Origin of the sequence: Pseudomonas fontis (assembly GCF_028656955.1) — a bacterium.
GTDB classification, from domain to species: Bacteria; Pseudomonadota; Gammaproteobacteria; order Pseudomonadales; family Pseudomonadaceae; genus Aquipseudomonas; species Aquipseudomonas fontis.
This window is the reverse complement of record NZ_JAMDGY010000016.1, coordinates 1-111,480: the sequence shown is the minus strand read 5'-3', so window position 1 is coordinate 111,480 and position 111,480 is coordinate 1. Positions and strand designations below refer to the sequence as shown.

The window sequence follows — 111,480 nt, the reverse complement described above, 5'->3', positions numbered from 1 at the left end:
AACGCATCGCTGGCCGTCGCGTTCACGAAGCCTCGGGTCGCGTCTACCACGTGGTCTACAACCCGCCTAAAGTGGCTGGCAAGGACGACGAGACCGGTGACGACCTGGTACAGCGCAAAGACGACACTGAAGAAACCGTGCGTCATCGCCTGTCGGTCTACCACGACCAGACCAAGCCGCTGGTGGACTTCTACCAGAAGCTCTCGGCTGCCAATGGCGGCAAGCCGAAGTACAGCCACATCGAAGGTGTTGGTTCGGTTGAAGCCATCACCGCCAAGGTGCTGACTGCGCTGAGCTGATCCATCCCTCGGATGTGCAGAACAACGGCCCGCTTGCGGGCCGTTGTTGTTTATAATGCCGCTCTTTTATCTTTCGCCTGGAACCCCCGATGACCACCTTGCTGGCCCTGGATACTGCCACTGAAGCCTGCTCCGTTGCCCTGCTGCATGATGGCAAGGTGCTTAGCCACTATGAGGTGATCCCGCGCCAGCACGCGCAGAAGCTGTTGCCGATGATCCAGACCCTGTTGGCTGAAGCCGGCATCGGCCTGTCTGCAGTGGATGCCATCGCCTTCGGCCGTGGCCCGGGTGCGTTCACCGGTGTGCGAATCGCCATCGGCGTGGTGCAGGGCCTGGCGTTTGCGCTGGAGCGCCCGGTGCTGCCGGTCTCCAACCTGGCCTTGCTGGCCCAGCGCGCCTATCGCGAGCATGGCGCGCAGCAGGTGGCGGCCGCCATCGATGCTCGTATGGACGAGGTGTACTGGGGCTGCTACCAGGCCGACGCCGGCGAAATGCGCCTGCTCGGTGGCGAAGCGGTACTGCCACCTGAGCAGGTGAGTGTGCCGGCCGGCGTCACTGGCGACTGGTTCGGTGCAGGCACCGGTTGGGGCTATGCAGATCGCTTGCCAGTGTCGGTCACGGGCCAGGATGCCAGCATGCTGCCGCATGCCCTCGACCTGCTGACCCTGGCCGGCTTTGCCTTCGCCCGTGGCGAGGCCGTACCGGCCGATCAGGCCCAGCCCGTCTACCTTCGCGACAAAGTTGCGACGCCAAAAAAACCGTAGGTGCATTTGGTCGGTTATCGCCAAACAAAGTAAAACCTTTTGCCTGATCTGTGGTCCAGTTATCACTCAGGCATTTGCGAAGGAACTCAGGTGCCGCTAAATTGCCATCATTGGTCCTGAGTAATCTTTCATGCGTATCGACGGCTTTTCCTCACAGTCTTACCCGATCAAGCGCCCGCTGCGTAAAGCCCCGGTGCGTGATGATTCGGTGGACGTTGAAGAGGACCTGCCGGGCGAATACGAAGTACAGCAAGCCAGTACCAGTACCAGTGCCAGCCGCAGCGGTGGCCTGCCGGCCCGCCCGCAGGACATGATCTTCCCCCGTGTGCGTGACAAGCGCACCAAGCACGCGCTCACCGCCTACCTGACCACCGCAGGCTTTGTCGACTGGGACATGGAAGTACTGGGGTTGGACCTGTACATTTGAGGCATGAGCCTTTCAACCTTTCCCTATTTTCTTGGTTGCCCGTCCTGGAGCGAAAACGCCTGGCGCGAGTACCTGTATCCGGCTGATGCGAAAACCGGCGATTTTCTCGGCCTGTATAGCCAGGTGTTCAATGCGGTAGAGGGCAACACGACCTTCTATGCGCGCCCGGCCCCCGCAACCATCGAGCGCTGGGCGCAGACCATGCCCGCGCATTTTCGCTTCACTGCCAAGTTCCCCGGCGACATCAGCCATGGCGGTGACCTGCGTGCGCAACTCACGGCCGCACAGACCTTCATCCAGTTGCTCAAGCCCCTGGGCGCGCGTGTTGCGCCGTACTGGCTGCAGCTGCCGGCAAGCTTCGGGCCGGCGCGCCTGGGCGAGCTGGTGAACTTTCTCGATGAGGTCGGTGTGCCGATTGCGGTAGAAGTGCGCAACCAGGCGTTCTTTGCCAGGGGCGAGGAGGAGCGCCTGCTCAATCGTCTGTTGCTTGAGCGCGGCATCGAGCGCATCTGCCTCGACCCGCGTGCGCTGTTCAGCTGCACCACGCAAACGCCAGAGGTGCTGCACGCGCAATCGAAGAAGCCACGCGTGCCACCACGCCCCACCGCCTTCAGCCAGCACCCGCAGGTGCGCTTTATCGGCCACCCGGAACTTGCTGCCAACGAGCCGTTTCTACTGCCATGGTTGGACAAGGTAGCGGCCTGGATCGAGGAGGGTCGCAGCCCCTATGTTTTCCTGCATACTGCCGACAACCGCTTGGCCGCAGCCCTGGCCCAGCGCTTTCATCGCGGCCTGATGGAGCGCCTGCCCGGCTTGCCGGCCTTGCCTGAACTGGACAGGGCGCCAGAGGTCGAGCAACTGGGCCTGCTCTGAGCGCACCTGCCGCCTGACCGGGAGCCGTGACCATGGATGTGCAAACCCTGCGTGCCGAAGCCTTCAAAGCCCTGCATGAGCGTGCTGGCGCCTTTGTCATACCCAACCCCTGGGATGCCGGCTCCGCGAAGCTGCTGGCGAGCCTGGGCTTCGAGGCGCTGGCCACCACCAGTGCGGGCCTGGCGTTCTCGTTGGGGCGCCCGGATGCCGAGGGTGCGATGAGCCTGCCGGAGACCCTGTCCAATGCCCAGTCCATCGTCGATGCCACGGCCTTGCCGGTGGCGGCGGACCTGGAGAACTGCTTTGCCGATGACCCTAAGGGCTGCGCCGAGGCCATCGTGCAGGCGGCGGGTGTCGGGCTGGTGGGGGCCTCGATTGAAGATGCCAGCGGCCGTGCGGACGATCCGATCTACAGCTTCCATCATGCGCTTGAGCGGGTTGAGGCGGCGGTGGCTGCGGCGCGCAGCTTGGCGTTCCCGTTCATGTTGTGCGCGCGTGCGGAGAACCTGCTGCATGGGCGCATGGACCTGGATGACACGATCAAGCGCTTGCAGGCGTTCGCCGAGGCCGGTGCTGACGTGTTGTTTGCCCCGGGTTTGCGTACGGCTGAAGAGATTGCGCTGGTGGTGCGGGCGGTCGCGCCCAAGCCGGTCAATGTGGTGATGGGCTTGAGTGGTGTGCGCTTGAGTGTGGGGGAGTTGCAGGACCTGGGCGTCAAGCGCATCAGTGTGGGTTCGTCGCTGGCGCGGGCGGCGTATGGTGCGGCTTTGCGCGCGGCGCAGGGCATTCACGATGAGGGGCATTTCGACTATGCCGAGCAGGCCCTGGGCTTTGCCCAGCTCAACGACCTGTTCCGGCGCTGAATGGTTGTCGAGGATGTTGTAGCCGCTGCCGTCAGGCTGCGCTGGAGCCCGTGAGGGCTCCCAAGGGCGGCGCCTGCGTTGCAGTCGAGCGCAGCCTGGCGGCAGCGGCGACGATCAGGCAGCGATACGTACGTTGTTCAGCACCACCGGCCGTGCCCATTGCAGGTCGAATTCCAGCGCTTTCTGCTGCTTGACCAGGGTCGCCTGGTCAATCGGCTCCGGCGCCTTGTCCAGCAGGTCCATCTCGAACTCGGCAATCGGCAGGTGCAATGGATAAGCCTGGCCCGCAGGGCCCGGCTCCGGCAACGGATGCCCCTGGCTCATGACCACCGGGCGTACCCAGCTGTTGCTGATATCCAGCTGACGCTGCTGCTCGATCAGCTCCACCGCACTGAACGGCGGTGCAGGCTTGTCCAGCAGCTCCATCTCGAATTCGGCAATCGGCAGGAACAGCGGCTCTGGCGGAGCCACCTGGGTTTCATGCACATCGCACAGGCGCTGGCTGTGGATCTGCGCCAGGGCCTGGCCGCCGGCCACTGGCTCAGCGGTCGCGACATCCATGCTCTGCAGCGTCGGCAAGGCCTCGGCTTTGTCACCCTCAACCGCCTGCTGCTCGGCCAACGCCTGGGCGTAGAACGCCTGCCACAGGTGGCTGGCGCCGCCGTGGGTCTGGACGTTGTGCCGGCTGAAGTCGCCAACTGGCGACAAAATACCGGGGGAGAGTTGAAGAATGTCAGTCATAACAGTCGAAGGCTGTCCGGGTCTGGCAAAATAGCGAGTAACTGGGTTATCGGCAGCGGCCGACGATCATTTAATTTTTTTGAGTGTGGAAAGTCATGGTGGAGCAACAGGCGGATGGCGGGATTCGGGTCGAGGCGCTGACCGCTGATTATCAGGCGCAAGCCGAGCAGTGGGCAGCCCGCCTGGGCCTGCCCTTGCAGGACGACGCGGCAGCGTTCGCCGTGCAGGTGGGCGACGACGGTTTGCAGATCCAGCAACTCGGCCCGCAGGCACCAGGCCCGGTACGCGTGGACTTCGTCGAAGGCGCGGCGGCGCATCGCCGGGTATTCGGTGGCGGCAGCGGGCAAATGATCGCCAAGGCCGTCGGCATCGCCCAGGGCGTGCGCCCGCGGGTGCTCGATGCCACGGCAGGGCTGGGCAAGGATGCCTTCGTGCTGGCCAGCCTGGGCTGCGAGATGCAGTTGATCGAGCGCCAGCCGCTGGTGGCGGCCTTGCTCGAGGACGGCCTGGCGCGCGCGGCGAAAGACCATGAAGTCGGGCAGATCGTCGCGCGCATGCAGTTGCTCAACGGCAACTCCATCGAGCGCATGCGCAACTGGGAGGGCGAAGCACCGCAGGTCATCTACCTCGACCCGATGTTCCCGCACCGCGACAAGAGCGCGCTGGTGAAGAAGGAAATGCGCGTGTTCCGCCCACTGGTCGGCGACGACCTGGATGCCCCGGCACTGCTGGAGGCCGCCCTGGCCCTGGCGACCCACCGCGTGGTGGTCAAGCGCCCACGCAAGGCGCCGATCATCGACGGGCCCAAGCCGAGCCATAGCCTCGAAGGCAAGTCGAGCCGCTACGACATCTACCCGAAAAAGGCCCTCAAGGCCTGATCACGGGCGATAGGCGCTGAGGAACATGGTCACCACTTCGCGCACATGCGCCTCGGCGGCCTCGGCATCCAGCGCCGGGGCATAGCCGAGCAGCAGGCGGTAGTTTGCAGCCCCCTTGAGCAGGCAGAAGAAATGCTCGGCGGCCTTGGCCGGTTGCTCGATGTGCAGCAGGCCACGCTGGTCAGCGCGCAGCAGCAACGCCTCCATCTCGCGCAGGACCCGCAACGGGCCTGCCTCGAAGAAAATCTGGCTGAGCTTGGGGTCCTGGGTGCCCAGGGTCATGATCAGACGGGTCAGCTTCACCGAATGGTCGCTGCTGATCAGCGCCTGGAAGCCGCAACCAATCTTGAACAGCACCGCCTCCAGCGGCACCCCCTCGGGCAGCTCGAAGATCAGCTCCGGCAGTTGCGCCGTGCAGGTGGCTTCGATGGCCGAGACAAACAGCGTCTCCTTGTCGGTGAAGTGGCTGTAGACCGTGAGTTTTGAAACACCTGCCGCTGTCGCGACTGCATCCATGCTGGTGCTGGCATAGCCATGGGTCAGAAACAGGGCCTTGGCGGCGTCGAGGATGGCCTGGCGCTTGACCAGGTCCTTGGGCCGGCCGGGGCCGATGGAGACAGCGGAAACATTGGGCATAAGAGTGGTGTGCAGTTGTGACAAGTGGACAGGGTACATCGCCGGGCTGCGGCGCGTGGGCAAATCTGGGCGTGGCTGGTCGGGAATATCTCTGAGATATCCGCTTCCCGCTATCGGTTCGCTGATTTAATATACCCGCCAGTATAAATATTCGAAGTGTCATTTGCGAAAGGTCCTCCATCATGTTGCGCCTCGCCTTGCCCCTCGCTCTGCCCCTTACGCTGGGCCTTTTGCTGACCGCTTGCGGCCAGGAAAGCGCACCGACCACCAGCATCCGCCCGGCCATGGTGGTACAGCCGCAGCCGGCCACGGCGGCGGTCGACAGTTACCCTGGCGAGGTGCGCGCGCGCTTCGAGCCGGAGTTGGCGTTCCGCATTGGTGGCAAGGTCAGCCGACGGCTGGTGGAGGAGGGCCAGCGGGTCAAGGCCAACCAGGCCCTCGCCGAACTGGACCCGCAAGACGTACGCCTGCAACTGGAGGCCACGCGGGCCCAGGTTGCCGCCGCCGAGGCCAACCTGAACCTGGTCAAGGCCGAGCGTGATCGCTACAAGACCCTGTTCGACAAGCAGATGGTCAGCCATTCCCAGTACGACAATGCCGAAAACCTTTACCGCGCGGGCCTGGCCCGGGTCAAACAGGTGCGTGCCGAATTCGATGTGGCCGGCAACCAGGCTGAATATGCGGTGTTGCGTGCTTCGCAGGATGGCGTCGTCGCCAAGCGCCAGGTTGAAGTGGGGCAGGTCGTCGCCGCAGGGCAAACGGTGTTCACCGTGGCTGCCGATGGTGAGCGCGAAGTCCTGATCAGCCTGCCGGAGCAGAATTTTGGCCGCTTCAAGGTTGGCCAGCCGGTCACGGTAGAACTGTGGTCGCAGCCAGACGCGCACTTTGACGGGCGCATCCGCGAACTCTCGCCGGCCGCCGACCCGCGCTCGCGCACCTTCGCCGCGCGCATTGCCTTCAGCGCCGGCAAGGTCCCGGCAGAGCTGGGGCAGAGCGCCCGGGTATTCATCGCGCATGCCGAACAGGTGCCGCTGGCGGTGCCGTTGTCGGCGGTCAGCGCGGAGAACGGCCAGGCCTATGTCTGGCGGGTCGATGGCAACAACACCCTCAAGCGCGTGCCGGTGCGTCTGGGTGCCTACGGTGAGAAGACCGTGCCCGTGCTGGAAGGCCTCAACGCTTCGGACTGGGTAGTGGCCGCCGGCGGCCATGTGCTGCACGAAGGTGAACAAGTGCGACCGGTGGACCGGTCCAACCGTGTGGTGAATCTGGCGGCCAAGGAGTAAGTCCCGATGGGTTTCAACCTTTCCGCCTGGGCGCTGCGCAATCGCCAGATCGTACTGTTCCTGATGATTTTGCTGGCTGTGGTCGGCGCCTTGTCCTACACCAAGTTGGGGCAGAGTGAAGACCCGCCATTTACCTTCAAGGCCATGGTCATCCGCACCATCTGGCCGGGCGCGAGTGCCGAAGAAGTTTCGCGCCAGGTCACCGAGCGCATTGAAAAGAAGCTGATGGAGACCGGCGAGTACGAGAAGATCGTCTCGTTCTCCCGCCCTGGCGAGTCCCAGGTCACCTTCATGGCCCGCGACTCGATGCATTCGGCTGATATCCCCGAGCTCTGGTACCAGATCCGCAAGAAGGTTGCCGACATCCGGCATACCTTGCCGCCGGGTATCCAGGGGCCGTTCTTCAACGATGAATTCGGCACCACCTTCGGCAATATCTATGCGTTGACCGGCGCAGGCTTTGACTACGCGGTGCTCAAGGACTATGCCGACCGTATCCAGATCCAGCTGCAACGGGTCAAGGATGTCGGCAAGGTCGAGTTGCTCGGTTTGCAGGACGAGAAGATCTGGATCGAGCTGTCCAACCTCAAGCTGGCCACCCTCGGCCTGCCACTGGCGGCCGTGCAGAAGGCCCTGGAAGAGCAGAACGCGGTGAGTACCGCAGGCTTCTTCGAAACCCCGAGTGAACGCCTGCAACTGCGCGTGACCGGGCGCTTCAATACCGTGGAGCAGATCGAGCAGTTCCCGATTCGGGTGGGCGACCGCACCTTCCATATCAGCGATGTGGCCAAGGTCTACCGTGGCTTCAACGACCCACCGGCACCGCGTATGCGCTTCATGGGCGAGGATGCCATCGGGCTGGCCGTGTCGATGAAACCGGGTGGCGACATCCTGGTGTTGGGCAAGGCACTGGAAGCGGACTTTGCCCGCATCACCCAGAACCTGCCGGCCGGCATGGAGCTGCGCAAGGTATCGGATCAGCCAGCGGCGGTGAAGACCGGCGTGGGCGAGTTCGTCCAGGTACTGGTCGAGGCGCTGGCCATCGTGCTGCTGGTGAGCTTCTTCTCCCTGGGCATGCGTACCGGCCTGGTGGTCGCGCTGGCCATCCCGCTGGTGCTGGCGATGACCTTCGCCACCATGTATTACCTGGGCATCGGCTTGCACAAGATTTCCCTCGGCGCGCTGGTGCTGGCGCTGGGGCTGCTGGTGGATGACGCGATCATTGCCGTGGAAATGATGGCGATCAAGATGGAGCAGGGTTTTGACCGCTTCAAGGCGGCCAGCTATGCCTGGACCAGCACGGCCTTCCCGATGCTCACCGGTACGTTGATCACGGCGGCGGGCTTCCTGCCGATTGCCACCGCGCAGTCGGGCACCGGCGAGTACACCCGATCGATCTTCCAGGTGGTGACGATTGCCCTGCTGGCCTCCTGGGTCGCGGCGGTGGTGTTCGTGCCGTACCTGGGCGAGCGGCTGCTGCCGGACCTGGCCAAGCGTCACGCCGAAAAGCACGGCAGCCATGAAGGCGGCCCCGACCCCTACGGCACGCCGTTCTACCAGCGCGTGCGTCGCCTGGTGGGCTGGTGCGTACGCCGGCGCAAGACGGTGATCGTGCTGACTATCGGCCTGTTCATTGGCAGCATCCTGTTGTTCCGCTTTGTACCGCAGCAGTTCTTCCCGGCTTCCGGGCGACTGGAGCTGATGGTCGACCTGAAGCTGGCGGAAGGCGTGTCGCTGAGCAACACCACCGAGAAGGTCAAGCGGCTGGAGGCGATGCTCAAGGAGCATACCGGCATCGACAACTATGTAGCCTACGTGGGCACCGGCTCGCCGCGCTTCTACCTGCCGCTGGACCAGCAATTGCCGGCCGCAAGCTTTGCCCAGTTCGTCGTGCTGGCCAAGACCATCGAAGAGCGTGAAGAGCTGCGCAGTTGGCTGATTGCGATCCTCAACGAGCAGTTCCCGGAGTTGCGTTCACGGGTCACCCGTCTTGAGAACGGCCCACCGGTTGGCTACCCGGTGCAGTTCCGCGTGACTGGCGAGCATATCGAGCAGGTGCGGGCGCTGGCGCGCAAGGTCGCGGCCAAAGTGCGCGAGAACCCGCATGTGGTGAACGTGCACCTGGACTGGGAAGAGCCGAGCAAGGTGGTCTACTTGAACATCGACCAGGAGCGGGCGCGGGCGCTGGGGGTGAGTACCTCGGCACTGTCGACCTTCCTGCAAAGCTCGCTGACCGGCTCCAGCGTCAGCCAGTACCGCGAAGACAACGAGTTGATCGAGATCCTGCTGCGTGGCACGCCGAAGGAGCGTAACGAGCTGTCTGCGCTGCCAAGCCTGGCGGTGCCGACCGACAACGGCCAGAGCGTGGCGTTGTCGCAGATCGCCACGCTGGAATATGGCTTCGAGGAAGGCATCATCTGGCACCGCAACCGCCTGCCGAACGTGACGGTGCGTGCGGATATCTACGGCAAAGAGCAGCCGGTGACCCTGGTCAAGCAGATCCTGCCGACCCTCGATGGGGTGCGCGCGGAACTGCCGGACGGCTACCTGCTGGAAGTGGGCGGTACGGTGGAAGATTCCACCCGTGGGCAGAAGTCGGTGAACGCCGGCGTGCCGCTGTTCATCGTGGTGGTGCTGACCTTGCTGATGCTGCAGTTGCGCAGTTTCTCGCGCACGGTGATGGTGTTCCTGACTGCGCCGCTGGGGCTGATTGGAGTGACCTTGTTCCTGCTGGTGTTCCGGCAGCCGTTCGGCTTTGTGGCGATGCTGGGGACGATTGCGCTGTCGGGGATGATCATGCGCAACTCGGTGATCCTGGTGGACCAGATCGAGCAGGACATCAAGGCCGGCCTGGACCAGTGGCAGGCGATCATCGAGGCGACGGTACGCCGCTTCCGACCGATTGTGCTGACGGCATTGGCGGCGGTGCTGGCGATGATTCCGCTGTCGCGCAGCGTGTTCTTCGGGCCGATGGCGGTGGCGATCATGGGTGGGTTGATCGTGGCGACGGCGTTGACCTTGCTGTTCTTGCCGGCGTTGTATGCGGCGTGGTTCAGGGTCAAGAAAGTGTGAGCGGCTATGCTGGATGAGATTCACTGTGCAAGGGACAACACAGTGCTCATTCAGATAAGGAGCACGCGACATGAATTCATGGCATGGCGTTGTTGTTTCAATCGGGGTGTGCCTGGCCGCAACGGTGCAGGCGCAAGGTGTGATTCATTTTCAGGGGGCGATTGTCGAGCGTAGCTGTGCTGGCGGTCTGCAGCCGGGGTCTACCTTGAAGATGAGTTGCCCGGTGCCGCTGCCCAGCAGTGCACTGAACGTGGAGCGGGTTACCGGCGCAGGCAAGCCGGTGCGGCTGCGTGCGGTGCGGGGGGAGGAGGGGCAATACCAGTTGGTTGACAGTGCAGGGGCTCGGATCCGTACGGGCAGTTACCTGATTACGCTGACATCACCCTGAGCGTTCACGTAAACCTGTAGCCGCTGCCGCCAGGCTGCGCTCGCCTGCAACGCAGGCGCAGCTGTTGGGAGCCCTTGCGGACTCCAGCGCAGCCTGACGGCAGCGGCTACAAAGTTTGCGTCTTAGAGCGTGCCAAAGACCTTCTTGGCCAGGCTGGTCGCCGCTGCCGCAGGGTTCTGGCGAATCGCCTCTTCCTGCTTGCCGATCATCTCGAACAAACCATTGAGCGCTTGTTCGGTTACATAGCCTTCAAGGTTGGTGCTATTTGCATCCACTACGCCGAGAGATGCCGCTTGCCCGGCAAACTTGTTGTACTGCTGCGCCAGGCCCACCTTGTCGGTCGCCTGCTTGACGATAGGCAGGAATTTGGCACGGATCTGTTCGCGGCTGCTCTTGCTCAGGTACTGGGTCGCCGAATCCTTGCCACCGCTGAGAATGCCCTTGGCATCTTCAACGCTCATCTTCTTCACGGCATCCACCAGCAGCGCCTGCGCCTGTGGCACGGCCGCTTCAGCCGCCTTGTTCATGCTGGTTTCCAGCTCTTCGACCTGGGCCCCCATGCCAAAGGTCTTGAGCTTCTTGGCCACCTTGCCCAGGCTACCCGGCAACTCGATACGTACCTCCGGATTGGCGCTGAAGCCACCCGGGGTGCCGAGTTGCTTGACGGCAACCTGCGCACCTTGCGTCAGGGCGTCCTTCAGGCCGCCAGTGGCGTCTTTTTGCGACAGGTCGCCGAGCGACAGCGCCAGTGCGCTGGCCGACAGCAGCAGGCCGGCACACAGGCCGGTAAAGGTCAAAGCAGGACGAAACATGACAATTTCCTTATCTCAACTGAAGACGAACGATCAACGGACCTGGTCGACCTGGATGCGCACCGGCTGGGCATCACTGCCATCAAGCTGGACGCCATGGTGCATGGTATTGATGAACAGCAGCTTGCCATCCAGCTCGATGCGCGCGCTCACCGAATAGCGGTGGCCAGGCTTGATCTGCGCCGGGTCGTAGCTCAGGTGGAACGGCAGCGGCACCTGGCCTTTGACCGGGCCGTTCTGGCTGGCCAGGGTCACCGCCGGAGCGTCCATCAGCGAGACGTCCTGCAGGCTCACGGTCAATGTTGCTGCCGGTGGCAAGGCGATGCGTTGCAGGTAGAACACTTCGCCATCCAGGCTGGCCTTGGTCGGTGCCGGGGTGCTGCTGCACGCGGCGAGCAGGGTGCCGAGGACGGCCAGGGTCAATTTCTTCATTACTCTCTCCTTTGCACGGGCGCCATTGAGTGGCGCCCGTTTTCACTTAAACAGGTTCAATGGCCGGGGTATCCCCCGGCTCTTCGTTGCGGTGCAGCGCCACCTGGCGGATCGACAGGCGAATCTCCGCCGACAGCACCCGCTTGGCCGCGCCTTCCGCCAGCTCGCTCAACTTCTCATGGTAGCCGAGCTTGCCGGCTTCATCCGGGCGCAGCACGCCTTGCTCGATCAGGGTCTGGATGAAATGCCGGAACAGGCTCTTGTCAAAGAATTCCGGGGCATTGAGCCCATGCAGGATCGACAGGCGCTGGGCCATGACCACGCACAGGTCTTCCAGCTCTTCGGCGCTCAGGGTGTTCTGCCCGCTGTTGAGCAGCAGCGCCGTTGCCATGTAGAACCGCTGCAGGGTCTGGGTGATCGCCCGCGCCAGCAGGGTCAGCAGCACGAACTGCCGTGAGCTCGGGGCCGGGCGCAGGTACACGCCATTCTCGAAACGCAGCAGGCCCTGTTCGACGAAGGCCTCCAGCCACTGGTCGACCACGCCGTCGAGTTCGTCGCTGGACCAGCGGATGAACAGCTCCGATTGCAGGTACGGGTACAACGCCTTGGTGTACTGCAGCATCAGCTCGCGGCTCATCCGCGAACTGCTCTGGAAGAAGCTCGCCAGCAATGCCGGCAGGGCAAAGATGTGCAGGACGTTGTTGCGGTAGTAGGTCATCAGCACCGCGTTCTGCTCGTCCAGGTACAGGATGCGCCCCAGGGCGTCCTGTTGCTCGGCGAGCAGGTCCATGCCACGGGCATGGCTGATCAGCGCCAGGCCATCGCCTTCAGGCAGGGTGGTGTGCGGCGAGTAGGGTACTTTGCGCAGCAACGCCAGGTACAGGTCGAGCACCCGCGCCAGGGCACGTTCGTCCAGGGCCAGGCGAGTGGTCGAGAGCAGGGCCAGGGCCACCAGGTTGACCGGGTTGATCGCGGCGGCTTCGTTCAGGTGCTGGGCGACTTTTTCACCCAGGCGCGACGTGGCCTCGTTGAGCCACGCCGGCTTGAATTGCGGGCCGTGATCCAGCTCGCGCCAGCCCGGTTGCTGCTGGTCAAGGAACTGCCCCAGGCGGATCGGCTCGCCGAAGTTGACCGCGACCTGGCCGAAGCGCTGCTTGAGTGCACCGATGACCTTGAAGATGTCGAAGATCGACTCCTTCTTCTTGGTCGCGCCACGCAGCTCACCGAGGTAGGTACGGCCTTCCAGCACGCGCTCATAGCCGATGTACACCGGCACGAAGACGATGGGCGTGCGCGAGGAGCGCAGGAAGCTGCGCAGGGTGATCGCCAGCATGCCGGTTTTCGGTTGCAGCATGCGGCCGGTACGCGAACGGCCACCTTCGACGAAGTACTCCACCGGGAAGCCCTTGGTGAACAAGGTGTGCAGGTATTCGTTGAACACGGCGGTGTACAGCGGGTTGCCCTTGAAGGTGCGGCGCATGAAGAATGCCCCGCCGCGCCGCAGCAGGCCGCCGATCACCGGCATGTTCAGGTTGATCCCGGCGGCGATGTGCGGCGGGGTCAGGCCGTTGCGGAACAACAGGTAGGAGAGCAGCAGGTAGTCGATATGGCTGCGATGGCAGGGCACATAGATGACTTCATGCCCCGGCGCGATGGCCTGGACCTGCTCGATATGGTTGACCTTGATGCCGTCGTAGATCTTGTTCCAGAACCAGCTCAGCACCACTTCAAGGAAACGGATGGCGGTGTAGGTGTAGTCCGAGGCGATCTCGTTGCCGTAGCGCAGGGCCGTGGCTTCAGCCTTGGCCAGCGGGATCTTCTCGCGCTCGGCTTCATCGGCAATCGCCTGGCGCACCAGCGGGTCGTGGACCAGGCCCTTGACCAGGTTGCGCCGGTGCGAGATGTCCGGGCCGATCACGGCGGTCTTCAGGTTGCGAAAATGCACCCGCAACAGACGCTGGGCCATGCGCACGGTGCGTTCATGGCCCTTGTTGTGATCGACCAGCTCGCGCATGTGGATCGGCGCGGAGAACTGCACGCGGGTCTTGCGGCCCAGGATCAGGATGGTCAGCAGGCGACGCAGGCGCCCGGTCACGGCCCAGCTGTCGGCGAACAGCAGCTTCCACGGGCTGTTTTCACTGGCCGGCGACTGGCCCCAGAACACGCTGACCGGAATGATCTGCGCATCCTGTTCAGGCTGCTGGTTCACCGCATTCACCAGCCGCGCCAGGGACGGCGGGGCGCCGCGCTTGTCCTGGCGGCCGAACCAGTCGGGTTCGGGGGTCAGGTAGAAGAAGGCGGCAGGTTCCATCAGCGTGCCCACGGCCACGGGCAATACCGGGCGTGGCAGCCCTGCTTTGGTGCACTCGCGGTCGAGCACCACCAGGTCGGTCAACGACGGCGACTGCAAGGCGTAGAACACTGGCCGGCTGCGGTCCAGGTTCAGGGTGAAGGAAGACTGGTTGATCGTCTCGGAGCGAACCCACAGGTACAACAGGCGGCGCAGGGCGCCGAAGATCAGGCGGCGCAGAGGTGAACGGGTCATACGGTGTGTGCTCTGGATAATAATTTCGAGTACTTGCTCGGTCGGTTAGTGTGCCGTATCCGCGCAAGTTCAGCAAAAAGCGACCCGGTCATAAAAAATATTTCCTGGCTGTCTTATACTCGGTCCGCCACTTGCAGGTTGAATCGGCAAGCGGCGTAAGCGTGGGGCAGGAGAGCCCTGCGTTAACAAGGCGATTCCAAAATAAAAATCCGGAGTAGTTCAGATGTCGTCTCGTGAGACTGGAAGTGTTAAGTGGTTCAATGACGCGAAAGGTTATGGCTTCATTCAGCGTGGGGACGGTGCAGACGTCTTCGTTCATTACCGCGCGATCCGCGGTGAAGGGCATCGCACCCTGATTGAAGGCCAACAGGTTGAATACAACCTGACTCAAGGCCAGAAAGGCTTGCAGGCTGAGGATGTTGTAGGGTTGTAAGCGCGAACCACAAGTTTGCCGCGAGACACCTTATCAGCGAAAAGGCCCGTCGCCGGATCACCGGGACGGGGCTTTCGTAAAGCGATCAGCTGGTGCGCCAGGTAATCTCTTCTTCACCGTCGGCACTGATGCGGATCCAGCGATCGGCATCTTCTTCACCTTCTTCCTCGACCCAGCTGCCGGGTGCACAACGCACTTCGACATTGAGCGCGGCAAAGGCGGCGCGGGCACAGGCGATGTCGTCGTCCCACGGGGTTTTGTCACTTTCCAGGTACAAGCTGTTCCATTTCCCTACAGCCTTCGGTAACCAGGTAACAGCAATGCCCCCGGCCGTGCACTTGTAGGTCTGGCCTTTTTGCGTCCAGTCGCTGCACTCACCCAGTGCGGCACCGAGCCAGGCGGCGATCTGTTTGTGATCGACGTCAGCGTCTTTCAGGTAGATCTCGATATCGGGTTGGCGCATGGGGTTCTCCAGGTGCGGCTCAGTCTTGCAGCACAAAATAATCGTAACGCATCGATACCGTCACCACTAAAGGCTCTGGCTGCTCGATCACGCGCGTGCGTTTTTGCGCACTGGCGCGCCAGCCATGCGGGGTCATCGCCAGCAGGTTGGCACGGTCGGCCGGGGTGACCAGGCTCAGGGTGAAGGTCAGGGTCTCGCTGTGGGCGTGGACCATGCCTTCGGGCACCAGGGCCAGATGCTTGTCGTCGCTGTAGTCGCGCACCTCATCATAGAGCTGCTCTCGCAGCTCCATCAGGTGGCCGCTGGTCGGGCCGACCCGCATCAGGCCGCCACCTGGGCTGAGCAGGCGCTTGGCCTCCTGCCAGTCGAGCGGGCTGAACACGCTGGCGAGGAACTGGCAGCTGGCATCGGCCAGCGGTACGCGGGCCATGCTCGCCACCAGCCAGGTCAGCGCCGGGTTGCGCCGGCAGGCGCGCTTGACCGCTTCACGGGAGATATCCAGGGCATAGCCGTCGGCCTGGGGCAGGGCGTCGGCTATTTGCGCGGTGTAGTAACCCTCGCCGCAGCCGATGTCCAGCCAGCGGCCGGGGGCGCGCTCGGCGGCCAGTTCGGCCAGGCGGCGGGCCACCGGGGCGTAGTGGCCGGCATTGAGGAAGTCGCGGCGGGCTTCCACCATGGCCTGGTTGTCGCCCGGGTCGCGGCTGTTCTTGTGCTGCACCGGCAACAGGTTCAGGTAGCCCTGGCGGGCGCGGTCGAAACGGTGCCCGGCGGGGCAGGCGACACCGTTGTCGGCCGCGCTCAGCGCGGCACTGCAAAGGGGGCAGATGAGCATCAGGCGAGCAGCCGGGTCATGGTCTGGTAGTAGATCTCGGTCAGGACATCGAGGTCGCTGGCCAGTACACGCTCGTTGACCTGGTGAATGGTCGCGTTGACCGGGCCCAGCTCGACGACCTGGGTACCCATGGTGGCGATGAAGCGCCCATCCGAGGTGCCGCCGCTGGTCGAGGCCTTGGTTTCACGGCCGGTGACCGCCTGGATGCTCGCTGATACGGCGTCCAGCAGCTCGCCCGGCTCGGTGAGGAACGGCAGGCCGGACAGCGCCCAGTCGATGCTCCATTCCAGCTGGTGTTTGTCGAGGATGGCCGCGACACGCGCTTGCAGGCCTTCCACCGTGGACTCGGTGGAGAAGCGGAAGTTGAACAGCGCGGTCAGGTCGCCTGGCACCACGTTGGTGGCGCCGGTGCCGGAGTTGAGGTTGGAGATCTGGAAGCTGGTTGGCGGGAAGAAGCTGTTGCCTTCGTCCCAGTGTTCGGCGGCCAGTTCGGCCAGCGCCGGGGCGGCCAGGTGGATCGGGTTCTTCGCCAGGTGCGGGTAGGCCACGTGGCCTTGTACGCCGCGTACGGTCAGCTTGGCGCCGAGCGAGCCGCGACGGCCGTTCTTGACCACGTCACCGACCAGGGTGGTGCTCGACGGCTCGCCGACGATGCACCAGTCCAGGCGCTCGTTGCGTGCGGCGAGGATCTCGACCACGGCCTTGGTGCCGTGGTGGGCCGGGCCTTCTTCGTCACTGGTGATCAGGTAGGCGATCTTGCCCTTGTGGTTCGGGTGGTCGGCGACGAAGCGTTCGGTGGCGACGATCATTGCCGCCAGGCTGCCTTTCATGTCGGCCGCACCGCGACCGCAGAGCATGCCGTCGGCATCGATCAGCGCGTCGAACGGGTCGTTCTGCCAGGCCTGGACCGGGCCGGTGGGGACCACGTCGGTGTGGCCGGCGAAGCACAGGACCGGACCGTCCTGGGTGCCATGGGTAGCCCAGAAGTTGTCGACGTCCTCGATGCGCATCGGCTCGAGCAGGAAGCCGGCAGCGCCCAGGCGTTGCATCATCTGTTTCTGGCAGTCGAAGTCGAGCGGGGTCACCGAGGGGCGACGGATCAGGTCGCAGGCCAGTTCAAGGGTAGGCGAGAGTGCGGCTGGGGCCGTCATGAAAGACTCCGGGGGCAAGGCTGGGCACAGGGAAGGGGCGTTATCTTATAGCAAATCGGGGGGTATGAGGACTCTGTGGGAGCCGGCGTTGCCGGCGATGCAAGGCGCAGCCTTGCCAGAAGCGGGCCGTCGCCGGCCCATCGCCGGCAAGGCCGGCTCCCACAGGTAAGTGCTATGTCAGGAGGCTTGTGCCGGTTCAGTCGCTTCAAGCGGTTTTGGCAGCGACGACAGCAGGGCCATGATCAGCGCCGCCAGGTACGGCAGCGACTGCACCAGCAGCATGGCTACCCAGAAACGCATGTCGTTGCTCGGCAAGCCCTGGACCAGGTAGATCCCCGCTGCCGCGCCCCACAACAGCAGCATGATGAACAGCTCCTCACGCGCTTCCGAAAGCGCCACCAGCACGCCATGGCTGTCGGCATTCTTCGGGGTGCGGAAGAACGGAATGCTGCTGGTGAAGAACCCGTACAGCACCGCCTTGGCAATCGTGTGCGACAACGCCAGCCCGGCCAACGCGGCAGCGAAGGCGTCCTTGAGGTTGACCCCTACCGCGCGACGGTAGAGGAACACGATCTTGCCAACCTTGAACACGAACAGCGCCAGCGGCGGGATCGCGAAGATCAGCAGCGGCGGGTCGACCCGCTGCGGCACGATGATCATCGCCGCCGACCACAACAGCGCGCCGACAGTGAAGAAGATGTTCATGCCATCGGCAATCCACGGCAGCCAACCTGCGAGGAAGTGGTAGCGCTGGCCACGGGTCAGCTCGGTGTCCTTGCCGCGCAGCAGGCTGGAGGTGTGGCGCTTGATGATCTGGATCGCGCCATAGGCCCAGCGGAAGCGCTGCTTCTTGAAGTCGATGAAGGTGTCCGGCATCAGGCCCTTGCCGTAGCTCTCGTGAGAGTAGGCCGCCGAATAACCCTTCTCGAAGACCCGCAGGCCCAGCTCGGCGTCTTCACAGATGCACCAGTCGGCCCAGCCCAGCTCTTCGAGCACCGAGCGCCGGGTCATGGTCATGGTGCCGTGCTGGATGATCGCGTCACGGTCGTTGCGGGTGACCATGCCGATATGGAAGAAGCCCTTGTATTCCGAGTAGCAGAGCTTCTTGAAGGTGCTTTCGTTCTGGTCGCGGTAGTCCTGCGGCGACTGCACCACGGCGATTTTCGGGTCGGCGAAGTGCGGCACCATGTGCTTGAGCCAGTTGCGGTCGACGCAGTAGTCCGAGTCGATCACGGCAATCACTTCCGCGTCCTTGGCGGTGTGCGGGATCAGGTAGTTCAGTGCACCGCCCTTGAAGCCAGCCAGCGGCGAGACGTGGAAGAACTTGAAGCGCTCGCCGAGCATCTCGCAATGCGCCTTGATCGGCTCCCAGACGGCCGGGTCCTTGGTGTTGTTGTCGATGATCAGGACTTCGTAGTCCGGATAATCCAGCGCCGCCAGGGCATTGAGGGTCTGCTTGACCATCTCCGGCGGCTCGTTGTAGCACGGTACATGCACCGAGACCTTCGGTCGGTAGGCGCTGTCGGCCTGTACCGGGAGGAACAGCCGGCGCCGCTTGTGCGTCCAGACCGCCTCGGCCAGTTCATGGGCTTCGGTCAGCAACACGATGAACACCCCGAGCGCGCCCAGGGCGAGCAGGAAGCCCACGGTCAGGCTGAACCAGGTGCTGTATTGCTGGCTGTAGTCGTAGCCGATCCACACCAGCACCGAACCGCAAAGGAATGCGGTGAAGGTCAGGAAGGTCCGGCCGCGTTGGCGCAACGCCGAGCCGTCGATCAGCAGCAAGGCCAGCGAGAGCATCGCCAACACCACCGAGCCGACCGCCAGTACCCGCCATTGCGGAATCGCTACCACCGGGCCTTCAAAGTTGAACTTCTGCTGGCGGGCGGCGTTGAACACGCCCCAGTACGCCCCCACCGAACCCTCGTCGCTGGCCTTCCACGGCTGGTCGTAGGCTTCGATGACGAAGTAGTTGTAGCCCTGGCGGTTGAGCTTGTTGACCAGGGTGCGCAGGTAGATGGCCTGGTCCGCCTGGGTGGCGTCGGCGCCGCCGCGCATGCGCCCGTTGCTCGGCCAGCCGACCTCGGACAGCAGCAGCGGTTTGCGCGGGAACAGGTGCTTCATGTCGCGGGCGCGGTCGAGCACGAACTGCCCGGCGTCCTTCATCGGGATGAACTCCCAGTACGGCAGGATGTGCGCGGCGATCAGGTCGACGTGCTTGGCCAGCTCCGGATGTTCCTTCCAGATGTGCCACTGCTCACTGGTGGTGACCGGCACCTTGACGGCTGCGCGCACGCGGTCCAGATACTGGATCAGCGCTTCAGGGGTGATCTCCTTGCGGAACAGCGCCTCGTTGCCGACCATCACCCGTACAACGCTGCGCGAGGTGTTGGCCAGTTCGATGGCTTTCTGGATCTCGCGCTCGTTGCGCTCCTGGTCGGGGCTGATCCACACGCCCAGGGTCACCCGCAGGCCGAACTCTTCGGCCAGGCGCGGAATCTCCGCCTGGGTGCCTTCAACGGTGTAGATACGGATGCTGTCGGTCAGCTTGCTCAGCTGCTCGAGGTCCTGGCGGATCTCGTCCTCGGTGGGGTATTGGCCCTTCTGCGGGCTTTCACCCAGGCGGAATGGCGAATAGGAGAAGCCGGAGATCTGTTCCGGCCAGTCAGGAGCGGAGACCGGGCGGTTGATCAATGCCCAGAACCCGGTGAACAGCGCAGCGATGGCCACGACTATTACCAGGTTGATACCAAATTTACGCGATGACATAGGTAGTTCGGGTTCCGAAGTGTGGAACGGGCAGGCGCTGGAGGCACCGATCCTGCGTGATAACCGAATCGACGCCGTAGGGCGTTTTCAGGTTAGTGCTTGGATGTGATTCAGTGACCGAAGTTCTGAAGCCCGTGCAGTTGTCGTCCAGGACTTGGGGTTGCTCTCTACATTAAAGCAGGATTACAACAGGCATTACCAATGCCTACGGCCAACCTGCCGTCCGTGATGGGCTGTCATTGAGCGCCAGCAGGCCTATAATGCGCGCCGGTTTTTTCGGGTTTGCACCATGAGTACAGAAGATCCACGCTTTGCCGGCGTTGCCCGGTTGTACGGCCTTGAGGGCCTGCAGCGCCTGCGCGCGGCCCATGTGGCCATTGTCGGCATCGGCGGTGTCGGCTCCTGGGCGGCCGAAGCCATCGCCCGCAGTGGTGTGGGCGAAATCTCGTTGTTCGACCTGGACGATGTCTGCGTCAGCAACACCAATCGTCAGTCGCATGCGCTGGAAGGCAATGTGGGGCGGCCAAAGGTCGAGGTCATGGCTGAGCGCCTGCGCGCAATCAACCCTGATTGCACGGTGCATGCGGTGTCTGATTTCGTCACCCGCGAGACGATGAGCGAGTACATCACCGAAGACATCGACTACGTGATCGACTGCATCGACGCGACCATGGCCAAGGCGTCACTGATCTCGTGGTGCAAGCGGCGCAAGATCGGCATCATCACCACCGGTGGCGCCGGTGGGCAGATCGACCCGACGCAGATCCAGGTCGCAGACCTCAACCGTACGGTCAACGACCCGCTGGCTTCACGGGTACGCTCTACCTTGCGCCGGGACCACGGCTTCTCGCGCAACGTCAGCCGCAACTACAGCGTGCCCTGCGTGTATTCCACCGAGCAGCTGCGTTATCCGAAGCCGGATGGCGGCGTGTGCCTGCAAAAGAGTTTCGTCGGTGATGGGGTCAAGCTGGACTGCGCCGGTGGCTTTGGCGCGGTGATGATGGTCACGGCGACCTTCGGCATGGTCGCCGCGAGCAAGACCGTGGACAAGCTGGTGGCGGGCACCCGTCGCCCGTCCGAGCGCAAGAAGCCCGCTCAGCCGCCTGCGGCGAGCTGAGCCATACGTTGCAGCACGGCGTTCAGGCCGTTGCTGCGCGAAGGCGAGAGCTGTCGGCCGAGCCCCAGTTGGGTGAACCAGGCCGGCAGGTCCAGTTGCTGCAGCTCGGCGCTGGACAAGCCTTCGACACGCACCAGCAGCAAGGCCAGCAAGCCGCGAATCAGGCGTGCATCGCTGCCGGCATTGAAGTGCCAGCGGCCGTCCTGCTGACGCGACACCAGCCACACCTTGCTTTCGCAGCCGTGCACCCGGTTGTCGTCCGATTTCTCTTCATCACTCAGCGCGCTCAGGCGTTCGCCCCATTGCATCAGCAGGCGTGCGCGCTGCTCCCAGCCCGACGCTTGCTCGAAGCTGTCCAGAGCCTCCTGGGCGGCAGTCGACAGGCTCATCGCAGCAGCTCCAGGCCTTGATCCAGCGCGCTGAAGAAACGCTGCAAATCATCCGAGTCGTTGTACAGCGCCAGCGACACCCGAATCGCACCGTCCAGCCCCAGGCTGCCGAGCAGCGGCATGGCGCAGTGATGGCCGGCGCGCACGGCGATGCCCTGTTCGGTCAGCAGGTGGGCGAGGTCGGAATTGTGCACGCCCTCGACGACAAAGCTGGCCAGGGCCAGTTGCGGTTGGCCGAGCACGCGGATGCCTTCGCGGTCGTGCAGGCCGCGCAGCAGATGGCGGTGCAGGGCGGCTTCGTGTTCGACCACGGCGTGTGGGTCGAGGCTGGCCAGGTAGTCGAGGCTGGCGCCCAGGCCGATCACCCCGGCAATCGGCGGGGTCCCTGCCTCAAAACCCAGCGGCGCCGGGCGAAAGCTCGCCTGCTGGTAGTCGGCCAACTGGACCATCTCGCCACCGAACTGCCAATGACGCAGGCGCGCCAGTGCCTCGGGCCGGCCATAAAGCACGCCGACGCCATCCGGGCCGTACAGCTTGTGGCTGGAAAACACATAAAAGTCGCAGCCAAGCTGGCGCACATCCTGACGGCCATGCACCACGCCCTGGGCGCCATCAACCACGGTCAATGCGCCTTGGGCGCGGGCATGGTCGAGCAGTGCTTGCAGCGGCTGCCAGGTGCCGAGCACGTTGGACAGTTGGCTGACGGCGAGCAGGCGGGTACGCGGGCCGATCAGTTGCAGGGCCGCATCCAGGTCGATGTGCCCGCTGCTGTCCAGCGGCAGGATTACCAGCCGTAGGCCACGGCGCTTGGCCAGTTGTTGCCAGGGCAGCAGGTTGGCGTGGTGTTCCAGGGCGCTGATGGCGATTTCTTCACCGGCCTCGAACTGTGCCTCCAGGCCATACGCCAGCAGGTTCAGCGCCGAGGTGGCGCCATGGGTAAAGACGATTTGTTGGGCATCGGCGGCATTCAGCCAGCCGGCGACCTTTTCCCGGGTGGCTTCGAAGGCCTGGGTGGCCAGGGCTCCCGGTAAATGCTGGGCACGGTGCACATTGGCGGCGCCGTGGCCGTAATAGTGGCTCAGGGCATCGAGCAGGGCTTGCGGTTTTTGCGTGGTGGCAGCGTTGTCCAGATAGGTCTGGTGCTGCCGTTGCAGAGCGGCGATGGCCGGAAAGTCGGCGCGCCACGGGGAGGGCTGGAACATGATGTCGGGACCTGGGTATCGGGCCTGGCGATGTGCCAGACCCGATCGTACCACTTAGTTGTGCGCGTGCAGTGCTTCGTTCAGCTCGATGGCCGACTTGTGGGTTTTGCATTCCACAGCGCCGGTTTCCGAGTTGCGACGGAACAGCAGGTCTGGCTGGCCAGCCAGGTCACGGGCCTTGACCACTTTTACCAGTTGGTTCTGCTCGTCGAGCAGTGCCACTTTGGTGCCGGCGGTGACGTACAGGCCGGACTCGACCGTGTTGCGGTCGCCCAGCGGGATGCCGATACCGGCGTTGGCGCCGATCAGGCAGCCTTCACCGACCTTGATCACGATGTTGCCGCCACCGGACAGGGTGCCCATGGTCGAGCAACCGCCGCCCAGGTCCGAACCCTTGCCGACGAAGACGCCTGCGGAAACGCGGCCTTCGATCATGCCCGGGCCTTCGGTGCCGGCGTTAAAGTTGACGAAACCTTCGTGCATGATGGTGGTGCCTTCGCCGATGTAGGCACCCAGGCGGACACGGGCGCTGTCGGCGATACGCACGCCGCTCGGCACCACGTAGTCGGTCATTTTCGGGAACTTGTCCACCGAGAACACTTCCAGCAGCTCGCCCTTGAGGCGCGCTTCCAGCTGAGCGCCGGCCAGTTCGTTCAGGTCGATTGCGCCCTGGCTGGTCCAGGCTACGTTCGGCAGCAGCGGGAAGATGCCGGCCAGGTTCAGGCCGTGCGGCTTGACCAGGCGGTGCGAGAGCAGGTGCAGCTTCAGGTAGGCTTCCGGGGTGGAAGTCAGTGCGCCATCTTCGGCCAGCAGGGTGACCACCAGCGGCTTGTTGCTTTCGGCCAGACGGGTCAGCAGGGCGGCCTGGGCGGCGTTGATGCTCTTGATGGCTTCAGCCAGCTGCGCGGCTTGTGCGTTGCTGAAGGCCATGGCCTGGTTGCCGCCTTCATAGCCGAGGATCGGCGTGATGGCAGCGATCAGCTCGGCCGATGGGTTGACCAGTGGCTGAGCGTAGAAAACTTCCAGCCAAGCGCCTTGACGGTTCTGGGTGCCGACACCGAAGGCCAGGCTGAACAGGGAAGTGGACATGCAGTTACCTCTTGCGAAATTGAATGAAAACGTCGGGGTCAGCGCAGGGCTGCCGCGTACAGGTCCGGCTTGAAGCCGACCAGCGTCTTGTCACCAAGGTCGAGCACCGGGCGCTTGATCATCGACGGCTGGGCCAGCATCAGCTCGACGGCCTTGGCCTGGTCGAGGTCGGCCTTCTGGGCGTCATCGAGTTTGCGGAAAGTGGTTCCGGCGCGGTTCAGGACCACCTGCCAGCCGTGCTCGTCGCACCAGCGGTTCAGGTGATCACGGTCGATACCTTGGCTTTTATAGTCGTGGAAATCGTAGCCGATGGCCTGTTCTTCAAGCCAGGTACGGGCCTTTTTCATCGTGTCACAGGCTTTGATGCCGTAAAGAGTGTAAGCCATTGAACGTTAAGGGCTGCCGGGCATTGCCGAAACGGCCCCTAGACTCCTCGAAGAATGGGTGGGCAGGATTATGCTGTATCCCCGATGCGCGCGCCACGGTTGCGGCACCTTGGCCGACCTGACGTGCCTGTGCCTGGCAGGGTAACCGGGTTTTATGACGGTCAGGTGCAGTGGCAGATGTGTGTCGTGGTGTTGCGTGGCGGCCGTTGGTCTGCGACTTTCGTGTAGCGGCCCGCACCCTGCCGGAGCAGCTACCATGTGCCTTCAATGGCATTGCCCTGGCCGGGAGGCGGGCAGGGCCACTGTGCACCATCGACTTTGAACAGGAAACACGCCGTATGCAGTCAGCCTATACCGTCCTCATTCTGCTGATGCTGGTCAGTGTCTCCAAACTGCTAGGGCGAATCATCCCGCTGCCGCTGCCCCTGGTGCAGATCGGCGCCGGCGCGTTGCTGGCCTGGCCGACCCTGGGCCTGCATGTGGCGCTCGACCCTGAGTTGTTCCTCTTCCTGTTCCTGCCGCCCCTGCTGTTCTCCGATGGCTGGCGCATACCCAAGCGCGAGTTCTGGAAACTGCGCGGGCCGATCCTGACCATGGCGGTGGGCCTGGTGCTGTTTACCGTGGTGGGGGCGGGGTATTTCATTCACTGGATCCTGCCGAGTATTCCCCTGCCGGTGGCGTTCGCGCTGGCAGCGGTGCTGTCGCCGACGGACGCCGTGGCAGTCTCGGCGATCACCCAGAACCGTTTGCCGACGCCGATGATGCACATGCTCCAGGGCGAAGCGCTGATGAATGACGCCTCGGGCCTGGTGACCTTCAAGTTTGCCTTGGTCGCGGCGATCACCGGGGCCTTCTCGCTGGCCCAGGCCAGCGTGGCCTTCGTGCTGGTGGCGGTGGGTGGCCTGGCCATCGGGGTGGCCTTGAGCTGGCTGGTCGGGCGCCTGCGTGCGTGGATGATCGCCCGCGGCTGGGACGACCCGGCGACCCACGTGGTGTTCATGTTGCTGCTGCCGTTTGCCGCGTATGTACTGGCCGAGCGGTTGGGGGCCTCGGGCATTCTCTCGGCGGTGGCGGCGGGCATGATGCAGAGCTGGCTCGACCTGTTGCCGCGCCAGACCAGCACCCGCCTGCTCAATCGCAGTGTCTGGTCGTTGCTGGAGTTTGCTTTCAACGGGCTGATCTTCCTGCTGCTGGGCCTGCAATTGCCCGACATCATCAAGGCGGTGGCCAGCCATGAGTCGTCGTTGTGGCCAACATTGTTGTGGCGTTGCCTGGATGTGGTGGCGATCTTCCTGGTGCTGGTGGCCTTGCGCTTTATCTGGGTGCAGTGCATCTGGCGGCTGATCGGGGTGCTGCGGCGCTGGCGCGGCAAGGGCGAACTGGTGGAGTTGCCCAATGCCCGCTCGGCCTGGTTGATGACCGTGGGCGGGGTACGCGGGGCGGTGACGCTGGCGGGCGTGATGTCGGTGCCGTTGTTGATCAGCGCGGGTGTGGGCTTCCCCGAACGTGACCTGCTGATCTTCATTGCGGCGGGGGTCATTCTGCTATCGCTGGTGACTGCCTGTGTCGCCTTGCCGGTGTTGCTGCGTGGCGTGGCCAAAAGCCCGGACGATGCCTTGCGCCATGAAGTGCAGCAGGCCTGGAAACTGACGGCAGAGGCGGCGATTCGGGCGCTGGAGGCCGAGGAAGTGGTCGAGGCCAATCAGGCCCAGGACGCTGCCCAGGACGCGGCGCATGCGTCATTGGCGACGGAATTGAAGGCGCGCTTGATGGCCGAGTATCGCCATCAACTGGAAGTGTTCAACGATAATGCGGAGGCGCAGGCGCTGGCCGAGCAGATGGACCTGTTGGAGCGACGCTTGCGGGTGAAGGCGCTGCGGGCGCAGCGGCTGGAGTTGTACAACCTGCGTCGGCATGACCAGATTGGTGATGATGTGTTGCGTGAGGTGTTGGGGGAGCTGGATCTGAGCGAAGCGAATCTGGGGCAGGTGAAGTAGGCGGGGCGGCTTATCGCCGGCAAGGCCGGCTCCCACAGTATCCCTGTGGGAGCCGGCCTTGCCGGCGATGCTCTTAGCCTTCTACAAAGGCCCGAATCCGCTGCGCAGCCTCGACACACTCCGCCAGCGGCGCAACCAGCGCCAGGCGTACACGGCCGGCACCCGGGTTGACCCCATCCACTTCACGGGACAGGTAAGAGCCCGGCACCACGGTCACATGCTGCTGCTCGAACAGGTCACGGCAGAACAGCGCATCATCCCCCTCAACCTTCGGCCACAGGTAGAACCCGCCATCCGGCTTCTGTACGTCCAGCACCGGCGCGAGAATCTCCAGCACCGCCTCGAACTTCTCGCGGTACAGGTCGCGGTTGGCCAGCACATGCGCCTCGTCATTCCACGCAGCGATGCTCGCCAACTGGGTCTGCACCGGCATCGCGCAACCGTGGTAGGTGCGGTACAGCAGGAAGGCCTTGAGAATCTGCGCATCCCCCGCCACAAAGCCCGAACGCAAGCCCGGCAGGTTGGAGCGCTTGGACAGGCTGTGGAACACCACGCAGCGCTTGAAGTCGCTACGGCCCAGCTCGACGCAAGCACTCAGCAGGCCCGGCGGCGGCGTTTGCTCGTCGAAGTACAGCTCGCTGTAGCACTCGTCGGCGGCGATCACGAAGTCGTACTGGTCTGCCAGGGCAATCAACTTCTTCAGGGTTTCCAACGGCACCAGTGCGCCGGTCGGGTTGCCTGGCGAGCACAGGAACAGGATCTGGCAGCGTTCCCAGACTTCTGGCGACACCGCGTCGAAGTCCGGGTTGAAGCCATTCTGGTCCAGGCACGGCAGGTAGTGCGGCTGGGCACCGGCGAGGAACGCCGCGCCTTCATAGATCTGGTAGAACGGGTTCGGGCTGACGATCAGCGCGTCGTCACCACGGTTGACCACCGCCTGGGTGAAGGAGAACAGCGCTTCACGGGTGCCGTTGACCGGCAGCACATGACGAGCGGCATCGAGCCAGCCCGCAGGCACGCCGAAACGTCGTTCGCACCAATGTGCAATCGCTTCACGCAGGGCCGGCACGCCCAGGGTGGTCGGGTACACGGCCATCTGGTCGAGGTTGTCGGCCAGCGCCTGGGCGACGAAGGCCGGCGATTTGTGCTTTGGCTCACCGATCGACAAGGCGATGGCGCGTTTGTCCGGCGCTGGTGTCACGCTGCCCAGCAGGGCGCGGAGTTTCTCGAACGGGTAGGGCTGAAGCTGGTTCAAAGCGGTGTTCATCGGCGCTGGGTCTCTTCAAACGTTCAAATGGTCAGGCGGGTCAGTTCGACCCCAGAGGCCTGGTCAACCCGCAGTTGCTCGACAATCGCATCCTGCAAGCGGCTGCACAGCTGGGGGTCGGAAAGCGGCTGGTTGTCGGCGTCGGTGATGAAGAACACGTCTTCCACGCGCTCGCCAAGGGTGGCGATCTTGGCGTTCTGCAACGACAGGTCGAACTCCAGGAAAATCTTGCCAATGCGCGCCAGAAGGCCCGGGCGGTCCGGCGCGCTGAGCTCCAGGATGGTCACCGGGCGCTGGGCGTCGTTGAGGATGGTCACCTGGGGGGCGAAGTTGAAATGCTTGAGCTGGCGCGGTACCCGGCGCTGGATGATGGTCGGGTAGTCGTCCGGGTTGCGCAGGGCCTCGGTCAGCCCGTCGCGGATCTGTTTCACGCGCTGCGGGTTGTCGCCAATCGAGCCGCCGTCGTTGTCGAGCACGATATAGGTGTCGAGGGTGAACTGGCTGCTGGAGGTGATGATCCGGGCGTCATGGATGTTCAGGTTGAGCTGGTCCATCGCCGCCACGGTCACGGCGAAGAAGTCGTGCTGGTCGGGGGCGTAGATGAAGATCTGCGTACCGCCCTCGAACTCGCGCTGGGTGGTCTCCTTGATCAGCACCAGCGGGCCGCCATCGGCCGGCTGCTGGAGGATCGCATCGGAGTGCCAGGCAACGTCGGCGGCGGTATGGCGCAGGAAGTAGTCATCGCCCAGTTGCGACCAGAGTTGCTCGACATCGTCCGGGTCGGTGCCCTCGCGGATCAGGATGTCCAGCGCGGCGCTCTGGGTCTGGCGGATCTGCTCTTCACGCTCCAGCGGGTTTTCCAGGCCGCGGCGCAGGGCGCGCTTGGTCTCGGTGTACAGCTGGCGCAGCAGGCTGGCGCGCCAGGAGTTCCACAGGCTCGGGTTGGTCGCGTTGATGTCGGCGACGGTCAGCACGTAGAGGTAGTCCAGGTGCACCTGGTCGCCCACCATCTGGGCGAAGTCGTGGATCACCTGCGGGTCGGAAAGGTCCTTGCGCTGGGCCGTGGTCGACATCACCAGGTGGTTCTGCACCAGCCAGACGATCAACCGACTGTCCCAGGCGGGCAACTGATGCCGCTCGCAGAAGACCTGCGCGTCTACTGCGCCGAGTTCGGAGTGGTCGCCCTGGCGGCCCTTGCCGATGTCGTGGTAGAGCCCGGCGAGGTAGATCAGCTCCGGCTTGGGCAGGCGGCCCATGAGCTTGCTGGCCAGCGGGAATTTCTCCGACACCGGGGTGTACTGCAGTTTGCGCAGGTGCTTGATCAGGTTCAGGGTGTGCGCGTCGACTGTATAGATGTGGAACAGGTCGTGCTGCATCTGCCCGATGATCAGGCCGAACTCCGGCAGGTAGCGGCCTAGGATGCCGTAACGGTTCATGCGTCGCAGGTTGCGGTGGATGCCGATCTCGCACTTGAACAGCTCGATGAACAGGCTGGTGTTGCGGATGTCGTTGCGAAAGCCGTCGTCGATCAGGTGGCGATGCTCGCGCAGCAGACGAATGGTATCGGCGCGAACGCCCTTGATCTCCGGGTGCTGGGCCATCAGCACGAAGATCTCCAGCATGGCAAACGGCGTGCGCTTGAACACGTTCGGGCGTACTGCCTCGATGTAGCCGTCATGCAGCTGGAAGCGCGCATTCAGTGGCTGGGTGCTGCTGGTGCTGTCGTCGGCGAGGATCAGCTCTTCGAAATGCTGGATGATCAGGTCGCTGAGCTCGGCAATGCTCATCACCACCCGGTAGTACTGCTGCATGAACTGTTCGATGGCCCGCTTGGGGTTCTCGTCCGTGAAGCCGAGCAGGGCGGCGATGCTGCGCTGGTGGTCGAACAGCAGGCGGTCTTCGGCGCGCCCGGCGAGCATGTGCAGGGCGTAGCGGACCTTCCACAGGAACTCCTGGGACGAGGCCAGCAGGTTGTTCTCGCTTTCCAGCAGGAAGCCTTCGCCGGCCAACGCGTGCAGGTTCAGCGTGCCGTACTGGCGGCGGGCGATCCACAGCACGGTCTGGATGTCGCGCAGGCCGCCGGGCGAGCCCTTCACGTTGGGCTCGAGGTTGTATTCGGTGTCGTTGTACTTGTGGTGGCGGGCCTTCTGTTCGGCGCGCTTGGCCAGGAAGAACTCCTTGCTCGGCCACATGTGGGCGGTGCTGGTGACCTCGAGCATGCGCTGGCGCAGGCGCTCGGGGCCGGAAACGGTGCGGCTTTCCATCAGGTTGGTGACCACCGTCAGGTCGGCGCGGGCCTGCTCGGCGCATTCGTCGACCGAGCGCACGCTCTGGCCGACTTCCAGGCCGATGTCCCAGAGCAGGGTCAGGAAGCGTTCGATGGAATCGCGAAACACTTCGTGATCGGCGCTGTCGAGCAGGATCAGCAGGTCGATGTCGGAGTAGGGGTGCAACTCGCCACGCCCGTACCCGCCGACCGCGACGAGGGCGATATCGGCCTCGTCGCTCCAGTCGAACTGGTTCCACGCTTGCTGCAGGATGTTATCGACGAACCAGGCGCGATCTTCGATCAGCCGGCGGATCTCGCGACCATTGCGAAAGCGCGTATCAAGCACTTCGCCGGCCTGGCGGATGGCTTTCTTGAAGGCAGCGATGGGGCTTGCCTTGAGGGCCAGTTCCGCCTGGAACTGGCCGCGGTCGAACAGCTCGGGATCCACTTGGGGCATCGATAAACGTTCCTGGTCAGGCCGAGGTGCGTGGGATGGTGTCGTCTTTGCGCAAGGTGAAGATCTCGTAACCGTTGGCCGTCACCACCAGGGTGTGTTCCCACTGGGCGGACAACTTGCGGTCCTTGGTGATGGCGGTCCAGCCGTCGCCCAATACCTTGGTGTCGGCCTTGCCCTGGTTGATCATCGGCTCAATGGTGAAGGTCATGCCTTCCTTGAGTTCCATGCCGGTGCCGGCGCGGCCGTAGTGGAGGATCTGCGGCTCTTCGTGGAACACCTTGCCGATACCGTGGCCGCAGAACTCGCGAACCACCGAGAAACCGTTCTTTTCAGCGTGCTTCTGGATCACTTCGCCGATGTCGCCCAGGCGGCAGCCCGGCTTGACCAGCTCGATGGCCTTGTACATGCATTCCTGGGTGACCTGGGACAGGCGCTCGGCCCAGACCGGCACGTTGCCGACGTGGAACATGCGGCTGGTGTCACCGTGGTAGCCGTCCTTGATCACGGTCACGTCGATGTTGACAGTGTCACCGTCCTTGAGCGGCTTGTCGCCCGGGATCCCGTGGCATACCACATGGTTCACCGAGGTGCAGATCGACTTGGGGAAGCCTTTGTAGTTCAGCGGTGCCGGGATGGCCTGCTGGACGTTGACGATGTAGTCGTGGCAGAGGCGGTCGAGTTCTTCGGTGGTCACGCCAGGCTTGACGTGCTCTTCGATCATCTCGAGCACTTCAGCGGCCAGGCGGCCGGCGACGCGCATCTTTTCGATGTCTTCGACGGTTTTGATGGTGACGGTCATTGCAGGCTCTCTACGGCGCGATCAGGGCGCGAATAAACGGGAAAGGCTCGATTCTAACAGAGCGGGGCCGTTGCTGGCGGTCGTGCTGCTGCGCTAGCCTTTATATAGGGGCATTTTGGCGCGATTGCAGCCCCGGCGCAAAAGTCGCTGGCCTGAGTGGTAATTCGGGTTTCGCTGCGCGCGCTTGTGTGGTATAAAATGCGCCGCTTTCCGGGGATAGCTCCGGGAGCATTAAACCCACACACGTGTCGACACGATGGCCTGGGTGCCTTTGATCTTCGGGTCAGGGGTTGGTCATTGGGATACGTGGAGGCCCAACCCGACTTATCAAGGAACTATCATGTCCCAAGTCAATATGCGCGATATGCTGAAGGCCGGTGTGCACTTCGGTCACCAAACCCGTTACTGGAATCCGAAAATGGGTAAGTACATTTTCGGCGCGCGTAACAAGATTCACATCATCAACCTTGAAAAAACCCTGCCAATGTTCAACGAGGCACTGACCTTCGTAGAGCGTCTGGCCCAGGGCAAAAACAAGATTCTGTTCGTCGGCACCAAGCGTTCCGCTGGCAAGATCGTTGCTGAAGAAGCAGCACGTTGCGGTTCGCCGTACGTCGATCACCGCTGGTTGGGCGGCATGCTGACCAACTACAAGACCATCCGTGCTTCCATCAAGCGCCTGCGCGACCTGGAAATTCAAGCCGAAGATGGTACTTTCAGCAAGCTGACCAAAAAGGAAGCGCTGATGCGCTCCCGTGATCTGGAAAAACTGGATCGCAGCCTGGGTGGCATCAAGGACATGGGCGGCCTGCCTGATGCCCTGTTCGTGATCGACGTTGACCACGAGCGCATCGCCATCACCGAAGCCAACAAGCTGGGCATCCCGGTAATCGGCGTTGTCGATACCAACAGCAGCCCGGAAGGCGTTGACTACATCATCCCAGGCAACGATGACGCCATCCGCGCCATCCAGCTGTACATGGGTTCGATGGCTGACGCCGTTATCCGTGGCCGCAACGGCGTTGCCGGCGGCACCGAAGTCTTCGTAGAAGAAGCAGCCGCACCGGCCGCTGAAGCCTGAGTAGCTGACGCTTAGCGTCGACTCGGCACGCAAAAAGGGGGCTTAGCCCCCTTTTTGCCACCTTGAAATCCTCCTGTCAGCATTGGCGCCGCATGATCGTTCTGCAGGTGCATTGACAGTGGATTTCCAGAATTGAACGCCCGTTCCGATCGGGTGGAATGGTTGAAAACCTATCCAAGAGGATTTTGAAATGGCAGCAATTACTGCAGCGCTGGTTAAAGAACTGCGCGAGCGTACTGGCGAAGGCATGATGGACTGCAAGAAAGCCCTGGAAAAGGCTGACGGCGACATCGAAAAAGCCATTGATGACATGCGTGCTTCGGGCGCGATCAAGGCTGCCAAGAAGGCTGGCAACGTTGCCGCCGAAGGCGCCATCGCCATCAAGGCTGACGACAAGTCTGCCGTCCTGCTGGAAGTGAACTCGCAGACCGACTTCCTGGCTCTGCAAGACGACTTCAAGAACTTCGTTGCTGAAAGCGTTGAACAAGCTTTCGCTGAAAAACTGACCGACGCTGCACCGCTGATCGCTTCGCGCGAATCGGCTCGTGAAGCCCTGGTTGCCAAGGTTGGTGAGAACGTCAACATCCGTCGCCTGGTGCGCGTTGAGGGTGACGTTGTCGGTACCTACCTGCACGGTAACAAGATCGGTGTTGCTGTTGTCCTGAAGGGCGGCGACGTCCAACTGGCCAAAGAAATCGCTATGCACGTAGCGGCCAGCAACCCTGAGTTCCTGCTGCCGTCGGAAGTTTCGGCTGAAGCAATCGAGCGCGAAAAAGCGGTCTTCCTGCAGCTGAACGAAGAGAAGATCAAAGGCAAGCCTGAGAACATCGTCGAGAACATGATCAAAGGTCGTATCTCGAAGTTCCTGGCTGAAGCCAGCCTGGTTGAGCAGGCGTTCGTCATGAACCCTGAAGTCAAGGTCGGCGACCTGGCCAAGAAAGCCGGTGCTGAAATCGTTTCCTTCACCTACTTCAAAGTAGGCGAAGGCATCGAGAAGCCAGTCGACAACTTCGCTGAAGAAGTTGCCGCACAGCTGGCTGCTGCCAAGCAGTAAGACAGACTTACCTCTGTCGCCCCAAAGAGGCTGCCCGCTCACGCGCGCAGCCTCTTTGTCAAAGCGGGGGCGGTTTACAAGACCGTTTTTCGCTGGCGCTGTAGCAGCGCCACGCTAGACTAGCGCTGGCTGAAAACAGCCCGCTCAGAATTTTTTACAAACGCCGCAGGAGAGATTCGCAATGGCTCAGCAGGGCAGTGGTTATCAGGCTCGCTATAAACGCATTCTACTCAAACTTAGCGGCGAGGCCCTGATGGGCTCGGAAGAGTTCGGGATCGACCCCAAGGTCCTGGATCGCATGGCGCTGGAAGTCGGCCAACTGGTTGGCATCGGTGTCCAGGTAGGCCTGGTGATCGGTGGTGGCAACCTGTTCCGTGGTGCTGCGCTGAGCGCTGCCGGCATGGATCGGGTTACAGGCGACCACATGGGCATGCTGGCCACTGTGATGAACGGCCTGGCCATGCGTGATGCGCTGGAGCGTGCGAACATTTCCGCCATCGTCATGTCTGCTATTTCCATGGTCGGCGTTACCGACCACTACGACCGTCGCAAGGCCATGCGTCACTTGAACTCCAAGGACGTGGTGATCTTCGCGGCCGGTACCGGCAACCCGTTCTTCACCACCGACTCCGCTGCCTGCCTGCGCGCCATCGAAATCGATGCCGACGTAGTTCTCAAGGCAACCAAGGTCGATGGTGTATACACTGCAGACCCGTTCAAAGACCCGCATGCCGAGAAGTTCGATCATCTGACCTACGATGAAGTGCTGGATCGCAAGCTGGGTGTAATGGACCTGACCGCAATCTGCCTGTGCCGCGACCACAAGATGCCATTGCGCGTATTTAACATGAACAAGCCCGGCGCCCTGCTGAACATCGTGCACGGCGGCGCTGAAGGAACTCTGATCGAGGAAGGCGAACAATGATCAACGAAATCAAGAAAGACGCTCAAGAGCGCATGAAGAAATCCCTGGAGTCCCTGCAGCAGGCGTTCAGCCGCATCCGTACCGGTGCCGCGAACCCGCAGGTGCTGGCTGGCGTGATGGTGCCTTACTACGGCGCTGACACCCCGATCAACCAGGTTGCCAACGTTACCGTCAAGGACGCCCGTACCCTGCAGGTCGTGGCATTCGAGCGCAACATGCTGGGCGCAGTCGACAAGGCGATCCAGAGCGCAGGCCTGAACCTCAACCCGACCAACCTGGGCGAGTTGCTGCTGATCAGCATGCCGGCACTGACCGAAGAAACCCGCAAGGGCTTCACCAAACAGGCGCGTGACGCTGCCGAAGACGGGCGTATCGCCGTGCGCAACATCCGTCGTGACGCACTGGGCCAGCTCAAAGACCTGGTCAAAGAGAAAGAAATCAGCGAAGACGAAGAGCGTCGTGCTGCTGACGAAATCCAGAAGCTGACCGACAAGTTTGTGGCTGAAATCGAAGTTGCTGTGAAGCAAAAAGAAGCGGACCTGATGGCCGTTTAAGGCCAGGACTTCTTTTAATGGAAAAGATTAAACAGGGTGTGCCTTCGGCGGTGCCGCGCCATGTCGCGATCATCATGGATGGGAATAACCGCTGGGCGAAAAAACGCCTGCTGCCCGGCGTAGCCGGGCACAAGGCCGGCGTGGACGCGGTGCGGGCGGTTATCGAGGTCTGCGCCGAGGCCAAGGTCGAAGTGCTGACCCTGTTCGCTTTCTCCAGCGAAAACTGGCAGCGCCCGGCCGAAGAGGTCGGCGCGCTGATGGAGCTGTTCTTCTCGGCCCTGCGCCGGGAGGCCAAGCGGCTCAACGAGAACAACATCAGCCTGCGGATCATCGGTGACCGTTCGCGCTTCCACCCGGAGTTGCAGGCCGCCATGCGTGAAGCCGAAGCGCTGACCGCCGGCAGTAATCGCTTCATCCTGCAGATCGCCGCGAACTACGGTGGCCAGTGGGATATCGCCCAGGCCGCCCAGCGCCTGGCGCGTGAAGTGCAGGCCGGACATCTGCGTCCGGAAGACATTACCCCCGAATTGTTACAGACGTGCCTTGCGACCGGCGATTTGCCGTTGCCCGACCTGTGCATCCGCACCGGTGGCGAACACCGCATCAGCAACTTCCTGTTGTGGCAGTTGGCCTACGCCGAGCTGTACTTCTCCGACCTCTTCTGGCCGGACTTCAAACACGAGGCCATGCGCACCGCGCTGGCCGATTTCGCTTCGCGCCAGCGCCGCTTCGGGAAAACCAGCGAGCAGGTCGAAGCTGGAGCCCGTGCTTAATGCTTAAACAACGCATCATCACTGCGCTGATCCTGTTGCCGATCGCCCTGGGCGGTTTCTTCCTGCTGGACGGCGGCGCGTTTGCCCTGTTTATCGGGCTGGTTGTGAGCCTGGGTGCGTGGGAGTGGGCTCGCCTGGCGGGTCTTGAAGCTCAGGTACTGCGGGTGGCCTATGCCGCTGTGGTGGCCGGCCTGCTGATGCTGTTGCACCTGATGCCTGACCTGGCGCCGTGGGTGCTTGGCGCCTCGGTGTTGTGGTGGGGCTTGGCCACCTGGCTGGTCCTGACCTACCCGCGCAGCAGCGAGCTGTGGGCCAGTGCGGCCTGTCGCCTGCTGATCGGCCTGTTGATCCTGCTGCCGGCCTGGCAAGGCCTGGTGCTGCTCAAGCTGTGGCCGCTGGGTAACTGGTTGATCATGGCCGTCATGGTACTGGTCTGGGGTGCCGATATCGGTGCGTACTTCTCCGGCCGGGCCTTCGGCAAGCGCAAGCTGGCCCCGCAGGTCAGTCCAGGCAAAAGCTGGGAAGGCGTGTACGGCGGCCTGGTTGTCAGCCTGCTGATTACCGTTGTGGTTGGGGTCAACCGCGGCTGGAGCTTTGCTGAGTTGCTGCTGGGTGTGCTGGGTGCCGGCCTGGTCGTCATGGCTTCGGTGGTCGGTGACCTGACCGAAAGCATGTTCAAGCGCCGCTCCGGCATCAAGGACAGCAGCAACCTGCTGCCGGGCCATGGTGGTGTGCTGGACCGCATCGACAGCCTCACGGCTGCCATCCCATTGTTTGCCGTGCTGCTGTGGGCTGCTAACTGGGGCGTGCTGTGAGTCGTGTGCAACGTATTACCGTGCTGGGTGCCACGGGCTCCATCGGCCTGAGCACGCTGGACGTGATTGCCCGTCACCCCGAACGCTATGAAGTGTTCGCGGTGAGTGGTTATTCGCGTATCGATGAGCTGCTGGCCCTGTGCATCAAGCACCTGCCGGCCTTTGCCGTGGTGCCGAGCGATGCCTCAGCCCAGGTGCTTCGCCAAGGGCTGAAAGCAGCGGGCTTGCGCACTGAGGTGCTGGTGGGTGAGGCGGGCCTTGCTCAAGTCGCCGCCGACCCGCAGGTGGATGCCGTCATGGCGGCCATTGTTGGCGCGGCAGGCCTGAGCCCGACCCTGGCAGCGGTCAGGGCCGGCAAGAAGGTCTTGCTGGCGAACAAGGAGGCACTGGTGATGTCCGGTGCCCTGTTCATGCAGGCGGTGCGCGAAAGCGGCGCGGTATTGTTGCCGATCGACAGCGAACACAACGCCATTTTCCAGTGCCTGCCGGGGGACTTTTCCCGTGGCCTGGCCCAGGTTGGCGTGCGCCGCATCCTGTTGACGGCGTCTGGCGGTCCGTTCCGCGAGACGCCACTCAATGAATTGAACGAAGTAACGCCTGAGCAGGCTTGTGCGCACCCGAACTGGTCGATGGGGCGCAAGATTTCCGTCGATTCGGCGAGCATGATGAACAAGGGCCTGGAACTGATCGAAGCTTGCTGGCTGTTTGATGCCAAGCCTGCGCAGGTCGAGGTGGTGGTGCACCCGCAAAGCGTGATTCACTCGCTGGTCGATTATGTCGACGGCTCGGTGTTGGCCCAGTTGGGCAACCCGGACATGCGCACGCCAATCGCCAACGCCCTGGCCTGGCCAGAGCGGATCGACTCGGGTGTGGCACCGCTGGACCTGTTCGCCATCGCCCGCCTGGACTTCCAGGCGCCTGATGAGCAGCGCTTCCCCTGCCTGCGCCTGGCGCGTCAGGCGGCGGATGCCGGCAACAGTGCGCCGGCCATGCTCAATGCGGCCAACGAGGTAGCGGTGGAAGCATTTCTTCAGCGGCGCATCCGCTTCCCCGAGATCGCGAGTATGATCGACCACGTGCTCAACCGTGAGCCTGTCGTTGCCGTGGAGGCGTTGGAAGCGGTGTTTGCCGCCGATCAGCGTGCCCGCGTGCTGGCTGGGCAATGGTTGGATAGTCACGGGCGCTGAGGTGCGACGCCATAAGGTGGCGCGCCAAGCCCCGCTGAACGTCATTCGGAGAAAGACATGAGTGCGCTCTATATGATTATCGGCACCCTGGTGGCATTGGGTGTGCTGGTTACCTTTCACGAATTTGGTCACTTCTGGGTGGCCCGGCGTTGTGGCGTCAAGGTTTTGCGTTTTTCCGTAGGCTTCGGCATGCCGTTGGTGCGCTGGCATGATCGCCACGGTACCGAATTCGTGGTGGCTGCCATTCCGTTGGGCGGCTACGTCAAGATGCTCGACGAGCGTGAAGGCGATGTGCCGGCCGATCAGCTCGATCAATCGTTCAATCGCAAGACCGTGCGCCAGCGCATAGCAATCGTCGCTGCCGGGCCCATTGCCAACTTCCTCCTGGCCATCGTGTTCTTCTGGGCCCTGGCTATGCTGGGCAGCCAGCAGGTGCGCCCGGTTATCGGCGGCGTCGAGGCGGGGAGTCTCGCAGCCGTGGCTGGCCTGGGGGCTGGCCAGGAAATCGTTGCCGTTGACGGTGAACCGACCAATGGTTGGGCCGCGGTCAATCTGCAGTTGGTGCGCCGCCTGGGTGAAAGCGGTGCCTTGCAGGTCACTGTTCGTGAAGAAGGCTCCAGCACTGACAAGCCTTATGTACTGGCGTTGGACAGCTGGCTCAAGGGTGCCGACGAGCCGGACCCGATCCGCTCGCTGGGCATCAAGCCTTGGCGTCCGGCGCTGGCCCCGGTGCTCGCTGAGCTGGATCCGAAAGGCCCGGCCCAGGCCGCCGGTCTGAAAACCGGTGACCGTCTGCTGGCCCTCGATGGCCAGGCGCTGACCGATTGGCAGCAAGTGGTCGATACCGTGCGTGGGCGTGCGGGCAGCCGTGTCGTGCTGCGCATCGAACGTGATGGGGCGCCGCTGGAGCTGCCCGTCACCTTGGCCAGTCGCGGTGAAGGCAAGAATGCCAGTGGTTACCTCGGTGCCGGGGTGAAAGCTGTCGAGTGGCCAGCAGCGATGTTGCGAGAGGTCAGCTACGGCCCTCTCGACGGCTTTGTCGAGGGTGTTTCGCGGACCTGGAGCATGAGCGTCCTGACCCTCGATTCGCTCAAGAAAATGCTCTTCGGCGAGCTCTCGGTAAAAAACTTGAGCGGACCGATAACCATTGCTAAAGTGGCGGGCGCTTCAGCCCAGTCCGGCGTCGGGGATTTCCTGAATTTCCTCGCCTACCTGAGCATTAGCCTGGGGGTTCTTAACTTGCTGCCCATTCCAGTATTGGATGGGGGGCATTTGCTGTTCTACCTGATCGAGTGGGCGCGTGGTCGTCCGCTTTCGGATCGGGTACAAGGTTGGGGGGTCCAGATCGGTATCAGTTTGGTAGTCGGGGTGATGTTGCTTGCCCTGATAAACGATTTGGGTCGACTGTAAAGCTTCGCTCAATTGCGAACCTGCCGTCTTTCGCGGCGGGTCGTTTATTGCCAGTTGGAATAAGAAAGGACTTCATGAAACGTCTGCTGCTACCTGCGGTTCTCGCCGTACTGATGATCGCTGAAGTTCACGCCGAGTCCTTCACCATCTCCGATATTCGTGTCAATGGTCTGCAGCGGGTTTCCGCTGGCAGCGTTTTCGGTGCTTTGCCATTGAACGTTGGTGACCAGGCTGACGACCGTCGCTTGGTGGAGTCGACCCGTGCGCTGTTCAAAACCGGGTTCTTCCAGGACATCCAACTGGCTCACGACGGCAACGTCCTGATCATCAACGTGGTCGAGCGTCCTTCCGTCTCGAGCATCGAGATTGAAGGCAACAAGGCCATCAGCACCGAAGATCTGATGAAGGGCCTGAAACAGTCGGGCCTGGCTGAAGGTGAAATCTTCCAGCGTGCGACCCTCGAGGGCGTGCGTAACGAACTGCAACGCCAGTACGTCGCCCAAGGCCGTTACTCGGCCGAGGTTGATGCCGAGGTGGTGCCACAGCCGCGTAACCGCGTAGGTCTTAAAATCAAGATCAACGAAGGCACCGTGGCGGCCATCCAGCACATCAACGTGGTGGGCAACACCGTGTTCAGCGACGAAGACCTCGCCGGTCTGTTCGAGCTGAAAACCACCAACTGGCTGTCCTTCTTCAAGAACGACGACAAGTACGCCCGCGAAAAACTCTCCGGTGACCTGGAGCGTCTGCGCTCCTACTACCTGGACCGCGGCTACATCAACATGGACATCGCGTCTACCCAGGTGTCGATCACCCCGGACAAGAAGCACGTCTACATCACCGTCAACGTCAACGAAGGTGAGAAATACACCGTACGTGACGTGAAGCTCTCGGGTGACCTCAAGGTCCCTGAAGACCAGGTCAAGGCACTGTTGCTGGTACAGCCTGGCCAGGTCTTCTCGCGCAAGGTGATGACCACCACGTCCGAGCTGATCACCCGCCGCCTGGGTAACGAAGGCTACACCTTCGCCAACGTCAACGGCGTGCCACAGCCGCACGATGATGACCACACCGTGGACATCATGTTTGTCGTCGACCCGGGCAAGCGTGCCTACGTCAACCGCATCAACTTCCGTGGCAACACCAAGTCCGAGGACGAAGTGCTGCGTCGTGAAATGCGTCAGATGGAAGGTGGCTGGGCTTCGACCTACCTGATCGACCAATCCAAGACCCGCCTGGAACGCCTGGGCTTCTTCAAGGAAGTCAACGTCGAGACTCCGGCTGTTCCGGGCACCGACGACCAGGTTGACGTCAACTACAGCGTTGAAGAGCAAGCTTCCGGTTCGATCACCGCCAGTGTCGGTTTCGCCCAGAGCGCGGGCCTGATCCTCGGTGGTTCGATCAGCCAGAACAACTTCCTGGGTACCGGTAACAAGGTCTCCATCGGTCTGACCCGTAGTGAATACCAGAGCCGATACAACTTCGGCTACGTGGACCCCTACTGGACTGCCGACGGCGTCAGCCTGGGTTACAACGCCTTCTACCGCTCCACCGACTACGATGACCTCGACGTCGACGTGGCAAGCTATGCCGTGGACAGCCTGGGTGCCGGCGCAAGCGTGGGCTACCCGATCAGCGAAACTTCGCGTCTGACTTTCGGCCTGACCGTACAGCAAGACAAGATCAAGACCGGTAAGTACACCGTTGACGAGATCTTCGATTTCGTTAAACAGGAAGGCGACAACTACCTGAACTTCAAGGCGTCGGCCGGCTGGTCCGAGTCGACCCTGAACAAAGGCGTACTGGCTACTCGCGGTCACTCGCAAAGCCTGACCCTGGAAGCAACTACTCCAGGTAGCGACCTGTCGTTCTTCAAGCTGGACTACCGTGGTCAGCTGTTCAAGCCAATCACCAACGAGTACACCCTGCGTCTGCACACCGAGCTGGGTTATGGTGATGGCTTCGGTTCGACCTCCGGTCTGCCGTTCTATGAAAACTACTACGCAGGTGGCTTCAACTCGGTTCGTGGCTTCAAGGACAGCAGCCTCGGCCCGCGCAGCACCCCAAGTACCGGTAAAAACGCGGGCACTGTAGCTGACCCGGACCAGGATCCGCTGCCGTTCGGTGGTAACGTGCTGGTCCAGGGTGGTATGGAACTGTTGTTCCCGCTGCCATTCGTCAAGGATCAGCGCTCGCTGCGTACCTCGGTATTCTGGGATGTGGGTAACGTCTTCGACACCAACTGCGGTTCCAAGCCCGACTGCGAGAAGCTGGGCCTGTCCGGCCTGGCCAGCTCGGTGGGTCTGGGCGTGACCTGGATTACCGCACTCGGTCCGTTGAGCTTCAGCCTGGCCATGCCAATCAAGAAGCCGGACGACGCCGATACCCAGGTGTTCCAATTCTCTCTGGGTCAGACCTTCTAAGGGTCTGCCCCGCGTAAACGACAACGGATTCTGTAGGAGTGCATCGTGCGTAAGTTGACTCAACTGGCTTTACTGGCTGCTACCCTGGTCGCCACCCCGGCCTTCGCTGAAATGAAGATCGCCGTTCTGAACTATCAGATGGCGCTGCTCGAATCCGACGCGGCCAAGAAGTACGCGGTCGATGCCGAGAAGAAATTCGGTCCGCAGCTGACCAAACTGAAAAACCTGGAAAGCAGCGCCAAGGGCATCCAGGACCGTCTGGTCGCCGGTGGCGACAAGATGGCCCAGCCTGAGCGCGAGCGCCTGGAGCTTGAATTCAAGCAAAAGGCCCGTGACTTCCAGTTCCAGTCCAAAGAACTGAACGAAGCCAAGGCTGTTGCTGACCGCGAAATGCTCAAGCAACTCAAGCCTAAGCTGGACGGCGCCGTTGAAGAAGTGATCAAGAAAGGCGCGTTCGACCTGGTGCTCGAGCGTGGCGCGGTCATTGATGTCAAGCCTCAGTACGACATCACCCGCCAGGTCATCGAGCGCATGAACCAGTCGCGTTGATCATGACTGTGACCCTGAAACTCGGCCAGCTGGCCGAGTTCCTTGGCGCCACCCTGCGTGGCCCCGAGGAACTGGACATTACCGGCCTTGCGACCCTGCAAGAAGCCGGCGCCGGGCAGCTCAGCTTCCTGGCCAATCCGCAATACCGCAAGTATTTGCCCGAGAGCAAGGCCGCTGCGGTCCTGCTCAAGGCCGACGACGCCGAAGGCTTCGCCGGCAATGCGCTGATCGTGCCGGACCCTTACCTGGCGTATGCGCGTATTTCCCACCTGTTCGATCCAAAGCCCAAGGCTGTGGCGGGAGTGCATCCCAGCGCCGTGGTGGCTGCAGACGCCCAGGTAGATGCGACGGCCAGTATCGGCGCCTTCGCAGTGATCGAGAGTGGTGCGCAGATTGGCGCAGCTGTGACCGTCGGCGCGCATTGCTTTATTGGTGCACGCAGCGTGATTGGCGAGGGCGGTTGGTTGGCCCCGCGTGTCACCCTGTACCACGATGTGCGCATCGGCAAGCGTGTGGTGATCCAGTCTGGCGCGGTGCTGGGCGGTGAAGGCTTCGGCTTTGCCAACGAGAAAGGCATCTGGCGCAAAATCGCCCAGATCGGCGGTGTCAGCATTGGTGACGACGTTGAAATCGGCGTGAACACGGCAATTGATCGCGGTGCCCTGGCCGATACCCGTATCGGTGATGGCGTCAAGCTCGACAACCAGATCCAGATTGCCCATAACGTGCAGGTCGGCGACCATACGGCAATGGCCGCGTGCGTCGGGATTTCCGGCAGTACCAAGATCGGCAAGCATTGCACCATTGCTGGCGGTGTCGGCATGGTGGGCCATATCGATGTGTGTGATGGCGTTTTCGTCTCCGGGATGACCATGGTCACCCGTTCGATCACCGAACCGGGCGGCTATTCTTCCGGTACGGCGATGCAGACGCTGGGCGATTGGCGCAAAAGCGCCGCGCGGATCCGGCAGCTGGACGAGATGGCAAAGCGTCTTCAGCAGGTGGAAAAGCGTGTCGCAGCCGTGACCTCAGGCGACAAAGCTTCATCTGAAGGCTGATACCAATTTCCTGATCAAGAGCGGATAGCCGCTAAACGGCCCTCTTGATTTGCAAAAGGAGCGCGGCGCGAATGCGCGTGCTCCCTATCTTTACTACAGGCTTCCCCCCGAAATGATGGACATCAACGAGATTCGCGAATACCTGCCTCACCGTTACCCGTTCCTGCTCGTGGACCGGGTAGTGGAACTGGACGTCGAGGCCAAGCGCATTCGTGCCTACAAGAATGTCAGCATCAACGAGCCTTTCTTCAATGGCCACTTCCCTGCGCATCCAATCATGCCGGGTGTGTTGATCATTGAGGCCATGGCCCAGGCGGCCGGGATCCTCGGCTTCAAGATGCTCGACGTCAAACCGGCGGACGGCACGCTCTACTACTTCGTTGGCTCCGACAAGCTGCGTTTCCGCCAGCCCGTGCTGCCGGGCGACCAGCTGATCCTCGAAGCCAAGTTCATCAGTTGCAAGCGCCAGATCTGGAAGTTCGAGTGCCAGGCCTCGGTTGACGGCAAGCCGGTCTGCTCTGCGGAAATCATCTGCGCGGAACGCAAGCTATGAGTTTGATTGACCCTCGGGCAATCATCGATCCGTCGGCGAAGCTTGCCGACGGCGTCGAGGTCGGCCCTTGGTCGATCATCGGTGCCGGGGTCGAGATCGGCGAGGGGACCGTTATCGGTCCGCACGTTGTACTCAAAGGGCCGACCCGTATCGGCAAGTACAACCGCATCTATCAGTTCTCCTCGGTGGGTGAAGACACCCCCGACATGAAATACAAGGGTGAGGAGACTCGCCTGGTGATCGGCGATCACAACGTGATCCGCGAGGGCGTGACCATTCACCGTGGTACGGTGCAAGACCGCAGCGAAACCACCCTGGGCGATCACAACCTGATCATGGCCTACGCGCACATCGGTCACGATAGCGTCATCGGCAACCACTGCATCCTCGTCAACAACACTGCGCTGGCTGGCCACGTGCATGTCGATGACTGGGCGATCCTGTCTGGTTTCACCCTGGTGCATCAGTACTGCCATATCGGCGCCCACAGCTTCTCCGGCATGGGCACGGCCATTGGCAAGGATGTACCGGCGTACGTCACGGTCTTTGGCAATCCGGCCGAAGCGCGCAGCATGAACTTCGAAGGCATGCGCCGTCGTGGTTTCAGCGAAGAAGCGATCCATGCGCTGCGCCGTGCCTATAAGGTGGTCTACCGCCAGGGCCTGACCGTCGAGCAAGCCATTGCCGAGCTGCAAGAGCCTGCCCAGCAGTTCCCGGAAGTCGACGTCTTCCGTCAATCGATCCAGACCTCCACCCGCGGCATCACGCGCTGATATGTCGACTCTGTGCGTAGCGCTGGTGGCTGGCGAGGCCAGCGGCGATATTCTCGGTTCCGGCTTGATGCGCGCGCTCAAGGCGCGTCACCCGGATGTACGCTTTATCGGTGTCGGCGGCCCCCTGATGGAAGCCGAGGGGCTGCGCACCTACTTCCCCATGGAGCGCCTGGCGGTGATGGGCCTGGTGGAAGTGCTGGGCCGCCTGCGCGAGCTGCTCAAGCGCCGCAAACTGCTGATCCAGACGCTGATCGACGAAAAGCCGGATGTGTTCATCGGCATCGATGCCCCGGACTTCAATCTCAACATCGAACTCAAGCTGCGCCAGGCCGGGATCAAGACCGTGCACTACGTCAGCCCTTCGGTATGGGCATGGCGCCAGAAGCGCGTGTTGAAGATCCGCGAAGGCTGCGACCTGATGCTGACGCTGCTGCCGTTCGAAGCCCGATTCTACGAAGAGAAGGGTGTTCCGGTGCGTTTCGTCGGTCACCCGCTGGCCGATACCATCCCGCTCGAATCCGATCGCCGCGCCGCTCGTGCCGTATTGGGGCTCGCTGACGGCCCTGTGGTGGCCTTGATGCCGGGCAGTCGTGGTGGTGAAGTCGGGCGCCTGGGTGCCTTGTTCCTCGACACCGCACAGCGCGTGCAGGCATTGGTCCCTGGGGTACGTTTCGTCACGCCGTGTGCCAACCCGGCGCGGCGTGCACAGCTGGAGCAGATGCTCGCTGGCCGCGACTTGCCCCTGACGCTGCTCGACGGACAGTCGCACCTGGCCCTGGAAGCCTGCGATGCGGTGCTGATCGCCTCGGGCACCGCAACCCTGGAAGCATTGCTGTACAAGCGCCCGATGGTGGTTGCCTACCGCCTGGCGCCGCTGACCTACTGGATTCTCAAACGTCTGGTCAAAAGCCCCTACGTGTCCCTGCCCAACCTGCTGGCCCAGCGCCTGCTGGTGCCGGAGCTGCTGCAAGAGGCCGCTACCAGCGAGGCCCTGGCGCAAACCCTGGTGCCGCTGATCAAGGGTGGCGAGCAACAGACCGAAGGCTTTGACCAGATCCACCGCACCCTGCGCCGTGACGCCTCGAATCAGGCGGCAGACGCGGTGCTGGCTTTGCTGGAAACCCGATAAATGCAAACTGGATTGGATTTCAACCTGGTCGAAGACCTGGTCGCCGGTGTCGACGAGGTGGGCCGTGGCCCACTGTGCGGCGCGGTGGTGACGGCGGCGGTGATCCTCGACCCGAATCGGCCGATCCTCGGGCTCAACGACTCGAAGAAGCTCACCGAAGCCAAGCGCGAGAAGCTCTATGAAGAGATCTGCGAAAAGGCCCTGAGCTTCTGCATCGCCCGGGCCGAGGTCGAAGAGATCGACCAGCTGAATATCCTGCATGCCACCATGCTGGCCATGCAGCGTGCGGTGGAAGGCCTGCACATCACGCCGAAACTGGCGCTGATCGACGGCAACCGCTGCCCTAAACTGAACGTGCCTTCGGCCCCTGTGGTCAAGGGTGATAGCCAGGTGCCGGCGATCGCCGCGGCCTCGATTCTGGCCAAGGTTACCCGCGACCGGGAAATGGCCGCGTTCGAGCGGATCTACCCAGGCTATGGCATCGGCGGACACAAGGGTTACCCGACCCCGGTGCACCTGGAAGCGCTGGCTCGCCTGGGCCCCACGCCGATTCACCGGCGCTCGTTCGCTCCGGTGCGTGCGGCCTTCGAGGCCCGCGACCTGCAGGGTGACAGCCTGTTCAAAGGCTGATCGCCCACAGGGCTCACCTTCAGTCAGGATCGCATTGCGCTGGCTGTTGTTTTGATCGAGGCCCGGTACAATCCGGGCCTTGTTGTTTTGCGCTGCTATAGGATCATCATGTCGGCTTCCTTCGTTCATCTACGCTTGCACACCGAATTCTCGCTGGTCGACGGCCTGGTACGGATCAAGCCGCTGGCCAAGGCCCTGGCCGGGATGAACATGCCGGCGGTGGCGGTCACCGACCAGAGCAACATGTGCTCGCTGGTCAAGTTCTACAAGAGCGCGATGGGCGCAGGCATCAAGCCGATCTGTGGCGCCGACCTGTGGCTGGCCAACGCCGACCCGGACGCGCCGCTGTCGCGCATCTGCTTCCTGGCGATGGACGCCAAGGGCTACCGCAACCTCACCGAGTTGATCTCGCGGGGTTGGGTCGATGGCCAGCGCAATGGCCTGGTGATCATCGAGCGTGAGTGGATCGCCCCGGCCAGCGAAGGCTTGATCGCCCTGTCGGCAGCCAAGGAAGGGGATATCGGCATGGCCCTGATGGGTAGCAACCCGGCGCATGCCGAAGTGTTGCTGGCCGATTGGATGGCCATGTTCCCCGAGCGCTTCTATGTCGAGGTGCAGCGCACCAACCGCTCCGGCGACGAAGAATACCTGCACGCTGCGGTAGCCCTGGCCGACAAGTTTGGTGCGCCGCTGGTGGCGACCAATGATGTGCGCTTCATCAAGCAGACCGACTATGATGCCCACGAAACCCGCGTGTGCATTGGTGAAGGCCGCGCGCTGGACGACCCGCGCCGCTCGCGCAACTACAGCGACCAGCAATACCTGAAAAGCCCGGAAGAAATGGCCGAGCTGTTCAGTGACCTGCCCGACGCCATCAGCAACACCGTCGAGATTGCCAAGCGCTGCAACATCACCGTACAGCTGGGCAAGCACTTCCTGCCCGATTTCCCGACGCCCAACGGCATGGGCATCGACGACTACCTGCGCCACGTGTCCCACGAAGGCCTGGAAGAGCGCCTGGCCGTGCTCTGGCCCAAGGACACCACACCGAATTACGAAGAGAAGCGCCAGGTCTACCTGGATCGCCTGAAGTTCGAGCTGGATATCATCATCCAGATGGGCTTCCCCGGCTACTTCCTGATCGTTATGGACTTCATCAAGTGGGCCAAGAACAACGGCGTGCCGGTCGGCCCGGGCCGGGGGTCGGGTGCCGGCTCGCTGGTCGCCTATGTGCTGAAGATCACCGACCTCGACCCGCTGGCCTATGACCTGCTGTTCGAGCGGTTCCTCAACCCGGAACGGGTATCGATGCCCGACTTCGACGTCGACTTCTGCATGGATGGTCGTGACCGGGTAATCGAATACGTGGCCGACGCCTACGGGCGCAACGCGGTGAGCCAGATCATCACCTTCGGCACCATGGCGGCGAAGGCGGTGGTGCGCGACGTGGCGCGGGTGCAGGGCAAGTCCTACGGCTTGGCTGACCGCCTGTCGAAGATGATCCCGTTCGAAGTCGGCATGACCCTGGAGAAGGCCTTTGAGCAGGAAGAGATCCTGCGCGACTTCCTCAAGACCGACGAAGACGCCAAAGAGATCTGGGACATGGCCCTCAAGCTTGAGGGTGTCTGCCGTGGTACCGGCAAGCACGCCGGCGGCGTGGTTATCGCCCCGACCAAACTGACCGACTTCTCGCCGATTGCCTGTGATGAAGAGGGCGGCGGCCTGGTGACCCAGTTCGACAAGGACGATGTCGAGGCGGCGGGCCTGGTGAAGTTCGACTTCCTCGGCCTGCGGACCCTGACCATCATCAAGTGGGCGATGGAGACGATCAACCGCGAGCAGGCCAAGCAGAGCCTGCCGGACCTGAACATCGACTTCATCCCGCTGGATGACAAGAAAACCTTCGACCTGCTGCAAAAGGCCGAGACCACGGCGGTGTTCCAGCTTGAATCGCGGGGCATGAAGGAGCTGATCAAGAAGCTCAAGCCCGACTGCCTGGAAGACCTGATCGCACTGGTGGCCCTGTTCCGTCCCGGCCCGCTGCAATCGGGCATGGTGGATGATTTCATCAACCGCAAGCACGGGCGCGCCGAGTTGGCCTACCCGCACTCGGACTACCAGTACGAAGGCCTCAAGCCGGTATTGGCGCCGACCTACGGCATCATCCTGTACCAGGAACAGGTGATGCAGATCGCCCAGGTCATGGCCGGCTACACCCTTGGCGGTGCGGACATGCTGCGTCGGGCGATGGGCAAGAAGAAACCCGAGGAAATGGCCAAGCAGCGCGGCGGTTTCATCGAGGGCTGCGTCAGCAACAATATTGACCCGGACCTGGCGGGTAACATTTTCGACCTGGTGGAGAAATTTGCCGGTTACGGCTTCAACAAATCCCACTCCGCCGCCTACGGCCTGGTGTCGTACCAGACGGCTTGGCTGAAGACTCACCACCCGGCTGCATTCATGGCTGCGGTACTGTCGGCGGACATGCACAACACCGACAAGGTCGTGACCTTGATCGAGGAAGTGCGCAGCATGAGGCTGCGCCTCGATGCGCCAGATGTGAACACCTCCGACTTCAAGTTCACGGTCAACGAAGACGGGCGTATCGTCTACGGCCTGGGCGCGATCAAGGGCGTGGGCGAGGGGCCGGTCGAGGCCATCGTCGAGGCGCGCAGCAGCGGGCCGTTCAAGGACTTGTTCGACTTCTGCGAGCGGGTCGACCTCAAGCGCATCAACAAGCGCACCCTCGATGCGCTGGTGCGCAGCGGCGCGCTGGACCGCCTGGGCCCGCACTTCCACGACGAGATCAAGGCCTACCAGGCCAATATCGACCTCAACCGTGCCGTGCTGTTGACCGCGATGGAAGAGGCGATCAAGTCGGCCGAACAGACCGCGCGTACTGCCGACAGCGGCCACGCCGACCTGTTTGGCGGCCTGTTTGTCGAGGCCGATGCCGATGTCTACGCTAATCATCGCAAGGCGCGCGAGCTGACCCTCAAGGAGCGGCTGCGTGGCGAAAAGGACACCCTGGGCCTGTACCTCACTGGCCACCCGATTGACGAATACGAAGGCGAGATCCGCCGGTTCGCCCGTCAGCGCATCATCGACCTGAAGCCTGCGCGAGACACCCAGACCGTTGCCGGGATGATCATTGCCCTGCGCGTGATGAAGAACAAGAAGGGCGACAAGATGGGCTTTGTCACCCTGGATGACCGCTCCGGGCGCATCGAGGCCTCGTTGTTCGCCGACTCCTTCATGGCCGCGCAGTCGCTGTTGCAGACCGACGCGATGGTGGTCGTGGAGGGCGAAGTCAGCAACGATGACTTCTCCGGCGGCCTGCGCCTGCGGGTCAAGCGGGTGATGAGCATGGAAGATGCGCGCACCAACCTGGCCGAGAGCCTGCGCCTGAAGATCCACGCCGATGCGCTCAAGGGCGATCGCCTGGCCTGGCTGGGTGAGCTGTGCAAGCGCCATCGTGGTGCCTGCCCGATCAGCATGGAGTACACCGGCAGCGACGCCAAGGCCTTGCTGCAGTTCGGTGAAGGCTGGCGAATCGACCCGGCTGATGGTCTGATTCAGGCGCTGCGTGACCAGTTCGGGCGTGAGAACGTCTTTTTGCAATATCGATAATTTGATGACTTTTTAATCTCGACCTGAATGCGCCCGATCCCTTAAGGTAGGGCGCCAAACGGATCAACCGGCCGGCCGCCTGGCCGTCGACCCAAGACGGATGCCTATGAACCCGAATTTTCTGGATTTCGAACAGCCGATTGCTGACCTGCAAGCCAAGATCGAAGAGCTGCGCCTGGTTGGCAACGACAACTCGCTGAACATCGGCGATGAGATCGCCCGTCTGCAAGACAAGAGCAGCACGCTGACCGAAAGCATTTTCGGCAACCTGACCAGTTGGCAGATCGCGCGCCTGGCGCGTCACCCGCGTCGCCCGTACACCCTGGACTACATCGACCACATCTTCACCGAGTTCGATGAGTTGCACGGTGATCGTCACTTCTCCGATGACGCTGCAATCGTTGGTGGTGTCGCGCGTCTGGACGACCGTCCGGTGATGGTGATTGGTCACCAGAAGGGCCGTGAAGTGCGCGAGAAGGTCCGTCGCAACTTCGGCATGCCGCGTCCGGAAGGCTACCGCAAGGCTTGCCGCCTGATGGAAATGGCTGAGCGTTTCAATATGCCGATCCTGACCTTCATCGACACGCCGGGCGCTTATCCGGGCATCGACGCTGAAGAGCGCAACCAGAGCGAGGCGATTGCCTGGAACCTGCGCGTCATGGCCCGCTTGAAAACCCCGATCATCGCTACCGTTATCGGTGAAGGCGGTTCCGGTGGTGCGTTGGCCATTGGTGTCTGCGACCAGTTGAACATGCTGCAGTATTCGACCTATGCGGTGATATCGCCGGAAGGTTGCGCATCGATCCTGTGGAAGACTGCCGAGAAGGCGCCGGACGCCGCCGAGGCGATGGGTATTACCGCTGAGCGCCTGAAGGGCCTGGGCATCGTTGACAAGGTCATCCCTGAGCCACTGGGCGGCGCGCACCGCGACCCGGCCAAGGCATCGGCGTCGATCCGTGGCGAGCTGATCGAGCAGTTGGACATGCTGAAGAAGTTCGATCGCGATGCGCTGCTCAAGCGTCGCTATGATCGCCTGATGAGCTACGGGCTCTGATCTGAACTCATCGGGGTGCCTATCGCCGGCAAGGCCGGCTCCCACAGGGCAAGGGTGTACGGGCTCACTGTGGGAGCCGGCCTTGCCGGCGATAGGGTGCGAAGCGCCCGCCAAACAGGTGCCCCGATGACCGATCTCGCAAGCCGACTCCTCGACAGCCTCAAACCCTGGCAGTCATCCCCCTCCTGGTGCATCGCCTTTTCCGGCGGCCTCGACTCCAGCGTCCTGCTCCATCTGCTGGCCAGTCTCTCCCGGCAACACAAATTGCCTCCCGTTCGTGCCCTGCATATCCACCACGGCCTGCAACCGGTTGCCGACACCTGGCCGGATCATTGCCGTGCGCTGTGCGGGCGCCTAGGTATCGCTCTGCAGGTCATTCCTGTTCAGGTCGCCCCCGGCGCCAGCCTGGAACAAGCCGCTCGTGATGCCCGCTATGCGGCGTTTGCCGAAGCACTGAAACCCGGTGAAATCCTCCTGACCGGCCAGCACCGCGAAGACCAGGCCGAAACGCTGCTGTTTCGCCTGCTGCGCGGCGCCGGCCTGCGAGGCCTCGGCGCCATGCCTGGGTCCAGGCCGCTGGGGCAGGGCGCGCTAGTGCGCCCGCTGCTGGGCGTGTCGCGCGACGAACTGTCGAGCTACGCGATGGCGCAGGGCCTGGACTGGATTGAAGACCCCTCCAACGCCGACACCCGGTTCTCGCGCAACTACCTGCGCCATCAGGTCATGCCGGCGCTTCAGCAGCGCTGGCCGCAGGTTGCCCGCAGCCTGGCGCGCAGCGCCGAGCACCTTGGCGAGGCGCAAGGCTTGCTCGATGAGCTGGCCGAGCAGGACCTGGCCCAGGCCGCCAGCAGCACGCCCTGGCCGTGGCTTGACCTGCCGTCGCTGAACCTTCAGGCAATGCGCGCACTGTCCCCGGCACGCCAGCGCAACGCCCTGCAATACTGGCTGGCCTCACGCACCCGCCTGCCGGATGCGCGCCATTGGTCGGGTTGGGACGCGCTTCGCGATGCGGCTCCCGACGGACGGCCACTTTGGTGCCTGGCCGACGGTGAGTTGCACCGCAGCGGCGAGCGGGTTTTCTGGCTCAGCGGCCCATGGCTGGGGGCGCAACCAGCAGCCCAGGCCTGGGACAATCCGGCGCAGCCACTTGCGCTCGACGGCAATGGCCGTGTCGAACTCAGCGGCACGTTGACGCAGCACGCGGTGCAGGTGCGCTACCGCACAGGCGGGGAAATCCTCGCATTACCCGGTCGCGGCCACCGCGATCTCAAGCGCCTGCTGAACGAGCAACAACTGCCCCTGTTCGTCCGCGCACGCCTGCCGTTGCTGTTCCAGGGCGATACTTTGCTGGCCGTGGCCAACCTGCCGGAACTGTCATTGGCCGGCTGTCAATTGCATTGGTGTGTGCCGACGAGCGCGCAAGGTTTGAGATGAAAGGGACATTCCGGTAGACTACGCTCCCTTCTTGATACAACTTCTGTGAGCTCACTTCGAACCACAGCAGTTGCCGATTACCAAGCAGTTTTTTGCTGGGCGATTCTAAAAATGTGTAGCGAGCTCCGTACCGGGTTTTCAACCCCCGGTCTGTCCAGACGCGGCAGTTTTTTAAGTAGCACTGTGATTGACGCAGGTGATCGGGGGCTTCGGCCTTCCTTCGCTTTCCCCGGCGGCACTGACCGCTTTAACGCAGACTTCTAGGGTTTTTCATGACGCGCTACATATTCGTCACGGGCGGTGTTGTTTCTTCTTTGGGGAAAGGCATTGCCTCGGCTTCATTGGCGGCCATCCTGGAGGCGCGGGGGCTCAAGGTCACCATGCTCAAGCTGGACCCGTACATCAACGTCGACCCGGGCACCATGAGCCCGTTCCAGCACGGTGAAGTGTTCGTCACCCACGACGGCGCCGAAACCGACCTGGACCTGGGCCACTACGAGCGGTTCATCCGCACGACCATGACCCAGAACAACAACTTCACCACCGGCCGTATCTACGAGCACGTGCTGCGCAAGGAGCGCCGTGGTGATTACCTGGGTGCAACCATCCAGGTAATCCCGCACATCACTGACGAAATCAAGCGCCGCATCATCAAGGGTGCTGGCGATGCTGACGTGGCCTTGGTGGAAATCGGCGGTACCGTGGGTGACATCGAGTCGCAACCGTTCCTCGAAGCCATCCGCCAGCTGCGTGTTGAAGTGGGCTCCAAGCGCGCCATGCTGATGCACCTGACCCTGGTTCCGTACATCGCCACTGCTGGCGAGACCAAGACCAAGCCAACCCAGCACTCGGTCAAGGAGCTGCGCTCCATCGGCCTGCAACCAGACGTGCTGATCTGCCGCTCCGACCACCCGGTTGACGTGTCCTCGCGCCGCAAGATCGCGCTGTTCACCAACGTTGAAGAACGTGCGGTGATCTCCCTGGAAGACGTCGACACCATCTACAAGATCCCGGCCGTGCTGCACGCCCAGGGCCTGGACGACTTCGTCGTCGAGCGCTTCGGCCTGCAATGCAATGGTGCCGACCTGTCCGAGTGGGAAAAGGTCGTTGACGCCAAGCTCAACCCAGAGCACGAAGTGACCATCGCCATGGTCGGCAAGTACATGGAGCTGCTGGACGCCTACAAGTCGCTGATCGAAGCGATGAGCCACGCTGGCATCCAGAACCGCACCAAGGTCAACCTGCGCTACATCGACTCCGAAGACATCGAGAACCAGGGCACTGGCCTGCTCGACGGTGTCGACGCGATCCTGGTTCCGGGCGGCTTCGGTCTGCGCGGCGTGGAAGGCAAGATCACTGCCGTACAGTACGCTCGTGAGAACAAGATCCCGTACCTGGGTATCTGCCTGGGCATGCAAGTGGCGGTCATCGAGTTCGCACGTAACGTCATGGGCTGGAAAGACGCCAACTCCACCGAGTTCGATCGCAACAGCGGCCACCCGGTAGTCGGCCTGATCACCGAGTGGGCTGATGCCACCGGCGAAGTCGAGACCCGTACCGAAACTTCCGACCTGGGTGGCACCATGCGCCTGGGCGCACAGGACTGCCAGCTGGAAGCCGGCTCCAAGGTGCACGACTGCTACGCCAAGGACGTCATCGTCGAGCGTCATCGTCACCGCTACGAAGTGAACAACAACCTGCTGCCACAGCTGGTCGAGGCTGGCCTGAAAGTTTCCGGTCGCTCCGGTGACGGCGCGCTGGTTGAAGTGGTCGAGTCCCTGGATCACCCATGGTTCGTCGCTTGCCAGTTCCACCCGGAGTTCACCTCCACCCCGCGTGACGGTCACCCGCTGTTCAGCGGCTTCGTCAAGGCGGCACTGGCTCAAAAGAACAAGGCCTGATCCATGACCCAGAAGATCATTCGCGTCGGTAACATCGAGATCGCCAACGACAAGCCGTTCGTCCTGTTCGGCGGCATGAACGTGCTGGAATCCCGTGACCTGGCCATGAAGGTCTGTGAAGAGTACGTGCGGGTTACCGAGAAACTCGGTATCCCTTACGTGTTCAAGGCCAGCTTCGACAAGGCCAACCGTTCGTCGATCAACTCCTACCGTGGCCCAGGCCTGGAAGCGGGGATGAAGATCTTCGAGGAGATCAAGCGGACCTTCAACGTCCCGGTGATCACCGATGTGCACGAGCCGCACCAGGCGCAAGCCGTGGCGGACGTGTGCGACATCATCCAGTTGCCGGCCTTCCTGTCGCGCCAGACCGATCTGGTCGCGGCGATGGCCAAGACCGGCGCGGTGATCAACATCAAGAAGGCCCAGTTCCTCGCACCTCAGGAAATGAAACACATCCTGAGCAAATGCGAAGAAGCCGGCAACGATCAACTGATCCTGTGCGAGCGTGGTTCCAGCTTCGGGTACAACAACCTGGTGGTGGACATGCTCGGCTTCGGCATCATGAAGCAGTTCGAATACCCGGTGTTCTTCGACGTGACCCACGCCCTGCAAACGCCGGGTGGTCGCGCCGATTCCGCCGGTGGCCGCCGCGCCCAGGTCACCGACCTGGCCAAGGCCGGTCTGAGCCAGGGCCTGGCTGGCCTGTTCCTCGAGGCTCACCCGGACCCGGACAACGCCAAGTGCGATGGCCCGTGCGCGTTGCGCCTGGACAAACTGGAGCCATTCCTGGCCCAGCTCAAGCAACTGGACGACCTGGTTAAAAGTTTTCCGACGGTAGAAACCGCGTAAAACCCATTTCTCCGGTAAAGTACCGCACGTTTAATCCCTGACCGACAGGTCAGGGACTTTTCTGCGTCAGGCCTGCCTGCGTTTTATCGCCTGACGACAGCCCCGGTTTTTTCTCAGCTGCGTTGTTTTCGTCAATTCTGGAGTGCTTACAACAATGGCAAAAATCGTCGACATCAAAGGTCGTGAAGTTCTCGATTCGCGTGGCAACCCCACCGTGGAAGCGGACGTACTGCTCGACAACGGCATCATCGGTAGCGCGTGCGCGCCGTCCGGTGCTTCCACCGGCTCGCGTGAAGCACTTGAGCTGCGTGATGGCGACAAGAGCCGTTACATGGGCAAGGGCGTGCTGAAAGCCGTTGCCAACATCAACGGCCCGATCCGCGACCTGCTGCTGGGCAAAGACCCGATCGACCAGAAAGCCCTCGACCACGCCATGATCAAGCTCGATGGCACCGAGAACAAGGCTACCCTGGGCGCCAACGCCATCCTCGCGGTGTCCCTGGCTGCTGCCAAGGCGGCTGCACAGGATCAGGACCTGCCGCTGTACGCGCACATTGCCAACCTCAACGGCACCCCAGGTGTTTACTCGATGCCGGTTCCGATGATGAACATCATCAACGGCGGCGAGCATGCCGACAACAACGTCGACATCCAGGAATTCATGGTTCAGCCGGTTGGCGCCAAGACCTTCTCCGACGGCCTGCGCATGGGCACCGAGATCTTCCATCACCTCAAAGCCGTGCTCAAGGCCCGTGGCCTGAACACTGCCGTCGGTGATGAAGGTGGTTTCGCGCCGAACCTGGCTTCCAACGAAGACGCCCTGGCGGCCATCTCTGAAGCGGTGGCCAACGCTGGCTACAAGCTGGGCACCGACGTGACCCTGGCCTTGGACTGCGCTGCGAGCGAGTTCTACGAAGACGGCAAATACAACCTGTCGGGCGAAGGCAAATCCTTCGACGCCGAAGGTTTCGCCGAGTACCTGAAAGGCCTGACCGAGCGTTTCCCGATCATCTCGATCGAAGACGGCCTGGACGAGTCCGACTGGGCTGGCTGGAAGATCCTGACCGACAAGATCGGCGAGAAGGTGCAACTGGTCGGTGACGACCTGTTCGTGACCAACACCAAGATCCTGAAAGAAGGTATCGACAAGAACATCGGTAACTCGATCCTGATCAAGTTCAACCAGATCGGCACGCTGACCGAGACCCTGGAAGCCATCCAGATGGCCAAGGCCGCTGGTTACACTGCCGTGATCTCGCACCGTTCGGGCGAAACCGAAGACTCCACCATCGCCGACCTGGCCGTGGGTACTGCTGCCGGCCAGATCAAGACCGGTTCGCTGTGCCGCTCCGATCGCGTCTCCAAGTACAACCAGCTGCTGCGTATCGAAGAGCAACTGGGCGACAAGGCGCAGTACCGTGGTCGCGCCGAGTTTCGCGGCTAAGCGAGAGATGGTAAAAAGACAGCAGAGCGTCGCCGATCGGTCCTGCTGATCGTTGGCTAAACTCTCGCTGCAAGTGCTTGCCCCACAAAGCCTGGCTTCGGCCAGGCTTCGTGCCATCAGCCCCTTGCACGTGGCGGTCTTTTTCCACTGGATACCCTGATGCGCAGTCCTTATTGGTTGTTCCTCGTCTTGCTCCTGTTGCTGGGTGGCCTGCAATACCGCCTTTGGGTGGGTAACGGCAGCCTGGCCCAGGTCACCGAGCTCAAGCAGCAAATCGCTGACCAGCACGCTGAAAACGAGCGTTTGCTGGAGCGTAACCGCGTGCTTGACGCCGAAGTGCTGGAGTTGAAGAAAGGTATGGAAACCGTCGAAGAACGGGCTCGCCATGAATTGGGTATGGTCAAGGAGGGTGAAACCCTCTACCAGCTGGCCCAATGATTCAGTCCCTGCCAGCCTTCTGGGCAGTGATTCCTGCTGCGGGTGTGGGTGCCCGCATGGCAGCCGACCGGCCCAAGCAATATTTGCTATTGGGCGGGCGGACGATTCTCGAGCATAGCCTCGACTGTTTTCTTGACCATCCCTGCCTGAAGGGGGTGGTGGTCAGCCTGGCGGCTGACGATCCTTACTGGCCGGGCCTGAAGTGCGCCGGCGATTCGCGTATTCAACGTGCGGCCGGTGGTCGCGAACGGGCCGACTCGGTGCTCAATGCCTTGTTGCTGCTGCATGCGCAGGGCGCGCAAGACAGCGACTGGGTGTTGGTGCACGATGCCGCGCGGCCGAATCTGGCGCGGGCGGACCTGGACCGGTTGTTGGCTGAACTGGCTGACGACCCGGTGGGTGGCCTGCTGGCGGTGCCGGCGCGTGACACGCTCAAGCGGGCCGACGCCAATGGGCGGGTCAGCGCCACGATTGACCGCAGCACCGTGTGGCAGGCGTATACCCCGCAGATGTTCCGCTTGGGGGCATTGCACCGGGCGCTGGCCGACAGCCTGGTGGCCGATGTGGCGATCACCGACGAGGCGTCGGCGCTGGAATGGGCAGGACAGGCGCCACGCCTGATCGAAGGGCGCACCGACAACATCAAGGTGACCCGCCCGGAAGACCTGGAGTGGTTGCGTCAGCGTTGGGCCAATCGCGGCTGACCTTGATTCATTGTGGCATCAACTCATCTATGAGCGGGTACAGCCTCTGTGGGAGCTGGCCTTGCCAGCGATGAGCAGATGAAGCTGTAACTGCTACGTCACCGGCCAATCGCCGGCAAGGCCGGCTCCCACAGAGGAGGCGTGTGCATTTCAGGGGTGGCAGTATTCCGGCATCTTGCCCAACTCCTCACGCAGATAATCCACCAGCTTGCGCACCTTGGGCGATAAATGCCGTTGCTGCGGATACAGCGCCCAGACTGCCGTGTTTGGCGGCTGATGCGCCTCCAGCAGCGACACCAGCGCACCGTTGCCCAGATGCTCCAGCACGTAGTAGTCAGGCAACTGGCACAAGCCCATCCCCTGCAATGCCGCATCCAGCACCGCCTGGCCACTGTTGCAGCGCCAATTGCCCTGCACCCGCTGGGCAATTTCCCGACCGTCCTGCTGCAACGGCCAGACATCCGAACTGCCAATCAGGCAATTGTGCCGTGCCAGCTCCGACAGGCTATGCGGCCGGCCATAACGTTCCAGATACGCCGGTGATGCACACAGGTACATGCGCCGTGGCGCAAGCCGCGCCGCCACCAGCCGCGACTCCTGCAGGCGCCCCAGGCGGATCGCCAGGTCCATGCCTTCATGCAGCAGGTCCAGGGTCCGGTTGCTCAGTTCGATATCCACCCGCAACTGCGGGTATTGCGCCATGAACCGCGTCACCAGTGGCACGATGAAACGTTCGCCATACGCTACCGCACAGGTCATGCGCAGCAAGCCCTTGGGCTCGCTGGTCAGGTCGCCGATTGCCCGCAAGGCTTCCTCGCGACCGTCCTGCAAACGCTGGCAATGCTGAAGAAAAGTCTGCCCGGCCTCACTCAGGGTGACCCGCCGGGTGCTGCGATAGAGCAGACGCGTTTGCAGCCGCTCTTCCAGGCGCGCCACCTGCCGGCTGATGTGCGAGGAGGAAACACCCAGGCGTTCAGCGGCCGCAGTGAACTGCCCCGATTCCGCCACCGCGACGAATTCGTCGATGCCTTCCCAGCGACTGTTCATTGATTATCCCTGTACAGCAATAAAGTTTTGCCTTTGCCTGGATTATTCATCAAATGATGATGAATTACACTTCAGGCCTTGAACTGACCCCTTGTTGGAGAACCTTGATGATCAAGTCCCGTGCCGCCGTTGCATTCGAGGCCAAGAAACCGCTGGAGATCGTCGAAGTCGACGTGGCCATGCCCAAGGCCGGCGAAGTGCTGCTGCGCGTGGTCGCCAGCGGTGTCTGCCATACCGATGCCTACACCTTGTCGGGCGCCGACCCGGAAGGCATCTTCCCGTCGATCCTCGGCCATGAAGGCGGTGCTGTCGTCGAAGCGATTGGTGAGGGCGTGACCTCGGTGGCCGTGGGTGACCACGTGATCCCGCTTTACACTCCGGAATGCAAGCAGTGCAAATTCTGCCTGTCCGGCAAGACCAACCTCTGCCAGGCGATTCGCGCCACCCAGGGCAAGGGCCTGATGCCGGACGGCACCACGCGCTTCTCCTACAAGGGCCAGCAACTGTTCCACTACATGGGCACCTCGACCTTCTCCGAGTACACCGTGTTGCCGGAAATCTCCGTGGCCAAGATCCCCAAGGAAGCGCCACTGGAGAAGGTCTGCCTGCTCGGCTGCGGCGTCACCACCGGCATCGGCGCCGTACTCAACACCGCCAAGGTCAAGCCAGGTGACACCGTAGCCATCTTCGGCCTGGGCGGCATCGGCCTCTCGGCGATCATTGGCGCAGTGAAGGCCAAGGCCGCGCGCATCATTGCTGTGGACATCAACCCGGGCAAATTCGAAATCGCTCGCCAGCTGGGCGCGACCGACTGCGTCAACCCGAAGGACTACGACCGTCCGATCCAGGAAGTCATCGTTGATATGACCGACGGCGGCGTGGACTTCTCCTTCGAGTGCGTCGGCAACGTGCAACTGATGCGCGCTGCGCTGGAATGCTGCCACAAGGGCTGGGGCGAGTCGGTGATCATTGGTGTGGCGGGCGCTGGCCAGGAAATCGCCACCCGTCCGTTCCAGTTGGTGACTGGTCGCGTCTGGCGTGGTTCGGCATTCGGCGGCGTGCGCGGTCGCAGCGAGCTGCCCAGCTATGTCGAGATGGCCGAAACCGGCGAAATCCCGCTGGATACCTTCATCACCCACACCATGGGCCTGGAAGACATCAACAAGGCCTTCGACCTGATGCACGAAGGCAAGAGCATCCGTAGCGTGATCCACTTCTGAGGTCTGCCATGAGCCTGGAAAACATTTCCTGCCAGAAGAGCTTTGGTGGCTGGCACAAGCGCTACCGGCACCGTTCCGAGGTGCTTGGCTGCGACATGGTGTTTGCCGTGTACCTGCCGCCACAGGCGGAGCAGGGCGGCACGCTGCCGGTGCTGTACTGGCTGAGCGGGCTGACCTGCACCGACGAGAACTTCATGCAGAAGGCCGGGGCGCACAAGCTCGCGGCCGAGCTGGGGCTGATCATCGTCACGCCGGACACCAGCCCGCGCGGCGCGCAGGTGCCGGGCGATCCGGACGGCGCCTGGGACTTTGGCCTGGGCGCCGGCTTCTACCTCAATGCCACCGAGCAGCCCTGGGCTGAGCATTACCACATGCATGACTATGTGGTGAGTGAGCTGCCGGCACTGGTCGAGGCGCATTTTCCGGCGTCGGCAGTGCGTGGTATCAGTGGCCACTCGATGGGTGGGCATGGCGCGCTGGTGTGTGCGTTGCGCAACCCTGGGCGGTATCGGTCGGTGTCGGCATTTGCGCCGATCAGCAACCCGATGGATTGCCCTTGGGGGCAGAAGGCGTTCACCCGCTACCTGGGTGAGGACCGTTCGCGCTGGCGCGAGTGGGATGCCAGCGTGTTGATCGCCCAGGCGCAGGAGCACCTGCCACTGTTGGTCGACCAGGGGGATCGCGATGATTTCCTGGAGGGCCAGCTCAAGCCACAGGTGCTGGTGCAGGCGGCGCAGCAGGCGGGGTATGCGCTGGAGATGCGCTTGCAGCCGGGGTATGACCACAGCTACTACTTCATCGCCAGCTTCATCGATGATCACCTGCGCCATCACGCCAAGGCGCTATTTGCCTGATGATGTACTGCCTCTGTGGGAGCCTGCCTTGCTAGCTTCCACAGCGGCAGATGCAGGGCAGTTGTTCCCGCTATGCATTTGCATTTAGCGCCCAAGCCCCGGCAAAGCAGGTAGAATCACGCCCTGACTCAGACAGGGCGTTTTTATATGCGTATTGGCCACGGCTACGATGTGCACCGCTTCGCGGAAGGCGATTTCATCACCTTGGGTGGGGTGCGTATTGCACACACATTCGGCCTGCTGGCCCATTCCGATGGCGACGTGCTGCTGCACGCCTTGAGCGATGCACTGCTCGGCGCTGCGGCCCTTGGCGACATCGGCAAGCATTTCCCCGACACCGACCCGCAGTTCAAGGGCGCCGACAGCCGCGTGCTGCTGCGTCACGTGGTCAAGATCGTCCAGGCCAAAGGCTGGAAGGTCGGCAACATCGACGCCACCATCGTCGCCCAGGCGCCAAAAATGGCCCCGCACATCGACACCATGCGCCAGTTGATCGCCGAAGACCTGCAGGTCGAACTCGACCAGGTCAACGTCAAGGCCACCACCACTGAAAAGCTCGGTTTCACCGGCCGTGAAGAAGGCATCGCCGTCCACGCCGTCGCCTTGTTGCTCAGCGCATGACCGAACTCGAACTGCTCGGCCCGCGCGCATCGGGCCCATCCCTGGGGAGCGCGGTACTCAAGGCCGTCGCTGAAGATTTCCAGGTTGATGAAGTCCTCGACATTCCATTGTCCGGTACTGGCGAACACCTGTGGGTCTGGGTGGAAAAACGCGAACTCAATACCGAAGAAGCCGCCCGCCGCCTGGCCAAGGCTGCTGGCGTGCCGCTGCGTACGGTCAGCTACGCCGGGCTCAAGGATCGTCAGGCGCTGACCCGCCAGTGGTTCAGCCTGCACCTGCCGGGCAAGTCCGACCCCGACCTGAGCGCGGCGCAAAACGAAACCCTGAGCATCCTCAAAAGCACTCGCCATTCGCGCAAGTTGCAGCGCGGTGCGCACTCGGCGAACGGCTTCACCCTGCGCCTGACCCAGCTCAAAGCAGACCAGGCGGCGCTCAACGCGCGCCTGGAAACCCTGCGCAGCCAGGGCGTGCCGAACTACTTCGGCAGCCAGCGCTTCGGCTTTGATGGCGGCAACGTCCATGACGCGCGGCAATGGGCCGAGCGTCAGGCCCTGCCGGAGCAGCGCAACGTGCGTTCGCGCCTGCTTTCGGCCGGGCGCAGCTTCGTCTTCAACCAGGTGCTGGCCGCCCGCGTGGCCGATGGCACCTGGCAGCAGGCGCAAGTTGGTGACTTGCTGGCCTTCACCGACAGCCGCAGCTTCTTCCCGGCCGGTGAAGCCGAGTGCAGCGACCCGCGCCTGGCGATTCTCGATCTGCACCCCACCGGCCCGCTGTGGGGCGAAGGGCTGCCGGCCACCCAAGGTGCGCCGGGGACAATCGAGCAGCGCATCGGCGAGCAAGAGGCGGCACTTTGCCAGTGGTTGGGCCGGGCAAATCTCAATCAAGAGCGTCGCATTATGCGACTGCCCATTGGCGGCCTGACGTGGCATTATCCCGAGCCTGATATCCTGCAACTGGAATTCGTCCTGCCGGCCGGATGCTTCGCCACCGTCGTGGTGCGCGAACTTGTCGATCTGGTGCCGGTAGGGCAGACGGACAGCCCATGCGTATTCTGATTTCGAACGACGACGGGGTCACCGCCCCCGGCCTCGCCGCGCTGCACAGCGCGCTGGCGGATTATGCCGAGTGTGTGGTGATTGCCCCGGATCAAGACAAGAGCGGCGCCAGCAGTTCGCTGACGCTCGACCGTCCGCTGCACCCGCAAACCCTGGCCAATGGCTTTATCAGCCTTAATGGCACGCCGACCGATTGCGTCCACCTGGGCCTGAACGGCCTGCTGGAGCGCACGCCGGACATGGTCGTGTCGGGCATCAACCTGGGCGCCAACCTGGGCGATGACGTGCTGTATTCCGGCACGGTAGCGGCGGCGCTTGAAGGGCGCTTCCTCGGTGGCACCTCGTTTGCGTTCTCGCTGGTATCGCGCCTGCCCGACAACCTGCCGGCGGCGGCGTACATCGCCCGCAAGCTGGTCGAGGCACACGATCGCCTGGCACTGCCACCGCGTACCGTGCTCAACGTGAATATCCCCAACCTGCCGTTGGAGCACATCCGTGGCATCCAGCTGACCCGCCTGGGCCATCGTGCCCGCGCCGCCGCGCCGACCAAGGTGGTCAACCCGCGCGGCAAGGAAGGCTACTGGATCGCGGTGGCCGGCGACGCCGAAGACGGCGGCCCGGGCACCGACTTCCATGCGGTGATGCAGGGCTACGTATCGATCACCCCGTTGCAACTGGACCGCACTTTCAACGATGCCTTTGACTCGCTCAATGGTTGGCTGGAGGGGCTGCTCTGATGCGCGAGCAGGACGACCTGATGCGCCGGGGTATCGGCATGACCTCGCAACGGACCCGCGAACGCCTGATTCAGCGACTCTGTGAAGAGGGTGTGTCGAACCCGAAGGTACTGGATGTTCTGCGACGTACGCCTCGGCACCTGTTCGTCGACGAAGCGCTGGCACACCGCGCCTACGAAGACACCGCACTGCCTATCGGGCACAACCAGACCATCTCGCAGCCGTTCATGGTTGCGCACATGAGCGAAGTGCTGCTTGAAGATGGCCCGCTGGACAAGGTGCTGGAGATCGGCACCGGCTCCGGCTACCAGACCGCCGTACTGGCGCAACTGGTGGAGCGGGTGTTCTCGGTGGAGCGCATCAAGGTCCTGCAGGACCGCGCCAAGGAGCGCCTGCTTGAGCTGAACCTGCGCAACGTGGTGTTCCGTTGGGGTGACGGCTGCGAAGGCTGGCCGGCCCTGGCACCGTACAACGGCATCATCGTCACCGCAGTGGCACCTGAGGTGCCCCAGGCCCTATTGGACCAGCTGGCGCCAGGTGGGCGCATGGTGATCCCTGTCGGCCCTGCTGGCGAGGCGCAGCAGCTGCTGCTGATCGTGCGCGAGGAGCATGGTTTCTCGCGCCGCGCATTGGGCGCAGTGCGCTTTGTGCCGTTGCTGAACGGCCCGCTGGCCTGAGCGGAGTTTTTTTCGCCAGCAGCGAATTCTCGGCGAAAAGCCGGGTCTATCAGGCGGGCCAGACGGCGTGTTTGGCTTTTGCGCCTTCAATGCGTCGGCAAATCCGGCGCGCTTGGTTATAATTGCAACATTATTGCATTTCTTGTTTCGGTCACCTTTAAGGGAGCGGCGGGTGAGTCACACAATCATTCGGCAGCGTATGGATCTATCGAGCTTCAGGCTTCTGGTGATTGCACTTGCCTTCGGCACGCTGGTAACGGGCTGTTCCAGCACGTCTTCGAGCAGTGCTCGCGTAGTCGATCGCAACAGCCCGGCTGCGGCCAAGCGCCCGGCAGTCACCTCCGGGCAGTACGTGGTGCGCCCCGGCGACACATTGTTCTCCATCGCATTCCGCTACGGCTGGGACTACAAGGAGCTGGCTGCGCGCAATGGTATTCCTGCGCCGTACACCATCCGTCCCGGGCAGCCTATCCGCTTTGGCTCCGACAACGCCGGTAGCGGCGGTTCACGGGTTGTCACCTCCACCTCGTCGTCGAGCAAGACCACGGTCACCCGCCGCCCGGCAGGCACCCCAGCGCCGCCCAAGAGCAGCGCGGGTGATAGCGCCGCGACGGCCTCCACGGCGACCACCGCACCGGTCCAGGTGCCCGCCTCGGAGCGTTCAGCCGGTGGCTGGGCCTGGCCTGCCAACGGTGTGCTGATCGGCAAATTCGCTTCAAACGGTAGTTTGAATAAAGGCGTTGATATCGCCGGTGATTTGGGACAGCCTGTTTTTGCAGCGTCTGATGGATCAGTGGTCTACGCCGGAAGTGGCTTGCGGGGCTACGGCGAGTTGATAATCATCAAGCACAGCGATACCTACGTCAGTGCCTACGGTCACAACCGCAGGCTGTTGGTTCGGGAGGGACAGCAGGTCAAGGTTGGGCAGACAATTGCCGAAATGGGGTCCACGGGCACCGACCGGGTGAAGCTTCACTTTGAGATTCGCCGCCAGGGCAAACCTGTAGATCCACTGCAATTCCTGCCGCGTCGTTGATTTAGCGTGTACCCGGCCTGTTCCTTCGCGTCGTAGTGGGGACAGGCTCAAGCGTTGCCAAGGAATCAGGTGCCGCTCGAGTCTGAGTTCGAACTCAGCAAAGGACTATAACAATGGCTCTCACTAAAGAAGTGCCGGAGTTTGACATCGACGATGAGGTTCTCCTGATGGAGACCGGCATCGTTTTGGAAACGGATGTGGTGTCAGACGAACCTGCTGTATCTCCGGTTCGAACCAGGGCTAAACAGGGGGCTAAACAAGGCAGCACCCTGAAACAGCACAAGTACATCGATTACACGCGTGCACTTGATGCAACCCAGCTTTACCTCAATGAAATCGGCTTCTCGCCTCTGCTGTCGCCAGAGGAAGAAGTACACTTTGCGCGCCTTTCGCAAAGCGGCGACCCGGCAGGTCGCAAGCGCATGATCGAGAGTAACCTGCGCTTGGTGGTCAAGATTGCCCGACGTTACGTCAATCGCGGGCTATCGCTGCTGGACCTGATCGAAGAAGGCAACCTCGGCCTGATTCGCGCCGTAGAAAAGTTCGACCCTGAGCGTGGTTTCCGCTTCTCCACCTACGCGACCTGGTGGATCCGGCAGACCATCGAACGGGCGATCATGAACCAGACCCGTACCATCCGCCTGCCCATTCATGTGGTCAAAGAGCTGAACGTCTACTTGCGTGCAGCCCGTGAACTGACCCAGAAGCTCGATCACGAACCCTCCCCGGAAGAGATCGCCAGCCTCCTGGAAAAGCCGGTCGGCGAGGTCAAGCGCATGCTCGGGCTCAATGAACGGGTGTCTTCGGTCGACGTCTCCCTCGGCCCGGACTCAGACAAGACCCTCCTCGATACCCTCACCGACGATCGCCCAACCGACCCCTGCGAGCTGTTGCAGGACGACGACCTGTCGCAGAGCATCGACCAGTGGCTCAGCGAGCTGACCGACAAGCAGCGCGAGGTGGTGATCCGTCGCTTCGGCTTGCGCGGTCACGAAAGCAGCACCCTTGAAGATGTAGGCCTGGAGATCGGCCTTACCCGTGAACGGGTTCGTCAGATCCAGGTAGAAGGGCTCAAGCGCTTGCGCGAGATCCTCGAGAAGAATGGCCTGTCCAGCGAGTCGTTGTTTCAGTAACTGCTGACAACGCCTGAGCGAAGGACGCCCCGACTGGTTCGGGGCGTTTTCGTTTCTGCCGTCGGTGAAATTGCCAGGCCAGGCAATCTGGATCCACTCTGCAGTATCACGTGTAAGCCATTGCTTACCCGTTGTGTAAGCCAACGCAGGGTATACCAGTAAATCGTTGTCGTTTTCAGTGTGCTACTTTCGCTAAATAGCTGATAAACAAAGGTTTTATTTTTGTAGTCAGTCCCTCTACAGACTTTTTTTGAGAGCTTTTACCAGTTGCTCCGGGCGCTGCAAAGGCTAGTATCTGAACTGTGTCTACGGACTGACACAGGCTCTCAAGGATGAAGGCCAGGGACATCGCAGGATGCGATTCATCAGGATGATGATAGGGAATACAGGGACTACGGAAAAAATGTGGGCGGGTTATACCGCCCCTTTTTTTGCCTGCAATAAAAAATGAAAAAAGGCCCGCGAAGGGCCTTTTTTGTGGATCCGCAGCGCCTAGCGCTCCAGATCGGCGATCTTGCCTGTCTTGCCATCCCACTCTTCGGCGTCTGGCAGGGCATCCTTCTTCTCAGTGATGTTCGGCCAGATTTCCGCCAGCTCGGCATTCAGCTCGATGAAGTTCTCCATACCCGCCGGGATCTCGTCTTCCGAGAAAATAGCTTGGGCCGGGCACTCAGGCTCGCACAGTGCACAGTCGATGCACTCATCCGGGTGAATGACCAGGAAGTTCGGGCCTTCGTAGAAGCAGTCCACCGGACAGACTTCTACGCAGTCGGTGTACTTGCACTTGATGCAGTTGTCGGTGACGACGAAGGTCATTTCTAATTTTCTCCTCAGGCGACGGCAGCGGGCCCTTCCAGACAGGGCCGCTCGGTTTGGCCAATGGGTGGTGAGCCAGGCTAGTAACTCGCCACCACACCAAACCGCGCGGGATTCTACCAGCTTGTACGGGGCCGCGTTATAACAGAGTCTTCAGTGTATAGAGCATTTCGATAGCTTGGCGCGGCGTCATATTGTCCAGGTCGAGCTTCCCGATCTTATCGATGACCGGGTGAGGCAAGCTGGCAAACAGGTCGCTCTGGTGCGGCACGCTGGACACACCTTGCGCGGCAATCGAGGTTTCGTGGGGCAGGCTGGCGGTTTCCAGGCGGCCCAGGTGTTCCCTGGCACGCTGGATCACCTGGCCGGGTACGCCGGCCAGTTGTGCCACGGCCAGGCCGTAGCTCTGGCTCGCCGGGCCGGGCAGCACGTGGTGCAGGAACACGATGCGCTCGTTGTGCTCGGTGGCGTTCAGGTGCACGTTGGCCACCAACGGTTCGCTCTCCGGCAGTACCGTCAGTTCGAAGTAGTGGGTGGCGAACAGGGTATAGGCACGCAGCTGGGCCAAGCGCTCGGCAGCGGCCCAGGCCAGCGACAGGCCGTCGAAGGTGCTGGTGCCGCGACCGACTTCGTCCATCAGCACCAGGCTGCGGTCGGTGGCGTTGTGCAGGATGTTGGCGGTTTCGCTCATCTCGACCATGAAGGTCGAACGGCCACCGGCCAGGTCATCGCTGGAGCCGATGCGGGTGAAGATGCGGTCCACCAGCGACAGCTCGCAACTGGCGGCCGGGACGAAGCTGCCGATATGCGCCATCAGCACGATCAGTGCGGTCTGACGCATGTAGGTGGATTTACCACCCATGTTCGGGCCGGTGATGATCAGCATGCGGGTGCTGTCGTCCAGCCCCAGGTCGTTGGCCACGAACGGCGTGGTCAGCACTTGCTCGACCACCGGGTGGCGACCCTGGCTGATGCGCATGCACGGCTCGTCGACGAAGGTCGGGCAGTTCAGGTCGAGGTTCAGCGCACGTTCGGCCAGGTTGCTCAGCACATCCAGCTCGGCCAGGGCCGCCGCGGTGTCCTGCAGCGGCGCCAGGTGGCCGATGAGGGTTTCGAGCAGGGCGTCGTAGAGCATCTTCTCGCGGGCGAGGGCGCGGCTCTTGGCCGACAGCGCCTTGTCTTCGAAGGTTTTCAGCTCGGGCGTGATGAAGCGCTCGGCGCCCTTGAGGGTCTGGCGCCGGATGTAGTCGGCAGGGGCCTGTTCGGCCTGCTTGCTGGGCAGCTCGATGAAGTAGCCGTGCACCCGGTTGTAGCCGACCTTGAGGTTGGCCAGGCCGGTACGGGCTTTTTCACGGGCTTCCAGGTCGATCAGGAACTGCCCGGCGTTTTCGCTCATCGACAGCAGCTCGTCGAGCTCGCCGTCATAGCCGGCCTTGAGCACGCCGCCGTCGCGGATCACCGCTGGCGGATTGTCGACGATGGCCTTGGCCAGCAGGTCGGCCAGTTCCGGGTAGGTGCCGGCAATGGCGGCCAGGCGTGCCAGGTGCGGCGCTTCCAGCTCGGCCATGGCGTTCTGCAGCTCGGGCAGGGCGCCGAGGGCGTCGCGCAGGCGGGCCAAATCACGTGGGCGGGCATTGCGCAGGCCGATACGGGCGAGGATCCGCTCGATATCGCCGATGTCCTTGAGTTGCGGTTGCAGCTTCTCGAAGCGGTAGCCGTCGAGCAGGCAGCGGATCGAACCCTGGCGCGCCTGCAAGACTTTCAGGTCGCGCAGCGGGCGGTTCAGCCAGCGGGTCAGCAGGCGGCTGCCCATGGCGGTCTGGCAGCGGTCGATAACCGATTGCAGGGTGTTGTCGCGCCCGCCGGCCAGGTTGACGTCCAGTTCCAGGTTGCGCCGGCTGGCGCCGTCGAGCACCACGGTGTCGTCCAGGCGCTCGTGCTTGAGGCTGCGCAGGTGGGGCAGGGCGGTACGCTGGGTTTCCTTGGCGTAGGCCAGCAGGCAACCGGCGGCGCCGATGGCTAGGGTCAGCTTCTCGCAGCCGAAGCCCTTGAGGTCCTGGGTCGAGAACTGCTGGCAGAGGCTTTTGCGTGCGCTGTCGCGGTCGAAGTCCCACGGAGCGCGGCGGCGTGCGCCTTTGCGCTTCTCGGCCGGCAGGCCTTGCGGCCAGTCGTCGGGGATCAGCAGTTCGACCGGGTTGGTGCGTTCGAGCTCGGCCAGCAGGTTTTCCCAGCCTTTGAATTCCTGCACGGTGAAGTTGCCGCTGGTGATGTCCAGCACGGCGAGGCCGAACAGGCGTTCGTCACCGAGGACGGCGGCGACCAGGTTGTCGCGGCGCTCATCGAGCAGGGCTTCGTCGCTGACGGTGCCGGGGGTGAGGATGCGCACCACCTGGCGGTCGACCGGGCCCTTGCTGGTGGCCGGGTCGCCGACCTGTTCGCAGATCACGACCGATTCGCCCAGCTTCACCAGCTTGGCCAGGTAGCCTTCGGCGGCATGGTAGGGGATACCGCACATGGGGATCGACTGGCCCGCCGACTGGCCGCGTGCGGTCAGGGTGATGTCCAGGAGTTTTGCGGCTTTCTTCGCATCTTCGTAGAAGATTTCGTAGAAGTCGCCCATGCGGTAGAACATCAGCTGTTCGGGGTGCTGGTTTTTCAGCTTCCAGTACTGCTGCATCATCGGGGTGTGTGCGGAGAGATCAGTCATTGCAGAAACGTGGCTCGCGAGTCGTTTAGACCAAAGGCAAGCGCGCAATGGTACAGGGATTTTGCCTGGGCTGCCGCGTGCAAAGCCTTGGTCGCGACCTTTTGTCTCTTCTTTATATATGTAGGCGTAACCGGGCCAGGTCCATGAGGTAGCCGCTGCCGTCAGGCTGCGCTCGCCTGCATGGCAGGCGCCGCCTTTGGGAGCCCTCACGGGCTCCAGCGCAGCCTGTCGGCAGCGGCTACAAATAGTTGTGCAAGACAGTTACTCCCAGCCAATCCAGTGCAACGACCGCTGCATTTGCGCACTCCAGTGTTTGCATTTGGCGCAAACGCCCGGCAATATGCACGTTATGCAAAAACGCAACGTAGCTACCGTCTTAAGAGCGCTGCTCGATCGCCACGGGATCTCCCCCACGGAGCTTCACCGGCGTACCGGCGTGCCTCAATCCACCCTGTCGCGGATCCTCAGCGGGAAGATCGTCGATCCTTCGGACAAACACGTCTCGAAGATCGCCGAATACTTCGGCGTGAGCACCGACCAGCTGCGTGGCCGCGCCGATATCGGCGACACCGGCCGTGAGCTGGGCAGCGGGCTCAAGCATGCAGAGCTGCGTGATATCAGTTTGTGGGATGACGACACCCCCGTCGAGGAAGACGAGGTGTCCATTCCGTTTCTCCGTGAGGTCGAGTTGGCAGCAGGATCAGGACGATTCGTCATCGAAGAAAGCGAGAAGGCCAGCCTGCGCTTCGGCAAGCGCAGCCTGCGGCACAACGGCGTGCAGTTCGACCAGGCCAAATGCGTGACTGTGCGCGGCAACAGCATGTTGCCGGTCCTACGCGATGGCGCCACGGTCGGCGTGAATGCCGGCAAGAGCGGCATCGGCGATATCGTCGATGGCGACCTCTACGCCATCAACCACAACGGCCAGCTGCGGGTTAAACAGCTTTACCGCCTGCCCACCGGCATTCGTCTGCGCAGCTTCAACCGCGATGAACACCCGGATGAGGACTACACCTTCCAGCAGATGCAAGAGGAGCAGATCAGCATCCTCGGTCATGTGTTCTGGTGGGGCATGTACGCCCGCTAAGCCCCTCTGATCTCCAAGAAACCCGCCCAGGCGGGTTTTTTTTCGCCTGCAGAAAACCCACTCAAGCCCATGCACGGCAAGGCCTTAATGCATATACGCAAAATTAAATGCATTTTAATTTCCACAAATGCATTGACTGCATATGCATCAATGCATAACCTCTGTCTCAAGCCGGTCGAACACCGGTAGCGAAACAGGCAGCGATGAACAGGCCTCAACTGTTCAGAGGGTTGGCAACTGGCCCGGGTGTGCAGCGTAAAGCACCAGAAGCAGTTATCCGGCGGGCAGGCGGCCGCGGTCGGAGGAACAATTTGAAGCGGAGTCGCGCGGCGCACCAGTCGTGGCCGGCGACTCGACAACGCATTACTGAAAAGCCTGGGCGACCGGGCTTTTTGGAATGCCGAGTGATCGGCTTTTAAACCGAAGGACAACTCCCGCCAGCCGAGCGCTGTGCGGGACTGACAAGGAGACAGGAGCATGACGAACGAGCAACAGACGTTGCTGGAAATGCCGGTCTGGCTGGTAATCGCCCTGGCGTTGCTGGGCGGCGTATCCGGCGAGATGTGGCGGGCAGACAAGGCAGGTGCCAGGGGCTGGGGGCTGTTCAGGCGGCTGGTATTGCGCTCGGGGGCCTGCATGATCTGCGGCGTCTCGACGGTGATGCTGCTGTATGCCAGCGGCATGTCGATCTGGACGGCCAGTGCTTTTGGCTGCCTGACGGCGATGGCCGGGGCGGACGTGGCCATCGGGCTGTATGAGCGCTGGGCGGCCAAGCGCCTGGGTGTGGTGGAGCCGAACTCGGAAAAATGAAGTAACCATGATTGCCCTGTGCCGCTCCGAGCGTGGAGGCGGCGTCATGCTAGGGTGGCGGCCTTTTCCTACGGACGGGATGGCCCATGATCGGCTGGTTCAAGCAGTTCAGGTTGTTGACTGCAGCGCAACAGGTTCGCTTGCTCTGGATCCTCGGTGTTTTTTTCGCGGCCCTGACCTTGTTGCTTGTCGCGTTGAGGAACGACCCCATTGAACCGGGTCAAGGCAACAGGGTATCCATCCTGGGGAAGATTTCCGTCGCGGCCAGCGGCGAAAAGTCGGACCGCTCAATGGTCAACTTCTCCGTGAAATTCCCGCTTCCCGGCAGCCGCCTGTATCACACCTCTGGTGCCTATGCCTTCAAGGACGCCTACCAGGCAGCGGGTGCCAAGTTGCATATGCCGGTTTACATCACGATTGATGAGCACGGTGATCCGTCCTTGGTCCGTGAGGTCGTCACGCTGGACGGTCATGTGTTGTACGAGGAATGGATGTACGCCCGTATCCAGAGGCTGAATCAACAGAGCGATGACAGGGGAACAGTCTTTTTTGCCCTGGTCTCCCTGGCCAGCTTTATAGGCAGCGCCGTGATCGGGTGGCGCCAGCGTTACCGGGCAACGCCCGTTGCTTAGCCGCTCCCCGCGCCACCCCGCCCGCCTGCCAGCGGGCTTTTTTTTGCCCCGATGAAGGAGAAACACCATGATCGAGCTGACCGCATTGCGTGAGGCCATCGATGTGGCCCTGAGCGCCGGCATGCCCGAGTTGAAAACAGTCGAGGCCTTCAGTGCGCCACAGCCTGGCGTTGCGCTACCGGCGGTGTTTCATGCCCTGACCGGCATGCAGCCCGGCGTCGATCCAGGGGATGGCCGCTGCGGTGTGCTGGCAACCTTCAAGGCCGTGCTCGTCGTACAAGGCGAGGGCAGCCAGGCCTCACTTGAAGCCGCCACGTTGGCCGCGCGGTTGACGGTGCTGCTGCGCAAGCAGTTCTGGGGGCTGGCGTTTGTCGAAGGCGCCAGCAACGTTCAGGCCAGCGCCATCGACCCTGTGCCCATGGCCAGCCCCTCTACCGCATGGCGTGTGCAGTGGGAGCAACTGATGTACCTGGGCGACCCGCAATGGCCATGGCCAGACGAGCCCCCGGGCTCAATCGTCTACGGCTTCAGCCCCGACACCGGCACTGGCCACGCCGCCGACTATCGCTCAGCGGAGGACATGGCATGAGCTACGCCAGCGCAGCCCATGACCGGATGCTCGCGGCGCTGATCATTCCTTGCCGCGTGGTCGGCGTCGACCTGGCCGCCGCCAGGGTGCGGGTGTCCGATGGCGCCGGCTGGACCAGCGCCTGGCTGCGCTGGCACAGCCTGGCCGCCGGCAACGCCCGGCACTGGCGCAGCCCGAGCCTGGGCGAGCAGGGCGTGTTGTTCAGCCCCAGCGGCGAGCCGGCGCAAGGCAGCTTCGTGCCGGGCCTCTATGGCCTTGCGGGCGAGCCGCCCGACAATCGCGATCACGTTGAAGCCTGGCGCTTCGCCGACGGCGGCTCGCTGGTCTACGACTGGCAGGCACGGAGCTACAGCATCGAGTTGCCCGGTGGCACGGTCAGCATCAAGGTAGGCGGCAGCTGCGCCGTGCTGACCGACAACGCCATCGACGCCAAGGCCGCCAACATCACCCTCAGCGGCAACGTGCAGATCAATGGCGCATTGACGGTCTCGGGCGACATCAACGGTGGCGGCCGGATCATCGACACCGGGGGCAACACCCCCAACCACAAGCACTGAACCCAGCCCGCCCGCGTGTGCTTTTTTATGCCTGGAGTTTCCATGGCCATGACAACAAAGGAGTAACGCGATGATCGGAGTGGATCGCCATACCGGCGCGTCGCTGTCGGGCATCGCGCATTTGCGCCAGTCCATCGAAGACATCCTCGGCACCCCACTGGGTAGCCGGCGCATGCGTCCGGACTACGGCAGCGCGCTGCGCCGCTTTGTCGATCTGCCGGTCAACGAGGGCTGGAAGAGTGCAGTACAAGCCGAGGTGGCCCGCTCGCTGGCCCGCTGGGAGCCGCGTCTGAAACTGGAGCGGGTCCGGGTGGTGGCGGTAGTCGGCGGGCAGGTGACCCTGCAACTGACCGGGCAGTACCTGGGCGACAGCCGAATAATCGAGGTGACGGCATGAGTATCGTGGACCTATCGGCGCTGCCCGCGCCGCAGGTACTGGAAGATCTCGATTTCGAGGAACTCTTTCAGGCTGACCTGGCGACCTTCCGGTCGCACTTGGGCGAGAACTGGAACGCGGCGCTGGAGAGCGACCCGGTGATCAAGCTGCTGGAGGTTGGCGCCTACCGCAAGCTGTTGAACCGGGCACGGGTCAATGACGCGGCCAAGGCGCTGCTGCTGGCGTATGCCCAGGGCGCCGACCTGGACCAACTGGCCGCCAACGTGCGGCTCAAGCGCCTGGTGGTGCAGGCGGCAAACCCGGCAGCGGTGCCGCCGATTGGCGAAGTGCTGGAAGCCGATGATGCCCTGCGCGAGCGAGTGCAACTGGTCTATGAAGGCCTGACCACGGCGGGGCCGCGCAACAGCTACATCCTGCATGCCCGCAATGCTTCAGGGCAGGTGGCCGATGCCACCGCGGAAAGCCCGTTGCCAGCGGTCGTGGTGGTCACGGTGCTGGGGCTGGAGGGCGAGGGTGTTGCGCCGCCCGCGCTGCTGGCGGAAGTAGACCGCTACCTCAGCGATGACGACATTCGTCCGGTTGCGGACCGTTTGGTCGTGCAAGCCGCCGAGGTGCTGCGCTACCGGATCGATGCGGTGCTGCACATGAGCGGCACCGGGCCGGAGAACGAGGCAACGCTCGCTGAATGCCAGCGCCGCCTGGCGGCCTGGATCAACCCGCGACGGCGCCTGGGCGTGGAGGTGGCGCGTTCGGCCATCGATGCCCAGCTGCACATTGCCGGCGTCAGCCGGGTGGAGCTGCCGGGCTGGGTGGATATCCGCCCGGGCAAGTCGCAGGCGGCGTGGTGCACGGGTATCGACCTGAAGCGTGGAGGCTGAGATGAACAGCCTGCTCCCGCTCAACCGCACCCGGCTGGAACGCGCTGTCGAGGTGGCGGCGCAGGACGACCTCGATGTCGCCTTGCGCACCCTCTACAACCCCGATACCTGCCCGGCGCACCTGCTGCATCAGTTGGCCTGGGCCTGGTCGGTGGACCGCTGGGACGACACCTGGCCGGAGGCGATCAAGCGTTCGGTGATCCGTTCCTCCTTCTATGTGCATGCACACAAGGGAACGCTGGGGGCGTTGCGCCGGGTGGTTGAGCCGTTCGGTTACTTGATCGAGGTCAGCGAGTGGTTCAACACCTTGCCTGAGGGTGTGCCCGGCACCTTTGCCCTGACGGTGGGGGTGTCCGAGTCGGGCATCAGCGAAGAAACCTACCAGCAACTCACCGCCCTGATCGACGACGCCAAGCCGGTCAGCCGGCAACTTGTCGGCCTGGCCATCGTGCTTGCCAGCAGCGGCTATCTGCGCTGGGGCATGGGCTTGCAGGAAGGCGAAGAAATCGACGTTTACCCGCCAGCCTCGCGCGATATCGAGGTCAGCGGCCAGTACGGCCATGTGGGCCGTGAACACCAAATCGAATACCTGGACGTTTACTCATGACAGACCAGACCAGCCAGTTTTTTGCCATCCTCACTGCGGTGGGGGAGGCCAAGCAGGCCAACGCGAACGCCCTGGGCGTGCCGTGGACCTTTGCGCAGATGGGCGTTGGTGATGCCAACGGCACGGAGCCGACCCCATTGCGCGAGCAGACCAAACTGATCAACGAGCGCCGCCGTGCGCCGCTCAATCAGGTAAAGGTCGACCCGAAGAACCCGAACATGATCATCGCCGAGCAGGTGATCCCGCCGGATGTCGGCGGCTGGTGGATTCGCGAGATCGGCTTGTATGACGCCGCCGGCGACCTTGTCGCGGTTGCCAATTGTGCGCCGAGCTTCAAGCCGCTGCTGACGCAAGGCACGGGCAAGACCCAGATCGTGCGGCTGAACATCATCGTGACCAGCGCTGCGAATGTGCAGTTGAAGATTGACCCGGCGGTGGTGTTGGCGACGCGGGAGTATGTGGATGGCTCCATTGACGCAGCCATTAACAAGCAGGATATAAAACAGTCGGTTCTTGTCGCTACGACAGGCCCTATCAATCTTCTGGGGGTACAGACGATAGATGGTATCGCTGTTCCATTGGACGCTCGGGTATTAGTGAAACACCAGAGTGCCGGTGGTGACAATGGCATTTATCTGGTGCGGCCTGAAGCATGGGTTCGGGCATCGGATGCTGACACGGGGGGCGACATTACTCCGGGGATGCTTGTCGTGGTCGAGCAAGGAGTATTAAACGCCGACACACTGTGGGTACTGACGAGTGATGCGCCTATTGTCCTGGGAAGCACAATGTTGGCCTTTCGCAATATTACCGACGGCTTCGCCACCCTTGTGTCGCCCACTTTTTCGGGGGATCCGAAAGCACCCACGCCACTACAGTTCGATCGCGACAAATCCGTTGCGACTACCGAGTTTGTAGGGGATGCGCTTGGTTCATACAGAGGGGTTGATATTGTCACTGCCCCTGCGAAGGTCTTGACGAAAGCGAATATCGGATACCTGATGGTGCTATCGGGTAACGGATCGATTGCAGTCACCTTACCGCCTGCTAGTTCAGTTCCTGCGGGAGCCAGCGTCAGTTTTTTTGTTGACCATGGCTACTTTGCTGTGGATTCGATTAACGCAGCGAGCACGGACATTATCAACGTAGGTTATGGGGCGTTTGTTCCTTCGCTCTCCGTGAGTAATGGTGATTTTGTGACGCTTGTGAATACAGGTGTTAGTGCCTGGTTTGCCACGAATCGCAGCGTCAGGATGGACCAGGCTTCCGAGTTTCGAGTATCTAGGTCAGGTACGTCAGGGTATCGATATCTCCCCGGTGGCATGATCGAACAGTGGGGTATTTCGGCGGCGACGACGGATGTTGCGAATGTCACGTTCCCTATTCAGTTCAAAGAACGGGTTGCGAATATTCTAACCAACGACAACACCGCCGCAGGCGGAACGGTGATGACGATGTTCCAGTTCTCTGGCCTGTCGTTGACCGGCTTCACTGCTCAGAATATCGGTGCGTTGGTTCGTGGAAGTACTGGCGTAGCGGCGCCGGTCAGCTCGCACTGCCCTTGGTGGGCACTGGGGTGGTGAGGCTAACTCAAGGGAGAAGAATATGATGTATGCGAAGTGGGTAAATGAAGATGGCAGGTTCGCTTTTTCAGATAGCGAAAACGGTGGCGTAAAAATCACTAAGGCACATCATCATGTATTGCTGGAAGGTGAGAGTGCAGGGCAGCAGATAGCAATTGATGAAGACGGCTATCCAGTGCTCATTGATGCACCTTCTGCATCTGTTGAGCAGCTTTCAGCACAGTCCAGGCAATGGCGCGATTTTGAAATCGAGCGTGTTAAGTGGCTGCGAGAACGTCACCGGGACGAGAGTGAGTCACCGCGTGAGACCACGTTAACTGGAAAGCAGTTCGGAGAACTGTTGGACTACCTTCAGGCATTGCGAGACTGGCCGGCATCGGCCGGGTTTCCCGAGAGGGCGTCACGTCCTGAGATCCCAGCCTGGATCGCCACCCAAACCCAATAACGCCCCGCACCGCCGGGGCTTTTTTTACCCTGAATTCACCCAACAAAGCCCTGCGCCGCAGGGCTTTTTCATATCTGGAGTTTATCCATGAGTGGTTTCTTCCACGGCGTTACCGTAACAAACGTCGACACCGGCGCCCGCACCATCGCCTTGCCGTCGTCCTCGATCATCGGCTTGGTCGACACCTTCACCGAAGGCCCGACCGCCACGGCCAAGGCCAACGACCTGGTGCTGATCACCAGCGAGCGTGAAGCCGTCGCTGCCTTCGGCGCCGACGCGGCCATCACCAAGGCTTGCCAGGCCATCTACACCCGTGCCAAGGCAGTCATCGTCGCCTGCGGCGTGGCCAAGCTGGAAGATGCCGCCGAGCAAACCTCGGCGATCATCGGCAGCGTGCTGGCCGACGGCAAGCGTACCGGCCTGCAAGCGCTGCTCGACGGCAAGAGCCGCTACAACGCCCAGCCACGTTTGCTGGTGACCCCGAAACACAGCGCCACCCAGGCCGTCGGCACCGCGCTGGTAGCCCTGGCCGACAAGCTGCGCGGCCTGGCGATCATCGATGGCCCAAGCACCACCGACGAAGCCGCCCTGGCCTACGCCAAGAACTTCGGCGCCAAGCGCGCCTTCCTGGTCGACCCGGGCGTGCAGTACTGGGACACCACCGCCGACGCCACGGTCAACGCACCGGCCTCGGCCTTCGTCGCCGGCCTGTTCGCCTACACCGACAAGGAATACGGCTTCTGGGCCTCGCCGTCGAACAAGGAGTTCGTCGGCATCACCGGCACCTCGCGCTCGATCGAGTTCCTCGACGGCGATGAAACCTGCCGCGCCAACCTGCTCAACAACGCCAACATCACCACCATCATCCGTGATGACGGCTACCGCCTGTGGGGCAACCGCACCCTGAGCAGCGACCCGAAATGGGCCTTCGTCACCCGCGTGCGCACCATGGACATCGTCATGGACGCGATCCTCTACGGCCACAAATGGGCGGTCGACCGCTCGATCACCGCGACCTACGTCAAGGACGTCACCGAAGGCCTGCAAGCCTTCATGCGTGACCTCAAGGCCCAGGGCGCGATCATCAACTTCGAAGTGTTCGCCGACACCGAGCTGAACACCGCCAGCCAGCTGGAGCAGGGCAAGGTCTACTGGAACATCCGCTTCACCGATGTACCGCCTGCTGAAAACCCGAATTTCCGCGTCGAAGTCACTAACCAATGGCTGACCGAAGTCCTCGATAACGCCGCTTAAGGAGCAACACCACCATGGCAATGATTCCAGAAACACTGGCGAACCTGAACCTGTTCGTCGACGGCGTGAGCTTCCGGGGCGACGTCCCGAGCCTGACCCTGCCCAAACTGACCCTGAAGATGGAAGAGCACCGTGCCGGCGGCATGGACATGCCCGTCGAGATGGACCAGGGCATGGAGAAGCAGGAAGCCGGCTTCGTCACCACCGGCGTGCGCCGCGACTCGCTGAAGTTCTTCGGCCTGGCCGACGGCACCGCGTTCAACGGCACCTTCCGGGGTGCCTTCAAGGGCCTGAAGGGCCAGATCACCCCGGTGATCGTCACCCTGCGCGGCGCGCTGAAAGAAGTCGACATGGGCGACTGGAAAGCCGGCGACAAGGCCGAGATCAAGCACAACGTCGCCCTGACCTACTACAAGCTGGAAGTGGACGGTCGCCTGGTCTACGAGATCGACCCGCTGGGCATGAAGCGCGTGATCAACGGCGTCGACCAGCTCGCCGCACAACGTGCCGCCCTCGGCCTGTAAGGAGCCCCGGATGAACGCGACAAACAACACCCCCAGCTGGCTGGCGCTGAGCGCCGAGCGCGTGGTCGTGACCCTGACCAAACCGGCCGAGGCCAATGGGGTGAAGGTGGATAGCCTAGCCCTGCGTGCCCCGACCGTGCGCGATATTCGCACAGCGCAAGCGACGGCCAACAGCGATGACGAACAGCGCGAGCTGAACCTCTTCGCTTCGCTCGCCGAAGTGAGCGTCAAGGACCTTGAAGGGCTTGCCCTGAAAGACTACAGCCGCTTGCAGGCCGGGTATTTTCGTCTGGTGCAGGACGACGAGGTTTGACCCCACCGTGCAGAAGGCGGCGGCCAAGCGGCTCGCTAAAGAGCTGAACTTTTCCGCCGCCGAGATCATGGCCATGCCGTTCAACGACATGGTCTGGTGGCTCACGGAATAAGCCTGTGGCGTGGCTATAGGGGGATCAGATGGCGAGCATTCAAGCAGTCAGACTTGAGCTCGGCGCCTCCGTCACTTTCACGGTAGGCATCGCGCTCAAGGCGGTCGAAGACCGTATCAAGAAAAACACCCGGGTGCTGGAGAGCATCCTTGGCGAAGTGTTGCGTCTGCGAGAGCCGCAGCCCGACACGCCGGAGCAAGGCGTTGTCTTGCTTGGCGCGTTGCGACCTTACCTGGATGCAACGCTCAATCTTCTGCAGCAACAGGTGATTGCGCTGGCGTTGCTACGCCAGCAATCGCAGACACTGGTGCCGGCTGAAAAAGCTGGCGCCGCGTCGGCAAAAAGCGCTGAGCCTAAACGGGACAACCTGAAGGTTTTCGAAGACCTTCCGGTGATCGGTCAGGCCATCACCTATGGCAAGGTCGTGGCCTTGCCGAGCCAGATCAGCGCCGGCTACCAGAAAATCGTCCGCGACATCGCCATCGATTCCGGGCCGGCCAACGCTGGCGAACTGGCGAGCAACGAGGGCAAGGTTCGGCGTACGGTGAGCACGCTCACCGAGACTACCGGCATCGAGCGCAACCAGGCCGCCACGCTGATCAAGCAGTTGCAGGACACCGGCATGGGGCTGGAAAAGGCCCTGGCGTTTGCGCCCGTGGCGGCCAAGTTCGTGGTCGGGCAGGATGCCGGCACCGAGGATACGGCGGGCTTGATCGGGGCGTTGCAAGACAACCCGAACATCACCGGGCCAGCCGAGTTGGAAAGGGCATTGGATTCGGTTGTATATCAACGCAAGGGTACGGGCGAAGATGCCGCTGCCAGTTTGTCGGCGTCGCAGCGTCTGGGTGTGGATCAGGCTGTCGCCAGCACCCAGCCTTCACCGGCGGATGGCGTGCTCGACAGGGACAGCCAAGCCCGTAGGGACACCTCTGACCGTCGACAGACGGAAGCTTCTGATGCCTTTGACGATGCACTGCGCAGCCTCGGTGATTCCGTGCAGCCGTTGTCGGATGGCGTGGTCACCGGGTTCACCAGCGCAGCGAAGGCGTTCACCGATGCACCGGATGCGGTCAAGTGGTTCATTGTCGGCGCTGCTGCGTTGGGTACGACGGTCGCGGCGCTCAAAGGTGGCTCGATTGTCACCGGGCTTCTGGACAAGGGGCGCGAGTGGCTCAAGGGTAAACCGACGGCGCAAGCGTCTGGTGCTGGGCCGGTAGCCGAGCAAGCACCGAAGCCAAAGCCCAAAGCCAAGCGGAAAAAGGGAGCTAAAGGAAAGTCTGCCTCTGCTCCTGGGCCTTCTGTCTCTTCGGAAAAACCGCCAGCCGCCACCGCCACGGCGCGAACCGTCGGCAAGATCGGTGCAGCAGTCAAGGAAGTGCGTGGCCCGGCGGCTCTCGAAGCGGGCATCAAGACGGTTGCGACCTTCATGACCGCCGACACCCCGGAGGAAAAAGCCGAGGGCTACGGCGCAGCTGCGGGTGGTCTGGTCGGGACGGTCATTGGCGGGGCGCTGGGATCGTTCGTTCCGGTAGTGGGCACCTCCATTGGCGCCTTGTTGGGCGGTATGGCAGGCGATTTTCTCGGTGGTTGGATAGGCAAGCGCCTGGCCAGTTCCAGCGAGACGCCCAAGCCGGCAGTCGAGGGTGCAGGCAGCAACAAACCTGGCGTGTCACGGCCGGGGGACGTCGTTCGTTCGCTGGTCAGCAGCGTGCCTGAAGTGGGTGCCTCGCCGGTACTGGCCAAGGCGGCGGAACCGGCAATTGCCGCACCCCAACAGATCACCCAGCAATTCACCTTCACCCCCAGCATGCCCATCACCGTCCAGGGCAGCATCACCGACCCGCTGCTGCTTACGCAGAACCTGGAAGCCATGGTGCGTCGCCAGTTCGAGGAACTGACGCGCATGGCCGCTTCCCGGCAGTTGGCCGATGTGCCCCATGTCTACGTCTAAGGAGCGTCCATGACCTACATGCAACAGATGCAGTCGGCGCTGCGCAACGTGGTGGCGGCCGGGCAGGCGGGGCGGCGCAGTGCCGATGAAATGCTGGCGCCGATGCACGGCGCGGTCAGCGACATCACCGGTGCAGTGGCCGAGCTTGAAGCCATCCCCTTTGTCGGGCCGATCATCGGCGCCAAGCTGCAACGCACGATGCGCGCCATCAATGCCGCGCAAGCAGCGGTGAACAAGGTCTCGGCCAAGTACGACCAGGCACTGGCGGTCGTCGTGCAGGTCCAGGACCGGGTCCAGGCGTTCGGTGAGCAGGTCGACAAGGCTGCCGCGACCATCAACCGCATCGCCGGCAAGATCAGCCCGTCACTGGGCAACATCCTGCCGACCGGCAGTTTCGCCCCGGCAGTCACGCCGGCGGTGGAGGCGGTCAAACCCTTCCCGCACCTGTTGATCCTGCAACCGCTGGATGGGGTGTCACCGGCCTACTACTTCAACCTCGACACGGCCGCCTTCGAAGAGCTGCGCCGCCAAAGCAGTTACCGCTGGGTGGCGCAGGAGCGCCTGAGCCGCAGTGCGGCCCAGCAGGCGGTCAGCCTGGGGGATGAGAAGATCAACATTCGTGGGGCGATCTTTCCCACCTTCAAGGGTGGCCTGGGCCAGTTGAACAGCCTGCGCAGCATCGGCCGGTTGCTCAAGCCACTGAGCCTGACCACAGGGTACGGCGAGGTGCTGGGCAACTGGTGCCTGGTCAGTATCGACGAAGACCAGAGCAGCCTGCTGGCTGGCGGCATCCCTCGCAAACAGGCTTTTACCTTGGAGTTCACCAGTTATGGCGACGACCTGCAGAACCTCTGACGGCGATGTGCTCGACACCTTGTGCCAGCACTTCTACGGGCATTTGAACGGCAGCGTCGAGGCCGTGCTCAATGCCAACCAGGGCCTGGCCGATGAGCCCCAGCCGTTTCGTGCCGGGGTGCTGATCGTGCTGCCGGAACTGACGGCCATGAGCGAAGCCCAGGTGCAGCTATGGGACTGACGTCGGGGCCAAACATGCAAGCGCTTTGGGAGGGCTGAGCCATGCAACCTGTGTTTCGCATCGTTGCCGATGGCAAGGACATTACCGCGCTGATCAACGACCGCCTGTTGCAACTGCGCACTTCGGACAAGCCGGGCATGGAGTCGGACGATTTCGAGTTGCGCATCGATGACCGCGACGGGGCGCTGACCTTGCCGGCGCGAGGGGCACTGATCGAAATTCACCTGGGGTATGCCGGCCAGACGCTGACGCGCCTGGGGCGTTACACCGTGGATGAAGTCGAACTGTCCGGCCCGCCAGACACCGTGATTATCCGTGGCAAGGCCAGCGACATGCGCGGCACGGGCAAGACCACGCGCAGTGGCAGTTGGGAGAACGTGCCGTTGCAGCAGATTGTGCGGGACGTCGCTGCGCGCAATGGCTGGCAGCCGGCCTGCCCGGTGCTGACCCGGGTGCAGCGGGTCGACCAGTTCAACGAGTCGGATTTCAACTTCATTACCCGCCTGGCCAAGCAGTACGACTGCACGGCCAAGATTGCCGATGGCAGCTTGCTGATGCTGCCGCGCCAGGGCGGGCAGAGCGCCAGTGGCCAGGCGTTGCCGGTGGTCACGGTGCACCGTCGCGACGTCAGTCGCTGGCAGTTTCGCATGACCGACAAGGGCACGCACAAGGCCGTGCAGACCCGGCATCAGGACGCCAAGAGCGGGGTGGCCAGCGTGGTTGAACTGACCAACGAGGATGCCCCGCAGGGCATGGCGCCGGTGCATACCGACCGCCATCTGTACCCCGACAAGGCGGCGGCGCAGCAGGCAGCGAAAGCTCGCCTGGCGGCGCTCAACCGCAGCACCGCGAGTGTACGGCTGGACCTGCCGGGCAGGACCGACCTGTTTGCCGAGCGCTCGATCAATGCCCAGGGTTTCAAGGATGGCCTGGATGGGGCGTACCTGATCGAGTCGGTCGAGCAGATGTTCAGCGCCTCGGGCTGGACCACCACGGTCGATTGCAACGGTGGCAAGCAGGGCAAGGCGAAGGCCAGGGGCAACAGCCTGAAGACGGCGAAAACCTGCAAGACCTAACCCAATCCTCGAATCTTCCTGTGGGAGCCGGCCTTGCCGGCGATTGACGGCACCCGGTGCTGTTGCTGGTGCCGGCCGCATCGCCGGCAAGGCCGGCTCCCACAGGGCTGACGCTCTGCGGACATCCCCATGAAACCAAGCGATCTGATCGCTCAGCTGGCGCACTGCCCCAGCCTGAGCGGTACGCCCGTCGTCGGCCTCGATTTGCCGGCGATCAAGCAACTCACCCCACAACCCACCCTAATCACCTGCCTGCTGCTGCCGGGCGATGACGCCGAGCCCAACGACCTGCAGAACGCGACCCGCCAGAACATCCGCGATCGCTTCGAGGTGCTGGTGCTGCTCGACCCAGCCGTCAACGGCAGCCTGCAGACGCTGGACCGACTGCACGACCTGCGCGCCGAACTCTGGCGTGCCCTGGTCGGCTGGCGCCCAAGTCCAGGCCAGGAACCGGTGGAGTACGCCGGCAGCGAACTGCTGCAGTGCGATGCCACCCGTGTGCTGTGGCGCTATGCCTTTGTTGCACCATTCCAGCTCGGCCGCAGCAGGGCCAGCCAGCCGGCTGAAAGCTGGCACGAACATCAGCTCGACAGCCTCCCGCTGTTGAAGGGGGTCACCGTGCAGGTCGATGCCATCGACCCCGCCGACCCCAACCTGCGGCAACCCGGCCCGGATGGCCGGATCGAAATGACCTTTTCAGGAGAACTCAATCCATGACCCCACGTATCACCGTGCTGCCGGCCACTGGCCGTGCCGTACCCGACCCGCTGGCCGGCGACCTGTTGCCGGACGAGGGCCGTGAAGTGTCGGACAACGTCTGGTGGCGCCGCCGCCTGGCCGATGGCGACGTCATTGTCAAAACCGCGAAGGCGGCCAAACCCAAGGGAGCTCAATAATGTCGGTAGGTTTCAGCAACATCCCCGCGGACATCCGCGTCCCGCTGTTCTACGCCGAGATGGACAACTCGGCTGCCAACAGCGCCTCGTCCAACCTGCGCCGGCTGATCGTCGCCCAGGTCAACGACAACATCGCCGCCAGTGAAAGCGGTGCGCTGGTGCTGGTCTCCAGCCTCGCCGTGGCCCGTCAGGTCGGCGGTCAGGGGTCGATGCTGGCGAGCATGTACGAAGCCTGGCGCAAGGCCGACCCGGTCGGCGAGATCTGGTGCCTGCCACTGCACAACGCTCAAGGTGTCGCCGCCAAGGCCGAAGTGCAACTTGCCGGCAGCGCCACCGAAGCCGGCCTGCTCAACCTCTACGTTGCCGGCGTGAAAGTGCAGGCCAGCGTTGCCGTGGGCACCACCGCCGTGCAGGCCGCCAGTGCCCTGGCCTTGAAGGTCAATGCCGCCGTGGACCTGCCGGTGACCGCCGTGGCCGCTGCCGGCCTGTTGACCCTGACCTGCAAATGGTCCGGCGACAGCGGCAACGACATCAGCGTGCAACTCAATCGCCTGGGGCGCAGCAATGGCGAGCAGACCCCACAGGGCCTGACCCTGACCGCGAGCAAGTTCCTCGGCGGTGTCGGCGTGCCGGATCAGGTCCAGGCGCTGGCGGCACTGGGCGACGAAGCGTTCGAATTCATCTGTGTGCCCTGGTCCGGTACCGCGACACTGGATGCCTGGAAACTCACCCTGGATGACAGCGCCGGTCGCTGGTCGTGGGCCAAGCAACTGTACGGTCATGTCTACGGTGCCAAGCGCGGTTCGGTCGGCACCCTGGTGGCTGCCGGGCAACTGCGCAATGACCAGCACATGAGCCTGCTGGCCGTCGAGAACGGCGCCCCGCAGCCGGTCTGGCTGCACGCTGCGGCCCTGGCCGCACGGAGCGCGGCGTTCATTTCCGCGGATGCCAGCCGGCCGACCCAGAGCGGCACCCTGCCGGGCCTGGAGCCTGCAGCGGCAAGCGAGCGCTTTACCCTGAGCGAGCGCCAATCGCTGCTCAACTACGGTATCGCCACGGCCTATTACGAAGGCGGTTCGCTGCGCATCCAGCGGGCGATCACCACCTACCAGAAGAACGCCTACGGCCAGCCGGACAACTCCTACCTAGACAGCGAAACCCTGCACCAGTCGGCGTTCATCATCCGCCGCCTGCAAGGTGTGATCACCAGCAAATACGGGCGCCACAAGCTGGCCAGCGACGGTACCCGCTTTGGTGCCGGCCAGCCGATCGTGACCCCGAGCACCTTGCGCGGCGAGCTGATCGCGCAGTACGCCAAGCTCGAGCTTGAAGGCCACGTGGAGAACGCCGAGCTGTTTGCCGAGCATCTGGTGGTGGAGCGTTCGGCCACCGACCCGAGCCGGGTCAACGTGCTGTTCCCGCCGGACTACATCAACGGCCTGCGGGTGTTCGCACTGCTCAACCAGTTCCGCCTGCAATACGACAGCGCCGCCTGAGCCGGCACCTTTCACCCTTTCCAGCCCGCCCTGTGCGGGCTTGTTTTTTCAGGAGATAAACCATGGGGCAAAAAATTGCGGGCACCTGCTACGTCAAGGTCGACGGTGCTCAACTGACCATCAAGGGCGGCTGCGAAGCCGCGCTGATGGAAGTCAAACGAACCACGCTGGTACCGGGCTACTTCAAGGAAGAGGAGCGCAAGCCTTCGCTGAAGGTCACCGCGTTGCACACCCCGGACTTCCCGCTCAAGCAACTGGTCAATGGCACCGACATGACCATCACCTGCGAGCTGAGCAACGGCAAGGTCTATGTGCTGGCGGGCGCCTACCTGGTGGGCGAGCCGGTGAGCAAGGGTGACGAAGGCGAGATCGCCCTGGAGTTCGACGGCATCAAGGGAGCCTGGCAATGACCCAGTCGATCAAGCTCAACGTGCCGGTCGAGGCCCACGGCGAAACCCTGCAGCACCTCGACCTGCGGCGCCCGACGGTGCAGGAAGTGCGGGCGATCAAGGCGCTGCCGTATCGCATCGACAAGAGTGAGGAGGTCAGCCTGGACATGGACGTGGCCGCCAAGTACATCGCGGTGTGCGCCGGCGTGCCGCCGTCCACGGTCAACCAGCTGGACCTGTCGGACCTGAACACCGCCAGTTGGGTGGTTGCCGGTTTTTTCATGAGTGCGGCATCGCAACCCTCGGCGAACTGATCGCCGTTGCCTATGACCTGGCCTGGTTCTGGAAGGTTGACCCCGACCAGATGCTGGCCAGGCCCCTGGATGTGCTCCGCGAGTCGCTGGAGCACGCGCAACGAATCAACGCGATGCAGCAGGTGCAGTGATGGCAGAGCAACTACAGCTGAATACGCTGGTGCTGGACGCCAGCCGACTTTCCATGAACTTGGTGCAGGTGCGCCAGAACATCCTCCAGGTGGTCGGCGAGGCGCCAAAAGTCGAAGGGTTCGCCGATGTGCTGGAGAAAAGCAAGCTGGCCGATCTGGAGGTTGGCAGCCTGCTCAAGGGCGAAGGGCTCGCGGCGCCTTTCGTCAGCGGGATCAAGGCGGCGCTGGCTTTCGAGCAGCATATGCGTGACCTCGAACTGGGGCCGCAGCAGGCCGATCCGCTGCAACACACCGGCCTCAAGCGCGAGCAAGCTGCCGCGATGCTGCCGCAGGCTGGCGTGCTGCAATCGAAGGAAAACCTTGAACAGCTACAAGGCGCAATCGCGGGCGTGACACTGGCGTTCGGCCTGGCCCTGTTGCCGGCGTTCAATACCCTGGCGCAGGCTGTCACACCGTTGCTACAGGGGCTGGCAAAGCTGATCGTGTTGCACCCGGGCCTGGTTGAAGGGGCCGGAGCGGCTGCGGCGGCCTTCACCGTCATGCGCATCGCGGCAACGACGGCGATGCTCGCGCTCAATGCCACACCCATCGGTTTGCTGGTGGGCGCGATTGCGCTGTTTGCCGGGATCATCGTGGCCAACTGGGAGTGGATTTCCAGCACTACACGGGAGGTCTGGAGCGGCCTGGGCGAGTGGTTCAGCGGGCTCTGGGACAGTATTCAGGTCGGCGCCCGCGCGGGATGGGAGAAACTCAAGGAAATCATCTCCTGGCACCCGCTGCTGTTGCTGATCAACAACTGGGAGAGGATCCCCGAAATCATCGGCAAGGTGGCGTCACTGGCAGGTGATCTGCTGGCGGCTGGCTGGGCGCAATTGCGTGAGGAGCTGGGCTGGTCGCCGCTGCCGAGTCTCGATCAGGCCTGGGCAAGTGCCGGCCAGGTGTTCGACGGGGCCATCGCAGCCGTCGTGCAAAAGGGCGAGCAGTTCGGTGGTGCCATCAAGGGTGTCGTCGACAGTGTGTCATCGGTCTCGTTCAACCTAGGTTGGGACGATATCAGCGGCGCGTTCGACAGCCTTTGGCAAATGCTGGACGCTGCCAAGGCGCGCTTTGACAGCTGGGGTGCCACGCTTTTCGACAGCAACCCGCTGCCGACCCTGGAAAAAGTCTGGGGCGGCGTGCTGGGGTGGTTCCAGGCCTGGTGGGAGCAGCTGGCGCCGTTCATTGAATCTGCCAGAGCGTTGCTCAATGGTGATTTCAGCGCCGTTGTAAAAGGCGTGATCGAAACGGCCAGCAATTGGGGCAAACCCGCCGAAGAGCCGGAGCAGGCAGCGCCAGCCGCTGCCGGTGAACCTGCTGAACCCTTGGCTGCACACACACTTGATACGGCCAGCCCGCTGGCCACCCCGGCCTCGCACAGCCTGGTTCAGCAAACCGCAGAAGCCCAGCGTGCATCGGTGGAAGGCAGCGTACTGGTGCGTTTCGAAAATGCACCGCCAGGCCTGTCGGTGGTCGCCACGCAAAGCAATCATCCGGGCCTGAGCATCCGCTCCAATGTCGGTGTGCGCTCGCTGTCGCAAGGAGGTGTGGCATGACCCGCGACTGGAACAAGAGCCTGTTGCCCGCAAGCTTTGCGGGTGTGAAATTCTGGGTCAGCAAAAGCAACGTCCCGGTGGGGCGCAAAGGCGTACTGCATGAGTATCCGCAGCGCGATGAAGCGTACTTTGAAAGCCTTGGCCGTCAGGCCCAGACCCATGTGCTGTCCGGCTTCATCGTCGGCCCGGACTGCTTCCAGCAGCGCGACCGCTTGCTTGAGGCGCTGGCGAAAGGGGCGGGTGAATTGTTGCACCCGTGGTTGGGACGCATGCGGGTCAAGGTCGGTGAATGCACCCTGACCCATGAGCGCAGCAGCGGTGGGGTGGCCAGCTTCGAGCTGAAATTCCACCCTGATGTGCCGTTGAAATTCCCCACGGCCCGCGCCAATACCGGGCAACAGCTGGCGCAAGCGTCGCAGTCGCTGCTGGACTCGGCGCTGGCCCGCTACAACGCGGCGATGGCCACGGTGGACCGGGCGCGGATCAACCTGGTCGGCCTGCGCAATCGCCTGTCCGGGGTGTACAACCTGATCAACCAGCAGTTCAAGCCATTGCTGGCGACCTTCAACAACCTCACCGGGCTGGTGCAGTCGGTGGTCAATGCGCCACGGGGGCTGGGGGCGTTGTTCTCCAGTTACTTCAGCGAGGTAAAAGGTGGGCTGGCGATGTTTGCCAGCCCCACGGCGCGACGCTCGGGCGACCCGGCTGAAGCGCTGAATGCGGCACTAGGCCGGGGCTACCGTGGCGTGCTGGGCAGTGCCACGCAACAGGCCGAAGCAGCTGGCCAGATCGACAGTCAGGTGCCTGCCAGTGGCAAGGACACCAGCCGCACCGCGCAGGCGGTTGCCGACCTGCTGCAGGACGCCTTGCTGGTGCAGGCGGCCTTGCTGATTGCGCAGATGCCGGCCACGCGTCGCCCTGGCGTACTGAGCGAAACACCATCGCTGACCGAGCAGGCTGCACGCCCGGTGCAACGCGATGAAGTGCCCGTGGCCGATGACGTACTGGCGCTGCGTGACCTGCTCGACGAAGTGATCTGGCAAGCCTCGCTGAAGGCCGATGCCGAGCACTACCAGGCACTGAGCCTGCTGCGTCAGCATCTGGTGGCGCATCTGAATGCCGTGGCCGCGTCGGGGGTGCGCTTGCTCGCTGTGACCCCCGAGCAACCTCTTCCGGCGCTGGTATTGGCATACCGGCGCTTTGCCGACGCCACCCGTGCCGGCGAGATCGTGCAGCGCAACCGCATCCTGCACCCTGGTTTCGTGCCGCCCGTGCCCCTTCAGGTTGCCCAGGAGTAAGCCATGACCGATCCGCAGAATGTGGTCACCCTGACGGTGGGCGGCCTGGACTATGCCGGCTGGAAAAGCATCAAGATCATTGCCGGTTTCGAGCAGCAGGCACGTACCTTCGAACTGGGCATTACCTGGCAGTGGCCGGGCCGGGCCAGTTCGATCCGCATCGTCCCCGGTGACCGCTGCGAGGTGCGCATCGGCAATGACCTGGTGCTGACCGGCTGGGTCTGGGCGACGCCGATTGCCTATGACAGCGCCAAGACCACGTTGACGGTGCAGGGCTCGTCGCTGACCGTCGACCTGGTGGAATGCTCGGCGATCAACCAGCCGGGGCAGTGGTGCAAGCAAACCCTGTTGCAGATTGCCCAGGCCCTTGCGGCCCCGTATGGCGTGCAGGTGGTCAGCGAACTGGGCGCGTTGAAGCCGATCCCCACGCACAGCATCGTGCCGGGCGAAACGGTATTCAAGTCGCTCGACCGCTTGCTCACCTTGCAGTTGGCCTACTCCAGTGACGACCCGCAGGGGCGCTTGGTATTGACCCGGCCGGGCAGCGGCGGTGAAGCCTGCGACGGGCTGGCGTTGGGGCGCAATGTGTTGTCGGCCAGTGCCCAGCGCAACAGTACGCAGTGCTTCTCGGAGTATCGCCTGATCACCCAGCGCCAGCGCAGTGAAGCGGACGCCTCGAAAGATGCCTGCGAAGTCGAGGCGCTCAGCCATGACCGCTCCGTACGCAAGCGGGTGCTGGTGCTGGTCGAGGGCAACCAGATGCACCGCGACGTGGCTCAGCAGCGCATCGACTGGGAGCGGCGTAGCCGCGAAGCCCAGGCCTGGGAGGCGACCTATGTGGTGCAGGGCTGGCGCCAGTCCAATGGTGAGCTGTGGCGGCCCAACACGTTGGTCTGGGTCCATGATCCGATCATCGGCCTGGACCGCCAGGTGCTGATCGCCAAGGTGACCTATGCGCTGGACGACAAAGGCACCCTGAGCACGCTTGAAGTCGCGCCAGCGGCCAAGTTCGAACTCAACCCGACCGACCCCCAGCGCCTTGGGAACAAGGCCTGATCGGTCCTTCTCTACAGGTAATCCCTCATGAGTCTACTCACGCGGATACTGGCGCGCGGCACCCTGGTGCTCGCCAACTCCGCAGGCAGTTTGCAACGCCTGCAAATGCGCCTGCTGGCGGGCGAGATCCAGGATGACATGGAGCATTTCGAGGCCTACGGCTTTACCAGCCACCCCTTGCCTGGCGCCGAAGGCATTGCCGGCTTCATCGGCGGCGACCGCTCCCATGGGGTGATGCTGGTGCTTGGTGACCGGCGCTACCGCTTGCAGTCCCTGGCACCGGGCGAGGTGGCGCTGTACACCGACGAAGGTGACAAGGTTCACCTCAAGCGCGGACGTGTCATCGACATTGAAACCGCCACCTTGAACATCCGGGCCAGCACGGCAGTGAACATCGAGACGCCGGTGATCAACCAGAGCGGGCGCATTGTCTCGCAGGGTGATCAGGTCGCCGCCGGCATCAGCCAGGTGCAACACGTCCATGGCGGCGTCCAGGGTGGCAATGGCCAGACCGGGGTGCCGACATGATCGAACATGACGACCTTCACGCCAGCCTCAACCGCGCAGTGCTGATCAGCCTGTTCAGCTGGCGTCGCGCCGAGCCGGACGACCCGGTGGATGACGAGCAGCGCTATGGCTGGTGGGGCGACAGCTTCCCCGGTGTGGCCAATGACCGCATCGGTTCGCGGCTGTGGCTGCTGCAACGGGTGCGGCTGACCGAGCAGACCCGTCGCGACGCCGAATTCTATGCCCGCGAAGCGTTGCAGTGGCTGATCGATGACGGCCATTGCCGCGCTGTCGAGGTGCTCGGTGAGCGGGCCGGGATCAACCGCCTGAACCTGCGGACCACGCTGGTGCTCAACGATGGCGAGCGCCTGGACATCAACCTACAGGAAAGTTGGCAGGTGACTTATGCCCTTTGAAACCCCTGCATTACCGGTGCTGATCGAGCGCACCCGCAACGATCTGGCCAGCGCGGCATTGCGCCGCTCCGACGCACAGGTCCTGGCGCGCACCTTGAGTGGCGCGGCCTATGGCTTGTACGGCTACCTGGAGTGGATCGCCGAGCAGATCCTCCCCGACAGCGCTGACGAGCAGACCTTGGAGCGCATCGCCGCGTTGCGCCTCAAGCAACCTCGCAAGGCGGCGCAACGCGCCACTGGCAGCGTGAGCTTCAGCGCCGCAGCGGGCGCAGTGCTGGATGTCGACACACTGCTGCAAAGTGACGACGGCCGTAGCTATCGGGTCAGCGTGGCGAAAACCACCCAGGCCGGGATCAACCAGGTCCAGCTTGAGGCGCTTGAGGCCGGTGTACTGGGCAATGCCGAAGTCGGGCTGCAACTGTTTGCCGTGCAGCCGGTGCAGGGCGTCATGGGCACCTACACGGTGCTGGCGCCGGGGCTGCGCGGCGGCTTGGCTGCCGAGAGCCTGGAATCATTGCGCAGTCGGGTGATCCGCTCGTACCGGGTGATCCCCCACGGCGGCTCGGCAGACGATTACGAAACCTGGGCACTCGAGTGCGCCGGCATCACCCGCGCCTGGTGTCGGCGCAATTACCTGGGGCCGGGCACGGTCGGGGTCTTCGTCATGCGTGACGGGGATACCAACCCCTTGCCGGATGCCGGGCAACTGGCGGCCGTGAGCGCCTATATCGAGCCACTGCGCCCAGTGACGGCGCAGGTATTCGTGCTGGCTCCGGTGACTTTGCCGGTGGTCTATCGGCTGCGTCTGGCGCCCGACAGCAGTGTCGTGCGTGCGGCGGTAGAGGCGCAGCTGGCCGACCTGCACAACCGCGAGGCGGGGCTGGGCGAAAGCCTGCTGCTCAGCCATATCCACGAAGCCATCAGCGGGGCCGCTGGCGAGCTGGACCACCGCCTGGACTACCCGAGTACCGATGTGCCGGCTGCGGCCAACCAGTTGCTGACCTACGGAGGTTGCCAATGGCTGGCCTGAAGACTGCCGCGGACTACCACCAGCAACTGCGTGTCTTGCTCCCCAGTGGCCCGGCCTGGGACCCGGAACGGGTGCCGGAACTGGAGTCGGTGCTGGCGGGTGCAGCCGAGGTACTGGCGCGCATCGATGGACGCGCACAGGACCTGCTTTACGAGATGGACCCACTGACAGTCAGTGAACTGGTGCCGGATTGGGAGCGGGTGATGCAGCTGCCGGATGCCTGCATCGGGCCCAAGGCGGCGTTTGAGGACCGGCGCCTGGCGGTGCGTCAGCGCCTGATGGCTGTTGGCAGCCAGCAGATTGCCTATTACCTGGAGCTGGCGCGCGGTCAGGGCTATCCCAACCCCAGCGTTACCGAATACCAGGCGCCACGCTTTGGCCGGGCGCGATTCGGTCGCGATCACTTCGGTACCTGGCAGGTGCAGTTCATCTGGACGCTCAACACTGGCGGGCGTCAGCGCCTGGGTCGGCGTTGGGGCGCGAGCTACTGGGGGGAGCGTTTCGGCGTGAACCCGGGCAATGCCCTGGAGTGCCTGATTCGCCGTAGCGCACCGGCACACACGCGGGTGCGGATCAATTACGACTAGAGGAATGAAACGTGGATTATCCAAAAAGTGTCCCCAGTGTGGGGCTGGTGAACGGCAAGTTTGTCGATGAAAACCCTGCGACCGGGATGCCGGGGTCGTTGATTCCGGCGAGTTGGGGCAATGCGGTGACCGATGAACTGCTTAATGTCTTACGGGCTGCTGGCATTCAACCTGATGAGTCAGAAGACAACCAACTCATCACGGCATTGAACACCCTGTGTGACTTTTTGCGTCTGAAAAACAAGCCTACGACCCTGGAAGGCTATGGCATTAACGATGCCATCAGGAAAGGAGAGTATGGTCTTGGGGCAAACGCCATTGCGCCCTCGGACATTGATTCTATTGGCTTACCGGGTGGTTTCTATTCCTGGTCCGAAGGAAATACTAGCTTCAACAATTATGTAGGTTTGGTGAACATTCCTTATGTCGTGGCAGGGTACTCCGGGCAAATCGGGTTTCGGCAAGGCGACACTGAACCGTTAATTTATGTACGAGGGACAGAAACACCTGGGAAGTGGACGCCTACACGCAAGCTCTGGCACGACGGGAACCTTTCGCCGGCTACTCAAGCACAAGCAGAGGAGGGGGTAGATTCATCTACTTGGATGACTCCCCTCCGGGTTGCCCAGGCCATTCGCGGTGGAGGGGATGTCAGCAAGGCGATCAATGGGTACTTGGTACTACCACGCTCAATGGGAAGCCTGATCCTGCAATGGGGGCGAGTTGCGAATGCTGCTACAGGAGGTACCTGGACCCCTTTCCTTATCGCATTTCCGAATGCGGTCTTCACTGCGCTGTCGTCGGCCTACGGTAATGGCGCACCCGACCTGTTTGAAGGGTCCGAGATTTTTGATGTCACCACGTCGGGCTTCAGAATTGCCAACACGTCCAATGTGGGCGCGTCTTGGTTTGCGATCGGTCACTGATCAGGGGGTTTCATGAAACGCTATTACAGCAAATCTACTGGGTGCTGCTATCTCGAAGGCATTCACGATGAAATGCCACTTGATGTGAAAATCATCGATGAGGCTCGCTATGAGCGAGTCATTGCCAACCCTCCTGCAAACAAGGCGCGCGGACATGACGAGGAGGGCCTGCCTACACTGGTGGAACCCTTGCCACTGAGTCAGCAAGTGCTGGCGCAATTGGCGCGTAGATGGCGAGATGAAGAGCTAGGCCGTTACCTATGGCTGCGTGAGCGGCACCGAGACGAACAGGAGTTGGGGGGCAGAACCACGTTGACTGAATCACAGTACGCTCAGTTGATTGAGCTCTTGCAGAAACTACGTCAATGGCCGCAATCGGAAAACTTCCCTGTTGAAACTTCCCGACCATCTTCACCGGCGTGGTTAGTGCTGGCATCGGTGATCGAGCCGCCAACCCCTGAGCGGCAATGATGTAGTCGAGAGTGGATGCGTATATGGACATTACCGAAAGCATATTGCTGCAGATCCTCCCCAACGCCCGCCAACAAGCGGGCGTTTTCGTACCCGCGCTCAACGCCAGCATGCTGCGTTGGGAAATCGACAACCCCAAGCGAGTCGCCGCCTTCCTTGCCCAGATCGGCCACGAATCCGGCCAACTGCGCTACGTGAAGGAACTGGGCAACGAGCGCTACCTGGCACGCTACGACACCGGCACCCTGGCGGCGCGGCTGGGCAATACGCCTGACGCCGACGGCGACGGCCAACGCTACTGCGGCCGGGGCCTGATCCAGGTCACCGGGCGCAACAACTACCGGGCGTGCAGCATGGCGATGTTCGGCGACGAGCGCCTGCTGGAGCTGCCGCAACTGCTTGAGCAGCCACAGTGGGCCAGCGAGTCCGCCGCCTGGTTCTGGCAGTCACGCGGGCTCAATCAACTGGCGGATCGCGGTGAGTTCAACCGCATCACCCGCCATATCAACGGCGGCCTCAATGGCCTGGAAGATCGCCTGAAACTCTGGGCGCGAGCCCGCGAGGTGCTGTGTTGAACCGGCTCAAGGCCGCGTTGCTGCTGATGCTTCTATTGCTGAGCGCTGCGCTGACCTGGCAGGTCCAGGCCTGGCGCTTCGGCAAGCAGCTGGCGCAGCAGCAACAGGCCTACGCCGAGGAACGCCAGCAGCAGGCCGAGGCTGCCAGCGCTGAACTGCTCGGCGAACGCCAGCAACGCAAGGTGCTGGAACAACAGATCGCGGCCACCGACCAATCCCATTATCAGGAGCTTCTCGATGCCCAACAGGCTCAGGCTCGCCTGCGTGACCGGCTGGCTACTGCTGATCTGCGGCTGTCAGTCGTCCTTGCCGGCGACCGCGCAACCGACCTGCCTGCCACCCCCGGCCCCGGCGGCCTGGATCATGGCCCCGCACGCGCCCGACTTGACCCTGCGCATGCTCGACGAATTGTCGCCATCACCGATGCCGGTGACCAGGGACTGATCGCCCTGCGTGCCTGTCAGGCCTATATCCGCGCGCTGATGCCCTGAGCTTCCGGCATCGGCGCAGCAACACCGATTTTTGCTTCAACAAACCCATTGAGGGCGGCCATAAGGCCACAGCCCTCAGTTAACTGTGCTTCAACGTTAAGGATGATGTAATGACTGAGAAAAATATTATTGTCGACCGTGGTATTCCGCCTTCCGGTAGCAGCACTGGTGCTGGTGGCGGTGCGGGTGGCATCTTCGGCGGCTTCTGGGGCAGCACCGACATGAGCACCATGGTGGGCTCGGTGGTGGTCTCGGTTGACGGTGTGAGCAAGCCGGATGGCCCGGCGCTCAACGCTGCGGCGATGATCACCTCGGTGGCGGTGGAGTCGGTGCTGTCGGGTGACGGCTGGCCGAGCATGGATGCCTACCACGACCTCGGTGTGGGCGTGTGGGGCGTGCTGCCTTACCAGATCCTCGAAGTGCGTGACGAACTGCGCGGCACATTCATCGTCAAGGAACGCAACCTGCCCAACACCCTCGACGCCGAGCAGCGTGCGGGCGAAGCGGCTGCTGGCAGCACCGCTGCACTGAGCCAGTCGGAGAAAATCAAACGCACCATGGATGTCATCAAAGGGATGATGGCCAAGCGTAACGAGCTGATCAAATTCAACCGCGGGCTGCTGTCCACTTCGCCAGGCACCGACTTGCTCGAACGTGATATCAACAAGATGGTTTCCGACCTGAGACCCCTCAGCGAAGACAACATCCCGGGGGCGATCAACCAGGTACTGAACGTGATGACGGCGGGCTTGAGCCTGCACGTCGACCTGACCAGCAACCAGATGCTGCAGGCGAAACTCGACGCGTTGCAGCCGCAATATGACGCGGCAGCCAGCCAGGAAGCCTACATCAGCAACCTGGCCTTTGCCGCCGACGTCGGCAAGGAGGTTTCCACCCGCTTTGGCGCGCAGATGGGCCAGGCGGCGAAGGATCTGCAGCAGAATATTTCCGGCAAGACCGTCAAGAGCTACGATCAGGCCCTGCAGACCTTTGACAAGCTGGTGCAGAACCCTGGCTTCAAGGTGAACCAGAAGGATACTGCGGCCATTACCCAGGCCCTCAGGGCGTTGGATGTGGCAACCTATGCCGACAATGCGCAGCGCCTGGGCAAGGCCTTCGGCGTGACGGGCAAGGTAGTGCAGGCGGTCGGCCTGGGTCAGAAGGCCGCAGACGGCTTTGCAACCGGTGACTGGAAGCCGTTCATGCTGGAGCTGCAAGCCGTTGTCGTCAGCACCGCAGTCGGCGCTGCCGCCGGTGCGCTGCTGGGTGCCGGCCTGGCCCTGGTGCTGGCTCCCGGCTTGGCCGTGGGTGCAGGTATCATTGCCACCGGGGTGATTCTGGCCGCAGTGTCTTCCTTCATCAATGCTGCCGCCATGGAGTCCCTCAACGGGATGGTGCTCAACGCCATCAGTAACTGATCTTAAGGACGCCGGGGGTCGCTAGCGCTGTTGGCGCCCCTGGCAAGCCGACGGATTGGCAAAACGAAGGATCAACGCTGTGAAGACTGCCCGGCCCCAAGCGGCCCACCTGCATATCCCCTACCTGCTGATTGCGTGCAGCCTGTTGCCGCTGTTCGTCCTGGCAGGGCTGGTGCCGGCCGAGGCGCAGGGCGGCTTCTATGTTGATCTGGAGCGGTTCATCGACCGTCATTTGTTCGGCCAGGTGGGGATCTGGTCGTCGATGTTCCCGTTGACAGCCAAGGTGATCGGCAACTACATCGCCTTGGCTGCACCGATTTTTTCTTTGTGGGTAACGATCTGCATCATGAGGCGATCGTTGCTGCAACCCGTGCCACCTGCCCCGGTCTCCCTCGCCAGATACGCGTGGATTGCGCTGGGCTGTGTGCTGCTGGATGCTTTTCTTATCTACCAGAATTATTTTACGTTCACCGATTTTGCTACGCAGTCCCGCCAGTACCGCTTCTTCGGGGTTAACGTGGTGTTCTTCCCTGTGCTCGGGACGCTGATGCTGTTGGCGTTCTATGTGATGGCATTTCTTAGTTACAACCTGCTGTTTCGCTACCCGCGCGATACGCTGGCGCAGCGCAAGCGTGCGCATTGACCCAGGAGTTTGGCATGGACCCGATCACTGTTCTTTCCGCCCGTCTGGGCGAACACCTGCGCCGTTTCAACGCGCAGGTCAGCACCGCCGAATCCTGCACCGGCGGCGGCATAGCCGAAGCCATCACCCGCGTGCCGGGCAGTTCGGCCTGGTTCGAGGCCGGCTACGTGACCTATTCCAATGCACAGAAGACCCGCCAGTTGAATGTGCCGCACAGCCTGTTCGCCGAGGTGGGGGCCGTCAGCCAGGAAGTGGTCGAAGCCATGGTGCGGGGCGCCCAGGCAGCCAGCGCCGCACGTTTTGCCGTGGCGGTGAGCGGGGTGGCCGGGCCGGACGGCGGTTCGCCGGCCAAACCGGTGGGCACCGTGTGGCTGGCCTGGGCCGATGGCAAGCACGTGATCAGCGAGCGACGGCACTTCGACGGTGACCGTGATGCCGTGCGCCGACAAACGGTAATCGCCGCGCTAGAGGGCTTGTTACAGCTTGGTGCAGAGTAAATCGCTAAACGGGGGTAGGCGGAAACAAAACCCTGTGGAATAATACTGGCTACTTATACAGGTGTTCTGGCCGTCAGGCCCTATCGATTACGTGAGGACTTCAATGGACGACAACAAGAAGCGTGCCTTGGCTGCGGCCCTGGGGCAAATCGAACGTCAATTCGGTAAAGGCGCGGTCATGCGCATGGGCGACCACGAGCGCCAAGCGATCCCTGCTATCTCCACCGGCTCCCTGGGGCTGGACATTGCCCTGGGCATTGGCGGTCTGCCACGCGGCCGTATCGTTGAAATCTACGGCCCTGAGTCGTCCGGTAAAACCACGCTGACCCTGTCGGTCATTGCCCAGGCGCAAAAAATGGGCGCCACCTGTGCGTTCGTCGACGCCGAGCACGCCCTGGACCCAGAGTACGCCGGCAAGCTGGGCGTCAACGTTGACGACCTGCTGGTCTCGCAGCCGGACACCGGCGAGCAGGCCCTGGAAATCACCGACATGCTGGTGCGTTCCAATGCCGTTGACGTGATCATCGTCGACTCCGTGGCCGCCCTGGTACCCAAAGCCGAGATCGAAGGCGAAATGGGTGACATGCACGTGGGCCTGCAAGCCCGCCTGATGTCCCAGGCACTGCGTAAAATCACCGGTAACATCAAGAACGCCAACTGCCTGGTGATCTTCATCAACCAGATCCGCATGAAGATCGGCGTGATGTTCGGTAGCCCGGAAACCACCACCGGTGGTAACGCGCTGAAGTTCTACGCCTCGGTGCGTCTGGACATCCGCCGTACCGGCGCGGTGAAGGAAGGCGACGAAGTGGTCGGCAGCGAAACCCGCGTCAAGGTCGTCAAGAACAAGGTTGCACCGCCATTCCGTCAGGCTGAATTCCAGATCCTCTACGGCAAGGGTATCTACCTTAACGGCGAGATCATCGACCTGGGTGTGCTGCACGGCTTCCTCGAAAAAGCGGGCGCTTGGTACAGCTACCAGGGCAGCAAGATCGGCCAGGGTAAAGCCAACTCCGCCAAGTTCCTCCAGGACAACCCGGAAATCGGCGCTGCCCTCGAGAAGCAAATCCGCGACAAGTTGCTGAACGCGGCTGCTGCCGATGCTGCTGGCAAGGCCGCTGCGGTGAAAGAAGCCGACGAGCCAGTTGACGCCGACTACTGATCCTGCTGATGTCCGCAATACTCGATACCCCCGTCGCCGTAAGGCGGACAGCCATGGACCTGCTCGCGCGACGCGAGCATGGTCGTGTCGAGCTGACGCGTAAACTGCGTCAGCGCGGCGCTGCGGATGAACTCATCGAACAGCAACTCGACCGTTTGACGGAAGAGGGGCTGCTCAGTGAGGCCCGTTACCTGGAGAGCTTCATCAGTTACCGCTCACGTTCTGGCTATGGCCCTTCGCGGATCCGTGAAGAGCTGGGCCAGCGTGGCTTGCAGCGCAGCGATATCGAGCAGGCCCTGCGCGAAGCCGATGTCGACTGGCGAGCCAACTTGCAGGATGTCTGGCAACGCAAGTTCGCCGGGCAACTGCCCACCGACCCGCGCACCCGCGCACAGCAAACCCGTTTTCTGGTCTACCGTGGGTTTTCCATGGAGATGGTCGGCCGCCTGTTGAGCGGCCGGGGCCTGGATGACTGAAGACAGGTTCGCCTGACCCGAAGCGGGGCAGGCGCTTTCCGTCCTTTCTTAGCTGAGCTTGATCGCTTCCCGTGCCCGTTGCGTGGTCTGGGAAGGGTGTAGCTGTGGGCGTGCCCAATTTTCCGGCAGGTTGATGAAGTCCACCAGTTCGCGCAGGCGCCCCTGGTCGCGCCCGTTGAAAGCGAAGGCCAGGCGGTGCAGGTGGCTGAAGCGCGGCTCATCCTGTTCGGCACCGGTGTAACGGTGCTGGTGGAACTGCCCGCTCAGGCGCAGATCGGCAAAACCGTCCTGGATATCCAGTAGCGCCGCTTCGCTCAGTGGGTGGTGCAAGCGAATCACGAACTGGTTTTTCAGCCAGCGGCTGGAGTGGTAGTTGCTGTAGAACTGGTTGATCTCCGCCACCGCCTCATCGGCGCTGTACACCAGGCGCAGCAACTTCATGTCGCTGGGCAGGATGTAGCGGTTTTCTTCCAGTTGCCGGGTGATGAAGTTCAGCGCGTCCTGCCAGAAGGTGCCGCCCGGGGCATCGAGCAAGACCACTGGCACCAGCGGGCTCTTGCCGGTCTGGATCAGCGTCAGCACCTCCAGGGCTTCGTCCAGGGTGCCAAAGCCGCCCGGGCAGAGCACCAGCGCATCGGCCTCCTTGACGAAGAACAGCTTGCGGATGAAGAAGAAGTGGAACGGCAGCAGCTTGTCGGTGCCATCGACGGTGGCGTTGGCGTGTTGCTCGAAGGGCAGGGTGATGTTGAAGCCCAGGCTGTGTTCGACCCCAGCGCCCTCATGCGCGGCGGCCATGATGCCGCCACCGGCACCGGTGATCACCATCAGGTCGGAGCGCGCCAGTGTCGCGCCCAGCTCACGGGCCAGGGCATACATGGGGTGCTCGAAAGGCGTACGGGCCGAGCCGAATACGGTGACTTTGCGCCGGCCCGCATACTGTTGCAGCACACGGAAGGCGTGATCGAGTTCGCGCAAGGCCTGGAGGGTGATTTTTGCGTTCCAGCGGTTGCTGTCGTCGTGCGCCATACGCAGTACGGTCAGCATCATGTCCCGATACAGCGGCAGGTTGGGGCTGTCCGGGGCGACCAGTTGCAGCTGTGCGTCGATGTGGCTCAGGTCAATCTCGTGGTGGTTGAAATGGCTGGCGAGCAGCTCGTTCGGTTGGTAAGGCATGCAAGTCTCCTTCTGCAGCAAAACCTCTGACCAGGTCGATCATCAACCTGGCCGCGACACCAGGGTGTCGCCGGCTGCGCAGGCCGACATCCAGCGTCCGGCCGTGCAGTGGACCTTTGAAGGTCTCGAAGCAGCGATAGTCAGTCCGTCAATAAATAAAGGTCTTCGCTTTCAATCTAGACCCTGCCGGGTGTTTATGCCGAATCGATCATGTGCCCATAAATTCATGACAGGCAATGGGTTTATTCGATTCTGCGCGGCAGGGGCGCCGCTCGTCAGGTGGGATCCAATCTTTGCCGCAGTCTGATTAACTGAACATCAGGCGCACTGGGTACCGCGCAGGGAGGCCGCTTATGCAACGGTTGAGTCTTGAAGTGGATGTGCAGCTGTATCGAATGCTGCAAAGCGCGGCGCAGGCCAACAACCTGAGCGTCGAGGAGGAGTGCATGCGCCGTCTTCAGGGCGGGGAACGGCGCTCACGCTATATTCAGGCGCTGGTCGCCGAACTGCGCGCCGATGAGGAACAACGGCGCGCCAGCGAGCAGTGCTGCTAGCCCATCACTTTTGCAGTTTCAGGCCACAGCTGGCGGCGTTGAAGGCCTGCTCGCCCACGGCGCGGTTGGTCTTGTATTCGGTAAAGCGATAAGTCAGCACCGCGCCCTTGGCCAGCAACTGGCGGTAGCCGGTGTTCTTGCACACGCTGGCGCCCAGTTGGTCACGGACCTTTTCTGGGTTGGCTTGCATCTGCTGCGCATGGCTCGCGCGCACGCTCAGGTGGTTGATCAACTGACTGCCTTCAACGGTATAGCCTTGGTCGAGAATGTCTTCGTTGATCGCCCGCGGCGTGCCCACGCTACTTTCCTTGGCGACTTTTTCCAGTGCCTTGGTCAGCTCGAAGTCCTTGAGCGACGCGGCGTTTGCGGCCAGGGGCAGGGCGAGCAGCAGGCCCAGGGTTGGAGCGATGAAACGCAGCATGTGTATCTCCTGATTCGGTAACTGGCGCTTTGACCGGCAATTGCGCGTGGTGTTCCGTCCTGCGCGTGGCGGGCTGCCAGCAGGTGTCGATAGGCCGAGGATTATAGGGGAGGAGGCTCAACGCCTGCACGGCAAAACGTCCGGGAGCAGGGCAGCCTCTGATAAACTGCGCGGCTTTCACCTTGCCGAGTCCGTGCAGTGTCCCTGGTTTTTTGCCCGCGTCACCCCCTGTCATGAGCCATGCCGTCTCGCGCCTGCGCGCCGAGCGCCTGGTGCGCAGTGTCAAACCCTTTGTGGCCCGTGGCTCACGGGCACCGCGCTGCCCTGAGTGCCGGGTGATCGACAACTATTGCCTGTGCGCCTGGCGTCCGCGGGTAGCGGCCGAGTCGGCCATGTGCCTGCTGATGCACGACACCGAGCCGCTCAAGCCGACCAACACCGGCTGGTTGATTGCCGATGCCATCGCCGATACCTGGGCTTTCAACTGGCAGCGCACCGAAGTGGATGCGCAGTTGCTGGCGCTGCTGGACGATCCGCAGTGGCAGCCATACCTGGTATTCCCCGGCGAGTTCGTCGAACCGCAGCGGGTGATGACCGAGGTGCCGCACGCCCCTGGCAAGCGCCCGTTGTTCATCCTGCTGGATGCAACCTGGACCGAAGCGCGCAAGATGTTCCGCAAGAGCCCGTACCTGAACCGTTTCCCGGTGTTGAGCCTGCAACCGGAGCAGATCTCGCGCTACCGTCTGCGCCGCTCTAAGCGCGATGACCACTTCTGCACCGCCGAGGTGGCCGCCATGTGCCTGGAACTGGCCGGCGATCAGCGCGCGGCAGAGGCGCTGAATGCCTACTTCGACGTATTCAGTACGCATTACCTGGGGGCCAAGTTCAAACTGCCGCTGGACGAACAGGATGACGTGCATCAACGCCTAAGACCCTTCCTATAGTACAAGGGGCAAATACCTTACTTTGCGTCATAATGTGTACCCCGCTCGGCGTCAGTTCCTCTCTGACGCCTGCACAGAACAGGATCACTAGATCGATGGCCGCATACGAAATCCTGATTGCCGATGACCACCCGCTGTTTCGCAGCGCGTTGCGTAAGGCTGTCACCTTGGGCCTGGGCCCGGATGTCCGTCTGGTTGAAGTCGCCAGCATCGCTGAACTGGAAACACGCCTGGCTGAAAAGGCTGACTGGGACCTGGTCCTGTTGGACCTGAACATGCCGGGCGCCTATGGTTTCTCTGGCCTGGTGTTGCTGCGCGGGCAATATCCGCAGATCCCGGTGGTGATGGTCTCGGCGCAGGAAGAAGCGGCGGTGGTGGTGAAGTCCCGCGAGTTCGGCGCCAGTGGCTTCATTCCCAAGTCCAGCCCACTGGAGAAAATCCAAGAGGCGGTGAAGCTGGTCCTTGACGGTGAAGTCTGGTGGCCGCCGCAGGCGTTCGAGAAGGTCGACGTTTCGCCGGAAGCCAAGGCCGCCAGCGAAGGCCTGGCCAGCCTGACGCCACAACAGTTTCGGGTACTGACCATGGTCTGCGAGGGTTTGCTGAACAAGCAGATCGCCTACGAGCTGAGTGTCTCGGAAGCAACCATCAAGGCCCATGTGACGGCGATCTTCCGCAAGCTGGGAGTGCGTACGCGGACGCAGGCGGCGTTGCTGCTGCAACAACTTGAATCGGTTTCTGCCGGTTAAGGCCACAGGCCTTCACGGTTTTTTTACCCGCGGTGCACTAGCCTGCACCGCTCTTCCTGGCTGAAGTTAATTTATATGTCTCCTTTCAAGGGCCAGACCGGCCTCAAGCGTGTCTTCAATGCGGCGGGTTATTCCTTCGATGGCCTGCGCGCCGCCTTTACCGGCGAGGCCGCGTTCCGCCAGCTGGTGCTGATGAACGTGATCCTGGTACCGATCGCCTTCTGGCTGGATGTAAGCCGTGCCGAACGGGCCATCCTGATTGCCGTGTGCCTGCTGGGGCTGATCGTCGAACTGCTCAACTCGGCCGTCGAAGCGGCCATCGACCGGATATCCCTCGACCGCCACCCGCTGTCGAAAAACGCCAAGGACATGGGCAGTGCCGCCCAGTTCGTGGCGTTGAGCATGGTGGCGATCACCTGGGCGGTGATCCTGCTCTAGGCAATCGACGGCAGGACGATCTCGTCGCTGCGGCTGACCCCGGCAGTGAAGCTGCGGCACAGTTCGAGAAACTCGCGCATGGCCGAGGTCTGGTACTTCTGCTTGTGCCAGATGAAGTAGAACTGCCGGGCCAGGTCCAGCTCAGGGGTTTCCAGTGCGACCAGGCTGCCGCGACGGAATGCGTCGCGCAGCGCCAGGCGCGAGATGCAGCCGATCCCCAACCCGGATTCCACCGCGCGCTTGATCGCCTCGGTATGTTCCAGCTCCAGGCGAATGTTCAGCGAACTGCGGTGATGACGCATGGCCTGGTCGAAGGTCAGGCGGGTGCCCGAACCCTGTTCACGCAGGATCCACGCCTCCCGGGTGAGTTCGTCGAGGCTGGCGTGGCCACGTTGCGCCAGCGGGTGTTGCGGCGCGCAGAACACCACCAGTTCATCCTCGACCCATGGCTGGACTTCCAGGCTGGGGTGGTTGCAATCACCTTCGATTAGACCCAGATCAATTTCGTAATGCGCCACTTGTTGCACGATATGCGCAGTGTTCTGCACATGCAGCTTGACCTGGCTTTCCGGGTGCACCTGCATGAAGCTGCCAATCAGCAGCGTGGCCAGGTAGTTGCCGATGGTCAGGGTGGCGCCCACCGCCAGGGAGCCGAAACCGGACTTGCCGTTGAGCAGGTCTTCGATTTCCTTGGCCTGGTCGAGCAGCGCCACCGCCTGGGGCAGCAGTTGATGGCCCAGGGCATTGAGGCTCAGGCGCTTTCCGGCGCGGTCGAACAATTGGCAGCTCGATTGCCGCTCAAGTTCAGTGATGGAAGTACTGGCCGCCGATTGCGATAACGCCAGTATCCCAGCGGCCCGAGAGACGCTTTGGTGCTGGGCGACGGCGACGAAGACCTGAAGCTGACGAAGTGTAAATCGCATATCTATATAACCGATAAGACATATCTTGATAATTCATTTAACAGATATTGTCGCTCGCACTAGACTATCGCGCAATCGCGCTCTAGGTTTAGCGCTGCGTTTTATTTCAGGAGCCCGTACATGAGCAACATGAACCACGAACGTGTCCTCAGTGTTCACCACTGGAACGACACCCTGTTCAGCTTCAAGTGCACCCGCGATCCGGGCCTGCGCTTCGAGAACGGTCAGTTCGTGATGATCGGCCTGCAACAGCCCAACGGCCGGCCGCTCATGCGTGCCTACTCGATTGCCAGCCCGAACTGGGAAGAGCATCTGGAGTTCTTCAGCATCAAGGTGCAGGACGGCCCGCTGACCTCGCAGCTGCAGCACCTGAAGGAAGGCGACGAGATCATCATCAGCAAGAAGCCTACCGGCACGCTGGTGCTGGACGACCTCAACCCGGGCAAGCACCTGTACCTGCTGAGCACCGGCACTGGCCTGGCGCCGTTCATGAGCGTCATCCAGGACCCGGAAACCTACGAGCGTTTCGAGAAGGTGATCCTGGTTCACGGCGTACGTTATGTGAACGAAGTCGCCTACCGCGAGTTCATCACCGAGCACCTGCCGCAGAACGAGTTCTTCGGTGAGTCGCTGCGTGAGAAGCTGATCTACTACCCAACCGTGACCCGCGAGCCGTTCGAAAACCAGGGCCGTCTGACCGACCTGATGCGCAGCGGCAAGTTGTTCAGCGACATCGGCCTGCCGCCGATCAACCCGCAGGACGACCGCGCGATGATCTGCGGTAGCCCGAGCATGCTCGACGAGACCAGCGAAGTGCTTGATAGCTTCGGCCTGAAGATCTCGGCACGTATGCGCGAGCCGGGTGATTACCTGATCGAGCGTGCATTCGTCGAGAAGTGATTGGCCCGTAGCCAATAAAAAACGCAGGCCTAGGCCTGCGTTTTTTTATGCCTGCCTGCGATGAGGCCCTAAAGGTCCTGCACAACCTCCAGCACCCGGATGCGGTCCGGTTGCGGATAGTGCCAGCGCACCTGCACGTCCCAGAACTTCACCCCATACACCCGCTCTGCGGGTGGCACCTGGTAGGCCGGGCGCGGGTCTTGAGCCAGGCACTGCTCGATCAGCTCGACCAGCGGCTCACCAAGGCGCAAGGCGTGCTCGTGGGCCTGGGGCAGGGCGGTATCAGCCCAGGCCACCGCAATCGCCTCAGGCGGCGCGCTGGCCATCTGGTTGACCGCAGCGGCGACACTGTCGGCATAGGGCACATACGGCTTGATATCCAGCACCGGTGTGCCATCGAGCAAGTCGATGCCCGACAGCCACAACCGGCCAGCCTCGACCTTCTCCAGCCGTACCACGGACTGGCCAATGCCATTGGGCCGATGCGTCGCGCGGGTAGCGAAGACCCCCATCGAGGTATTGCCGCCAAGGCGCGGCGGGCGCACCTTCAGCCGTGGCTTGTCTTCCAGGGCCTGATGGAACAGGAACAGCAGCCATACATGGCTGACCTGTTCCAACCCTGCCACCGCCTCACCCTGATCGAAGGGCGGCACCAGCTCCAGCACACCACGGGCGGCCGGGGCCAGGTGTGGCTGGCGGGGAATGGCGAACTTCTCCTTGAAGCAGGAGCGCACATAGCCGACGGGCGAGACGTTGTACGACATGCCGGGTTCAGCCACGCACTCGCAGGGCCAGGCCCTTGAGGAAGTTGCGCAGCAGCTGGTCGCCGCAGGCGCGGTAGTTGCTGTGGCCGAACTTGCGGAACAGGGCGCTCAGCTCAGGCTTGGACACCGGGAAGTCAGCCGCCTTGAGGATGTCATGCAGGTCGTCTTCCTTGAGCTCGAAGGCCACGCGCAGCTTTTTCAGCACGATGTTGTTGGTCACCGGCAGCTCGATTGGCAGCGCAGGACGGCTGTCGTCCTTGCCACGCTTGAAGATCACCAGGCCGTCGAGGAAGTGGGCGATGACCTCATCCGGGCAGCGTACGAAACCTTCTTCGTCTTCTTTCTTCATGTAGCTGGAGATTTCTGCATCACCGACTTCAAAGCCGTTGCTGCGGGTGATCTGGGCCAGCTTGGTGTCGCTGATGTCCAGCATGTAGCGCAGGCTGCGCAGTACGTCGTTGTGAATCATGAAAGCAATCCTGATCGGGGGCTTCGCCTGAGTGGCGAGGCCTAGAATTTTTCTTTGCTGGCGAGGTAGCGCCATTGGCCGGCGGGCAGCTTGCTCATGGCCACACCGCCCAGGCGGATGCGGCGCATGCTGACCATGCTCAGGCCAACGCTGGTGCACAGCAGCTTGATCAAGCCGGGGGCCGGGTTTTTGACCACCAGGCGCAAGCGGGTTTCGTTCTGCCAGCTGGCCTTGACCTTGGGCAGTTCTTTGCCTTTCCAGGTGAAGCCGCGGTTCAGGCGCTCCAGGCCATGGTCAATGATGTCGCCACTGACTTCGACGACATATTCCTGTTCAAGCTTGGCCAGGTCGGAGGTGATCTTGCGCTGGACGCTCCAGTCCTGGGTGTAGATCTGCAGGCCGCTGGCACCTTGTTGCAGCTCGGCGACACAGGTCAGCCGGGCGAAGTGGCCCTTGAGTGCACGGTACCCTTCAGCGTGGGCCTCGGAGAGGCTCTGCGGGGTCATGCTCAGGCGCCCGCTTTCGCTGTCCTGGTCGGCCAGTTGGTGCAGCAGCAGGGTGACCGCTTGCGCCGGCTCGGCCTTGGCGCCGGGCAGCAGCACGACAGGTTGGTCTTCAACCTTGAACTGCGGCTCGTCGATGACCTCGCCCGCCACGGTTACCCAGCCGCCTTCGATATAGAGTTCGGCCTCGCGTCGGGAGCAGCCGACCAGTTCGATAAGGCGTTTGGAAAGACGAATGGGTTCAGACATGACGGTTGCCGTGGCACTGGGAAAGGCGCCCATTGTACCCGCCTGAGCCGGGTTAAGCCCGGCTACATTTGCCCGAAACGGCCCTCGCGGGCAATTTCGGAAGCAACTGACAGCGTCTGTCAGCCGGTTTGCGCAGATTGTGTGCGAACTCTCCTCAGATGCAGTAACGGATAGGGTTGGCCCATGCCGTCCTTTTCCGTGCGGCCGTACACCTCAAAGCCCTGCTTGAGGTAGAAGCCCAGTGCCTGCGGGTTCTGTTCGTTGACGTCGAGCTGCTCGGCGTTCAGGTGTTCGATGGCGTAGTGCAGCAGGCGTTTGCCGATACCCTGGCCGCGGTGCGCCGGGTCGATGAAGAGCATTTCCACGCGCCCGGCGGCAACCCCGGCAAAGCCGGTAATCCGCTGTCGGCTGTCTTTGCAGCAGATCAGCATCACCGCATCCAGGTACTGGTCGCGGACCAGCTCGCGCAACAGGCAGATGTAGCTGTCGGGGAGGAAATCATGGGTGGCGCGTACCGAGGCTTCCCAGACGCGGACCAGCTCCGGGTAGTCGTTGACGCGGGGTGTCTGCACGGTCGAAAGCGTGCGCATTGCGGTCGTCTCCAAGGGCAGTAAGAGGAAACGATAGTTGCAAAAAAAAGCCCCGCCATGGTGGCAGGGCTTTATTTCACGGGGAGCCGATCAGATCGGTTCGGCCCACATGTCGTACTCGTCGGCATCCACTACACGGCAGCGGACTTTGTCGCCCGGCTTGAAGCCGTGGTCGCCATCGATGAACACGCTGCCGTCGATTTCCGGGGCATCGAAGAAGCTGCGTCCAACCGAACCCTGCTCTTCGACTTCGTCGATCAGCACTTCGATTTCCTTGCCGATGCGCAGTTGCAGGCGCGCGGTACTGATGGCCTGCTGGTGGGCCATGAAGCGGTCCCAGCGGTCCTGCTTGATGTCGTCCGGGACTTCGTCCAGGCCCAGGTCGTTGGCCGGGGCGCCTTCAACCGGCGAGTACTGGAAGCAGCCGACGCGGTCAAGCTGGGCTTCAGTCAGCCAGTCGAGCAGGTACAGGAAGTCTTCTTCGGTTTCGCCGGGGAAGCCGACGATGAAGGTCGAACGGATGATCAGCTCCGGGCACTGCTCGCGCCATTTCTTGATGCGCGCCAGGGTACGGTCTTCGAAGGCCGGGCGTTTCATCGCCTTGAGCACTTTCGGGCTGGCGTGCTGGAACGGGATGTCCAGGTACGGCAGGATCTTGCCGGCGGCCATCAGCGGGATGATGTCGTCGACGTTCGGGTACGGGTAGACGTAGTGCAGGCGCACCCAGGCGCCCAGGCTGCTGAGCGCTTCGCACAGTTCGAGCATGCGCGTCTTGACCGGGCGGCCGTTCCAGAAGTCGGTCTTGTACTTGACGTCGACGCCGTAGGCGCTGGTGTCCTGGGAGATCACCAGGATCTCCTTGACGCCGGCCTTGACCAGGCGCTCGGCTTCGCTGAGCACCTCACCGACTGGGCGGCTGACCAGCTTGCCGCGCATCGACGGGATGATGCAGAAGCTGCAGCTGTGGTTGCAGCCTTCGGAGATCTTCAGGTAGGCGTAGTGGCGCGGGGTCAGCTTGATGCCTTGTGGCGGCACCAGGTCGATCAGCGGGTTGTGGTCCTGGCGCGGCGGCACCACTTGGTGCACGGCGTTGACCACCTGCTCGTACTGCTGCGGGCCGGTAACGGCCAGCACGCTTGGGTGCACGTCGCGGATGTTGCCTTCTTCGACGCCCATGCAGCCGGTGACGATGACCTTGCCGTTTTCCTTGATCGCTTCGCCGATGACTTCCAGCGATTCGGCCTTGGCGCTATCGATGAAGCCGCAGGTGTTGACCACCACCACGTCAGCGTCCTGATAGGTGGGCACGACTTCATAGCCTTCCATGCGCAGCTGGGTCAGGATGCGCTCGGAATCGACCAGGGCTTTTGGGCAACCCAGGGAGACGAAGCCGACCTTTGGCGCGGCGGGCGTGGCGGTGGTGGACATGGCTAACCTCGGTATAGAGGGCTGCATAACACGCAAAGGTGGCAACCCTGACGGGCGCTTTGGGCGCCTCTGATCAAAAAGTGCGCAATTCTATCGACCGACAACGCACTTGACTAGCAGAAATACGACGAACGCTGCGCTATGCTTCGCGCCATTGCGCCCGTGCAGATAAACGGTACGGACGGCAGGGCTGGCCGGTAGCGGAAATGATAGCGCCTGGCGTGAATTTCACCGGCCTCAGGGTCATGGTTGCGGGAGTGTTTGATGGTGCAGGCAAGCAGTCAGGCTGACACCGGGCATTCGGCGGCAAAACCGCTGGGGTTGCTGGTGGCTGCGGTCGGGGTGGTGTACGGCGATATCGGCACCAGCCCTTTGTATACCCTCAAGGAAGTCTTTTCCGGCGGGTACGGGGTGCCGGTCAACCATGATGGCGTGCTGGGTATCCTGGCGCTGATCCTGTGGTCGCTGATCTGGGTCGTCTCGATCAAGTACGTGCTGTTCATCCTGCGTGCCGACAACCAAGGCGAGGGCGGCATCATGGCACTGACCGCGCTGGCCTCGCGGGCGGCGTCCCCCTATCCGAAGCTGCGTGTGGTGCTGATTGTGCTTGGCCTGTTCGGGGCGGCGCTGTTCTATGGCGACAGCATGATCACCCCCGCCATCTCGGTGCTCTCGGCGGTGGAGGGGATGCAACTGGCGTTCGATGGCATTGACCATTGGGTGGTGCCGGTGGCGCTGGTGGTGCTGGTCGGGTTGTTCCTGATTCAGCGCCACGGTACCGCGCGTATCGGCACGCTGTTCGGGCCGGTGATGGTGGCCTGGTTCCTGGTGCTGGCGGCCTTGGGGGTACACGGCATCCTGCAGCGCCCTGAGGTGCTGCAGGCGTTCAATCCGGTCTGGGCGGTGCGCTTCTTCATCGTGCACCCGGGCATGGGCGTGGCGATTCTCGGCGCGGTGGTGCTGGCACTGACCGGTGCCGAGGCGCTGTATGCCGACATGGGGCATTTTGGCCGCAAGCCGATTGCCCGGGCCTGGTTTGCCCTGGTGCTGCCGGCGCTGGTGCTCAACTACTTCGGCCAGGGTGCATTGCTGCTGGAAAACCCGGAGGCCGCGCGCAACCCGTTCTACCTGCTGGCGCCAAGCTGGGCGCTGGTGCCGTTGGTCGGTTTGGCCACCCTGGCCACGGTGATTGCCTCCCAGGCGGTGATCTCCGGGGCCTTCTCCCTGACCCGCCAGGCGATTCAGCTGGGCTATGTGCCGCGCATGCAGATCCAGCACACCTCCAGTGAGGAGCAGGGGCAGATTTACATCGGTGCGGTGAACTGGTTGCTGATGGTCGGGGTGATCCTGCTGGTGCTGGGCTTCGAGTCCTCCGGGGCCCTCGCCTCTGCGTACGGTGTGGCGGTGACCGGCACCATGTTGATTACCACCTTGCTGGTATCGGCGGTGATGCTGCTGTTGTGGAAGTGGCCGCCGCTGCTGGCGGTGCCGGTGTTGCTGGGCTTCTTGCTGGTGGACAGCCTGTTCTTTGCCGCCAACGTGCCAAAAGTGGTGCAGGGCGGCGCCTTCCCGGTGCTGGCGGGGATTGCCCTGTTCGTGCTGATGACCACCTGGAAGCGTGGCAAGCAGATCCTTGTGGAGCGTCTGGATGAGGGCAGCCTGCCGTTGCCGATTTTCATCGGCAGCATTCGCGTGCAGCCACCGCACCGGGTGGAGGGCACGGCGGTGTTCCTGACCGCGCGCCAGGACGCGGTGCCCCATGCGCTGTTGCACAACATGCTGCACAACCAGGTGCTGCACAAGCAGGTGGTGTTGCTCACGGTGGTCAGCGAGGACACGCCGCGGGTACCGGTGCAGCGGCGGTTCGAGGTGGAAGGCTATGGTGACGGCTTCTACCGGGTGGTGCTGCATTTTGGCTTCATGGACGAGCCCGACGTGCCGGCCGCGCTGAAGCTGTGCCACCTGGATGAACTGGATTTCAGCCCGATGCGTACCACCTATTTCCTCAGTCGGGAGACGGTGATTGCTTCACGGCTTGAGGGGATGTCGCGTTGGCGTGGGGGGCTGTTCGCCTTCATGCTGAAGAATGCCAACGGGACGTTGCGCTTCTTCAACCTGCCGCTGAATCGGGTGATCGAGCTGGGGACGCAGGTGGAGATCTGAGGAGGGATCCACAGGTAAATCAAGCTGGAATGGCGTGATCACCTGTGGGTGCATTGGTCTTGCGCGTCTATTTGTAGATACCGTCTTGC

General features: G+C 62.6%; 114 protein-coding genes (1 of these 114 only partly in view). 87 read left to right on the top strand and 27 right to left on the bottom strand.

What is annotated here, in order from left to right:
- The 5 genes from adk to M5G11_RS06475 all read left to right on the top strand — a co-directional run.
- Positions 1 to 299, top strand: the end of a protein-coding gene (adk, locus tag M5G11_RS06495) for an adenylate kinase (RefSeq protein ID WP_273908641.1). The gene continues 352 nt to the left of window position 1, outside the view; 299 of the gene's 651 nt are visible here — the last part of the coding sequence; its start codon lies off the left edge, out of view; it ends in the stop codon at positions 297 to 299.
- An 89-nt stretch (positions 300 to 388) separates the two neighbouring features.
- Positions 389 to 1,063, top strand: coding sequence for a tRNA (adenosine(37)-N6)-threonylcarbamoyltransferase complex dimerization subunit type 1 TsaB (tsaB, locus tag M5G11_RS06490; protein ID WP_273908645.1), 675 nt, complete (start codon positions 389 to 391; stop codon positions 1,061 to 1,063).
- A 130-nt stretch (positions 1,064 to 1,193) separates the two neighbouring features.
- Positions 1,194 to 1,490: a hypothetical protein gene (locus M5G11_RS06485; protein ID WP_273908646.1), complete on the top strand. Its 297-nt coding sequence runs from the start codon at positions 1,194 to 1,196 to the stop codon at positions 1,488 to 1,490.
- A 3-nt stretch (positions 1,491 to 1,493) separates the two neighbouring features.
- Entirely contained in the window at positions 1,494 to 2,363 is an 870-nt protein-coding gene (locus M5G11_RS06480; RefSeq protein ID WP_273908648.1) for a DUF72 domain-containing protein, read from the top strand.
- A 32-nt stretch (positions 2,364 to 2,395) separates the two neighbouring features.
- Positions 2,396 to 3,226 (top strand): isocitrate lyase/PEP mutase family protein, encoded by an 831-nt coding sequence (locus tag M5G11_RS06475; protein ID WP_273908651.1) that lies wholly within the window; start codon positions 2,396 to 2,398, stop codon positions 3,224 to 3,226.
- A 114-nt stretch (positions 3,227 to 3,340) separates the two neighbouring features.
- On the opposite strand, the gene M5G11_RS06470 is transcribed toward M5G11_RS06475, so the two are convergent.
- Positions 3,341 to 3,967: an energy transducer TonB gene (locus M5G11_RS06470; protein WP_273908652.1), complete on the bottom strand. Its 627-nt coding sequence runs from the start codon at positions 3,965 to 3,967 to the stop codon at positions 3,341 to 3,343.
- Positions 3,968 to 4,062: 95 nt separating this feature from the next.
- On the opposite strand from M5G11_RS06470, the gene M5G11_RS06465 reads away from it, so the two are divergent.
- Positions 4,063 to 4,845 (top strand): class I SAM-dependent methyltransferase, encoded by a 783-nt coding sequence (locus M5G11_RS06465; RefSeq protein WP_273908653.1) that lies wholly within the window; start codon positions 4,063 to 4,065, stop codon positions 4,843 to 4,845.
- Here M5G11_RS06465 and M5G11_RS06460 read toward each other — a convergent pair whose 3' ends face one another.
- Positions 4,846 to 5,481, bottom strand: coding sequence for a TetR/AcrR family transcriptional regulator (locus tag M5G11_RS06460; RefSeq protein WP_273908654.1), 636 nt, complete (start codon positions 5,479 to 5,481; stop codon positions 4,846 to 4,848).
- A 182-nt stretch (positions 5,482 to 5,663) separates the two neighbouring features.
- Between M5G11_RS06460 and M5G11_RS06455 the strand changes: the two genes are divergently transcribed.
- From M5G11_RS06455 to M5G11_RS06445, 3 genes are all read left to right on the top strand, one after another.
- Positions 5,664 to 6,764, top strand: a complete 1,101-nt coding sequence (locus tag M5G11_RS06455; RefSeq protein WP_273908655.1) for an efflux RND transporter periplasmic adaptor subunit — start codon at positions 5,664 to 5,666, stop codon at positions 6,762 to 6,764.
- A 6-nt stretch (positions 6,765 to 6,770) separates the two neighbouring features.
- Positions 6,771 to 9,836, top strand: a complete 3,066-nt coding sequence (locus tag M5G11_RS06450) for an efflux RND transporter permease subunit (protein ID WP_273908656.1) — start codon at positions 6,771 to 6,773, stop codon at positions 9,834 to 9,836.
- Positions 9,837 to 9,906: 70 nt separating this feature from the next.
- On the top strand, positions 9,907 to 10,224 hold the full coding sequence (locus M5G11_RS06445) for a type 1 fimbrial protein (protein WP_273908657.1): 318 nt from the start codon (positions 9,907 to 9,909) through the stop codon (positions 10,222 to 10,224).
- 122 nt (positions 10,225 to 10,346) lie between these two features.
- On the opposite strand, the gene M5G11_RS06440 is transcribed toward M5G11_RS06445, so the two are convergent.
- The 3 genes from M5G11_RS06440 to plsB are packed head-to-tail and all read right to left on the bottom strand — an operon-like array spanning position 10,347 to position 14,013.
- A complete protein-coding gene (locus M5G11_RS06440) occupies positions 10,347 to 11,036 on the bottom strand; it encodes a DUF4197 domain-containing protein (protein WP_273908658.1) in 690 nt (229 codons plus the stop codon).
- Positions 11,037 to 11,069: 33 nt separating this feature from the next.
- The gene (locus tag M5G11_RS06435; protein WP_273908660.1) at positions 11,070 to 11,468 is read right to left on the bottom strand and encodes a YbaY family lipoprotein; all 399 of its coding nucleotides are present in this window, start codon (positions 11,466 to 11,468) and stop codon (positions 11,070 to 11,072) included.
- 46 nt (positions 11,469 to 11,514) lie between these two features.
- On the bottom strand, positions 11,515 to 14,013 hold the full coding sequence (gene plsB / locus M5G11_RS06430; RefSeq protein ID WP_273908662.1) for a glycerol-3-phosphate 1-O-acyltransferase PlsB: 2,499 nt from the start codon (positions 14,011 to 14,013) through the stop codon (positions 11,515 to 11,517).
- A 223-nt stretch (positions 14,014 to 14,236) separates the two neighbouring features.
- On the opposite strand from plsB, the gene M5G11_RS06425 reads away from it, so the two are divergent.
- The gene (locus M5G11_RS06425; RefSeq protein ID WP_273908664.1) at positions 14,237 to 14,446 is read left to right on the top strand and encodes a cold shock domain-containing protein; all 210 of its coding nucleotides are present in this window, start codon (positions 14,237 to 14,239) and stop codon (positions 14,444 to 14,446) included.
- A gap of 85 nt (positions 14,447 to 14,531) precedes the next feature.
- Here M5G11_RS06425 and M5G11_RS06420 read toward each other — a convergent pair whose 3' ends face one another.
- The 4 genes from M5G11_RS06420 to M5G11_RS06405 all read right to left on the bottom strand — a co-directional run bounded on the left by M5G11_RS06420 (position 14,532) and on the right by M5G11_RS06405 (position 19,661).
- Complete coding sequence (locus M5G11_RS06420; RefSeq protein ID WP_273908666.1) at positions 14,532 to 14,909, bottom strand: hypothetical protein; 378 nt, start codon at positions 14,907 to 14,909, stop codon at positions 14,532 to 14,534.
- 19 nt (positions 14,910 to 14,928) lie between these two features.
- Positions 14,929 to 15,741, bottom strand: a complete 813-nt coding sequence (locus M5G11_RS06415; protein WP_273908668.1) for a putative RNA methyltransferase — start codon at positions 15,739 to 15,741, stop codon at positions 14,929 to 14,931.
- Positions 15,741 to 16,892 (bottom strand): succinyl-diaminopimelate desuccinylase, encoded by a 1,152-nt coding sequence (gene dapE, locus M5G11_RS06410; RefSeq protein ID WP_273908670.1) that lies wholly within the window; start codon positions 16,890 to 16,892, stop codon positions 15,741 to 15,743. The genes M5G11_RS06415 and dapE overlap by 1 nt, the downstream gene beginning before the upstream one ends.
- 177 nt (positions 16,893 to 17,069) lie before the next feature.
- Positions 17,070 to 19,661 (bottom strand): glycosyltransferase, encoded by a 2,592-nt coding sequence (locus tag M5G11_RS06405; protein ID WP_273908671.1) that lies wholly within the window; start codon positions 19,659 to 19,661, stop codon positions 17,070 to 17,072.
- A gap of 289 nt (positions 19,662 to 19,950) precedes the next feature.
- Between M5G11_RS06405 and tcdA the strand changes: the two genes are divergently transcribed.
- Positions 19,951 to 20,778: a tRNA cyclic N6-threonylcarbamoyladenosine(37) synthase TcdA gene (gene tcdA, locus M5G11_RS06400; RefSeq protein WP_273908673.1), complete on the top strand. Its 828-nt coding sequence runs from the start codon at positions 19,951 to 19,953 to the stop codon at positions 20,776 to 20,778.
- On the opposite strand, the gene M5G11_RS06395 is transcribed toward tcdA, so the two are convergent.
- From M5G11_RS06395 to M5G11_RS06380, 4 genes are read right to left on the bottom strand one after another with little or no spacing between them, the layout of a single operon-like run.
- Positions 20,757 to 21,167 (bottom strand): SufE family protein, encoded by a 411-nt coding sequence (locus tag M5G11_RS06395; RefSeq protein WP_273908674.1) that lies wholly within the window; start codon positions 21,165 to 21,167, stop codon positions 20,757 to 20,759. The genes tcdA and M5G11_RS06395 overlap by 22 nt on opposite strands.
- Complete coding sequence (locus M5G11_RS06390) at positions 21,164 to 22,369, bottom strand: aminotransferase class V-fold PLP-dependent enzyme (protein WP_273908676.1); 1,206 nt, start codon at positions 22,367 to 22,369, stop codon at positions 21,164 to 21,166. Before M5G11_RS06390 ends, M5G11_RS06395 begins: the two co-directional genes overlap by 4 nt.
- 54 nt (positions 22,370 to 22,423) lie before the next feature.
- Positions 22,424 to 23,458: a 2,3,4,5-tetrahydropyridine-2,6-dicarboxylate N-succinyltransferase gene (gene dapD, locus M5G11_RS06385; RefSeq protein ID WP_273908678.1), complete on the bottom strand. Its 1,035-nt coding sequence runs from the start codon at positions 23,456 to 23,458 to the stop codon at positions 22,424 to 22,426.
- A 38-nt stretch (positions 23,459 to 23,496) separates the two neighbouring features.
- Positions 23,497 to 23,844 carry an ArsC family reductase gene (locus M5G11_RS06380; RefSeq protein WP_273908679.1) on the bottom strand — a complete coding sequence of 116 codons (348 nt, stop codon included), beginning with the start codon at positions 23,842 to 23,844 and terminating at the stop codon, positions 23,497 to 23,499.
- 338 nt (positions 23,845 to 24,182) lie between these two features.
- Here M5G11_RS06380 and M5G11_RS06375 point away from each other — a divergent pair, with 338 nt between their 5' ends.
- Positions 24,183 to 25,841 carry a Na+/H+ antiporter gene (locus tag M5G11_RS06375; RefSeq protein ID WP_273908681.1) on the top strand — a complete coding sequence of 553 codons (1,659 nt, stop codon included), beginning with the start codon at positions 24,183 to 24,185 and terminating at the stop codon, positions 25,839 to 25,841.
- Positions 25,842 to 25,914: 73 nt separating this feature from the next.
- Here the strand turns inward: M5G11_RS06375 and dapC are convergent, their stop codons facing one another.
- The 3 genes from dapC to map are packed head-to-tail and all read right to left on the bottom strand — an operon-like array spanning position 25,915 to position 30,633.
- Entirely contained in the window at positions 25,915 to 27,108 is a 1,194-nt protein-coding gene (gene dapC, locus M5G11_RS06370; RefSeq protein WP_273908682.1) for a succinyldiaminopimelate transaminase, read from the bottom strand.
- 23 nt (positions 27,109 to 27,131) lie between these two features.
- Complete coding sequence (locus tag M5G11_RS06365) at positions 27,132 to 29,834, bottom strand: [protein-PII] uridylyltransferase (RefSeq protein ID WP_273908683.1); 2,703 nt, start codon at positions 29,832 to 29,834, stop codon at positions 27,132 to 27,134.
- 16 nt (positions 29,835 to 29,850) lie between these two features.
- Entirely contained in the window at positions 29,851 to 30,633 is a 783-nt protein-coding gene (gene map, locus M5G11_RS06360; protein ID WP_273908684.1) for a type I methionyl aminopeptidase, read from the bottom strand.
- Positions 30,634 to 30,973: 340 nt separating this feature from the next.
- Between map and rpsB the strand changes: the two genes are divergently transcribed.
- The 23 genes from rpsB (at position 30,974) to ispD (ending at position 57,001) form a co-directional block, all read left to right on the top strand.
- A complete protein-coding gene (rpsB, locus tag M5G11_RS06355) occupies positions 30,974 to 31,714 on the top strand; it encodes a 30S ribosomal protein S2 (RefSeq protein WP_273908685.1) in 741 nt (246 codons plus the stop codon).
- A 190-nt stretch (positions 31,715 to 31,904) separates the two neighbouring features.
- Positions 31,905 to 32,768 carry a translation elongation factor Ts gene (gene tsf, locus M5G11_RS06350; protein ID WP_273908687.1) on the top strand — a complete coding sequence of 288 codons (864 nt, stop codon included), beginning with the start codon at positions 31,905 to 31,907 and terminating at the stop codon, positions 32,766 to 32,768.
- Positions 32,769 to 32,949: 181 nt separating this feature from the next.
- Positions 32,950 to 33,693, top strand: a complete 744-nt coding sequence (gene pyrH / locus M5G11_RS06345) for a UMP kinase (RefSeq protein WP_273908688.1) — start codon at positions 32,950 to 32,952, stop codon at positions 33,691 to 33,693.
- The gene (gene frr, locus M5G11_RS06340) at positions 33,690 to 34,247 is read left to right on the top strand and encodes a ribosome recycling factor (protein WP_273908689.1); all 558 of its coding nucleotides are present in this window, start codon (positions 33,690 to 33,692) and stop codon (positions 34,245 to 34,247) included. The genes pyrH and frr overlap by 4 nt, the downstream gene beginning before the upstream one ends.
- A 17-nt stretch (positions 34,248 to 34,264) precedes the next feature.
- Positions 34,265 to 35,020, top strand: a complete 756-nt coding sequence (uppS, locus tag M5G11_RS06335; RefSeq protein WP_273908691.1) for a polyprenyl diphosphate synthase — start codon at positions 34,265 to 34,267, stop codon at positions 35,018 to 35,020.
- Positions 35,020 to 35,835, top strand: a complete 816-nt coding sequence (locus tag M5G11_RS06330; protein WP_273908692.1) for a phosphatidate cytidylyltransferase — start codon at positions 35,020 to 35,022, stop codon at positions 35,833 to 35,835. The genes uppS and M5G11_RS06330 overlap by 1 nt, the downstream gene beginning before the upstream one ends.
- On the top strand, positions 35,832 to 37,022 hold the full coding sequence (ispC, locus tag M5G11_RS06325; RefSeq protein ID WP_273908693.1) for a 1-deoxy-D-xylulose-5-phosphate reductoisomerase: 1,191 nt from the start codon (positions 35,832 to 35,834) through the stop codon (positions 37,020 to 37,022). Before M5G11_RS06330 ends, ispC begins: the two co-directional genes overlap by 4 nt.
- A gap of 57 nt (positions 37,023 to 37,079) precedes the next feature.
- Positions 37,080 to 38,432, top strand: a complete 1,353-nt coding sequence (rseP, locus tag M5G11_RS06320; protein ID WP_273908694.1) for an RIP metalloprotease RseP — start codon at positions 37,080 to 37,082, stop codon at positions 38,430 to 38,432.
- Between the two features lie 74 nt (positions 38,433 to 38,506).
- Positions 38,507 to 40,855 carry an outer membrane protein assembly factor BamA gene (bamA, locus tag M5G11_RS06315; RefSeq protein ID WP_273908695.1) on the top strand — a complete coding sequence of 783 codons (2,349 nt, stop codon included), beginning with the start codon at positions 38,507 to 38,509 and terminating at the stop codon, positions 40,853 to 40,855.
- Positions 40,856 to 40,900: 45 nt separating this feature from the next.
- Positions 40,901 to 41,404 (top strand): OmpH family outer membrane protein, encoded by a 504-nt coding sequence (locus M5G11_RS06310; RefSeq protein ID WP_273908696.1) that lies wholly within the window; start codon positions 40,901 to 40,903, stop codon positions 41,402 to 41,404.
- Entirely contained in the window at positions 41,401 to 42,462 is a 1,062-nt protein-coding gene (gene lpxD, locus M5G11_RS06305; protein WP_273908697.1) for a UDP-3-O-(3-hydroxymyristoyl)glucosamine N-acyltransferase, read from the top strand. Before M5G11_RS06310 ends, lpxD begins: the two co-directional genes overlap by 4 nt.
- 112 nt (positions 42,463 to 42,574) lie before the next feature.
- Complete coding sequence (fabZ, locus tag M5G11_RS06300) at positions 42,575 to 43,015, top strand: 3-hydroxyacyl-ACP dehydratase FabZ (protein WP_273908698.1); 441 nt, start codon at positions 42,575 to 42,577, stop codon at positions 43,013 to 43,015.
- The gene (lpxA, locus tag M5G11_RS06295) at positions 43,012 to 43,788 is read left to right on the top strand and encodes an acyl-ACP--UDP-N-acetylglucosamine O-acyltransferase (RefSeq protein ID WP_273908699.1); all 777 of its coding nucleotides are present in this window, start codon (positions 43,012 to 43,014) and stop codon (positions 43,786 to 43,788) included. The genes fabZ and lpxA overlap by 4 nt, the downstream gene beginning before the upstream one ends.
- A 1-nt stretch (position 43,789) precedes the next feature.
- Positions 43,790 to 44,917: a lipid-A-disaccharide synthase gene (gene lpxB, locus M5G11_RS06290; protein WP_273908701.1), complete on the top strand. Its 1,128-nt coding sequence runs from the start codon at positions 43,790 to 43,792 to the stop codon at positions 44,915 to 44,917.
- A complete protein-coding gene (gene rnhB / locus M5G11_RS06285; protein ID WP_273908703.1) occupies positions 44,918 to 45,547 on the top strand; it encodes a ribonuclease HII in 630 nt (209 codons plus the stop codon).
- Positions 45,548 to 45,655: 108 nt separating this feature from the next.
- Positions 45,656 to 49,177, top strand: coding sequence for a DNA polymerase III subunit alpha (gene dnaE / locus M5G11_RS06280; RefSeq protein ID WP_273908704.1), 3,522 nt, complete (start codon positions 45,656 to 45,658; stop codon positions 49,175 to 49,177).
- Positions 49,178 to 49,283: 106 nt separating this feature from the next.
- Positions 49,284 to 50,231, top strand: a complete 948-nt coding sequence (locus tag M5G11_RS06275; RefSeq protein WP_273908706.1) for an acetyl-CoA carboxylase carboxyltransferase subunit alpha — start codon at positions 49,284 to 49,286, stop codon at positions 50,229 to 50,231.
- 126 nt (positions 50,232 to 50,357) lie between these two features.
- A complete protein-coding gene (gene tilS, locus M5G11_RS06270) occupies positions 50,358 to 51,665 on the top strand; it encodes a tRNA lysidine(34) synthetase TilS (protein ID WP_273908708.1) in 1,308 nt (435 codons plus the stop codon).
- A gap of 272 nt (positions 51,666 to 51,937) precedes the next feature.
- The gene (locus tag M5G11_RS06265) at positions 51,938 to 53,566 is read left to right on the top strand and encodes a CTP synthase (protein ID WP_273908710.1); all 1,629 of its coding nucleotides are present in this window, start codon (positions 51,938 to 51,940) and stop codon (positions 53,564 to 53,566) included.
- Positions 53,567 to 53,569: 3 nt separating this feature from the next.
- Positions 53,570 to 54,415 carry a 3-deoxy-8-phosphooctulonate synthase gene (kdsA, locus tag M5G11_RS06260; protein ID WP_273908712.1) on the top strand — a complete coding sequence of 282 codons (846 nt, stop codon included), beginning with the start codon at positions 53,570 to 53,572 and terminating at the stop codon, positions 54,413 to 54,415.
- A gap of 154 nt (positions 54,416 to 54,569) precedes the next feature.
- Positions 54,570 to 55,859 (top strand): phosphopyruvate hydratase, encoded by a 1,290-nt coding sequence (eno, locus tag M5G11_RS06255; RefSeq protein ID WP_273908714.1) that lies wholly within the window; start codon positions 54,570 to 54,572, stop codon positions 55,857 to 55,859.
- Positions 55,860 to 56,018: 159 nt separating this feature from the next.
- Positions 56,019 to 56,297 (top strand): cell division protein FtsB, encoded by a 279-nt coding sequence (ftsB, locus tag M5G11_RS06250; protein ID WP_038996723.1) that lies wholly within the window; start codon positions 56,019 to 56,021, stop codon positions 56,295 to 56,297.
- A complete protein-coding gene (ispD, locus tag M5G11_RS06245; RefSeq protein WP_273908716.1) occupies positions 56,294 to 57,001 on the top strand; it encodes a 2-C-methyl-D-erythritol 4-phosphate cytidylyltransferase in 708 nt (235 codons plus the stop codon). Before ftsB ends, ispD begins: the two co-directional genes overlap by 4 nt.
- Before the next feature lie 150 nt (positions 57,002 to 57,151).
- Here the strand turns inward: ispD and M5G11_RS06240 are convergent, their stop codons facing one another.
- Positions 57,152 to 58,048 (bottom strand): LysR substrate-binding domain-containing protein, encoded by an 897-nt coding sequence (locus M5G11_RS06240; RefSeq protein ID WP_273908719.1) that lies wholly within the window; start codon positions 58,046 to 58,048, stop codon positions 57,152 to 57,154.
- A 107-nt stretch (positions 58,049 to 58,155) separates the two neighbouring features.
- Here M5G11_RS06240 and M5G11_RS06235 point away from each other — a divergent pair, with 107 nt between their 5' ends.
- From M5G11_RS06235 to rpoS, 8 genes are all read left to right on the top strand, one after another.
- Positions 58,156 to 59,268, top strand: coding sequence for an S-(hydroxymethyl)glutathione dehydrogenase/class III alcohol dehydrogenase (locus M5G11_RS06235; protein WP_273908721.1), 1,113 nt, complete (start codon positions 58,156 to 58,158; stop codon positions 59,266 to 59,268).
- A gap of 8 nt (positions 59,269 to 59,276) precedes the next feature.
- Positions 59,277 to 60,122: an S-formylglutathione hydrolase gene (gene fghA / locus M5G11_RS06230; RefSeq protein ID WP_273908722.1), complete on the top strand. Its 846-nt coding sequence runs from the start codon at positions 59,277 to 59,279 to the stop codon at positions 60,120 to 60,122.
- 147 nt (positions 60,123 to 60,269) lie between these two features.
- Positions 60,270 to 60,743 carry a 2-C-methyl-D-erythritol 2,4-cyclodiphosphate synthase gene (gene ispF, locus M5G11_RS06225; RefSeq protein WP_273908723.1) on the top strand — a complete coding sequence of 158 codons (474 nt, stop codon included), beginning with the start codon at positions 60,270 to 60,272 and terminating at the stop codon, positions 60,741 to 60,743.
- The gene (truD, locus tag M5G11_RS06220) at positions 60,740 to 61,798 is read left to right on the top strand and encodes a tRNA pseudouridine(13) synthase TruD (protein WP_273908726.1); all 1,059 of its coding nucleotides are present in this window, start codon (positions 60,740 to 60,742) and stop codon (positions 61,796 to 61,798) included. Before ispF ends, truD begins: the two co-directional genes overlap by 4 nt.
- Positions 61,786 to 62,535, top strand: a complete 750-nt coding sequence (surE, locus tag M5G11_RS06215; RefSeq protein WP_273908728.1) for a 5'/3'-nucleotidase SurE — start codon at positions 61,786 to 61,788, stop codon at positions 62,533 to 62,535. Before truD ends, surE begins: the two co-directional genes overlap by 13 nt.
- Before the next feature lie 38 nt (positions 62,536 to 62,573).
- The gene (locus M5G11_RS06210; RefSeq protein WP_273908821.1) at positions 62,574 to 63,212 is read left to right on the top strand and encodes a protein-L-isoaspartate(D-aspartate) O-methyltransferase; all 639 of its coding nucleotides are present in this window, start codon (positions 62,574 to 62,576) and stop codon (positions 63,210 to 63,212) included.
- 172 nt (positions 63,213 to 63,384) lie between these two features.
- Complete coding sequence (locus M5G11_RS06205) at positions 63,385 to 64,248, top strand: peptidoglycan DD-metalloendopeptidase family protein (protein WP_273908729.1); 864 nt, start codon at positions 63,385 to 63,387, stop codon at positions 64,246 to 64,248.
- A 113-nt stretch (positions 64,249 to 64,361) separates the two neighbouring features.
- Complete coding sequence (rpoS, locus tag M5G11_RS06200; RefSeq protein WP_273908731.1) at positions 64,362 to 65,381, top strand: RNA polymerase sigma factor RpoS; 1,020 nt, start codon at positions 64,362 to 64,364, stop codon at positions 65,379 to 65,381.
- A 492-nt stretch (positions 65,382 to 65,873) separates the two neighbouring features.
- Here the strand turns inward: rpoS and fdxA are convergent, their stop codons facing one another.
- Positions 65,874 to 66,197: a ferredoxin FdxA gene (gene fdxA / locus M5G11_RS06195; protein WP_136916276.1), complete on the bottom strand. Its 324-nt coding sequence runs from the start codon at positions 66,195 to 66,197 to the stop codon at positions 65,874 to 65,876.
- Positions 66,198 to 66,336: 139 nt separating this feature from the next.
- Positions 66,337 to 68,904, bottom strand: a complete 2,568-nt coding sequence (mutS, locus tag M5G11_RS06190) for a DNA mismatch repair protein MutS (RefSeq protein ID WP_273908735.1) — start codon at positions 68,902 to 68,904, stop codon at positions 66,337 to 66,339.
- Between the two features lie 349 nt (positions 68,905 to 69,253).
- On the opposite strand from mutS, the gene M5G11_RS06185 reads away from it, so the two are divergent.
- From M5G11_RS06185 to recX, 38 genes are all read left to right on the top strand, one after another.
- Positions 69,254 to 69,991, top strand: a complete 738-nt coding sequence (locus tag M5G11_RS06185; RefSeq protein WP_273908737.1) for an XRE family transcriptional regulator — start codon at positions 69,254 to 69,256, stop codon at positions 69,989 to 69,991.
- A gap of 477 nt (positions 69,992 to 70,468) precedes the next feature.
- Positions 70,469 to 70,801 (top strand): phage holin family protein, encoded by a 333-nt coding sequence (locus tag M5G11_RS06180; RefSeq protein ID WP_273908739.1) that lies wholly within the window; start codon positions 70,469 to 70,471, stop codon positions 70,799 to 70,801.
- 86 nt (positions 70,802 to 70,887) lie between these two features.
- Positions 70,888 to 71,433, top strand: a complete 546-nt coding sequence (locus M5G11_RS06175; protein ID WP_273908741.1) for a hypothetical protein — start codon at positions 70,888 to 70,890, stop codon at positions 71,431 to 71,433.
- A gap of 67 nt (positions 71,434 to 71,500) precedes the next feature.
- Positions 71,501 to 72,022, top strand: coding sequence for a hypothetical protein (locus tag M5G11_RS06170; protein WP_273908743.1), 522 nt, complete (start codon positions 71,501 to 71,503; stop codon positions 72,020 to 72,022).
- On the top strand, positions 72,019 to 72,579 hold the full coding sequence (locus tag M5G11_RS06165; protein ID WP_273908745.1) for a phage baseplate assembly protein V: 561 nt from the start codon (positions 72,019 to 72,021) through the stop codon (positions 72,577 to 72,579). Before M5G11_RS06170 ends, M5G11_RS06165 begins: the two co-directional genes overlap by 4 nt.
- Before the next feature lie 70 nt (positions 72,580 to 72,649).
- Entirely contained in the window at positions 72,650 to 72,976 is a 327-nt protein-coding gene (locus tag M5G11_RS06160; RefSeq protein WP_273908747.1) for a GPW/gp25 family protein, read from the top strand.
- Positions 72,973 to 73,854: a baseplate assembly protein gene (locus tag M5G11_RS06155; protein WP_273908749.1), complete on the top strand. Its 882-nt coding sequence runs from the start codon at positions 72,973 to 72,975 to the stop codon at positions 73,852 to 73,854. The genes M5G11_RS06160 and M5G11_RS06155 overlap by 4 nt, the downstream gene beginning before the upstream one ends.
- Position 73,855: 1 nt before the next feature.
- Positions 73,856 to 74,461, top strand: coding sequence for a phage tail protein I (locus tag M5G11_RS06150; RefSeq protein WP_273908751.1), 606 nt, complete (start codon positions 73,856 to 73,858; stop codon positions 74,459 to 74,461).
- Positions 74,458 to 76,044, top strand: a complete 1,587-nt coding sequence (locus tag M5G11_RS06145) for a phage tail protein (protein WP_273908753.1) — start codon at positions 74,458 to 74,460, stop codon at positions 76,042 to 76,044. The genes M5G11_RS06150 and M5G11_RS06145 overlap by 4 nt, the downstream gene beginning before the upstream one ends.
- Before the next feature lie 22 nt (positions 76,045 to 76,066).
- Positions 76,067 to 76,489, top strand: coding sequence for a phage tail assembly chaperone (locus tag M5G11_RS06140; protein ID WP_273908755.1), 423 nt, complete (start codon positions 76,067 to 76,069; stop codon positions 76,487 to 76,489).
- Positions 76,490 to 76,576: 87 nt separating this feature from the next.
- Positions 76,577 to 77,743, top strand: a complete 1,167-nt coding sequence (locus M5G11_RS06135; RefSeq protein ID WP_273908757.1) for a phage tail sheath family protein — start codon at positions 76,577 to 76,579, stop codon at positions 77,741 to 77,743.
- Between the two features lie 14 nt (positions 77,744 to 77,757).
- Entirely contained in the window at positions 77,758 to 78,267 is a 510-nt protein-coding gene (locus M5G11_RS06130) for a phage major tail tube protein (protein ID WP_273908759.1), read from the top strand.
- A gap of 10 nt (positions 78,268 to 78,277) precedes the next feature.
- Positions 78,278 to 78,580, top strand: coding sequence for a phage tail assembly protein (locus M5G11_RS06125; RefSeq protein WP_273908760.1), 303 nt, complete (start codon positions 78,278 to 78,280; stop codon positions 78,578 to 78,580).
- Positions 78,581 to 78,720: 140 nt separating this feature from the next.
- Positions 78,721 to 80,643, top strand: a complete 1,923-nt coding sequence (locus M5G11_RS06120) for a phage tail tape measure protein (RefSeq protein WP_273908762.1) — start codon at positions 78,721 to 78,723, stop codon at positions 80,641 to 80,643.
- Between the two features lie 9 nt (positions 80,644 to 80,652).
- Positions 80,653 to 81,498 carry a phage tail protein gene (locus M5G11_RS06115; protein ID WP_273908764.1) on the top strand — a complete coding sequence of 282 codons (846 nt, stop codon included), beginning with the start codon at positions 80,653 to 80,655 and terminating at the stop codon, positions 81,496 to 81,498.
- On the top strand, positions 81,473 to 81,679 hold the full coding sequence (locus M5G11_RS06110) for a tail protein X (protein ID WP_273908766.1): 207 nt from the start codon (positions 81,473 to 81,475) through the stop codon (positions 81,677 to 81,679). The genes M5G11_RS06115 and M5G11_RS06110 overlap by 26 nt, the downstream gene beginning before the upstream one ends.
- 41 nt (positions 81,680 to 81,720) lie before the next feature.
- A complete protein-coding gene (locus M5G11_RS06105) occupies positions 81,721 to 82,755 on the top strand; it encodes a phage late control D family protein (protein WP_273908768.1) in 1,035 nt (344 codons plus the stop codon).
- A gap of 129 nt (positions 82,756 to 82,884) precedes the next feature.
- Positions 82,885 to 83,472 (top strand): phage tail terminator protein, encoded by a 588-nt coding sequence (locus tag M5G11_RS06100; protein ID WP_273908770.1) that lies wholly within the window; start codon positions 82,885 to 82,887, stop codon positions 83,470 to 83,472.
- Entirely contained in the window at positions 83,469 to 83,651 is a 183-nt protein-coding gene (locus tag M5G11_RS06095) for a DUF2635 domain-containing protein (RefSeq protein ID WP_273908772.1), read from the top strand. Before M5G11_RS06100 ends, M5G11_RS06095 begins: the two co-directional genes overlap by 4 nt.
- Positions 83,651 to 85,147: a phage tail sheath subtilisin-like domain-containing protein gene (locus tag M5G11_RS06090; RefSeq protein ID WP_273908774.1), complete on the top strand. Its 1,497-nt coding sequence runs from the start codon at positions 83,651 to 83,653 to the stop codon at positions 85,145 to 85,147. Before M5G11_RS06095 ends, M5G11_RS06090 begins: the two co-directional genes overlap by 1 nt.
- Before the next feature lie 62 nt (positions 85,148 to 85,209).
- A complete protein-coding gene (locus M5G11_RS06085) occupies positions 85,210 to 85,557 on the top strand; it encodes a phage tail tube protein (RefSeq protein ID WP_273908776.1) in 348 nt (115 codons plus the stop codon).
- The gene (locus M5G11_RS06080; RefSeq protein WP_273908778.1) at positions 85,554 to 85,850 is read left to right on the top strand and encodes a phage tail assembly protein; all 297 of its coding nucleotides are present in this window, start codon (positions 85,554 to 85,556) and stop codon (positions 85,848 to 85,850) included. Before M5G11_RS06085 ends, M5G11_RS06080 begins: the two co-directional genes overlap by 4 nt.
- 130 nt (positions 85,851 to 85,980) lie before the next feature.
- Positions 85,981 to 87,573, top strand: coding sequence for a phage tail tape measure protein (locus M5G11_RS06075; RefSeq protein ID WP_273908780.1), 1,593 nt, complete (start codon positions 85,981 to 85,983; stop codon positions 87,571 to 87,573).
- Positions 87,570 to 88,871 (top strand): DNA circularization protein, encoded by a 1,302-nt coding sequence (locus M5G11_RS06070; RefSeq protein WP_273908782.1) that lies wholly within the window; start codon positions 87,570 to 87,572, stop codon positions 88,869 to 88,871. The genes M5G11_RS06075 and M5G11_RS06070 overlap by 4 nt, the downstream gene beginning before the upstream one ends.
- 3 nt (positions 88,872 to 88,874) lie before the next feature.
- Entirely contained in the window at positions 88,875 to 89,927 is a 1,053-nt protein-coding gene (locus M5G11_RS06065; RefSeq protein WP_273908784.1) for a phage baseplate assembly protein, read from the top strand.
- Between the two features lie 27 nt (positions 89,928 to 89,954).
- Positions 89,955 to 90,455, top strand: a complete 501-nt coding sequence (locus tag M5G11_RS06060) for a phage baseplate assembly protein V (RefSeq protein ID WP_273908786.1) — start codon at positions 89,955 to 89,957, stop codon at positions 90,453 to 90,455.
- Positions 90,452 to 90,850, top strand: coding sequence for a phage GP46 family protein (locus tag M5G11_RS06055; protein ID WP_273908788.1), 399 nt, complete (start codon positions 90,452 to 90,454; stop codon positions 90,848 to 90,850). Before M5G11_RS06060 ends, M5G11_RS06055 begins: the two co-directional genes overlap by 4 nt.
- Positions 90,840 to 91,880, top strand: coding sequence for a baseplate J/gp47 family protein (locus M5G11_RS06050; protein WP_273908791.1), 1,041 nt, complete (start codon positions 90,840 to 90,842; stop codon positions 91,878 to 91,880). The genes M5G11_RS06055 and M5G11_RS06050 overlap by 11 nt, the downstream gene beginning before the upstream one ends.
- Positions 91,868 to 92,467, top strand: coding sequence for a YmfQ family protein (locus M5G11_RS06045; protein WP_273908793.1), 600 nt, complete (start codon positions 91,868 to 91,870; stop codon positions 92,465 to 92,467). Before M5G11_RS06050 ends, M5G11_RS06045 begins: the two co-directional genes overlap by 13 nt.
- A gap of 11 nt (positions 92,468 to 92,478) precedes the next feature.
- Positions 92,479 to 93,393 (top strand): gp53-like domain-containing protein, encoded by a 915-nt coding sequence (locus tag M5G11_RS06040; protein ID WP_273908795.1) that lies wholly within the window; start codon positions 92,479 to 92,481, stop codon positions 93,391 to 93,393.
- A 12-nt stretch (positions 93,394 to 93,405) separates the two neighbouring features.
- Positions 93,406 to 93,864 (top strand): phage tail assembly chaperone, encoded by a 459-nt coding sequence (locus M5G11_RS06035; protein ID WP_273908797.1) that lies wholly within the window; start codon positions 93,406 to 93,408, stop codon positions 93,862 to 93,864.
- A 23-nt stretch (positions 93,865 to 93,887) separates the two neighbouring features.
- Complete coding sequence (locus tag M5G11_RS06030; protein ID WP_273908799.1) at positions 93,888 to 94,439, top strand: glycoside hydrolase family 19 protein; 552 nt, start codon at positions 93,888 to 93,890, stop codon at positions 94,437 to 94,439.
- The gene (locus M5G11_RS06025) at positions 94,436 to 94,930 is read left to right on the top strand and encodes a lysis system i-spanin subunit Rz (protein WP_420793776.1); all 495 of its coding nucleotides are present in this window, start codon (positions 94,436 to 94,438) and stop codon (positions 94,928 to 94,930) included. Before M5G11_RS06030 ends, M5G11_RS06025 begins: the two co-directional genes overlap by 4 nt.
- Before the next feature lie 110 nt (positions 94,931 to 95,040).
- Positions 95,041 to 96,348 carry a colicin-like pore-forming protein gene (locus M5G11_RS06020; RefSeq protein ID WP_273908800.1) on the top strand — a complete coding sequence of 436 codons (1,308 nt, stop codon included), beginning with the start codon at positions 95,041 to 95,043 and terminating at the stop codon, positions 96,346 to 96,348.
- Between the two features lie 79 nt (positions 96,349 to 96,427).
- Positions 96,428 to 96,991 carry a hypothetical protein gene (locus tag M5G11_RS06015; RefSeq protein WP_273908802.1) on the top strand — a complete coding sequence of 188 codons (564 nt, stop codon included), beginning with the start codon at positions 96,428 to 96,430 and terminating at the stop codon, positions 96,989 to 96,991.
- A gap of 14 nt (positions 96,992 to 97,005) precedes the next feature.
- Positions 97,006 to 97,488, top strand: a complete 483-nt coding sequence (locus M5G11_RS06010) for a CinA family protein (protein ID WP_273908803.1) — start codon at positions 97,006 to 97,008, stop codon at positions 97,486 to 97,488.
- A 103-nt stretch (positions 97,489 to 97,591) separates the two neighbouring features.
- Entirely contained in the window at positions 97,592 to 98,650 is a 1,059-nt protein-coding gene (recA, locus tag M5G11_RS06005; protein ID WP_273908804.1) for a recombinase RecA, read from the top strand.
- 8 nt (positions 98,651 to 98,658) lie between these two features.
- Positions 98,659 to 99,126 carry a recombination regulator RecX gene (gene recX, locus M5G11_RS06000; RefSeq protein WP_273908805.1) on the top strand — a complete coding sequence of 156 codons (468 nt, stop codon included), beginning with the start codon at positions 98,659 to 98,661 and terminating at the stop codon, positions 99,124 to 99,126.
- A 48-nt stretch (positions 99,127 to 99,174) separates the two neighbouring features.
- Here recX and M5G11_RS05995 read toward each other — a convergent pair whose 3' ends face one another.
- On the bottom strand, positions 99,175 to 100,299 hold the full coding sequence (locus tag M5G11_RS05995; RefSeq protein WP_273908806.1) for an LOG family protein: 1,125 nt from the start codon (positions 100,297 to 100,299) through the stop codon (positions 99,175 to 99,177).
- Positions 100,300 to 100,652: 353 nt separating this feature from the next.
- On the opposite strand from M5G11_RS05995, the gene M5G11_RS05990 reads away from it, so the two are divergent.
- Complete coding sequence (locus tag M5G11_RS05990) at positions 100,653 to 100,853, top strand: hypothetical protein (RefSeq protein WP_273908807.1); 201 nt, start codon at positions 100,653 to 100,655, stop codon at positions 100,851 to 100,853.
- Between the two features lie 4 nt (positions 100,854 to 100,857).
- Here M5G11_RS05990 and M5G11_RS05985 read toward each other — a convergent pair whose 3' ends face one another.
- On the bottom strand, positions 100,858 to 101,274 hold the full coding sequence (locus M5G11_RS05985) for a quorum-sensing-regulated virulence factor family protein (protein WP_273908808.1): 417 nt from the start codon (positions 101,272 to 101,274) through the stop codon (positions 100,858 to 100,860).
- A 233-nt stretch (positions 101,275 to 101,507) separates the two neighbouring features.
- Here M5G11_RS05985 and M5G11_RS05980 point away from each other — a divergent pair, with 233 nt between their 5' ends.
- The 3 genes from M5G11_RS05980 (at position 101,508) to M5G11_RS05970 (ending at position 103,402) form a co-directional block, all read left to right on the top strand.
- Positions 101,508 to 102,218 (top strand): tRNA-uridine aminocarboxypropyltransferase, encoded by a 711-nt coding sequence (locus tag M5G11_RS05980; RefSeq protein ID WP_273908809.1) that lies wholly within the window; start codon positions 101,508 to 101,510, stop codon positions 102,216 to 102,218.
- Positions 102,219 to 102,313: 95 nt separating this feature from the next.
- Positions 102,314 to 102,964, top strand: coding sequence for a response regulator transcription factor ErdR (gene erdR, locus M5G11_RS05975; protein WP_273908810.1), 651 nt, complete (start codon positions 102,314 to 102,316; stop codon positions 102,962 to 102,964).
- A gap of 69 nt (positions 102,965 to 103,033) precedes the next feature.
- On the top strand, positions 103,034 to 103,402 hold the full coding sequence (locus M5G11_RS05970; protein ID WP_273908823.1) for a diacylglycerol kinase: 369 nt from the start codon (positions 103,034 to 103,036) through the stop codon (positions 103,400 to 103,402).
- Here the strand turns inward: M5G11_RS05970 and M5G11_RS05965 are convergent.
- Entirely contained in the window at positions 103,399 to 104,325 is a 927-nt protein-coding gene (locus M5G11_RS05965) for a LysR family transcriptional regulator (RefSeq protein ID WP_273908811.1), read from the bottom strand. The two genes, M5G11_RS05970 and M5G11_RS05965, sit on opposite strands and share 4 nt — an antisense overlap.
- Before the next feature lie 120 nt (positions 104,326 to 104,445).
- On the opposite strand from M5G11_RS05965, the gene fpr reads away from it, so the two are divergent.
- Entirely contained in the window at positions 104,446 to 105,225 is a 780-nt protein-coding gene (fpr, locus tag M5G11_RS05960; RefSeq protein ID WP_273908812.1) for a ferredoxin-NADP reductase, read from the top strand.
- A 68-nt stretch (positions 105,226 to 105,293) separates the two neighbouring features.
- Here fpr and tsaA read toward each other — a convergent pair whose 3' ends face one another.
- The 5 genes from tsaA to rimO all read right to left on the bottom strand — a co-directional run bounded on the left by tsaA (position 105,294) and on the right by rimO (position 109,228).
- Complete coding sequence (gene tsaA / locus M5G11_RS05955) at positions 105,294 to 105,989, bottom strand: tRNA (N6-threonylcarbamoyladenosine(37)-N6)-methyltransferase TrmO (protein WP_273908813.1); 696 nt, start codon at positions 105,987 to 105,989, stop codon at positions 105,294 to 105,296.
- 7 nt (positions 105,990 to 105,996) lie between these two features.
- Positions 105,997 to 106,458 (bottom strand): YehS family protein, encoded by a 462-nt coding sequence (locus M5G11_RS05950; protein WP_273908814.1) that lies wholly within the window; start codon positions 106,456 to 106,458, stop codon positions 105,997 to 105,999.
- A 41-nt stretch (positions 106,459 to 106,499) separates the two neighbouring features.
- On the bottom strand, positions 106,500 to 107,210 hold the full coding sequence (locus M5G11_RS05945; protein WP_273908815.1) for an rRNA pseudouridine synthase: 711 nt from the start codon (positions 107,208 to 107,210) through the stop codon (positions 106,500 to 106,502).
- Between the two features lie 119 nt (positions 107,211 to 107,329).
- The gene (locus M5G11_RS05940) at positions 107,330 to 107,800 is read right to left on the bottom strand and encodes a GNAT family N-acetyltransferase (RefSeq protein ID WP_273908816.1); all 471 of its coding nucleotides are present in this window, start codon (positions 107,798 to 107,800) and stop codon (positions 107,330 to 107,332) included.
- Between the two features lie 90 nt (positions 107,801 to 107,890).
- Positions 107,891 to 109,228 carry a 30S ribosomal protein S12 methylthiotransferase RimO gene (gene rimO, locus M5G11_RS05935; protein WP_273908817.1) on the bottom strand — a complete coding sequence of 446 codons (1,338 nt, stop codon included), beginning with the start codon at positions 109,226 to 109,228 and terminating at the stop codon, positions 107,891 to 107,893.
- Positions 109,229 to 109,492: 264 nt separating this feature from the next.
- Between rimO and M5G11_RS05930 the strand changes: the two genes are divergently transcribed.
- A complete protein-coding gene (locus M5G11_RS05930) occupies positions 109,493 to 111,391 on the top strand; it encodes a potassium transporter Kup (RefSeq protein ID WP_273925252.1) in 1,899 nt (632 codons plus the stop codon).
- Positions 111,392 to 111,480: the final 89 nt, after the last annotated feature.

Bases quoted from the DNA above. Each gene is read 5' to 3' on its own strand.
- M5G11_RS06165 (WP_273908745.1), top strand. From the start codon at position 72,019: ATGAGCTACGCCAGCGCAGCCCATGACCGGATGCTCGCGGCGCTGATC.
- M5G11_RS05965 (WP_273908811.1), bottom strand. From the start codon at position 104,325: ATGCGATTTACACTTCGTCAGCTTCAGGTCTTCGTCGCCGTCGCCCAG.
- tsf (WP_273908687.1), top strand. From the start codon at position 31,905: ATGGCAGCAATTACTGCAGCGCTGGTTAAAGAACTGCGCGAGCGTACT.
- M5G11_RS06375 (WP_273908681.1), top strand. From the start codon at position 24,183: ATGCAGTCAGCCTATACCGTCCTCATTCTGCTGATGCTGGTCAGTGTC.
- ispF (WP_273908723.1), top strand. From the start codon at position 60,270: ATGCGTATTGGCCACGGCTACGATGTGCACCGCTTCGCGGAAGGCGAT.
- M5G11_RS06440 (WP_273908658.1), bottom strand. From the start codon at position 11,036: ATGTTTCGTCCTGCTTTGACCTTTACCGGCCTGTGTGCCGGCCTGCTG.
- M5G11_RS06405 (WP_273908671.1), bottom strand. From the start codon at position 19,661: ATGTCATCGCGTAAATTTGGTATCAACCTGGTAATAGTCGTGGCCATC.
- M5G11_RS06095 (WP_273908772.1), top strand. From the start codon at position 83,469: ATGACCCCACGTATCACCGTGCTGCCGGCCACTGGCCGTGCCGTACCC.
- M5G11_RS06125 (WP_273908760.1), top strand. From the start codon at position 78,278: ATGAACGCGACAAACAACACCCCCAGCTGGCTGGCGCTGAGCGCCGAG.
- M5G11_RS06045 (WP_273908793.1), top strand. From the start codon at position 91,868: ATGGCTGGCCTGAAGACTGCCGCGGACTACCACCAGCAACTGCGTGTC.
- M5G11_RS06065 (WP_273908784.1), top strand. From the start codon at position 88,875: ATGACCGATCCGCAGAATGTGGTCACCCTGACGGTGGGCGGCCTGGAC.
- rimO (WP_273908817.1), bottom strand. From the start codon at position 109,228: ATGTCCACCACCGCCACGCCCGCCGCGCCAAAGGTCGGCTTCGTCTCC.
- fghA (WP_273908722.1), top strand. From the start codon at position 59,277: ATGAGCCTGGAAAACATTTCCTGCCAGAAGAGCTTTGGTGGCTGGCAC.
- tsaA (WP_273908813.1), bottom strand. From the start codon at position 105,989: ATGTCGTACAACGTCTCGCCCGTCGGCTATGTGCGCTCCTGCTTCAAG.
- recX (WP_273908805.1), top strand. From the start codon at position 98,659: ATGTCCGCAATACTCGATACCCCCGTCGCCGTAAGGCGGACAGCCATG.
- M5G11_RS06380 (WP_273908679.1), bottom strand. From the start codon at position 23,844: ATGGCTTACACTCTTTACGGCATCAAAGCCTGTGACACGATGAAAAAG.
- M5G11_RS06050 (WP_273908791.1), top strand. From the start codon at position 90,840: ATGCCCTTTGAAACCCCTGCATTACCGGTGCTGATCGAGCGCACCCGC.
- M5G11_RS06155 (WP_273908749.1), top strand. From the start codon at position 72,973: ATGAGTATCGTGGACCTATCGGCGCTGCCCGCGCCGCAGGTACTGGAA.
- recA (WP_273908804.1), top strand. From the start codon at position 97,592: ATGGACGACAACAAGAAGCGTGCCTTGGCTGCGGCCCTGGGGCAAATC.
- dapC (WP_273908682.1), bottom strand. From the start codon at position 27,108: ATGAACACCGCTTTGAACCAGCTTCAGCCCTACCCGTTCGAGAAACTC.
- M5G11_RS06175 (WP_273908741.1), top strand. From the start codon at position 70,888: ATGATCGGCTGGTTCAAGCAGTTCAGGTTGTTGACTGCAGCGCAACAG.
- M5G11_RS06265 (WP_273908710.1), top strand. From the start codon at position 51,938: ATGACGCGCTACATATTCGTCACGGGCGGTGTTGTTTCTTCTTTGGGG.
- M5G11_RS06060 (WP_273908786.1), top strand. From the start codon at position 89,955: ATGAGTCTACTCACGCGGATACTGGCGCGCGGCACCCTGGTGCTCGCC.
- tsaB (WP_273908645.1), top strand. From the start codon at position 389: ATGACCACCTTGCTGGCCCTGGATACTGCCACTGAAGCCTGCTCCGTT.
- M5G11_RS06150 (WP_273908751.1), top strand. From the start codon at position 73,856: ATGAACAGCCTGCTCCCGCTCAACCGCACCCGGCTGGAACGCGCTGTC.
- mutS (WP_273908735.1), bottom strand. From the start codon at position 68,904: ATGACTGATCTCTCCGCACACACCCCGATGATGCAGCAGTACTGGAAG.
- M5G11_RS06085 (WP_273908776.1), top strand. From the start codon at position 85,210: ATGGGGCAAAAAATTGCGGGCACCTGCTACGTCAAGGTCGACGGTGCT.
- M5G11_RS06445 (WP_273908657.1), top strand. From the start codon at position 9,907: ATGAATTCATGGCATGGCGTTGTTGTTTCAATCGGGGTGTGCCTGGCC.
- pyrH (WP_273908688.1), top strand. From the start codon at position 32,950: ATGGCTCAGCAGGGCAGTGGTTATCAGGCTCGCTATAAACGCATTCTA.
- M5G11_RS06365 (WP_273908683.1), bottom strand. From the start codon at position 29,834: ATGCCCCAAGTGGATCCCGAGCTGTTCGACCGCGGCCAGTTCCAGGCG.
- truD (WP_273908726.1), top strand. From the start codon at position 60,740: ATGACCGAACTCGAACTGCTCGGCCCGCGCGCATCGGGCCCATCCCTG.
- dapD (WP_273908678.1), bottom strand. From the start codon at position 23,458: ATGTCCACTTCCCTGTTCAGCCTGGCCTTCGGTGTCGGCACCCAGAAC.
- fpr (WP_273908812.1), top strand. From the start codon at position 104,446: ATGAGCAACATGAACCACGAACGTGTCCTCAGTGTTCACCACTGGAAC.
- M5G11_RS06075 (WP_273908780.1), top strand. From the start codon at position 85,981: ATGGCAGAGCAACTACAGCTGAATACGCTGGTGCTGGACGCCAGCCGA.
- lpxB (WP_273908701.1), top strand. From the start codon at position 43,790: ATGTCGACTCTGTGCGTAGCGCTGGTGGCTGGCGAGGCCAGCGGCGAT.
- bamA (WP_273908695.1), top strand. From the start codon at position 38,507: ATGAAACGTCTGCTGCTACCTGCGGTTCTCGCCGTACTGATGATCGCT.
- M5G11_RS06105 (WP_273908768.1), top strand. From the start codon at position 81,721: ATGCAACCTGTGTTTCGCATCGTTGCCGATGGCAAGGACATTACCGCG.
- M5G11_RS06110 (WP_273908766.1), top strand. From the start codon at position 81,473: ATGGCGACGACCTGCAGAACCTCTGACGGCGATGTGCTCGACACCTTG.
- M5G11_RS06435 (WP_273908660.1), bottom strand. From the start codon at position 11,468: ATGAAGAAATTGACCCTGGCCGTCCTCGGCACCCTGCTCGCCGCGTGC.
- M5G11_RS05985 (WP_273908808.1), bottom strand. From the start codon at position 101,274: ATGCTGCGTTTCATCGCTCCAACCCTGGGCCTGCTGCTCGCCCTGCCC.
- surE (WP_273908728.1), top strand. From the start codon at position 61,786: ATGCGTATTCTGATTTCGAACGACGACGGGGTCACCGCCCCCGGCCTC.
- M5G11_RS05950 (WP_273908814.1), bottom strand. From the start codon at position 106,458: ATGATTCACAACGACGTACTGCGCAGCCTGCGCTACATGCTGGACATC.
- M5G11_RS06160 (WP_273908747.1), top strand. From the start codon at position 72,650: ATGATCGGAGTGGATCGCCATACCGGCGCGTCGCTGTCGGGCATCGCG.
- M5G11_RS06420 (WP_273908666.1), bottom strand. From the start codon at position 14,909: ATGCGCCAACCCGATATCGAGATCTACCTGAAAGACGCTGACGTCGAT.
- M5G11_RS05995 (WP_273908806.1), bottom strand. From the start codon at position 100,299: ATGCCTTACCAACCGAACGAGCTGCTCGCCAGCCATTTCAACCACCAC.
- rseP (WP_273908694.1), top strand. From the start codon at position 37,080: ATGAGTGCGCTCTATATGATTATCGGCACCCTGGTGGCATTGGGTGTG.
- rpsB (WP_273908685.1), top strand. From the start codon at position 30,974: ATGTCCCAAGTCAATATGCGCGATATGCTGAAGGCCGGTGTGCACTTC.
- M5G11_RS06170 (WP_273908743.1), top strand. From the start codon at position 71,501: ATGATCGAGCTGACCGCATTGCGTGAGGCCATCGATGTGGCCCTGAGC.
- tilS (WP_273908708.1), top strand. From the start codon at position 50,358: ATGACCGATCTCGCAAGCCGACTCCTCGACAGCCTCAAACCCTGGCAG.
- M5G11_RS06140 (WP_273908755.1), top strand. From the start codon at position 76,067: ATGATGTATGCGAAGTGGGTAAATGAAGATGGCAGGTTCGCTTTTTCA.
- ispD (WP_273908716.1), top strand. From the start codon at position 56,294: ATGATTCAGTCCCTGCCAGCCTTCTGGGCAGTGATTCCTGCTGCGGGT.
- M5G11_RS06070 (WP_273908782.1), top strand. From the start codon at position 87,570: ATGACCCGCGACTGGAACAAGAGCCTGTTGCCCGCAAGCTTTGCGGGT.
- M5G11_RS06130 (WP_273908759.1), top strand. From the start codon at position 77,758: ATGGCAATGATTCCAGAAACACTGGCGAACCTGAACCTGTTCGTCGAC.
- M5G11_RS06240 (WP_273908719.1), bottom strand. From the start codon at position 58,048: ATGAACAGTCGCTGGGAAGGCATCGACGAATTCGTCGCGGTGGCGGAA.
- M5G11_RS06055 (WP_273908788.1), top strand. From the start codon at position 90,452: ATGATCGAACATGACGACCTTCACGCCAGCCTCAACCGCGCAGTGCTG.
- M5G11_RS06330 (WP_273908692.1), top strand. From the start codon at position 35,020: ATGCTTAAACAACGCATCATCACTGCGCTGATCCTGTTGCCGATCGCC.
- M5G11_RS05990 (WP_273908807.1), top strand. From the start codon at position 100,653: ATGCAACGGTTGAGTCTTGAAGTGGATGTGCAGCTGTATCGAATGCTG.
- M5G11_RS06415 (WP_273908668.1), bottom strand. From the start codon at position 15,741: ATGCTCATCTGCCCCCTTTGCAGTGCCGCGCTGAGCGCGGCCGACAAC.
- M5G11_RS06030 (WP_273908799.1), top strand. From the start codon at position 93,888: ATGGACATTACCGAAAGCATATTGCTGCAGATCCTCCCCAACGCCCGC.
- M5G11_RS06395 (WP_273908674.1), bottom strand. From the start codon at position 21,167: ATGAGCCTGTCGACTGCCGCCCAGGAGGCTCTGGACAGCTTCGAGCAA.
- dnaE (WP_273908704.1), top strand. From the start codon at position 45,656: ATGTCGGCTTCCTTCGTTCATCTACGCTTGCACACCGAATTCTCGCTG.
- M5G11_RS06090 (WP_273908774.1), top strand. From the start codon at position 83,651: ATGTCGGTAGGTTTCAGCAACATCCCCGCGGACATCCGCGTCCCGCTG.
- M5G11_RS06470 (WP_273908652.1), bottom strand. From the start codon at position 3,967: ATGACTGACATTCTTCAACTCTCCCCCGGTATTTTGTCGCCAGTTGGC.
- M5G11_RS06275 (WP_273908706.1), top strand. From the start codon at position 49,284: ATGAACCCGAATTTTCTGGATTTCGAACAGCCGATTGCTGACCTGCAA.
- M5G11_RS06480 (WP_273908648.1), top strand. From the start codon at position 1,494: ATGAGCCTTTCAACCTTTCCCTATTTTCTTGGTTGCCCGTCCTGGAGC.
- M5G11_RS05930 (WP_273925252.1), top strand. From the start codon at position 109,493: ATGGTGCAGGCAAGCAGTCAGGCTGACACCGGGCATTCGGCGGCAAAA.
- erdR (WP_273908810.1), top strand. From the start codon at position 102,314: ATGGCCGCATACGAAATCCTGATTGCCGATGACCACCCGCTGTTTCGC.
- M5G11_RS06035 (WP_273908797.1), top strand. From the start codon at position 93,406: ATGAAACGCTATTACAGCAAATCTACTGGGTGCTGCTATCTCGAAGGC.
- M5G11_RS06235 (WP_273908721.1), top strand. From the start codon at position 58,156: ATGATCAAGTCCCGTGCCGCCGTTGCATTCGAGGCCAAGAAACCGCTG.
- uppS (WP_273908691.1), top strand. From the start codon at position 34,265: ATGGAAAAGATTAAACAGGGTGTGCCTTCGGCGGTGCCGCGCCATGTC.
- M5G11_RS06185 (WP_273908737.1), top strand. From the start codon at position 69,254: ATGCAAAAACGCAACGTAGCTACCGTCTTAAGAGCGCTGCTCGATCGC.
- tcdA (WP_273908673.1), top strand. From the start codon at position 19,951: ATGAGTACAGAAGATCCACGCTTTGCCGGCGTTGCCCGGTTGTACGGC.
- fdxA (WP_136916276.1), bottom strand. From the start codon at position 66,197: ATGACCTTCGTCGTCACCGACAACTGCATCAAGTGCAAGTACACCGAC.
- map (WP_273908684.1), bottom strand. From the start codon at position 30,633: ATGACCGTCACCATCAAAACCGTCGAAGACATCGAAAAGATGCGCGTC.
- M5G11_RS06425 (WP_273908664.1), top strand. From the start codon at position 14,237: ATGTCGTCTCGTGAGACTGGAAGTGTTAAGTGGTTCAATGACGCGAAA.
- M5G11_RS06115 (WP_273908764.1), top strand. From the start codon at position 80,653: ATGACCTACATGCAACAGATGCAGTCGGCGCTGCGCAACGTGGTGGCG.
- M5G11_RS06100 (WP_273908770.1), top strand. From the start codon at position 82,885: ATGAAACCAAGCGATCTGATCGCTCAGCTGGCGCACTGCCCCAGCCTG.
- frr (WP_273908689.1), top strand. From the start codon at position 33,690: ATGATCAACGAAATCAAGAAAGACGCTCAAGAGCGCATGAAGAAATCC.
- dapE (WP_273908670.1), bottom strand. From the start codon at position 16,892: ATGACGGCCCCAGCCGCACTCTCGCCTACCCTTGAACTGGCCTGCGAC.
- M5G11_RS06135 (WP_273908757.1), top strand. From the start codon at position 76,577: ATGAGTGGTTTCTTCCACGGCGTTACCGTAACAAACGTCGACACCGGC.
- M5G11_RS06450 (WP_273908656.1), top strand. From the start codon at position 6,771: ATGGGTTTCAACCTTTCCGCCTGGGCGCTGCGCAATCGCCAGATCGTA.
- M5G11_RS06145 (WP_273908753.1), top strand. From the start codon at position 74,458: ATGACAGACCAGACCAGCCAGTTTTTTGCCATCCTCACTGCGGTGGGG.
- rnhB (WP_273908703.1), top strand. From the start codon at position 44,918: ATGCAAACTGGATTGGATTTCAACCTGGTCGAAGACCTGGTCGCCGGT.
- lpxA (WP_273908699.1), top strand. From the start codon at position 43,012: ATGAGTTTGATTGACCCTCGGGCAATCATCGATCCGTCGGCGAAGCTT.
- M5G11_RS05940 (WP_273908816.1), bottom strand. From the start codon at position 107,800: ATGCGCACGCTTTCGACCGTGCAGACACCCCGCGTCAACGACTACCCG.
- M5G11_RS06210 (WP_273908821.1), top strand. From the start codon at position 62,574: ATGACCTCGCAACGGACCCGCGAACGCCTGATTCAGCGACTCTGTGAA.
- M5G11_RS06485 (WP_273908646.1), top strand. From the start codon at position 1,194: ATGCGTATCGACGGCTTTTCCTCACAGTCTTACCCGATCAAGCGCCCG.
- rpoS (WP_273908731.1), top strand. From the start codon at position 64,362: ATGGCTCTCACTAAAGAAGTGCCGGAGTTTGACATCGACGATGAGGTT.
- M5G11_RS06460 (WP_273908654.1), bottom strand. From the start codon at position 5,481: ATGCCCAATGTTTCCGCTGTCTCCATCGGCCCCGGCCGGCCCAAGGAC.
- M5G11_RS06475 (WP_273908651.1), top strand. From the start codon at position 2,396: ATGGATGTGCAAACCCTGCGTGCCGAAGCCTTCAAAGCCCTGCATGAG.
- kdsA (WP_273908712.1), top strand. From the start codon at position 53,570: ATGACCCAGAAGATCATTCGCGTCGGTAACATCGAGATCGCCAACGAC.
- M5G11_RS06120 (WP_273908762.1), top strand. From the start codon at position 78,721: ATGGCGAGCATTCAAGCAGTCAGACTTGAGCTCGGCGCCTCCGTCACT.
- M5G11_RS06080 (WP_273908778.1), top strand. From the start codon at position 85,554: ATGACCCAGTCGATCAAGCTCAACGTGCCGGTCGAGGCCCACGGCGAA.
- M5G11_RS05945 (WP_273908815.1), bottom strand. From the start codon at position 107,210: ATGTCTGAACCCATTCGTCTTTCCAAACGCCTTATCGAACTGGTCGGC.
- ftsB (WP_038996723.1), top strand. From the start codon at position 56,019: ATGCGCAGTCCTTATTGGTTGTTCCTCGTCTTGCTCCTGTTGCTGGGT.
- M5G11_RS06010 (WP_273908803.1), top strand. From the start codon at position 97,006: ATGGACCCGATCACTGTTCTTTCCGCCCGTCTGGGCGAACACCTGCGC.
- plsB (WP_273908662.1), bottom strand. From the start codon at position 14,013: ATGACCCGTTCACCTCTGCGCCGCCTGATCTTCGGCGCCCTGCGCCGC.
- M5G11_RS05980 (WP_273908809.1), top strand. From the start codon at position 101,508: ATGAGCCATGCCGTCTCGCGCCTGCGCGCCGAGCGCCTGGTGCGCAGT.
- fabZ (WP_273908698.1), top strand. From the start codon at position 42,575: ATGATGGACATCAACGAGATTCGCGAATACCTGCCTCACCGTTACCCG.
- eno (WP_273908714.1), top strand. From the start codon at position 54,570: ATGGCAAAAATCGTCGACATCAAAGGTCGTGAAGTTCTCGATTCGCGT.
- M5G11_RS06455 (WP_273908655.1), top strand. From the start codon at position 5,664: ATGTTGCGCCTCGCCTTGCCCCTCGCTCTGCCCCTTACGCTGGGCCTT.
- M5G11_RS06020 (WP_273908800.1), top strand. From the start codon at position 95,041: ATGACTGAGAAAAATATTATTGTCGACCGTGGTATTCCGCCTTCCGGT.
- M5G11_RS06390 (WP_273908676.1), bottom strand. From the start codon at position 22,369: ATGTTCCAGCCCTCCCCGTGGCGCGCCGACTTTCCGGCCATCGCCGCT.
- M5G11_RS06465 (WP_273908653.1), top strand. From the start codon at position 4,063: ATGGTGGAGCAACAGGCGGATGGCGGGATTCGGGTCGAGGCGCTGACC.
- M5G11_RS06180 (WP_273908739.1), top strand. From the start codon at position 70,469: ATGACGAACGAGCAACAGACGTTGCTGGAAATGCCGGTCTGGCTGGTA.